Annotated in this window: 100 protein-coding genes, 2 tRNA genes, 3 rRNA genes and 1 pseudogene (1 of these 106 running past the window's edge); 80 read left to right on the forward strand and 26 right to left on the reverse strand. The window is 27.8% G+C overall.

Features of this window, described 5'->3' with window-relative positions; genetic code table 11:
• From ARA19_RS01095 to ARA19_RS01155, 13 genes are all read left to right on the forward strand, one after another.
• Positions 1 to 168: ribosomal RNA gene (locus tag ARA19_RS01095) — 23S ribosomal RNA — on the forward strand; the annotation flags it as partial.
• 50 nt (positions 169 to 218) lie between these two features.
• Positions 219 to 336, forward strand: a 5S ribosomal RNA gene (gene rrf, locus ARA19_RS01100).
• Positions 337 to 343: 7 nt separating this feature from the next.
• A tRNA-Asn gene (locus tag ARA19_RS01105) sits at positions 344 to 418 on the forward strand.
• A 23-nt stretch (positions 419 to 441) separates the two neighbouring features.
• A 5S ribosomal RNA gene (gene rrf / locus ARA19_RS01110) occupies positions 442 to 559 on the forward strand.
• Between the two features lie 149 nt (positions 560 to 708).
• Entirely contained in the window at positions 709 to 3,387 is a 2,679-nt protein-coding gene (locus ARA19_RS01115; RefSeq protein WP_055069120.1) for a heavy metal translocating P-type ATPase, read from the forward strand.
• Between the two features lie 177 nt (positions 3,388 to 3,564).
• Positions 3,565 to 4,824, forward strand: a complete 1,260-nt coding sequence (locus tag ARA19_RS01120) for a 2-hydroxyacyl-CoA dehydratase (RefSeq protein ID WP_055069640.1) — start codon at positions 3,565 to 3,567, stop codon at positions 4,822 to 4,824.
• A gap of 522 nt (positions 4,825 to 5,346) precedes the next feature.
• The gene (locus ARA19_RS01125) at positions 5,347 to 8,304 is read left to right on the forward strand and encodes an acyl-CoA dehydratase activase (protein WP_084764217.1); all 2,958 of its coding nucleotides are present in this window, start codon (positions 5,347 to 5,349) and stop codon (positions 8,302 to 8,304) included.
• A 5-nt stretch (positions 8,305 to 8,309) separates the two neighbouring features.
• Entirely contained in the window at positions 8,310 to 9,560 is a 1,251-nt protein-coding gene (locus ARA19_RS18070) for a 2-hydroxyacyl-CoA dehydratase (RefSeq protein WP_055069122.1), read from the forward strand.
• A gap of 329 nt (positions 9,561 to 9,889) precedes the next feature.
• Entirely contained in the window at positions 9,890 to 10,159 is a 270-nt protein-coding gene (locus tag ARA19_RS01135; RefSeq protein WP_055069641.1) for a metal-sensing transcriptional repressor, read from the forward strand.
• Positions 10,160 to 10,186: 27 nt separating this feature from the next.
• On the forward strand, positions 10,187 to 12,613 hold the full coding sequence (locus ARA19_RS01140; RefSeq protein ID WP_055069123.1) for a heavy metal translocating P-type ATPase: 2,427 nt from the start codon (positions 10,187 to 10,189) through the stop codon (positions 12,611 to 12,613).
• A gap of 119 nt (positions 12,614 to 12,732) precedes the next feature.
• Positions 12,733 to 12,930 (forward strand): heavy-metal-associated domain-containing protein, encoded by a 198-nt coding sequence (locus tag ARA19_RS01145; RefSeq protein ID WP_055069124.1) that lies wholly within the window; start codon positions 12,733 to 12,735, stop codon positions 12,928 to 12,930.
• Between the two features lie 169 nt (positions 12,931 to 13,099).
• Positions 13,100 to 13,579, forward strand: coding sequence for a MarR family transcriptional regulator (locus ARA19_RS01150; protein WP_055069125.1), 480 nt, complete (start codon positions 13,100 to 13,102; stop codon positions 13,577 to 13,579).
• Between the two features lie 140 nt (positions 13,580 to 13,719).
• On the forward strand, positions 13,720 to 14,961 hold the full coding sequence (locus tag ARA19_RS01155) for an MFS transporter (RefSeq protein WP_055069126.1): 1,242 nt from the start codon (positions 13,720 to 13,722) through the stop codon (positions 14,959 to 14,961).
• 352 nt (positions 14,962 to 15,313) lie between these two features.
• On the opposite strand, the gene ARA19_RS01160 is transcribed toward ARA19_RS01155, so the two are convergent.
• Positions 15,314 to 16,513 (reverse strand): MFS transporter, encoded by a 1,200-nt coding sequence (locus ARA19_RS01160; protein ID WP_055069127.1) that lies wholly within the window; start codon positions 16,511 to 16,513, stop codon positions 15,314 to 15,316.
• A gap of 561 nt (positions 16,514 to 17,074) precedes the next feature.
• On the opposite strand from ARA19_RS01160, the gene ARA19_RS01165 reads away from it, so the two are divergent.
• The 5 genes from ARA19_RS01165 to ARA19_RS01185 all read left to right on the forward strand — a co-directional run bounded on the left by ARA19_RS01165 (position 17,075) and on the right by ARA19_RS01185 (position 22,725).
• A tRNA-Asn gene (locus ARA19_RS01165) sits at positions 17,075 to 17,149 on the forward strand.
• A gap of 324 nt (positions 17,150 to 17,473) precedes the next feature.
• Positions 17,474 to 18,403 carry a polysaccharide deacetylase family protein gene (locus tag ARA19_RS01170; RefSeq protein WP_055069128.1) on the forward strand — a complete coding sequence of 310 codons (930 nt, stop codon included), beginning with the start codon at positions 17,474 to 17,476 and terminating at the stop codon, positions 18,401 to 18,403.
• Positions 18,404 to 19,011: 608 nt separating this feature from the next.
• Positions 19,012 to 21,099: an elongation factor G gene (gene fusA / locus ARA19_RS01175; RefSeq protein WP_055069129.1), complete on the forward strand. Its 2,088-nt coding sequence runs from the start codon at positions 19,012 to 19,014 to the stop codon at positions 21,097 to 21,099.
• A gap of 297 nt (positions 21,100 to 21,396) precedes the next feature.
• Entirely contained in the window at positions 21,397 to 21,618 is a 222-nt protein-coding gene (locus ARA19_RS01180; RefSeq protein ID WP_341381261.1) for a hypothetical protein, read from the forward strand.
• A gap of 153 nt (positions 21,619 to 21,771) precedes the next feature.
• Positions 21,772 to 22,725 (forward strand): ROK family protein, encoded by a 954-nt coding sequence (locus tag ARA19_RS01185; protein WP_055069131.1) that lies wholly within the window; start codon positions 21,772 to 21,774, stop codon positions 22,723 to 22,725.
• Positions 22,726 to 22,785: 60 nt separating this feature from the next.
• Here the strand turns inward: ARA19_RS01185 and hydF are convergent, their stop codons facing one another.
• The 3 genes from hydF to ARA19_RS01200 all read right to left on the reverse strand — a co-directional run bounded on the left by hydF (position 22,786) and on the right by ARA19_RS01200 (position 26,086).
• Positions 22,786 to 24,060 carry a [FeFe] hydrogenase H-cluster maturation GTPase HydF gene (hydF, locus tag ARA19_RS01190; protein ID WP_055069132.1) on the reverse strand — a complete coding sequence of 425 codons (1,275 nt, stop codon included), beginning with the start codon at positions 24,058 to 24,060 and terminating at the stop codon, positions 22,786 to 22,788.
• A 341-nt stretch (positions 24,061 to 24,401) separates the two neighbouring features.
• Positions 24,402 to 25,829: a [FeFe] hydrogenase H-cluster radical SAM maturase HydG gene (gene hydG, locus ARA19_RS01195; protein ID WP_055069133.1), complete on the reverse strand. Its 1,428-nt coding sequence runs from the start codon at positions 25,827 to 25,829 to the stop codon at positions 24,402 to 24,404.
• Positions 25,830 to 25,840: 11 nt separating this feature from the next.
• Positions 25,841 to 26,086 (reverse strand): TM1266 family iron-only hydrogenase system putative regulator, encoded by a 246-nt coding sequence (locus ARA19_RS01200; protein WP_055069134.1) that lies wholly within the window; start codon positions 26,084 to 26,086, stop codon positions 25,841 to 25,843.
• Between the two features lie 421 nt (positions 26,087 to 26,507).
• Here ARA19_RS01200 and ARA19_RS01205 point away from each other — a divergent pair, with 421 nt between their 5' ends.
• From ARA19_RS01205 to ARA19_RS01235, 7 genes are all read left to right on the forward strand, one after another.
• Positions 26,508 to 27,806, forward strand: a complete 1,299-nt coding sequence (locus tag ARA19_RS01205) for a competence/damage-inducible protein A (RefSeq protein ID WP_055069135.1) — start codon at positions 26,508 to 26,510, stop codon at positions 27,804 to 27,806.
• Positions 27,807 to 28,023: 217 nt separating this feature from the next.
• Entirely contained in the window at positions 28,024 to 29,034 is a 1,011-nt protein-coding gene (locus ARA19_RS01210) for a CPBP family intramembrane glutamic endopeptidase (RefSeq protein ID WP_055069136.1), read from the forward strand.
• 435 nt (positions 29,035 to 29,469) lie between these two features.
• Positions 29,470 to 30,396 (forward strand): decaprenyl-phosphate phosphoribosyltransferase, encoded by a 927-nt coding sequence (locus ARA19_RS01215; RefSeq protein ID WP_242862368.1) that lies wholly within the window; start codon positions 29,470 to 29,472, stop codon positions 30,394 to 30,396.
• 24 nt (positions 30,397 to 30,420) lie between these two features.
• A complete protein-coding gene (locus tag ARA19_RS01220) occupies positions 30,421 to 32,022 on the forward strand; it encodes a hypothetical protein (RefSeq protein WP_055069137.1) in 1,602 nt (533 codons plus the stop codon).
• 43 nt (positions 32,023 to 32,065) lie between these two features.
• Entirely contained in the window at positions 32,066 to 32,701 is a 636-nt protein-coding gene (locus ARA19_RS01225; protein ID WP_055069138.1) for an HAD family hydrolase, read from the forward strand.
• A 10-nt stretch (positions 32,702 to 32,711) separates the two neighbouring features.
• A complete protein-coding gene (locus tag ARA19_RS01230; protein ID WP_055069139.1) occupies positions 32,712 to 33,050 on the forward strand; it encodes an EamA family transporter in 339 nt (112 codons plus the stop codon).
• Positions 33,043 to 33,378 carry an EamA family transporter gene (locus tag ARA19_RS01235; protein WP_055069140.1) on the forward strand — a complete coding sequence of 112 codons (336 nt, stop codon included), beginning with the start codon at positions 33,043 to 33,045 and terminating at the stop codon, positions 33,376 to 33,378. Before ARA19_RS01230 ends, ARA19_RS01235 begins: the two co-directional genes overlap by 8 nt.
• A gap of 127 nt (positions 33,379 to 33,505) precedes the next feature.
• Here the strand turns inward: ARA19_RS01235 and ARA19_RS01240 are convergent, their stop codons facing one another.
• Both ARA19_RS01240 and ARA19_RS01245 read right to left on the reverse strand, forming a co-directional pair.
• Complete coding sequence (locus tag ARA19_RS01240) at positions 33,506 to 35,356, reverse strand: glycoside hydrolase family 18 protein (protein WP_055069141.1); 1,851 nt, start codon at positions 35,354 to 35,356, stop codon at positions 33,506 to 33,508.
• A gap of 250 nt (positions 35,357 to 35,606) precedes the next feature.
• On the reverse strand, positions 35,607 to 37,259 hold the full coding sequence (locus ARA19_RS01245; protein WP_055069142.1) for an alpha-keto acid decarboxylase family protein: 1,653 nt from the start codon (positions 37,257 to 37,259) through the stop codon (positions 35,607 to 35,609).
• Between the two features lie 184 nt (positions 37,260 to 37,443).
• Here ARA19_RS01245 and ARA19_RS01250 point away from each other — a divergent pair, with 184 nt between their 5' ends.
• The 10 genes from ARA19_RS01250 to ARA19_RS01290 all read left to right on the forward strand — a co-directional run bounded on the left by ARA19_RS01250 (position 37,444) and on the right by ARA19_RS01290 (position 50,058).
• A complete protein-coding gene (locus ARA19_RS01250; protein ID WP_055069143.1) occupies positions 37,444 to 38,151 on the forward strand; it encodes a Crp/Fnr family transcriptional regulator in 708 nt (235 codons plus the stop codon).
• Positions 38,152 to 38,371: 220 nt separating this feature from the next.
• On the forward strand, positions 38,372 to 39,919 hold the full coding sequence (locus tag ARA19_RS01255; RefSeq protein ID WP_055069144.1) for a DUF1002 domain-containing protein: 1,548 nt from the start codon (positions 38,372 to 38,374) through the stop codon (positions 39,917 to 39,919).
• 264 nt (positions 39,920 to 40,183) lie between these two features.
• Positions 40,184 to 41,770 (forward strand): hypothetical protein, encoded by a 1,587-nt coding sequence (locus ARA19_RS01260; protein WP_055069145.1) that lies wholly within the window; start codon positions 40,184 to 40,186, stop codon positions 41,768 to 41,770.
• 516 nt (positions 41,771 to 42,286) lie between these two features.
• Positions 42,287 to 42,856, forward strand: coding sequence for a hypothetical protein (locus ARA19_RS01265; protein WP_055069146.1), 570 nt, complete (start codon positions 42,287 to 42,289; stop codon positions 42,854 to 42,856).
• 338 nt (positions 42,857 to 43,194) lie between these two features.
• Positions 43,195 to 44,958 carry a 1-deoxy-D-xylulose-5-phosphate synthase gene (locus ARA19_RS01270; protein WP_055069147.1) on the forward strand — a complete coding sequence of 588 codons (1,764 nt, stop codon included), beginning with the start codon at positions 43,195 to 43,197 and terminating at the stop codon, positions 44,956 to 44,958.
• 196 nt (positions 44,959 to 45,154) lie between these two features.
• On the forward strand, positions 45,155 to 45,538 hold the full coding sequence (locus ARA19_RS01275; RefSeq protein WP_055069148.1) for a MerR family transcriptional regulator: 384 nt from the start codon (positions 45,155 to 45,157) through the stop codon (positions 45,536 to 45,538).
• Between the two features lie 34 nt (positions 45,539 to 45,572).
• Positions 45,573 to 45,941, forward strand: a complete 369-nt coding sequence (locus ARA19_RS01280) for a MerR family transcriptional regulator (protein WP_055069149.1) — start codon at positions 45,573 to 45,575, stop codon at positions 45,939 to 45,941.
• Positions 45,942 to 46,599: 658 nt separating this feature from the next.
• On the forward strand, positions 46,600 to 46,746 hold the full coding sequence (locus ARA19_RS17335) for a hypothetical protein (RefSeq protein ID WP_157452207.1): 147 nt from the start codon (positions 46,600 to 46,602) through the stop codon (positions 46,744 to 46,746).
• Positions 46,747 to 47,054: 308 nt separating this feature from the next.
• Positions 47,055 to 48,611 carry an ABC-F family ATP-binding cassette domain-containing protein gene (locus ARA19_RS01285; protein WP_055069150.1) on the forward strand — a complete coding sequence of 519 codons (1,557 nt, stop codon included), beginning with the start codon at positions 47,055 to 47,057 and terminating at the stop codon, positions 48,609 to 48,611.
• 640 nt (positions 48,612 to 49,251) lie between these two features.
• Positions 49,252 to 50,058 (forward strand): reverse transcriptase domain-containing protein, encoded by an 807-nt coding sequence (locus ARA19_RS01290; RefSeq protein WP_055069151.1) that lies wholly within the window; start codon positions 49,252 to 49,254, stop codon positions 50,056 to 50,058.
• Here the strand turns inward: ARA19_RS01290 and ARA19_RS18170 are convergent.
• The 3 genes from ARA19_RS18170 to ARA19_RS01305 form a co-directional block, all read right to left on the reverse strand.
• Positions 50,000 to 51,133 (reverse strand): Tn3 family transposase, encoded by a 1,134-nt coding sequence (locus ARA19_RS18170; RefSeq protein ID WP_055069152.1) that lies wholly within the window; start codon positions 51,131 to 51,133, stop codon positions 50,000 to 50,002. The two genes, ARA19_RS01290 and ARA19_RS18170, sit on opposite strands and share 59 nt — an antisense overlap.
• Before the next feature lie 211 nt (positions 51,134 to 51,344).
• Positions 51,345 to 51,599: a DUF4158 domain-containing protein gene (locus ARA19_RS01300; protein WP_055069153.1), complete on the reverse strand. Its 255-nt coding sequence runs from the start codon at positions 51,597 to 51,599 to the stop codon at positions 51,345 to 51,347.
• A gap of 26 nt (positions 51,600 to 51,625) precedes the next feature.
• The gene (locus ARA19_RS01305) at positions 51,626 to 52,156 is read right to left on the reverse strand and encodes a recombinase family protein (protein ID WP_055069154.1); all 531 of its coding nucleotides are present in this window, start codon (positions 52,154 to 52,156) and stop codon (positions 51,626 to 51,628) included.
• Between the two features lie 218 nt (positions 52,157 to 52,374).
• Between ARA19_RS01305 and ARA19_RS16995 the strand changes: the two genes are divergently transcribed.
• On the forward strand, positions 52,375 to 52,869 hold the full coding sequence (locus ARA19_RS16995; protein WP_278321665.1) for an RNA polymerase sigma factor: 495 nt from the start codon (positions 52,375 to 52,377) through the stop codon (positions 52,867 to 52,869).
• Between the two features lie 81 nt (positions 52,870 to 52,950).
• Positions 52,951 to 53,322, forward strand: coding sequence for a TnpV protein (locus tag ARA19_RS01315; protein ID WP_084764131.1), 372 nt, complete (start codon positions 52,951 to 52,953; stop codon positions 53,320 to 53,322).
• Positions 53,323 to 53,659: 337 nt separating this feature from the next.
• Here the strand turns inward: ARA19_RS01315 and ARA19_RS01320 are convergent, their stop codons facing one another.
• Positions 53,660 to 54,184, reverse strand: a complete 525-nt coding sequence (locus tag ARA19_RS01320) for a TetR/AcrR family transcriptional regulator (RefSeq protein WP_055069156.1) — start codon at positions 54,182 to 54,184, stop codon at positions 53,660 to 53,662.
• A gap of 230 nt (positions 54,185 to 54,414) precedes the next feature.
• Here ARA19_RS01320 and ARA19_RS01325 point away from each other — a divergent pair, with 230 nt between their 5' ends.
• Positions 54,415 to 55,191 carry an SDR family NAD(P)-dependent oxidoreductase gene (locus ARA19_RS01325; protein WP_055069157.1) on the forward strand — a complete coding sequence of 259 codons (777 nt, stop codon included), beginning with the start codon at positions 54,415 to 54,417 and terminating at the stop codon, positions 55,189 to 55,191.
• 286 nt (positions 55,192 to 55,477) lie between these two features.
• On the opposite strand, the gene ARA19_RS01330 is transcribed toward ARA19_RS01325, so the two are convergent.
• Positions 55,478 to 56,053, reverse strand: a complete 576-nt coding sequence (locus tag ARA19_RS01330) for a recombinase family protein (protein WP_197276539.1) — start codon at positions 56,051 to 56,053, stop codon at positions 55,478 to 55,480.
• Positions 56,054 to 56,197: 144 nt separating this feature from the next.
• On the opposite strand from ARA19_RS01330, the gene ARA19_RS17340 reads away from it, so the two are divergent.
• The 5 genes and pseudogenes from ARA19_RS17340 to ARA19_RS17720 all read left to right on the forward strand — a co-directional run bounded on the left by ARA19_RS17340 (position 56,198) and on the right by ARA19_RS17720 (position 61,862).
• Positions 56,198 to 56,917, forward strand: a complete 720-nt coding sequence (locus tag ARA19_RS17340; RefSeq protein WP_197276540.1) for a DUF4158 domain-containing protein — start codon at positions 56,198 to 56,200, stop codon at positions 56,915 to 56,917.
• A gap of 749 nt (positions 56,918 to 57,666) precedes the next feature.
• A pseudogene (locus tag ARA19_RS17350) lies at positions 57,667 to 59,055 on the forward strand (Tn3 family transposase); the annotation flags it as partial.
• 115 nt (positions 59,056 to 59,170) lie between these two features.
• A complete protein-coding gene (locus ARA19_RS01340; protein WP_055069158.1) occupies positions 59,171 to 59,863 on the forward strand; it encodes an ATP-binding protein in 693 nt (230 codons plus the stop codon).
• A gap of 607 nt (positions 59,864 to 60,470) precedes the next feature.
• Positions 60,471 to 60,839 (forward strand): hypothetical protein, encoded by a 369-nt coding sequence (locus ARA19_RS01345; RefSeq protein ID WP_055069159.1) that lies wholly within the window; start codon positions 60,471 to 60,473, stop codon positions 60,837 to 60,839.
• Between the two features lie 858 nt (positions 60,840 to 61,697).
• A complete protein-coding gene (locus ARA19_RS17720) occupies positions 61,698 to 61,862 on the forward strand; it encodes a hypothetical protein (protein ID WP_197276542.1) in 165 nt (54 codons plus the stop codon).
• A gap of 2 nt (positions 61,863 to 61,864) precedes the next feature.
• Here ARA19_RS17720 and ARA19_RS01350 read toward each other — a convergent pair whose 3' ends face one another.
• A complete protein-coding gene (locus tag ARA19_RS01350; protein ID WP_055069160.1) occupies positions 61,865 to 62,224 on the reverse strand; it encodes a winged helix-turn-helix transcriptional regulator in 360 nt (119 codons plus the stop codon).
• A 230-nt stretch (positions 62,225 to 62,454) separates the two neighbouring features.
• Here ARA19_RS01350 and ARA19_RS01355 point away from each other — a divergent pair, with 230 nt between their 5' ends.
• The 16 genes from ARA19_RS01355 to ARA19_RS01415 all read left to right on the forward strand — a co-directional run bounded on the left by ARA19_RS01355 (position 62,455) and on the right by ARA19_RS01415 (position 81,409).
• Positions 62,455 to 63,585 carry an S-(hydroxymethyl)glutathione dehydrogenase/class III alcohol dehydrogenase gene (locus ARA19_RS01355; RefSeq protein WP_055069161.1) on the forward strand — a complete coding sequence of 377 codons (1,131 nt, stop codon included), beginning with the start codon at positions 62,455 to 62,457 and terminating at the stop codon, positions 63,583 to 63,585.
• On the forward strand, positions 63,572 to 64,408 hold the full coding sequence (gene fghA, locus ARA19_RS01360; protein ID WP_242862369.1) for an S-formylglutathione hydrolase: 837 nt from the start codon (positions 63,572 to 63,574) through the stop codon (positions 64,406 to 64,408). The genes ARA19_RS01355 and fghA overlap by 14 nt, the downstream gene beginning before the upstream one ends.
• A 259-nt stretch (positions 64,409 to 64,667) precedes the next feature.
• Positions 64,668 to 65,069: a DUF1259 domain-containing protein gene (locus tag ARA19_RS01365; protein ID WP_055069163.1), complete on the forward strand. Its 402-nt coding sequence runs from the start codon at positions 64,668 to 64,670 to the stop codon at positions 65,067 to 65,069.
• A gap of 204 nt (positions 65,070 to 65,273) precedes the next feature.
• On the forward strand, positions 65,274 to 66,191 hold the full coding sequence (locus ARA19_RS01370) for a DUF2935 domain-containing protein (RefSeq protein ID WP_055069164.1): 918 nt from the start codon (positions 65,274 to 65,276) through the stop codon (positions 66,189 to 66,191).
• Positions 66,192 to 66,450: 259 nt separating this feature from the next.
• Complete coding sequence (locus tag ARA19_RS01375; RefSeq protein ID WP_055069165.1) at positions 66,451 to 66,747, forward strand: YciI family protein; 297 nt, start codon at positions 66,451 to 66,453, stop codon at positions 66,745 to 66,747.
• 439 nt (positions 66,748 to 67,186) lie between these two features.
• On the forward strand, positions 67,187 to 67,339 hold the full coding sequence (locus ARA19_RS17355; protein ID WP_157452208.1) for a hypothetical protein: 153 nt from the start codon (positions 67,187 to 67,189) through the stop codon (positions 67,337 to 67,339).
• A gap of 103 nt (positions 67,340 to 67,442) precedes the next feature.
• Positions 67,443 to 67,868, forward strand: coding sequence for a hypothetical protein (locus ARA19_RS01380; protein ID WP_055069166.1), 426 nt, complete (start codon positions 67,443 to 67,445; stop codon positions 67,866 to 67,868).
• Between the two features lie 287 nt (positions 67,869 to 68,155).
• Complete coding sequence (locus ARA19_RS17725; protein WP_197276543.1) at positions 68,156 to 68,329, forward strand: hypothetical protein; 174 nt, start codon at positions 68,156 to 68,158, stop codon at positions 68,327 to 68,329.
• Between the two features lie 344 nt (positions 68,330 to 68,673).
• The gene (locus ARA19_RS01385; protein WP_055069167.1) at positions 68,674 to 69,111 is read left to right on the forward strand and encodes a hypothetical protein; all 438 of its coding nucleotides are present in this window, start codon (positions 68,674 to 68,676) and stop codon (positions 69,109 to 69,111) included.
• 96 nt (positions 69,112 to 69,207) lie between these two features.
• The gene (locus ARA19_RS18075; protein WP_278321655.1) at positions 69,208 to 69,339 is read left to right on the forward strand and encodes a hypothetical protein; all 132 of its coding nucleotides are present in this window, start codon (positions 69,208 to 69,210) and stop codon (positions 69,337 to 69,339) included.
• 1,152 nt (positions 69,340 to 70,491) lie between these two features.
• Entirely contained in the window at positions 70,492 to 76,506 is a 6,015-nt protein-coding gene (locus ARA19_RS01395; RefSeq protein WP_055069169.1) for a M60 family metallopeptidase, read from the forward strand.
• 66 nt (positions 76,507 to 76,572) lie between these two features.
• A complete protein-coding gene (locus ARA19_RS01400) occupies positions 76,573 to 78,648 on the forward strand; it encodes an immunoglobulin-like domain-containing protein (RefSeq protein WP_055069170.1) in 2,076 nt (691 codons plus the stop codon).
• A gap of 154 nt (positions 78,649 to 78,802) precedes the next feature.
• On the forward strand, positions 78,803 to 78,958 hold the full coding sequence (locus ARA19_RS17730; RefSeq protein ID WP_197276544.1) for a glycine zipper domain-containing protein: 156 nt from the start codon (positions 78,803 to 78,805) through the stop codon (positions 78,956 to 78,958).
• A 71-nt stretch (positions 78,959 to 79,029) separates the two neighbouring features.
• The gene (locus tag ARA19_RS01405; RefSeq protein ID WP_055069171.1) at positions 79,030 to 79,311 is read left to right on the forward strand and encodes a class I SAM-dependent methyltransferase; all 282 of its coding nucleotides are present in this window, start codon (positions 79,030 to 79,032) and stop codon (positions 79,309 to 79,311) included.
• A 173-nt stretch (positions 79,312 to 79,484) separates the two neighbouring features.
• Positions 79,485 to 80,846, forward strand: coding sequence for an MATE family efflux transporter (locus tag ARA19_RS01410; protein ID WP_055069172.1), 1,362 nt, complete (start codon positions 79,485 to 79,487; stop codon positions 80,844 to 80,846).
• Between the two features lie 86 nt (positions 80,847 to 80,932).
• Entirely contained in the window at positions 80,933 to 81,409 is a 477-nt protein-coding gene (locus ARA19_RS01415; RefSeq protein WP_055069173.1) for a MarR family winged helix-turn-helix transcriptional regulator, read from the forward strand.
• Positions 81,410 to 81,499: 90 nt separating this feature from the next.
• On the opposite strand, the gene ARA19_RS01420 is transcribed toward ARA19_RS01415, so the two are convergent.
• On the reverse strand, positions 81,500 to 81,742 hold the full coding sequence (locus ARA19_RS01420) for a hypothetical protein (RefSeq protein ID WP_055069174.1): 243 nt from the start codon (positions 81,740 to 81,742) through the stop codon (positions 81,500 to 81,502).
• Between the two features lie 169 nt (positions 81,743 to 81,911).
• On the opposite strand from ARA19_RS01420, the gene ARA19_RS01425 reads away from it, so the two are divergent.
• On the forward strand, positions 81,912 to 82,475 hold the full coding sequence (locus tag ARA19_RS01425; protein WP_055069175.1) for a hypothetical protein: 564 nt from the start codon (positions 81,912 to 81,914) through the stop codon (positions 82,473 to 82,475).
• Positions 82,476 to 82,744: 269 nt separating this feature from the next.
• On the opposite strand, the gene ureC is transcribed toward ARA19_RS01425, so the two are convergent.
• From ureC to ARA19_RS01445, 4 genes are all read right to left on the reverse strand, one after another.
• On the reverse strand, positions 82,745 to 84,460 hold the full coding sequence (ureC, locus tag ARA19_RS01430) for an urease subunit alpha (protein ID WP_055069176.1): 1,716 nt from the start codon (positions 84,458 to 84,460) through the stop codon (positions 82,745 to 82,747).
• A 28-nt stretch (positions 84,461 to 84,488) separates the two neighbouring features.
• Positions 84,489 to 84,794, reverse strand: a complete 306-nt coding sequence (gene ureB / locus ARA19_RS01435) for an urease subunit beta (RefSeq protein ID WP_055069177.1) — start codon at positions 84,792 to 84,794, stop codon at positions 84,489 to 84,491.
• A gap of 17 nt (positions 84,795 to 84,811) precedes the next feature.
• Positions 84,812 to 85,114, reverse strand: a complete 303-nt coding sequence (locus tag ARA19_RS01440) for an urease subunit gamma (RefSeq protein ID WP_055069178.1) — start codon at positions 85,112 to 85,114, stop codon at positions 84,812 to 84,814.
• A gap of 635 nt (positions 85,115 to 85,749) precedes the next feature.
• A complete protein-coding gene (locus ARA19_RS01445) occupies positions 85,750 to 86,940 on the reverse strand; it encodes a multidrug efflux MFS transporter (RefSeq protein WP_055069179.1) in 1,191 nt (396 codons plus the stop codon).
• 1,362 nt (positions 86,941 to 88,302) lie between these two features.
• On the opposite strand from ARA19_RS01445, the gene ARA19_RS01450 reads away from it, so the two are divergent.
• The 4 genes from ARA19_RS01450 (at position 88,303) to ARA19_RS01465 (ending at position 91,706) form a co-directional block, all read left to right on the forward strand.
• Complete coding sequence (locus ARA19_RS01450) at positions 88,303 to 88,911, forward strand: SUKH-3 domain-containing protein (RefSeq protein WP_055069180.1); 609 nt, start codon at positions 88,303 to 88,305, stop codon at positions 88,909 to 88,911.
• Between the two features lie 922 nt (positions 88,912 to 89,833).
• A complete protein-coding gene (locus ARA19_RS17360) occupies positions 89,834 to 90,010 on the forward strand; it encodes a hypothetical protein (protein WP_157452209.1) in 177 nt (58 codons plus the stop codon).
• 694 nt (positions 90,011 to 90,704) lie between these two features.
• Positions 90,705 to 90,902: a hypothetical protein gene (locus ARA19_RS01460; RefSeq protein WP_055069182.1), complete on the forward strand. Its 198-nt coding sequence runs from the start codon at positions 90,705 to 90,707 to the stop codon at positions 90,900 to 90,902.
• Between the two features lie 612 nt (positions 90,903 to 91,514).
• Positions 91,515 to 91,706: a hypothetical protein gene (locus ARA19_RS01465; RefSeq protein WP_055069183.1), complete on the forward strand. Its 192-nt coding sequence runs from the start codon at positions 91,515 to 91,517 to the stop codon at positions 91,704 to 91,706.
• 197 nt (positions 91,707 to 91,903) lie between these two features.
• Here the strand turns inward: ARA19_RS01465 and ARA19_RS01470 are convergent, their stop codons facing one another.
• Complete coding sequence (locus ARA19_RS01470) at positions 91,904 to 92,587, reverse strand: ABC transporter permease (protein ID WP_055069184.1); 684 nt, start codon at positions 92,585 to 92,587, stop codon at positions 91,904 to 91,906.
• Positions 92,580 to 93,503, reverse strand: a complete 924-nt coding sequence (locus ARA19_RS01475; RefSeq protein ID WP_055069185.1) for an ATP-binding cassette domain-containing protein — start codon at positions 93,501 to 93,503, stop codon at positions 92,580 to 92,582. Before ARA19_RS01475 ends, ARA19_RS01470 begins: the two co-directional genes overlap by 8 nt.
• A gap of 251 nt (positions 93,504 to 93,754) precedes the next feature.
• Between ARA19_RS01475 and ARA19_RS01480 the strand changes: the two genes are divergently transcribed.
• Entirely contained in the window at positions 93,755 to 94,666 is a 912-nt protein-coding gene (locus tag ARA19_RS01480) for a recombinase family protein (protein ID WP_242862370.1), read from the forward strand.
• 193 nt (positions 94,667 to 94,859) lie between these two features.
• Here ARA19_RS01480 and ARA19_RS17735 read toward each other — a convergent pair whose 3' ends face one another.
• On the reverse strand, positions 94,860 to 95,000 hold the full coding sequence (locus ARA19_RS17735; protein WP_197276546.1) for a hypothetical protein: 141 nt from the start codon (positions 94,998 to 95,000) through the stop codon (positions 94,860 to 94,862).
• Between the two features lie 396 nt (positions 95,001 to 95,396).
• On the opposite strand from ARA19_RS17735, the gene ARA19_RS01485 reads away from it, so the two are divergent.
• The 9 genes from ARA19_RS01485 to ARA19_RS01520 all read left to right on the forward strand — a co-directional run bounded on the left by ARA19_RS01485 (position 95,397) and on the right by ARA19_RS01520 (position 103,171).
• Positions 95,397 to 96,125 (forward strand): CAP domain-containing protein, encoded by a 729-nt coding sequence (locus ARA19_RS01485; RefSeq protein WP_055069186.1) that lies wholly within the window; start codon positions 95,397 to 95,399, stop codon positions 96,123 to 96,125.
• A 130-nt stretch (positions 96,126 to 96,255) separates the two neighbouring features.
• Positions 96,256 to 96,393 (forward strand): hypothetical protein, encoded by a 138-nt coding sequence (locus tag ARA19_RS17740; RefSeq protein ID WP_197276547.1) that lies wholly within the window; start codon positions 96,256 to 96,258, stop codon positions 96,391 to 96,393.
• Positions 96,394 to 96,581: 188 nt separating this feature from the next.
• Positions 96,582 to 97,214 (forward strand): hypothetical protein, encoded by a 633-nt coding sequence (locus ARA19_RS01490; RefSeq protein WP_055069187.1) that lies wholly within the window; start codon positions 96,582 to 96,584, stop codon positions 97,212 to 97,214.
• Positions 97,215 to 97,301: 87 nt separating this feature from the next.
• Positions 97,302 to 98,084, forward strand: coding sequence for a molybdate ABC transporter substrate-binding protein (gene modA / locus ARA19_RS01495; protein WP_055069188.1), 783 nt, complete (start codon positions 97,302 to 97,304; stop codon positions 98,082 to 98,084).
• Complete coding sequence (gene modB / locus ARA19_RS01500) at positions 98,081 to 98,734, forward strand: molybdate ABC transporter permease subunit (protein ID WP_055069189.1); 654 nt, start codon at positions 98,081 to 98,083, stop codon at positions 98,732 to 98,734. Before modA ends, modB begins: the two co-directional genes overlap by 4 nt.
• A gap of 188 nt (positions 98,735 to 98,922) precedes the next feature.
• Entirely contained in the window at positions 98,923 to 99,222 is a 300-nt protein-coding gene (locus tag ARA19_RS01505; protein ID WP_055069190.1) for an ATP-dependent Clp protease adaptor ClpS, read from the forward strand.
• 10 nt (positions 99,223 to 99,232) lie between these two features.
• Positions 99,233 to 101,473, forward strand: a complete 2,241-nt coding sequence (locus ARA19_RS01510) for an AAA family ATPase (protein WP_055069191.1) — start codon at positions 99,233 to 99,235, stop codon at positions 101,471 to 101,473.
• A 211-nt stretch (positions 101,474 to 101,684) separates the two neighbouring features.
• Positions 101,685 to 102,656 (forward strand): C39 family peptidase, encoded by a 972-nt coding sequence (locus ARA19_RS01515; RefSeq protein ID WP_055069192.1) that lies wholly within the window; start codon positions 101,685 to 101,687, stop codon positions 102,654 to 102,656.
• 230 nt (positions 102,657 to 102,886) lie between these two features.
• Positions 102,887 to 103,171 (forward strand): cupin domain-containing protein, encoded by a 285-nt coding sequence (locus tag ARA19_RS01520; protein WP_055069193.1) that lies wholly within the window; start codon positions 102,887 to 102,889, stop codon positions 103,169 to 103,171.
• A 224-nt stretch (positions 103,172 to 103,395) separates the two neighbouring features.
• Here the strand turns inward: ARA19_RS01520 and hcp are convergent, their stop codons facing one another.
• Positions 103,396 to 105,033 (reverse strand): hydroxylamine reductase, encoded by a 1,638-nt coding sequence (gene hcp / locus ARA19_RS01525; protein ID WP_055069646.1) that lies wholly within the window; start codon positions 105,031 to 105,033, stop codon positions 103,396 to 103,398.
• A gap of 317 nt (positions 105,034 to 105,350) precedes the next feature.
• Between hcp and ARA19_RS01530 the strand changes: the two genes are divergently transcribed.
• The 4 genes from ARA19_RS01530 to ARA19_RS01545 all read left to right on the forward strand — a co-directional run bounded on the left by ARA19_RS01530 (position 105,351) and on the right by ARA19_RS01545 (position 108,892).
• Positions 105,351 to 106,013, forward strand: coding sequence for a type 1 glutamine amidotransferase domain-containing protein (locus tag ARA19_RS01530; RefSeq protein WP_055069194.1), 663 nt, complete (start codon positions 105,351 to 105,353; stop codon positions 106,011 to 106,013).
• 352 nt (positions 106,014 to 106,365) lie between these two features.
• A complete protein-coding gene (gene pnuC, locus ARA19_RS01535; protein ID WP_055069195.1) occupies positions 106,366 to 107,175 on the forward strand; it encodes a nicotinamide riboside transporter PnuC in 810 nt (269 codons plus the stop codon).
• Between the two features lie 509 nt (positions 107,176 to 107,684).
• Entirely contained in the window at positions 107,685 to 108,011 is a 327-nt protein-coding gene (locus ARA19_RS01540; RefSeq protein WP_055069196.1) for a hypothetical protein, read from the forward strand.
• Between the two features lie 245 nt (positions 108,012 to 108,256).
• Entirely contained in the window at positions 108,257 to 108,892 is a 636-nt protein-coding gene (locus ARA19_RS01545) for a GerMN domain-containing protein (RefSeq protein ID WP_055069197.1), read from the forward strand.
• Positions 108,893 to 109,159: 267 nt separating this feature from the next.
• On the opposite strand, the gene ARA19_RS01550 is transcribed toward ARA19_RS01545, so the two are convergent.
• The 4 genes from ARA19_RS01550 to ARA19_RS01565 form a co-directional block, all read right to left on the reverse strand.
• On the reverse strand, positions 109,160 to 109,753 hold the full coding sequence (locus ARA19_RS01550; protein WP_055069198.1) for a nitroreductase family protein: 594 nt from the start codon (positions 109,751 to 109,753) through the stop codon (positions 109,160 to 109,162).
• 31 nt (positions 109,754 to 109,784) lie between these two features.
• Positions 109,785 to 110,483 (reverse strand): TetR/AcrR family transcriptional regulator, encoded by a 699-nt coding sequence (locus ARA19_RS01555; protein ID WP_055069199.1) that lies wholly within the window; start codon positions 110,481 to 110,483, stop codon positions 109,785 to 109,787.
• A 441-nt stretch (positions 110,484 to 110,924) separates the two neighbouring features.
• Positions 110,925 to 111,803, reverse strand: coding sequence for a lysozyme inhibitor LprI family protein (locus tag ARA19_RS01560; RefSeq protein ID WP_055069200.1), 879 nt, complete (start codon positions 111,801 to 111,803; stop codon positions 110,925 to 110,927).
• A gap of 33 nt (positions 111,804 to 111,836) precedes the next feature.
• Positions 111,837 to 112,760, reverse strand: a complete 924-nt coding sequence (locus ARA19_RS01565) for a DMT family transporter (RefSeq protein WP_055069201.1) — start codon at positions 112,758 to 112,760, stop codon at positions 111,837 to 111,839.
• Positions 112,761 to 112,988: 228 nt separating this feature from the next.
• On the opposite strand from ARA19_RS01565, the gene ARA19_RS01570 reads away from it, so the two are divergent.
• A complete protein-coding gene (locus ARA19_RS01570; protein ID WP_055069202.1) occupies positions 112,989 to 113,564 on the forward strand; it encodes a YopX family protein in 576 nt (191 codons plus the stop codon).
• Positions 113,565 to 113,799: 235 nt separating this feature from the next.
• Here the strand turns inward: ARA19_RS01570 and ARA19_RS01575 are convergent, their stop codons facing one another.
• Positions 113,800 to 114,342, reverse strand: coding sequence for a hypothetical protein (locus ARA19_RS01575; RefSeq protein WP_055069203.1), 543 nt, complete (start codon positions 114,340 to 114,342; stop codon positions 113,800 to 113,802).
• Positions 114,343 to 115,043: 701 nt separating this feature from the next.
• Between ARA19_RS01575 and ARA19_RS01580 the strand changes: the two genes are divergently transcribed.
• A protein-coding gene (locus tag ARA19_RS01580) for a Crp/Fnr family transcriptional regulator (RefSeq protein WP_055069204.1) crosses the window boundary here: on the forward strand, positions 115,044 to 115,343 show its start. Its footprint extends 384 nt past the window's final position; the window shows 300 of its 684 coding nt (coding positions 1-300); the start codon lies at positions 115,044 to 115,046; its stop codon lies off the right edge, out of view.

Raw genomic sequence — 115,343 nt, forward strand, 5'->3', positions numbered from 1 at the left:
GAAGGGATAAACGCTGAAAGCATCTAAGCGTGAAGCCCCCCTCAAGATAAGATTTCCCATAGAGTAATCTAGTAAGACCCCTTGAAGACTACAAGGTTGATAGGTCGGAGGTGTAAGCATGGTAACATGTTCAGCTGACCGATACTAATAGGTCGAGGGCTTGATCTAATAAATAGAATCACATATTTAGTGCAATTTTCAGAGAACAAATTCTCTAATCTGGTAATTATGTTTCTTAGGGTAACACCCGTTCCCATTCCGAACACGAAGGTTAAGCCTAAGAAAGCCAATGGTACTGCATGGGTGACCGTGTGGGAGAGTAGGTTGTTGCCAGGTCTAATGTTCCGCAGTAGCTCAAGGGTGGAGCACTCGGCTGTTAACCGATAGGTTGGAGGTTCGAATCCTCTCTGCGGAGCCAATTATAAAATTAAATTAATAAAATCTAGTGATTATGCTCTTTAGGGTAACACCCGTTCCCATTCCGAACACGAAGGTTAAGCCTAAAGAGGCCAATGGTACTGCATGGGTGACCGTGTGGGAGAGTAGGTTGTCGCTAGGTAAGATAAAGACTTAAAGATTTTCTTTAAGTCTTTTTATTTTTTTAAAATTAATTTAAAAAAATATTTGACAAAGAATTTTAAAAGTAGTATAGTTTATTTGTAGACACCCCCCTAGGGGGAGGTCAATGAACAGAAGAAGGTGAAAATAATGAGTGAAACTTATAGGAAGGAAACTTATAAGGTTGAGGGTATGAGCTGTGCAGCTTGTGCAACATCAATAGAAAAAGTTTTAGGTAAACTTGATGGTGTGGAAAATGCAGCAGTTAACTTTGCAGCAGAAACTGTAACAGTTAATTATGATAGTTCAAAAACTAAATTTGATATAATGCAAGAAAAATTAAATAAACTTGACTTTAAACTTAAAAATGAAAATTTAAAGAAAGAAAGTTATAAAGTTGAGGGGATGAGTTGTGCAGCTTGTGCAACATCAATAGAAAAAGTTCTAGGAAAGCTTGACGGTGTAGAAAAAGCAGCAGTTAACTTTGCAGCAGAAACTGTAACAGTTGAATATGATAATTCACTGGTTGGGTTTGATAAAATGCAAGAGAAGTTAAATAAGCTTGACTTTAAGCTTAAAAAGGACAATAAGGAAGTTACATATAAAGTTCAGGGAATGACTTGTGCAGCCTGTGCAACTTCTATTGAAAAGACATTAAAGAGAATGGATGGTATAGATGAGGCGGCAGTTAATTTGGCTACAGAAACTGTAAAGTTCTCTTATGATGTTGATAAAGTAAGAATAAGCGATGTAAAAGCTAAATTAGCAAAATTAGATTTTATATTAGTTGAAGATACAGATTCTAAGAATAAAGAAGCTGTAGATGGGAAAGAAAAAGAAGTAAAGGAAATGAAAAATAGACTTATTTGGTCTAGTATATTTACAGCACCAGTATTTATTATTGCTATGTGGAATATATTCGCAGCAAGTTCTTTACCTTCTTGGATAAATCCAAATACAAGTCCATTTACATTTGTTTGGGTTGAATTCATATGTACATCAGTTGTAGTAGGTGTAGGCTGGAAATTCTTTAAAGTTGGTATTAAGAGTTTATTTGCAGGTAGTCCTAATATGGATACATTAATTGCTATAGGTTCTGGTGTAGCTTATATCTATAGTATATTTGCTTTATGTATGATGTATGCAGGGGATCTTAGTTATGTTCAAAATCTATACTTTGAAACAGCAGCAATGATACTTGCGTTAATTACTTTAGGTAAGTACTTCGAAGCCTTAGCAAAAGGTAAAACTTCAGATGCTATTAAACAACTTATGGAGCTTGCTCCAAAAACAGCTGTTATATTAGTTGATGGAAAAGAACAAGAAATTTCTATTGACGAAGTTAGAGTTGGAGACTTAATTGTTGTTAAACCAGGTGAAAAATTCTCAGTTGATGGAATAGTAGTTGAAGGTACTACTTCAGTTGAAGAAAGTATGTTAACTGGTGAAAGTATTCCAGTAGAAAAGAAAATTGGAGATGAAGTTTTCGGAGCTAGTATTAATAAAAACGGTAGAGTAGTTTATGAAGCTACTAAAGTTGGTAAAGATACAGTAATATCTCAAATAGTTAATTTAGTTAAAGATGCTCAAGGAACAAAGGCACCAATCGCTAAAACAGCAGACATTATCGCAGGTTACTTTGTACCAGTAGTTATTACTTTAGCAGTATTAGGTGCTATAGGTTGGTTTATAGCAACTAAAGATTATAAAAAATCATTAGAAATATTTATAGCAGTTATAACAGTAGCTTGTCCATGTGCTTTAGGATTAGCAACACCAACAGCTATAATGGTTGGTACTGGTAGAGGAGCTGAAAATGGCGTACTTATAAAAGGTGGAGAAGCTTTAGAAGCAGCTCAAGGAATTCAAGCAGTTGTATTTGATAAAACTGGTACTTTAACAGAAGGTAAGCCAGTAGTAACAGATATAATAACTGAAGGCTATGATAAAGAAGAAATATTAGCTATAGCAGCAGCAGCAGAAAAAGGTTCAGAACACCCACTTGGTGAAGCTATAGTAAATTCAGCAAAAGAAAAAGGTTTAGCTGAAAAAGAAATTAAAGATTTTACTGCAATTCCTGGTAAAGGTATTGAGGTTAAAGTTGAAAATAAAGTTGTATTCTTAGGAAATAAAAAACTTGTTGAAGATCAAGGTGTTAAATTAGGTAAATTTGAAGATAAATCTAATACTCTTGCAGAGCAAGGTAAAACACCAATGTACATGATTATTGATGGTAAATTAGAAGCTATAATAGCTGTTGCAGATACAGTTAAGAAGACTAGTAAAAAAGCTGTTGAAGAGTTAACAAAAATGGGAATTGAAGTTGTTATGTTAACTGGAGATAATGCAAGAACAGCAAAAGCAATTGCTAGAGATTTAGGAATTACAAGAGTATTTGCAGATGTAATGCCTAATGAAAAAGCTGATAAAGTTAAGGAAATCCAAGCTGAAGGTAAAAAAGTTGTTATGGTTGGTGATGGTATCAACGATGCTCCAGCATTAGCTTTAGCAGATGTAGGTATGGCTATTGGATCAGGAACAGACATAGCAATGGAAACAGCTGATATAGTTCTTATGAGAAGTGATATTATGGACGTTGTAGGTGCTATAAAACTAAGTAAGGCAACAATTAAAAATATAAAAGAGAGCTTAGGCTCATCAGTAGTTTATAACTGTATAGGTATTTTAATAGCTTTAGGAGCTCTTAGAATATTTGGAGGTCCATTACTAAATCCTATGATAGGAGCTTTAGCAATGAGTTTCAGTTCTATATCAGTTCTACTAAATGCTTTAAGATTAAAAAGATTTAAAGTTAATTACGAAGCATAATAATTAAACAAAAAAATGTAAAGACTTATACGAACCATTAGGTTTGTATAAGTTTTTCTTTTTTTCAAAAGTAATACTAAAATTGAGAAATCTAAAATATAAAATATATAAGGAATATATTAGAACGTTAAACTAAATAGTTTATGGATAGAGTAATTTTTAGGGAGTGTAAATATGATAGAGGTATTTAATTCTAAATTTGAGTATCCAGAGTTTACTAAGGAAATGAAAAAGGATTATACCATATTAGTACCAACAATGTTGCCTATACATTTTAAATTATTATCTAAGTTATTCAAAGAAAATGGATATAACATAGAAGTTTATGAAGCGGATAATCATAATGCATTAAGTGAAGGACTTAAGAGTGTTCACAATGATATGTGTTATCCTGCCCTCATCGTTATAGGGCAGATGATACAAGCTTTAAAGAGTGGAAAGTATGATATTAATAAAACAGCCCTTATAATGAGTCAAACAGGAGGGGGATGTAGGGCATCTAATTATATACATCTTTTAAGAAAAGCTTTAAGAGATAATGATATGGGCTTTGTACCTGTTATATCACTAAATGCTTCAAAACTTGAAAAACATTCTGGTTTTAATTTGTCTCCAATTTTACTAAGTAAGTTAGCATACGCTGCTTATTATGGAGATTTAATTATGATAATATCCAATCAATGTAGACCTTATGAAGTTAATAAAGGAGAAACTGATGAAGTAATAAATAAAGTTGTAGATAAATTAATTGAGGAGTTTAGAGGAATAGGATATTTAAAATTAGGAAAAATAAATAAATATATCCTAAATGAATTTGAAAAGATAAATAGAAGTGATGAGGAAAAAGTAAAGGTAGGTATTGTTGGAGAAATATATATGAAATATTCTCCAGTTGGTAATAATAATCTCGAAGAATTTTTGTTAAAGGAAAATTGTGAGGTTGTTATGTCAGGAGTTTGTGATTTTTTCTTGTACTGCCTATCAGAAGGAGAAATAGATAGAAGATTATATAATATGAATACCTTCACTAATTTTGGAAAGGAAAAGCTTTATTCTATTGTAAAAAGAATGCAAAAACTTATGATATCTTCAATAAAAAAACACGGTATTTTTAGAGCACCAACACCTTTTGATAAGGTAAAGGAATTAAGAAATGATTATATTGGTGAAGGAGTAAAAATGGGAGAAGGATGGCTTATGACAGCAGAAATGATAGAGTTAATAGATAGTGGTATTAATAATATTGTTTGTGCTCAGCCTTTTGGATGTTTACCAAATCACATAGTTGGAAGAGGAATGAATAGAAAAATAATGAATAAACATCCTAATGCTAATATTGTTACGGTAGATTATGATCCTGCATCTACTAAAGTAAATCAGGAAAATAGAATAAAGCTTATGTTGTCTAATGCAAAAATGCTTAATTTATTAAAGTAAAGATGAAAATATAAATAATGTTATTATTTTAGAAATTAAGGAATTTAACTATACAATTAGTTAAAAAAGAGATTTTTTATTAATAAGGTACGAAAAAAAACAAATTCTTATTAATAATATAAAATATTTTTAAAAATCAGAAAAGTAAAGAAAATAGTAAAATTAAAATGGAAAGAGTTAATTCTTACTATTTGTATGGATTTAAACTTGTATAAAATAACAATTAATTCAGTTAAGATTATTAGAAAAAATTTAAAGAATAATTATTTAAATTTATTAGACCATGATTAAAAATCTTTAACTGAATTTTTAGTTAGTTCTATCTAGAGAGGAAGTTAGTAATAGAAAATTTGAAAAAATAGTATATTGCAGTAACTGGCTAGATAAATTTCTATGTCTAGGTTTATATGTTTATTAGATATAGATAATATATTTTAATGAATTTCAATGAATTTATCTAAGGAATTCATGGAATTTAAAAATAACAACAAAGAAAAAGCTGTAGAGAGAGGGGATTTAATATTGTCTTACAAAATAGGTATAGATGCTGGATCAACAACGGTAAAGCTTTTAGTTAGAGATGATGAAAATAATGTAGTTTACCAAAGTTACGAAAGGCATTTTTCAAAAGTTAGAGAATTAATTTTAAAGGAATTAAAGTCAATAGAGAACATTATAAAAGGAAAAGAGTTAAAAGTGGCTATCACTGGATCAGCAGGATATGGTGTTTCTAAAGAAACAGATATAGATTTTGTCCAAGAAGTTTTTGCTACAACATTAGCAATTAGAAAAACTTTACCTGATGTTGATGTTGCAATTGAACTTGGTGGAGAAGATGCCAAGATAATCTTTTTAACAAATGGTTTTGAGGAAAGAATGAATTCTAGTTGTGCAGGAGGAACAGGGGCATTTATAGATCAAATGGCACATTTATTAGATGTAACAGGAGAAGAATTAGATGCACTTAGCTTAAAGCATGAATCTCTTTATCCAATAGCATCTAGATGCGGAGTTTTTGCAAAAACAGATGTTCAACCACTTTTAAATCAAGGTGCGAAAAAAGAGGATATAGCAGCAAGTATATTCCAATCAGTGGCAGATCAAACTATTGGAGGACTTGCACAAGGTAGAGAAATAAAAGGAAAAATATTATTTTTAGGTGGACCATTAGATTTCTATGAAGGCCTTAGAGATAGATTTAGAGAAACTTTAAAGCTTGATGAAGAACATGCTGTTTTACCTGAAAATGCAAAGGTATTTGTTGCTTTAGGAGCATCAATTTATGCTGGAGAACAACAAAAATCATATAAATATGAGGATATCATAAATGTATTAGAGGATAAATCTAATAGAATAAGAACAATAAATATAATCCCATCATTATTTGAATCAGAAGAGGATTATAGAGAATTTAAGGAACGTCATGATAAAGCATCAGTTGCATTTAAGGATATTAGTGAGTATTCAGGAAATGCATACTTAGGAATTGATGCTGGTAGTACAACAACAAAAATTGTTTTATTAGATGAAGAAGAAAATATAATTTATGAATACTACGCTTCTAATAAGGGGAATCCAGTAGAAGTTGTTAGAAGACAGCTTGTAGATATATATGAGAAATGTGGAGATAGAATTAAAATAAAGGGAAGTTCTGTAACAGGTTATGGTGAAGAACTTATAAAAAATGGATTTAATATAGACTTTGGAATAGTTGAAACTATAGCTCACTTCTTAGCTGGTAAGCATTTTAATCCAAAAGTTGACTTTATCCTTGATATTGGTGGTCAGGATATGAAATGCTTCAAAATTAAAGATGGTGTTATAGATAGCATAATGTTAAATGAAGCATGCTCAGCTGGATGTGGATCATTCATAGAAAGTTTTGCTAATCAAATGGGCTATGATGTTAAAGAGTTTGCTAAATTAGGATTATTTGCAGAAGGAACAGTTGAATTAGGTTCTAAGTGTACAGTATTCATGAACTCATCTGTAAAACAAGCTCAAAAGGATGGGGCAACTATAAAGGATATATCAGCTGGATTATCTGTAAGTGTTGTTAAAAATGCTTTATACAAAGTTATACGTGTAAGAAATCCTAAAGATTTAGGTGAAAATATACTTGTTCAAGGTGGAACAATGTATAATGATGCTATTTTAAGAAGTTTTGAAATGGAGCTTGGAAGAAATGTTGTTAGACCAAACATAGCTGGTCTTATGGGTGCTTATGGTGCAGCTTTATATGCTAAAGAAAATATAGGAGCAAAGGAAACATCAACTTTAAAGAGAGAAGATATGGAAGAATTTAAACATAGTTCTAAGAGTGCTAGATGTGGACTTTGTACAAATAGATGCAACTTAACTATTAATATATTTGGAGAAGGTGCAAATAAAAGATTTATGTCAGGTAATAAGTGTTCAAGACCAGAAGGAAAGGGCGAACAAAAACATTTACCAGACGTATATCAATATAAATATGATTTTATAAGAGGATTAGAATACAAGGAAGGTAAAAGGGGGACTGTAGGGTTACCTGTAGCTCTTAATTACTATGAAACTTTACCTTACTGGGTTGAATTTTTCAAAACATTAGATATTTCAGTAGCAATATCAGATCCATCATCAAAGAAGCTTTATGTAAAAGGTCAACATACTATACCATCAGATACTGTATGTTATCCTGCTAAGTTAGTGCATGGTCATATAGAAAGTCTATTAGAAAAAGGTGTTAATAATATATTCTATCCATGTATGACTTACAATGTAGATGAAGGATTAACAGATAGTTGCTTCAACTGTCCAATTGTTGCATATTATCCAGAACTTATAAATGGTAATGTACCTTCACTTGAAAGTAGACACTTTATGTATCCTTATTTAATGCTTGGTAATGAAAAAAGCTTAGTTAAAAGTTTATATAAAGAATTAAGTCCAGTTTATGAAGGGCTTACAATGGATATGATAAAGGAAGCAGTAAATAATGCTAATAAAGCCTATGAAGCTTTCAAAAATTCTGTAAGAGAAAAAGGTAAAGAAGCTATAGAATATGCAAGAACTAATAATTTACCAATAATAGTTTTAGCGGGAAGACCTTATCATGTTGATGAAGAGATAAACCATGGTATCCATAAGGCTTTAACATCCTTAGGAACAGTAGTTATAACAGAGGATTCAATATCATCAGTTGAACATAATCCGAGAGTAAAAGTTCTTAATCAATGGAGTTATCAAGCTAGACTTTATAGTGCAGCTGCATGTGTGGCTAAGAATCCAGATATGAATTTAATACAACTTGTATCATTTGGATGTGGAACAGATGCTATAACATCAGATGAGGTTAAGGATATATTAGAGGAAAACGGAAAAGTTTATACACAAATAAAAATTGATGAAACAAACAATTTAGGAGCAGCAAAAATAAGATTAAGAAGTATGTTAGAAGCTGTTGCACAAAAGGAAAAAGCTAAGGTCAAGGAGGTATAGTAACAATGATTGAGATAAAGGATAAAAACTATGTAGAATTTACTAAAGAAATGAAAGATGAATACACTATATTAGCACCAACAATGTTACCAATTCATTTTAATATGTTTTCAAGAATGATGGCTACACAAGGATATAAGCTAGAGTTCTATGAAGGAGATGTAAGTAGTGCATTAAATGAAGGTTTAAGAAGTGTTCATAATGACATGTGTTTTCCTGCATTAATAGTAGTAGGTCAAATGTTACATGCTTTGAAAAGTGGAGAGTATGATCCTAATAAAACAGCATTAGTTTTAAGTCAAACTGGTGGTGGATGTAGAGCATCTAACTATATTCCAATGTTGAGAAGAGCTTTAAAAGAAAATGGATTTGAGCAAGTACCTGTTATTTCAGTTAACCAAGGTGGTGAAACACATTCAGGGCTTGTACTGACTCCAGATTTTCTTCTTCAAGTTGCCTATGCTATTTTATATGCAGATTTCATAATGTATATTTCAAATCAATGTAGACCATATGAAATTAATAAAGGTGATACTGAGAAGGCTATAGAAGAGGCTACAGAATTAGTTCTAGATTCTTTAGAAAATAAAAAGTATTTAAAAACAAAGGTTTTATATACAGAATTAATAGAAATCTTTAATAATATAGAAAAGTCAGATGAGAAAAAACCTAGAGTAGGAATAATGGGAGAGATATTTATGAAATATTCTCCTATTGGAAATAACCACTTAGAAGAATTTTTACTAAGTGAAGGGTGCGAAGTTGTTGTACCTGGAATAATGGATTTTTGTCTTTATTGTTTAAATGATGCAAAGATGAATAAAACATTATATGGAATATCAGATATGTCAGCAGGTGTAAAATTAATGATGACAAACCTAATTGAAGGAATGCAAAAAACAATGATTTCAGTTATAAAGTCTAAAAGTAATTTTACAGCTCCAGCATCATTTAAGCACTTAAAGGAATTAGTAAATGGATACATAAGTGAAGGAATGGTTATGGGAGAAGGATGGCTTGTAACTGCAGAGATGTTAGAATTTATAGATATTGGAGTTAATAATATAGTTTGTGCACAACCATTTGGATGTTTACCAAACCATATAGTAGGTAAAGGGATGAACAGAAAGATATTATCAAATCATCCTGAAGCAAATATAGTTACTATTGATTATGACCCATCATCATCAAAGGTAAATCAAGAAAATAGAATAAAGTTAATGTTAGGTAGAGCAAAAATGGCTGAATTATTTTAAATTCAAGAAACTTGTTTCTAAGTGGCGAATAGTTGACTATTTAGTATTAAGTTTTAATTTAAAAGGATGTATCTGATTTTTGATACATCCTTTAACTTTGGAAAATTAATATTCATATAATAATTAATTTAAGTAATATTCTAATATTTATAAATTAATTATAAGTAAATGGAGAATTTTAACTTATATAGATAAGGTTCAAAAATCTATGTGAATTAGATTTAAGTTTATTTTAAGGAATATTATTAAAAATATTGACAAAGTATAATAAAAAGAGTATTCTTTAATTAAAGACACCCCCTATGGGAGGGGGTGGGGAGGTGGAAAGTTTGACTGAAGAAAAGAAAAAAGCAATACAATGCTTAAAAACTGCTAGAGGGCAAGCTGATGGTATATTAAAAATGATTGAAGATGAGAGATATTGTATAGATATATCTTATCAAATAATGGCAGCACAAGCTTTACTAAAGAAAGCTAATAAATATATTTTATCATCTCACTTAAAAAGTTGTGTTAAAGATGCACTTCTAAGTGAAGAGGATAAAGATGAAAAAATAGAAGAGTTAATAAAGGTATTAAATACTTTAATAGATAAATAATTGAAATAAATAATCGAGGGGAAAAAAATGAATAAAGAAGTTTTAGTGTTAAGAGATTTAAAAAACGTTACTTACAATTTCTCTGATATTAAAGAATTGATATCTAACATAGAAGGTATTGAAGAAATATCATTAGAGGGAAATAATGCTACTATAACCTATGACCAAAGAAAGACATCTCTTAAAGAGGTATCTAAGATTCTAAGTCAAAATGGATATAATAACAACTATGAAGAAAAGTATAAAAGTTACACTTATGATATAGAAGGTATGAGTTGTGCAGCTTGTGCAACTTCAATTGAAAGGGTATTAAGAAAAGTTGAAGGCGTAGATTTAGCAAATGTAAATTTTTCTACTGAAACCTTAAAAGTTAATTATAATGAGGAAAAAGTAACTTTTGAAGAAATAAGTAAAAAGTTAGAGAAGTTAGATTTTAAACTTATTAAGGAAAGGGAAGAAAAAGAAGAAAATGGCAATGAATCTGAACTTTCAAAAGTTAAAAAGCGATTTGTTTTTTCAGCCATATTTACAGTTCCCATATTTCTTATAGCCATGCTACCAATGGTAGGAATACCGCTACCAAGCATAATAAATCCAACAGAAAACCCAGAAATAAATATAACTATTCAAATGATATTAGCAACTATTGTGGTGTGTTTTGGATATGAATTTTATAAGGTTGGGTTTAAAAGTTTAATAGCTGGTAGTCCTAATATGGATACTTTAATTGCCATAGGGTCCTCAGCGGCTTACTTATATAGTCTCTATGCAATGTTTAATGTTTTTAGAGGAAATGAACATTATATACATTATCTTTACTTTGAAACATCAGCAATGATATTAGCATTTATAAGCCTTGGAAAATATATGGAGGCCATAGCAAAAGGAAGAGCATCTAATGCTATTAAGAAGCTAATGGATTTAACTCCTAAAATGGCTACTATATTAATTGATGGTGTTGAAAAAACAATTCCAGTTGAGGAAGTTGAAATAGGAAGTAAAATTATTGTAAAACCAGGAGACAGGATACCTGTTGATGGTGAAATAATAGATGGTGCAAGCTCAGTTGATGAAAGTATGTTAACAGGAGAAAGCATTCCAGTTGAGAAGTCAAAGGGAGATTCTGTTTATGGAGCTAGCATAAATAAAACAGGAAGATTTATTTATAAAGCTACCAAGGTTGGGAAAGATACCTTAATTTCTCAAATAGTGAATCTTGTTAGAGATGCTCAAGGAAGCAAAGCACCAATTGCTAGAATGGTAGATGTAATATCAGCATATTTTGTTCCAGTAGTTATAGGTTTAGCTCTTGTGAGTTCAATAGGTTGGTATATAGCAGAAGGAAATATTCAATTTTCTTTAGAAATATTTATAGCTGTTCTTGTTATAGCTTGTCCTTGTGCTTTAGGATTAGCAACTCCAACAGCTATAATGGTTGGAACAGGAAGAGCAGCAGAAAAAGGAATATTAATAAAAGGTGGAGAAGCTTTAGAACTAACTCAAGCTGTAAATACAATAGTTTTTGATAAGACAGGAACTATAACAGAAGGAAAGCCTGTTGTAACAAATATAGTTACAGAAACTATGAGCGAAGATGAAATTTTAGCTATAGCTGCTTCCGCAGAAAAGGGTTCTGAACATCCATTAGGTAAAGCAATTGTAAATGAAGCTGTAGATAGAGGAATTGATTTTAAAGCCATATCTGAATTCAAAGCTTTATCAGGGATGGGAATAGAAGCTACTATAGATAGTAAAAAAATATATATAGGTAATAAAAAGCTTCTACAGGATATAAATATTAAAGTTGAGAATTTTAAAGAGGTATCAGATAGATTAGCAAATGAAGGCAAAACTCCTATGTTTATTGTTGTAAATAATAAGCTAGAAGGAATAATAGCTGTGGCAGATACTATTAAGAAAAATAGTGCAGAAGCCATAAGACAGTTAAATGAAATGGGCTTAGAAGTTGTAATGTTGACTGGAGATAATAAAAAAACAGCAGATGCTATTTCAAAAAATCTCAAGTTAAACAGAGTAATATCTGAAGTGCTACCAGATGAAAAGGCTGATAAAATAAAAGAAATCCAAAGAGAAGGTAAAAAGGTAATAATGGTTGGTGATGGAATAAATGATGCACCAGCATTAGCTTTAGCAGAAGTTGGTATAGCCATAGGATCTGGAACAGATATTGCAATGGAGTCAGCGGATGTAGTGTTAATGAAAGATGATTTATTAGATGTTGTTGAAGCAATAAATCTTAGTAAAAGAACTATGAAAATTATTAAACAAGGATTATTTTGGGCCCTTATTTATAATGTAATAGGAATACCTATAGCTATGGGGTTATTCCATATATTTGGAGGACCACTTTTAAATCCTATGATAGGAGCCTTAGCCATGAGTTGTAGTTCAGTATCTGTAGTATTAAATGCTTTAAGATTGAAATTAAAGTAGTAAAAATTATTGCCATAACAAGGGGCCTTGTACCTTGTCCTATGAAATGCTTATTAAGCAAAGAAAAAATCAAATCAATAAATTACATTTTCAAAAAAATATATAAAGGAGTGTTACAAATGAAAAAAACAATAATTATCGAAGGTATGTCATGTGGAAACTGTGTTAAACATGTTACTAAAGCTTTAAATGGAGTAGATGGATTAGAAATAATCGAAGTTGAAGTTGGTAAAGCTGTAGTTGAAGGAGATGCTTCAGATGCAGTTATAACTGAAGCTATAGAAGACTTTGGTTTTGATGTAAAATCAATCGGTTAATTTAAATTGAAAAGTACCTTACATTACTAGAGGTTAGTGGTGTAAGGTACTTTTTTGTTTGCTTTTTTTATTTAGTTTAATTACTAAAGGAGTTATTTCGATATCGTTGAAATAGAAATAATAATTTAATATAATATTGTTAATGCACTAAGGGACGGGAGGACATGGTATGAATAGAGAAGAAGTTATGGGAGGGCTTAGAGATTTATTAAACAAGATAGCTTGGCTTAGTAAGTTTAAGATGGAAGAAGCTCTTAAAGAGTATAAACCTTCTGAAGTACATTGTATGGAATATATTGAAAAAAATATAGATTCAAATGTGACAAAACTTGCAGAGTCCTTTTATATGACTAGAAGTGCTATGAGTAAAATAACTAAGAAGCTCATAGAAAAAGGCCTTATCGAAAGTTATCAAAAGCCAGATAATAAGAAAGAGATTTATTTTAGGCTTACTGAACAAGGGAAAGCAGTTAACAAAATCCATGAGGATTTGCATAAAGAATTTCAAGAACGAGATAAAGCTGTATTTGAGCAATTAACTAAGGACGAATTTGATAGTATACTTAGCTTTGTGGAAAAGTATAACAGGCATTTAGATAAAGAGGTAAAGAAAAAGAGAATAGAATTAAGTCAGAATAAACTTGAATAATGAAAATAAAAGATAAGCAGCCAAACTCTATTAAGAGAAGGCTGCATTTTTTATTGTTATAATTTTGTTGACAAGGAAACAAAATTAAGTTATTATTTTGTTAACTAGGAAACAAAAAGTTTTTTGAAAGGAGAATTTAAGTGTTTAAATCTAAATCATACAATGAACAGAACGTAGAACAAATTGTTGATAAAAAGGCTTTAATGTTCGGTCTTATGTCTGTATTTCTTTGTGGAATAGGTTTTGGTGTTATATCACCTGTTCTTCCATTTTTAGTGCAGCCTTATGTAAGTAATTCAGGAGAGCAAGCTATGGTTGTTACTCTCTTAACTTCTGTTTATGCAGTCTGCGTATTTTTAGTAGCTCCTGGACTTGGAGCTTTGAGTGATAGGTATGGTCGTCGTCCAATACTTTTAGTATGCCTTTTGGGTTCTACAATAGGATATTTAGTTTTTGGTATAGGGGGAGCTCTATGGGTGTTATTTGTTGGGCGTATAATAGATGGTATAACAGGTGGAAATATAAGTACTATTTTTGCATATTTTGCAGATATTACTCCAAAAGAAGAGCGAACTAAATATTTTGGATGGGTAAGTGCGGTGGCAGGTGCAGGCTTCATTCTTGGTCCTACTTTAGGTGGATTACTTGCTAAATTTGGTTATTCTGTACCATTGTATTTTGGAGCAATAATAACTTTATTAAATTTTGTTTATGGAATTTTATATATGCCTGAAAGCCTTGATAAGAATAATAGGCTAGAAAAGATTACCTTTGCAAGATTGGATCCATTTACACAACTTATAAACATACTCTCCATGAAAAATTTAAAGAGATTATTTATATCAGGATTTTTACTTTGGATACCTAGTGGATCTTTACAAGCAATTTTTTCACAATTTACAATGAATACTTTTAATTGGGGACCAACACTAATCGGACTTATGTTTTCAATTATGGGTGTTCAAGATATTATTTCACAAGGAATTATAATGCCAAAGCTTTTGATAAAACTTAGTGATATACAGATAGCAGTTCTCGGAATGGCTTCGGAGATTATAGGTTACGGTTTTATTGCAGCATCAGCTTTATTATCATTTTATCCTCTTTGTATTGCTGGAATATTTATATTTGGCTTTGGTGATTCAATATTTGGATCTTCATTTAATGGGATGGTCTCAAAATCTGTGGATGCTAGTGAACAAGGTAAGGTTCAAGGAGGTAGCCAATCTATTCAATCTTTAGCGAGGATAATTGGACCTATTATTGGAGGTCAAATCTATGTATCACTTGGACATGCCGCTCCTGCTTTTATGGGAATGATTTTTATAGCAGTTGCCATACCAGTTTTATATAAGAGAAAGGGTACCCATGTGAATATATAAGTTACCTATTCCTATTAGGAAAGTTTCGTCTTTATTTTTGAACAATAATTTCGTAAGTGACTATCTAAATCTTGATTTAGTCATAGGAACTTACTCAGCGAGTAATGCGAGTTGAGTTTCCCTTTAAAAGAAGTTTAGTGCTAAACGCACTGAGTAACTTCCAGTTACCAAATCATAGATTTGGACTGTCAGTCAAACAAAGTGAGTTTGGAAATTTTAGAAACTGTTGCAGAAAAGATATTAGAGTTTCTTTACGTAAGTGAGTTGTCACAAATGATGAACCTATATAGCTAGATAAAAGGCAAAGAGGATGTATCTGTAATTTGATACATCCTCTTTTATTCATATTTTATTAAGCTTCAGTGTTGAATACTTTTAATTTACCAGCACCGATTATAATACATGCAATTACTAATGAGAAGAAACAAATAGGCATTATTAAATCAGTATATCCTTTACCTATTAAGTATCCACCAACTAAGTTACCTATGATTTGAGGGATACATAAAAATACGTTGTTTATACCCATGTATTCACCTAATTTTTCTTTAGGAGCAACTGCTGGGATTAAAGCATAGAATACAACTTGAAGTATAACGAATCCTATACCTAGTAATAACATGAATAACCAAAGCATTGCAATGCTTGAAATGAAGAACCATCCAACAATAAATCCTATTCCGTAGATAGCACAAGCGATGAATAAGATTTTTTGTTTGCTCCATCTATCACACCACATTCCAACAAATAATGATAATATTAAACCTATGAATGTGAAGATTGTTAATGCTAAGCTTATTTGACTACTTGAAAAATGATGTACTTTTTCAAAGTATGGTATCATGAATGGCATTATAAATCCATAACCTAAGTAGAAGAAGAATGCTGTCATGAATACTCTCATTGCTGAACTATTTTTTAAGAAGTCTAAGCTAAGTTTAGAAGGTTTTTGGAACTTGCTTGTATCTTCTTTAATTATTAACATTGACCAAATTGTTGGTATGAATAATAAACATGCAACTAAAATAAATGGATAAAGTGTATATTTATTATATAATTCAACACCACATAGGAAGAATATAACACCACCAAGTGACATTAATAATTTTCCCCATCCATTAACAAGACCAATTTGACTTTCATCAACTGATTCTGGCATTAATGAGAAGTAAGGTCCTTGATAAAAGTTAACTGATGCATATAAAAGTGTTGCAAAAATGAACATTAATGCATAAGTTTTTGAAATTCCTAATAGTATTAGTAATACTGTTGCACATATACAACCCCAGATAACCCAAGGTTTTCTTTTTCCCATTTTGAAATTTGTTCTATCACTTATAATACCTGCTATGTATGGCATGAATATTCCTGTTATTGGAGCCATCATAGTTAATAATCCTAATAAAAATGTTGAACTAGTAGCTTTTTCAACTAACATTGGAACAACTGTACTATTCATGTTCCAAACGATACCAATACCCATGTTTGGTAGGGCAACAAGAAATGGTATAAGCCAGCTTTTCTTATTAGGTACTTTACCTGTGTTATTCATCTTTTGTACTTCCTTTCATCTATGTTTTGTGCTTAATTTAATCTGCATTGCGGAAAGTTGACAACGTTTACCTTTCCTAGAATAACAAACATTATGATTTTTTATAAATAAAATAATTTATATACTAATAATACACTTCTATACAAAAAATTCAAGCTTATAAAAAATGTAATAAATATAATTATAATATAAATTATTTTTTAAAATATTAACTTATTTGTAGAGTTTATTGATTATTTAATCAAAAACAAGATTAGAATTTGTTAAAAATATAAGATGTAATGGATTTCTTTCTTGTATTACAAAGTTTAAAAGGCTGATTTTAAGTTTTTCTTTTTACTATTTTTCTCGTATTTAACCTAAATTATTTCTGAATTTATTGGATTTTTTTAAGACTAAAAAGTAACAATAGAGATAAAATTTCAATAATATATATTATATTTGAAAAGGATTTATGCTTAGTTAGAGAATAATTAAAAATGTTAAAAGAAATAAATAAAAAAATAAATAAAAAGTGTTGACAATATATTTATATAAGTATATAATAGTTACTGTAGTTATTCCGCAGTAGCTCAAGGGTGGAGCACTCGGCTGTTAACCGATAGGTTGGAGGTTCGAATCCTCTCTGCGGAGCCATTTTTTTGTTAGAGATATGCAAATTGCATGGCTCTTTTTTTTTTTTGCCCAAAATTAATTTGTTTTATTTAATCACTAGAATTTGGAACATTCAAATATTTATAAGTTGTAGATAAATAAATATATAGCTATCGATAACTTCTATCAAAATTCAAATAGAGTTAAATTTTTATAAAAATTAAATATCAGTTTATATTAATAAAAAATTAATTTTATTAACTTTAACATATTAAACAAATTTATACATTTATTTTACTTGTTTGTAACTATTATTTGGTAGAATAAGGGAAGTGGGTTGGAAATAATGAAAAAATGGGGGATAATATGAAGAAAAGAAATATACAAAATATGTTGAAAAGTAAAAAAAAAGCTAAAGTAATGGCTATTAGTGTTGTAATGGCAGGGGTTTTAGGTGTAGGAACAATAGTTGGTGTTGTAGTTAATAAAAATGATATGATAAATAAAAAAATAAAGTCTAACATTGTAGAAGCAGGAGAAAATAGTGAGAAAGAGCCAAGTGAAAATGAAATTGTTAAGGGTAAAAATCATGCATATAAAGCAGAAAAAAATGCAGTAAGCCCAGCAGAGGTAAGAAAAATGCTAGATGGAGAATATGAGGGCGAATTAAAGGATAAAAAAATTGTATTTTTAACATTTGATGATGGACCAAGTGTACAAACTGAAAAGGTTTTAAATATATTAGAAGAAAAAGGAGTACAAGGTACGTTCTTTATTTTAGGAGAAAATATTAAAAAGGCAGAAGGAAATAAGGATATTATAAAGAAAATAATTGAAAATGGTAATTCTTTAGGAAATCATACATATACTCATAATTTTAAAAAACTTTATCCAGGTGGAAATATTGACTTAGATGCTTTTATGAAAGAATATAAGGATACAGAAAATGAACTTAAGGAAATTTTGGGAGATAATTTTAAAAATAATTTAGTAAGATTTCCAGGGGGAGAAAATACTAGAATTTATAAAAAAGATAAAAATTTAGATGATGCCTTAAAGACTTTTGATCAAGAAGGAATAAGTAGTATTGATTGGAATGCTTTAAATGGAGATGCAGAAGGTAGAAGTTATTCTGAGGAAGAAATGCTTAATTATGTTAAGAAAAGTTCTGCTAATAAGAATCATGTTGTAATACTTATGCATGATAGTGCACCAAAGGAAAAAACTATTCAGACTTTACCAGAAGTAATAGAATATTATAAATCTCAAGGATATGAATTTAAAATAATAGGATAATTATGCAGTAATTCACAAAAAATTTAATTATTAAATTAAAATAATTTTTTAATTTGCGTATTAATATTTTTTTAAAAGGTGTATAATAATAGATGTAACTCTAATAATTTAATTAAAAATAAATAATTTTAAAGAATATAGTATTAATGCGTAGTGTAATTCTATAAAGCAAAGGCCGTAAACCCTCAATTTATGTTGAGGGTTTAATTTATTGTATAAAATTAACTTTCTTAACAACTTAAATTTAAAAAAAAATAAGGTGAAAATAAAATATCTTGTCTATGTTTATTTCCAATAAAATCTTCCTTTAGAAATGAAAATAAATAATATTTCATAAGAAACTCTAATATATTTTAATATATAAACGTCGACTTAATTCAGGTAGAGTTTTGATTCTATTTGAATGTATAGTCGAAATTATCTAGAAGATCTTAAATTATTGCTAAAAATTTTTACTTATATTCACACGCTTAGATTTTGGTGATTAATTTTGAATTATCGCTTAACTAAAGAGGTTAAAATGATTTTAATTTTGATCAATGTTTAAATAAAAAAGGAAGGCGGTGAAAGCATAATTTAAAATGTAAACATTTAAATTATGTGGTTATATGAAAAAATATAGTATTGAGAATTTAAGAAATGTAGGAATTATGGGACATAGTTCATCTGGAAAAACATCTTTAGTAGAAGCACTTCTTTACTATTCAAAAACAATAGATAGGCTTGGTAAAATTGAAGAAGGAAGTACTATAAGCGATTATGATATTGAGGAGAAGAAGAGAAGAATTTCTTTAGGAACATCAATTTCATATTTGGAATGGGATGAAAGAAAGGTTAATCTAATTGATACACCTGGTTATTTTGATTTTAAAGGAGAGGTTATAGAAGGAATGAGAGCAGCTGATATGGCTCTTATAGTGACATGTGCTGTTTCAGGAGTTGAAGTTGGTACAGAAAAAGCTTGGGATTATTGTAGTAAAATTAATTTACCTAGGGCATTCTTTATAAATAAGTTAGATAGAGAAAATTCAAATTATGAGAAAACCTTAGCTTCATTAAAAGAACATTTTGGAATAAGTGTTGTACCAGTTCAGTATCCCATAGGAAAAGAATCAAATTTTAGTGGAATCATAAATATTATTACAGGAAAGGCACGGATATTTAATGAAAAAACTCAAAGAATGGAAGAATGTGAAGTTCCAAGTCAATATAAGGATAAATTAAATGAATGTAGACAAATGCTAGCTGAATCGGTGGCAGAAACTGATGAAGAGTTGTTAGAAAAATACTTTGAGGAAGGTAATTTATCAGATGAAGAAATGTATTTGGGTCTTGTAAAAGGTTGTGCTTTAGGAGAAATAGCACCAGTTTTATGTGGTAGTGCCTTAGAATGTAAGGGTATGGAAACCTTGTTAGAGGATATTGTAGAGTGTTTTCCATCACCAAAATTATCATTGAAACAAAAAGCTATAGATTTAAAAGATAATAAGGAAATAAGGGTTAGTATATCAGAAGAAAATAATTTTTCAGCAATTGTATTTAAAACAATTGCAGACCCTTTTGTAGGGAAACTTTCTATGTTTAAAGTTATGACAGGAGAGTTAACTTCAGAAACTGAAGTTATTAATACTAATAAGAATAAACAAGAAAAGTTATCAAATATATTTTTTATGTTAGGAAAAAATCAAATTCAAAGTAGAAGAATAATAGCTGGAGATATAGGGGCTGTAAATAAACTTCAATATACAGAGACTGGGGATACTCTTTGCGACCCTAAATTTAAAATAAAGTATGACAAGATGAATTTCCCAAACCCTATTATTTCTATGGCTATGTTTCCTAAAAGTAAGGGTGATGAAGATAAAATATCCTTAGGTCTATCAAAATTAGGAGAAGAAGATAAAACATTTTCCGTAAAAAGAGATGTTGAGAATGCTGAGACTATAGTATCAGGTTTAGGTGAAACTCACATTGACATTATAGCTAATAAATTAAAAAATAAATTTGGAGTTGATGTTAAATTAGAGCTCCCTAAGATACCTTATAGAGAAACTATAAAAGGTGTAGCAGATGTTCAGGGAAAATACAAAAAACAATCAGGTGGACATGGTCAATATGGTGATGTAAAAATAAAATTTGAAGCAAGAAAAGATGGAAAAAAAGAATTAGAATTTATTGATGAAATAGTTGGAGGAGTTGTTCCTAGAAATTATATTCCAGCTGTAGAAAAAGGTTTAAAAGAGGCAATGATAGAGGGAATTGTTGCTGGATATCCTGTTATAGGATTAAAGGCAACTTTATACGATGGTTCTTATCATCCTGTTGATTCATCAGAAATGGCATTTAAAGTTGCAGCATCAATGGCATATAAAAAGGGGTTAGAATTGGCAAAGCCTGTTTTGTTAGAGCCAATAATGCATATAGAGGTAATGGTACCAGAAATCTATATGGGAGATGTGATTGGGGATTTGAATAAGAAAAGAGGAAGAGTAATAGGGATGGAACCTATAGAAAAATCTAATAATATACAAAAAATAATTGCAGAAATTCCTATGTCTGAGAGCTTTAAATACGCTACAGATTTGAGGTCTATAACCCAAGCAAGAGGTGAATTTAAAATGAGTTTTGAAAGATATGATGAGGTTCCACCAAATGAAGTAAATAAAATAATTGAATTAGTTTCAAAGAAGAAGTAAAAGGTTAGTAACTTTCTCCTTAAGTAGGTATAGTTAATTCTTAAGGGGGGAGTTCTTTTAGTTAAAACTTTTTTACTTATGAAATGGAATGAAAAAGGAGAGATTTTAGAACTTTTTATAATAATATAAGTGAAATAGGAAAAAAATTTATATATTTGGAATAATAATTTAAAAATACGCATATTCTATAATTAGAATAAGGAAAGTATATTAAAACCATGTAAGAAAAAGCTTTAAGGAGGGAATTCCACTATTACTATAGGTTGTAGTTGGGAAATTAGTATGTGTAATTATAGAATGGAGATAAGAGGTAATATTGGATTGTGTGATTATAGCAATATATATGATTACATAAGCATAGTGGAAAGTAATGATGAATTTACAATTATTATAGATAGTTCTAATGAAGAAAATATAAGAATAGTATGTTCAATGTTAAAAGATAAAAATTTTAGCATTAATTCTAAGAAAATAGAAAATAATGGAGTATATAAGATAAAAGCTTCCAAAAACACATAAAAAATTATTAGTAAAGTTCTATAAATATGTATACGTTTTATGGTATAATTTTAAACAGAGATAGAACATGCTTTTGAGGAAAGTTTTTTATTAAAGATAAGACTTTAGATTAACAAAAGATTATTCAATTTTATTGTAGGAGATGTTTAATTTATGAAAGATTATGTTATAGGTGTAGATTTAGGTGGAACAAAAATAAGTTGCGCACTAGCAACAGTGGCTGGAATAGTGGAATCTAAATGGACTATTCCTACTGAAGCACATTTAGGAGAGAAAGTTGTATTAGACAACATAGTAGACTCAATTAATAAAGTAATGGAACTTGGTAAAGTTTCCATAGATAGAATTAAGGCGATTGGTATAGGTTCACCAGGACCATTAGATATAGAAAAAGGTATAGTGGTAACAACACCAAACTTACCTTTTAAAAACTTTAAATTAGTTGAACCAATTAAAAATGAATTTAATGTACCAGTATTTTTAGACAACGATGCTAATGTTGCAGCCATTGGAGAATATATGTTAGGAGCAGCAAAAGGACTTAAAAACATGATATATGTAACGGTAAGTACTGGAGTTGGTGGTGGTGCTGTCCTTGATGGTAAGGTATACAGAGGAAGTACATACAATGCATTAGAAGTAGGTCATATGACTTTAGATCCATTTGGTCCAACCTGTGGATGTGGAAATAATGGTTGTTTAGAAGCACTTTCATCAGGAACAGCAATAGCTAGAAGAGCAAATGAAGCTTTAAGAAGTAAAGTAGAAACTTCACTTAGAAAGTATGAAAACGTAACCTCTTACGAAGTTTTTGAAGAGGCTAAAGCTGGAGATACAGTTGCTAAAGAAATCATAGATAGAGCTTTAACTTACTTAGGAATAGGTATTTCTAACATGATAACATCATTCGATCCAGAAATAATAATAATCGGTGGTGGAGTAGCAAAAGCAGGAGATATAGTATTCAATAAAGTTAGAGAAGTTGTAAATAGAAGAAACTTTAAAACCATGGCAGAAAACTGTAAAATAGTTCCTGCAGGTTTAGGAACAAATGCAGGTATGTTAGGTGCAGTTGCTCTTGCAATGCTTGAAAGTAAAAATTTATAAAAACAAAAAAAAGAAAACCCTGTATTTGGGTTTTCTTTTTTGTTGTAATCAACTAAAATCTTATAGTAATATTTCAGTTGCTCTATCTAAAATACCATTTAGTTCTGCTATAGCCATACCAAAATTTGTTATAGCTAAATTTTTATTTTTACAATGATTCACTCTTGTCATGAATTCTGCTCTATTTAGCATACATGAACCACAGTGAATTACTAATTCGTATTGGTCTAAATTCTCAGGAAAATCATGTCCTGAGTAGTTTTCTACTATTATTCCAGGGCAAAAATCTGAAAGCCATTTAGGTAACTTATCCCTAGCAATATCACCTTTTAAACTGTGATGAGTACAAGCTTCTGCAATTAGGATTTTATCTCCTTCTTTTAATAGTTTTATTTTTTTAGCTCCTTGGTAAAGTAATTCTAATTCACCTTTGAATCTAGCCATTAGTATTGAAAATGAAGTAAGAGGAACATTCTTTGGAATAACTTCTTCAACTTCTTTAAATACTTGTGAATCTGTTATAACAAGGTCTGGCTTGTTGTTAAATACAGATAGAGCCTCATTAAGATTTTCTAGTGAAACTACTAAAGGCATTGCTTTATGATCAAGTAAATCTCTAAGAACTTGGACTTGTGGTAGTATTAATCTTCCTTTAGGTGCTTCTATATCTTGAGGTGTAACTAGTATAACTTTGTCACCAGCTTTTACTTTATCACCTACTAAAGGTTTATCTATTGATGTGATTGGAGCATTCTTTATAATACAATCCTTTAATCTATTTATAAATTTCTTCTCTTTATAAAGAACTATAAAGTCCATAGGGAATATTTGTTTAAGCATATTAAGTGCTTTATCTATGTAAAATTCTTCTTCTTTTTCTGAATTTAATCCTCTAAAAAGATCACATTTATTAAATGCACCTATAATTGTTTTATTTAATTTTTTAGCTTCATTATACCAAGCTATTTCTTTGGCAAACATTTCTTCTAATATAGGTATTTTTAAGAAATCATCCATATTATCTACAGGATAGAATTCTTCGGCTGAGAATACCATAACAACCATATCTGTTTTATTTAATACATCTACAGATTTTTTTATTCTTAGTTCACCTATTTCACTATCGTCATCTATGCCGGCAGTGTCCACGAAAACAACAGGTCCTATTGGTGGTAGTTCCATTGTTTTATATACTGGATCTGTAGTTGTTCCCCTAAAATCTGAAACTACAGAAACTTGTTGGTTAGTAATAGAGTTTATAATTGTTGACTTACCTACATTAGTTTTACCGAATAAACTAATGTGGAGTCTATTTGCTATTGGTGTTTGTTGCATTTCTAAATCCTCCTAAGTTAATGAATTTAATAATTTAATATATGAAATAAAATAAATATTTAATTTTAATTTATCCTTTGACTAAATTTATACTACTCGTATAACCTCTAATGGAAGTCTATTCGATTGTTTCATTAAGACATATTGTATCATATTTCCTTATTTTTTAATTATTTTAGGATATTAAATTAACAGATAATAAAAGAACTTTTTAAAGATATGTAATGTTTTACAAAGTCAAATCTTATATTTAATAGGAAAGAGAGATTTAAATTTTTAATATATGAAAAAAATAAAGGGCACTGAATATACAGACCCCTTTATTTATACCTATTTACAGTCTAGAAACGAAGGTCTCTAGTTCCATTACCTATTTTATTAAGCTTTTCTTCAACAGAGGCTTTAAACTCAGGTTTTTCTATAGTTTTTAAGTTCTCTGCAATAACTTTATTACCAAGTTCTTTAGTTTTTTCAGTACCATAATCATCTATGAATTCTTTAAGTGTTAACATAGCATTGGCTTCACAGATGTTATCAAGATTTCCGCTTTTAACTATATCCATAAATACTTCACCAGTTCTTCCTTCTCTGTAACAAGCTGTACAGTAGCTAGGAATATATCCAGCTTCCATTAAGCTTTCAATCATTTCAACAGGTGATCTGTGATCAGCTAATTCAAATTGAGGTTTTTCTTCTGGATCTCTGTGGCTTTCAGAATATCCACCAACTCCAGTACATGAACCTGTACTAACTTGAGAAATACCTAAGGAAATTATTTCATCTCTTAAAACTGGTTTTTCTCTAGTTGAAAGAATCATTCCTGTATAAGGAATAGCTAATCTTAAAGTAGCAACTATCTTTTTAAAGTCATCATCAGAAACTAAATAAGGGAAGTTTTCTAATGTAACATTTTCAGCCTTTTGAATTCTAGGAACTGAAACAGTATGAGGGCCGACACCTGTAGTTTTTTCTAAGTCATTAGCATGCATAAGCATAGCTAATGTTTCATATTTGTAGTCATATAAACCATAAAGTACGCCCATTCCGATATCATCTATGCCAGCTTCTCTAGCTCTATGCATAGCTGTTGTATGATAGTTATAGTTGTGTTTAGGTCCAGAAACATGTAATCTTTCATAAGTTTCTTTATGATAAGTTTCTTGGAATAATATATAAGTACCAATATCAGCTGCTTTTAATTGTTTGTATTCATCAACTGTAGTAGCAGCGATATTTACATTTATTCTTCTTATAGCACCATTATCAAATTTAATTGAATAGATGTTTTTGATACAATCTATAATATAGTCAAGTGGAGCATTAACAGGATCTTCACCAGCTTCAAGAGCTATTCTTTTATGACCTAAGCTTTCAAGAATTTTAACTTCTTCAATAAGTTGTTCTTTATCAAGTCTTTTTCTCTTTAATTCTTCATTACAATGTTTGTACCCACAATAACTACAGTTGTTAACACAGTAATTACTTACATAAAGAGGGGCAAAAATAACAATTCTTTTACCATAGAATTTTTCTTTAACTTCTTTAGCAATAGTAAACATTTTATTTAATGTTTTTTCATCTTTGATACTAAGAAGCACAGCTGCTTCCTCAGGGCTTAATCCTTCTGCTTTTCTTGCTTTTTCAAGAATGCTATCAACAAGATCTGAGTCATTAGCAAGTTTTTCGCTTTCTGAAATTATCTTTCTTATTTCGCTATCTTTGATAAAATCCTCAGCTTTATATTTTTCATTTTCAGTTTTAGTGAACATAACAAAACTCCTTATCTTTTAGATATAGCTGCCTTGACCGATACTCCTTGTAATCTTCCAATTTTACCAGTTATAGCAGATATAATATCAGTGCTTCCATCTATTACGATAGAAATTATTCTAAGGTTTTTTTCTTTATATGGAAGCCCCATTCTACCTATAATAACATGATTATATTCTGATAGAATATTATTTACAGCAGGAATAGAGGTTAGATCTTCAATGATTATTCCAACAACAGATATTCTTGTTTCCATAGTTTACAACAACCTTTCGTAGTAAAATTAGAAAATAAACAAAATCACTAATTGCGACTACCTTTTTGTTTAGAATGAACTCCTTACAATTGGGCTAGGCATAATACTTTTATTTGGATTTTCTCTTTAAAAAGGAATGACTAAATGCTTTTTAAAAAGGATATCCTATAATATTATACAAAATTTAATAAGGGGATAGAAGTAAGAATAAGAATATTTTAGAAGTAGTAGGCGATTTTAGGAGTGAAGAAAATATTAAATATTATTTAATTATAATATTTTCCAAATTAATATGATAAAATTTATAAGTAGGGTTATGGAATAAATAAATTTAATATGTAAAATCTAAAAATATGATATTTTAGAAACAGATGAAAAATAAAAATTAAGGTTAAATACTTTAATAGAGAGGTGATAAGTTATGAAAGCTGAAATTATAGCAGTTGGAACAGAACTTTTATTAGGTGATATTGTTAATACCAATGGAAGATTTCTAGCAAGAGAGTTAGCAAATTTAGGAGTTGATGTTTATCATCAGTGTGTAGTTGGAGATAATGAAAAAAGGCTTTTAGAAGAATTTGAAAGAGCTTTTGAAAATTGTGATTTAGTTATAACTAGTGGAGGTCTTGGACCAACAGAGGATGATTTAACTAAAGAAACAGCAGCTAAGTATTTAAATAAGGAATTAGTTTTAAATACAAAGGCTTTAGAAGATTTAGAAGCATACTTTAAAAAAATAAATAAGGATTTAACTGATAACAATAAAAAGCAATGTTATTTTCCAGAAGATGCAATAATTCTAGATAATCCAAATGGAACTGCACCTGGATGTATTATGATAGGGAAAGTGAAGGATAAAGATAATAATGAAAGAGAGAAAATAATAGCTGTATTGCCAGGACCACCAAGAGAGTTAGAACCAATGTTTTTAAATCATGTAGTTCCTTTCTTAGAAGAAAGAACTAATGCTATTTTAAAATCTAGAGTTTTAAGGATTTTTGGAGTTGGTGAATCAACAGTAGAAACTATAGTTAAAGATTTAATAGACAATCAAAGTAATCCAACTATAGCTCCATATGTTAAAGATGTAGAAGCTATATTAAGAATAACAGCTAAGGGTAAAAATGAAAAAGAATGTGAAGCACTTATAGAACCTATAGCAGATGAAATAATAAAAAGAATTGGAATTTTTGTTTATGCAATAGGTGAAACAAAACTTGAAACAGTTTTAGGTGAAATGTTAATTGATAGAAAATTAACCATAGCTACAGCAGAATCTTGTACAGGAGGGCTTCTTGCAGGGACTATAATAAACTATCCTGGAATTTCAGAAATATTCTTAGAAGGTGCTGTTACTTATAGTAATGAAGCAAAGATGAAAAGACTTGGAGTTAAAGCAGAAACTTTAGATAAGTTTGGTGCAGTAAGTGAAGAAACAGCAAAGGAAATGGCTGAAGGAATAGCTAAAGCCGCAGGAACAAAGATTGGATTGTCAACAACAGGTATTGCGGGGCCTGGTGGAGGAACAGAAGAGAAACCAGTAGGACTTGTTTATGTTGGAGTATACTTTGATGGAGAAGTTTTTGCTAAGAAATTTAATTTTGCAGGAAATAGGGAAAGAGTAAGACTTCAAACTGTGTTATATGCAATGGATATGTTAAGAAGACTTATAATGGAAAAGGAAGGACTTAATACTGTACCATATTATGAGGAACTTTAAATAGATAAAAAATAATCAGTGGTAGTTACAAAAAGTATATTAAAAAATAAAACAGCCTTAGCTGTGAATATTCACTGCTAAGGCCACATAAAAAATAAAATGGGGGAGAGGCTATTATAAGATTGAAGCTTATTGCCTCAGTAATAAGTATTACCACGGTAATAGTTTTTTATACATTTAAATAAAATATTTTAAAAAAAAAATTTAGGGGGATGAAATGATTAATCAAAGTGAAAAAGTAAGAAGACCAATTTTAAGCTCGAATTTATTTTTTCTAGCTATATTACTAATATCTATAATTGTACCTATAGTTCTATCACCATTTCTATATGTAACTTTAGGTCTTAGTCAACCTGTGGCTCTAATTGCTGCACACTTTATAATGTTTGTGCTACCAGCTATAATCTATATATTAATAACTAAACAAAGTTTTAAAGAAGTACTTAGATTAAATAAAATATCAAGAAAAGAAGTTCTTTTATCATTTGCGTTGGCTTTTTTAGCACAACCTGTAATGATGTTTTTTTCATATATAGCTTCTTTCTTTGTTAATAATGATGTGGCAGCAATGCTAGATAATTTAAGTAAAACTCCTCTTTGGCTTATGGTATTAATGATAGGGGTTACACCAGCTATAAGTGAAGAAATAACTGTAAGGGGAATTGTTTTATCAGGATATAAGTTTAAGAACAAGCATATAGGGGCAGTAATGTCTGGATTAATGTTTGGAATACTTCATTTAAATCCACACCAATTTTTATATGCCTTTGCTATGGGAGTAATTTTTGCTTATGTTGTAACAGCAGCTAATAGTTTAATACCTGCTATGATAGCTCACTTCACTATAAATACTACACAACTATTATTACAAAGAGGTTTAATATCAATTCAAAATTCAATGCAAAAGGTTTTAACGTCAGTGCAAGATTCAATACCTTCTATAGGTGATATAGATCAAGCTACTCAAACCTTAAAGGAAATTCCTCTTATGTCCAAGATAGGTATGGGGATCTTCATTGGAATATTTGCAATTGGTGCAGCTTATTTAATTTCTCTTATAATAAAAAGTATGGAAAAATCAAAAATGCAGGATGTGGCTAGAGTAGAGAGTGAAAATAGATTTAATGCAAGAAGTGAAGTAGTCTCTGAAAAGGTAGTAAATATACCTTTAGTTTTAATAATTATTGTCTATATTGCTTATATGGCTTTAATTGCTATGCTTAAGTAGGTATTCAGGTAGAAGCAACTAAGATTTAATTTAGATAGAGTTTTGACTTCAACTAAAAAGTATGAAGTATTAATTATTTAGATAAAAAAATTAAAAAATAAGATGAGTAGTATGAGTAAGTAAGAATCTAGATAGATTATATTAAAGAAAAGACTACTCATTTTTTATATTCAATAAAAATAATAATTTAGAAAACATAATAAATTACATAATTTATTAAATATTTAGATTATAAATATTAAAAAATCTATTAAAATAAAAATAATGCAATAAGAAAGTGTATTTTATTATATTACTTAGAAAAATATTCTAATATTAACTAGTACTTTTTACTGGGAAAAGGAAAAAAGTATGATGAATTATGATATAATATTTAGACGTCAGTTAATAAGCTTTAAAAAATTAAATAGCGAGTAGCTATAACGAGGTGATAATGTGAGTTTAGACTTAAAAGAAAGGAATGAAGCTCAGCAAGGAGATCCTATGAAAAGGGGGTTTTTCTTCAATTTATTGAAGTTAATGAGACCTAAGCAGTGGATAAAAAATCTATTTGTTTTTGCACCTTTATTGTTTTCCTATAGCTTTGCTCAGGAGGGTAAGATTGAAAAATCTATAATAACATTCATACTATTCTGCCTAACATCATCAACAGTATATATAATGAATGATATTTTAGATGTAGAGAGCGATAGAGTGCATCCAAAGAAAAGATTTAGACCTATTGCTAGTGGTGCTATAAAAGTACCTCAGGCTATTGGAGCTTTAATAGTATTATTATTAATAAGCTTAATTGGGTCATATTTTGTAAACAGAGACCTCTTTATAGTAATAGTACTTTACTTAATAAATAATTTACTATACTCATTTAAAATAAAGCATATAGTAATTGTGGATATTGTATCTATAGCTATAGGTTTTATTTTAAGAATTACAGCAGGTGGTATAGTAATAGACGTTAAGTTATCAGGATGGATAATACTTTGTACATTCTTTATTTCTTTATTCTTAGGTTTTGAAAAAAGAAAAAATGAACTAGTGAAATTAAGTGATAAAGCAACAGAGCATAGAAAAATATTGGAGGATTATTCAGAGGATTTACTAATACAATACTCTAATATTTCAGTAACTTGTACCCTTGTATGTTACGCAATTTATACCTTTGTAGCATATCCTGCTAATAATTATATGATGTTTACAAATATATTCGTTGTATATGGATTATTTAGATATAAATACTTAGCAGAGAAAAAAGGTACAGGGGGAAGCCCTACAGAAGCAGTGCTAACAGATAAAACTATAATGATAGATGTTTTATTATGGATAATTTCAAGTGCTGTTATAATTATTTATTTCAATAAATAGGACAAGGGTAGGAGGATTTCAGTTATGTACCAAAGATTAAATAAAATAGAAGATAATAAGGCTTCTTATTATTCTATTTTAATATCATTTATGTTTTTAGCTTTTATAGGAAGTATATTCATAGGAAGTGCGCTTTTATTTTACATAAAAGTTCCTGTTAATGGTGTAAGCTTTGTGATTTTCCCTATAATAACTATGATTATAGGGAAATTTGTTTTAAATAAGGATGAAAAGAACGTAAGTTGGAAGTTTTTAATTTTAACTTTAATAGGATTCTTTGTTCTAGTAGCTATTTTAGCGGTAATAAATAATTTAGTATGGGATTCAAGTTATGATTCTTTAGCATATCATCAAGAAAATGTAATAGATCTTTATAAAGGATGGAATCCATTTTATGATTCAACTAATCAAAAGATAAATTTATGGGTAATGCACTATGCAAAGGCACCAGCAATATTTGCAGCAGCTCTATATAAAATAACAGGAAGAATCGAAGCCGCAAAGGTATTAACAATGTTATTACCTATTATTTTAGGAATTTTAAGTTTTGGAGCATTTAATTTACTTTCTAAAAATAGAAAGGGATTATCAATATTTGCAGCAATAATATCAGTATTAAATCCAGTAATAATAGGTCAGTCATTTAGTTATTATGTAGATTCAAGTTTAGGAGTATATGTTCTTGTATTACTAATAAACTTATATCTTATATTATTCTTTGATGACTTATTTTTCTTTAAATATTTTGCATTAATAAATATTGCTGTATTTTTAATAAATATAAAATTTACTGGACTTGCTTATGCAGGGGCAATATTATTTGGTTTCTTAATACTTAGTTTTATATATAATAAGAAATCATATAATGTTAAGTTAATTATATTTTTAATATGTGGATTAATTTTTTCAGTAATCATTCTAGGATTTAATCCATACGTAACAAATACAATTAATGATGGAAACCCTTTATATCCTTTAGCTGGTAAAGGAAAAATAAATATAATGACAAATAATACACCATTAGATTATAGATATGCTGGAGAGTTTAAACAGGAATATGACTCAATGATAGCTTTCCCAAATCCAAAGAACTTTAAAGGAGCACCAGCAACATCATTTGGAGAAATGTTTGGTGTAAATGGAGCAACTTTAAACTATTATTCTACAACAGATGCTAGGGTAAGAGGTTTTGGTGTATATTCAATTATCTTTATACCATTATCATTTATAGGAGCGCTTTATTTATTGATAACTAATAAAGATAGGAAAATGATGTTGGGAAGTTTAGTGACGGTAATACTGGTTTCGGCAGTAACCATAGCTGGAGGTTCTTTCTGGTGGGCAAGATATGTTCCATTTCTCTGGGCATTACCTCTTTCAGTGGGATTCTTTATGTATTTAAGAAAAAGCAAAATAGTAAAGGTAATAGGAATGTGTTTCTTATTACTAATGTTTATAAATTCAGCTATTATACTTCCTGGAGCAATATACTTTAAGGTGCAACGTTCAAATCAATTAAAGAATTACATATTTAGTAAGCCTTTAATTATAACAGAAAATAACTTTACACCATCATTTATAAATAAGGCGAGAGAGTTTCATCTTAGTTATAAACTAAAATCTTAATTAGAATATTTTTAACTCTTAGTTATATAAGGGAGTGAAATTTATGGAAAAGAGAAAAATAGCATTTTTTGATGTGGATAAGACTTTAATAGAGGGAGATTCCATGTTCCTACTATTAAAATATACTCTTGGTAAATACCCTAAAGCGAAAGGGAGGTTACCAAAGCTTTTTATAGATCTTTGTTGCCATAAGGTAGGATTAATGAATACAAAAAAAGCCAAAGAAAGTATGTTTTATACAATAAACCATTTAAATGATAAAGATTTAATTGATTTTTATCATAATGTTATAAAAATTAGAATGTTTCAAGATGCCCTTAAGGAAATAAAAAGATTAAAGGCAGAAGGATATATGACTATGCTTATATCAGCATCACCAGAATGTTATTTGAAATGTTTTGAGGAAGAAGATTTTGTGGATGTTGTTATAGGAACAAGGCTAAAGGCTAAAGATAATTTTTACACTAATGTCATTGAAGGGGAAAACTGCAAAGGCGTTGAAAAGGTAGAAAGAATAAAAAAATATTTATCTGAAAATGGCATAGAGATAGATAAAGAGAATTCTGTTGCTTATTCAGATTCTTTATCAGACAAGCCTATGTTTGATTTAGCAAAAAAGGCTTATCTAATCAACTATAAGAAAAATCATGAAGACTATGAAATTTTAAGATGGAAATAGGAGATTAGTTTTGAATAGTAATAGTTTAATAAAAGGTATAGGATTAGTAGTGGTATCAGCTTTATGTACTTCTTTTGGACAATTATTTTGGAAAATTGGAGTAGATAAGGGACTTTGGTTATTAATATTAGGTTTTATTTTATATGGATGTGGAGCATTATCATTAATAGTGGCATTTAAATTTGGTAAATTATCAATATTACATCCTATAATGTGTATAGGATATATCTTTGCTCTTATAAATGGATACTTTTTCTTAGGAGAAGTAATCTCAGTGAAGCAACTAATAGGAATAGGTATAATAATTCTAGGTGTTATATTTATAGCAAGGGGGGAAGATAATGAGTAGTGTATATTGGTTATTTCCATTCATGACCTTTTTTGGAGCACTAGGGGCATTCTTCTTCAAAAAAGGTACAGAGACGTTAGATGGAATACTTTCATTATTCATCAATTGGAGAATTTATCTTGGAGGAATATTCTATGTAACAGCAGCAGTTTTAAATATAATTGCTCTTAAGTTTTTACCATATAATATAGTATTGCCATTAACAGCTTTAACTTATATTTGGACAATAATAATAGCTAGAGTAACTTTAGGAGAAAAAATAACACCAAAGAAAATCATAGGAGTTATTTTAATAATAGTAGGTTCAGCTTTTATAGCAATGAAATAAAGAAACAACTTCTTCTTGTTTTATATTATTACAAGAAGAAGTTGTTTTATTTTAAATAAGAAGATTAAACAAATTTATTTTTATACTAGAGTAAAAGAGAAAAATTAGTTGTTTAATATTAAAAAGACTAATAAATTCGTTGTCTACCTATCTCTGTGCCTTTTTCATTCATACGTTGAACTATTTCGATAGATTCTATGGCTGATATATCTTCAGGAGCTTCTGATGCAGATAACATAAATTTATAGCTTTGGCCTGGTTCTATATTTTTACCTTCCCATGAGCCTTTTATATCAACAACAACATAACCATTTTCATAAGTTACTTGTCCAGCCATATGATCTCCAGCAGTAAGTTTTTGATTAGTTTTTATATATAATTTTGGAGTTTTAATTGTTTCTCCTGAACGTTCAACTTCTTTTAAAACCTCATCAGATTCTTCTAATTTTTCGTTATTTTTAATAGTTATTTCATATCCTCCGCCTGTGCCCCATTCTTGTTTTACTGGCTTTATTTCAACATCAACATCTAATTCAGAATATACAATTTCATTAGCTGGTAATTTACTTTCTCCAAATAATCCTTTTTTAGTTGCATTAGTAAGTTCATCTCTTTTAGCTGAATTTGAATTACTTTCAGCATCTTGTGAAGCCATCCATCCAATAACTCCACCAAGACCTTTTTGATTAACATAGTTAGTTTTTTCTTTTATAGATTCTACATTATCATAGGTAAAGAATACACCAGTAGTTTCATCATATAAGTAAGGTGCTTTAGCGTAATCATCCCAATATTCTTTTATATTTGGATATAATTCTTTAAGCTTATCTAAGCTTCTATATGACCATACACCACCACGACGACCGCCTTCTCCAACTTTAAGTGCAGCTTCATTAACAGCACCTCTAGTAGGTGTTTGATCTGCATCTTTAGCAGAAATTTCTGCTTCTCCAAATAATCCAGGGTATTTATTATCAGTACCAGAAGAAACTTTGTCCCAACCTCTGGTGTAGTAAGCAGCACCAATTACTATTTTATCAGCTTTTGCTCCTTTACTTATTAAGTAATTTACACTTTCATCTACAGATAGACCATTATCTTTAGTAGGGTCATTAGGATTTGTATATAATCCAGTTTGATGTCCACTAACTTCATCCCATGCTCCTCTCATGTCATAGGTCATTATATTAGCAAAGTCAACAACATTAAATAATTTTTCAATATCTATTCCAGAATCAAGTTTAGATTTAGGAGCAGGTAAGGCAACTGATAATTCATATTCTTTACCTAACTCTTTTCCTTTTTTATCAAGAGCGCTTCTGAAATCTTCTAATAGTTTTATATAATTTTCTTTATCTTCAGGTTTAGCGTTAGGAGTTCCTTCGTCATTTTGATTATCTACTTTATCTGGGTCTCTTTTTTCAGCAGGATATTCCCAATCTAAATCAACAAAATCCATATTAGTATATTCTATAAACTTCAAAACGTTTTCGACAAGTTTAGCACGTTTTGTTGAATCAGCAGCAACTTCAGAAAAATCACCAGATTTAGACCAACCACCAATAGAAATTCCAATTTTTAAGTTTGGATTTTTAGCTCTTAATTCTTGAAAAGCTGATAATATACCTGCATTTGGACCACCCCATTGAACTCCTTCTTCTCCGACTGGAGCACCTATAGCAGCATCTTTATCAGTAAACTTTAAATTTCCATTAGCATCAAAATCTAAAAAGGCAAAATTTAAATGAGTTAATTGGTCAGCTGGTATATCTTTAGGATAAAAATTTCCTTGCCCACCCCAGATAGACCAATCTCCATAATACATAACATTACGCTTACCTTGTGTTATACTTTGTTCTGCTGCATTAACTTTAGTATTTTGAGTAAAAGTATATACTGAAGTACCTAAAAGTATAGTAGCTAAAGTAAAAGTAGCAATTGTCCTATTTCTTAATTTTTTTAAAGCTCTTTTTGCCATAGTTATACCCCCTAGAAATAAAATATTTAATAAAGTGTCTATAGTTAATATATTCTATATATACCTTAAATTTCCTTTTATAAATTTGAATTATACAACAAAAAATTTTATATTATAGTATTTCATACTAAAAATTATAAATTAATAGGTTTGATCTCGTTGGAATATCGTGATCAAACCGTAGTTATTTAATTTTTAATTTTTTACTTCATAAGGGATTGTTTATTTAGAAATAGTTCTTTTTTGTACTTTAATAATTATTTTGACTAGAGAATAGTTTACCCATTTCTTTTAAAGCTATAGGTGCATCATTTTTATCCATGGAAACTTCTATTAATGAAAGTTTTGATGAATTTTTTCTAGAAGTTGATAAAGCTTTGTTTAATTCTTCAACTGTAGAAGCTTTAAATTTAAGACTCTCTCTATGAAGGGTTACATCAAATACATCTAATAGTTGAGTGTAATTCCACATATTTATATCATTGTACTTTCTTTTTGGTCCATGTATATATCTTTCAACTGTATAACCATCATTGTTAATAACTATTATAATAGGATTTAAGTCTTCTCTAAGCATAGTTGATAATTCTTGAGCTGTAAGCTGTAATGAACCATCACCAATAAGTAAAATGTTTCTTCTATTTTGGTCAGCTAAACATGTACCTAATAAAGAACCAAAAGTATAACCTATAGAACCCCAAAGAGGTTGGCCTACAAAAGTTACATTTTCAGGTAACTTTATTGCTTCAGATCCAAAGAATGAAGTTCCTTGTTCAGCAATAAGAACATCTTTAGGAATAAGATTTTTTTCTATAACATTAAAGAAGTTACTTTGAGTAAGCTTTCCTGATAAATCAGTGCTTTTTATATCTTTATCATCATGTTTTATGTTTCCATTAAATTTTATATTATTAGCTAATTCTTTTAAAACATCTTCCATTAGAATATCATTGTAGATTTTTTTACCTATTTTACTGTAAAGGGGATGAATTTCAATAGTTGATATTGAACAATCCTTGTGTATATAATTGAAACCAGCAGTGATGGAATCAGTTAGTTTAACACCAATTAACAATATACAATCAGAATTTTTTATAACAGAAGTTACAGTGTCATCACTTAAGATACCATTGTACATTCCAATAAAGTTTTTATGATTTTCATTGAAAACACCTTTTCCCATAGATAGTGAAGCAATAGGTAAATTTGACTTTTCTATAAAATCTTGAAGTTCCTTATTTAGCTTATACCTATTAACTTCATAGTCAGCAAGTACAGTTTGTGATTTTGATTTTTCTAATTCTTTTTTTACATCATCTATAAATTTATTTAATATTTTCTTATCACTTTCTGGTTTATAATCTATTGAAGCTGATACTTCTATTTCTATATTAGGTACATCTACAGGAATACCAATATATACTGGTTTCTTTTGTAGATAACATTCTCTTAAAACTCTATCAATTTCTTCTTTGGCATTTTGTTTATTTAGTATAGTTTGAGCAACTGTTATTTCCTTGTACATATTATAAAACTTAAGAAATTCTCCATCACCTAGAGTGTGATGAACTAATTTTTTGTTTTCAGAAACATTTCTAGATGGCATACCAACTATTTTTACAACTGGTACACTTTCGGCATAAGAACCAGCAATACCATTTATTGCACTTAATTCACCAACTCCAAAAGTAGTCACTAATGCACTCATTGGTCTTATTCTTCCGTAGCCATCAACTGCATAGGCAGCATTGAGTTCATTACAATTTCCTATCCATTGAAGATCTTTATCATCTTCAATAAAATCAAGAAATCCAAGATTGTAATCTCCTGGAACTCCAAAAATGTGTTCTATATCATAGGCTTTAAGCCTATCTAGAAGATATTGTCCTATAGTTGTTTTCATATTAAGACCTTCTTTCATCATAAGTTTTTAAGAAATAATATACTTTTATTGTAACCTAAAAAAATTTTTAAAACATTGATAAAAGTCAATTTTTTAAAATGAATTATTATCTTTTAAAGAAAATTTATATTGGTGTAAAATAAGAAGAGTTTTATTTTAATAAAGATAGGAAGGTTTTTTACTTATGAGAAATTTTTTAGAATTTAGAAGAACATTTACAGAAGAAATTTTGAAATACGCAGATAAAAAGTTAAATATAAAGAAAGGTACTTATTTAGGAAAAGATTATTTAAAGAATGAAAAAATATTAATTTTAAAAAAAGGATTAATAAGATATAGTCATATGATGGAAGGTGGTAAAGAAATTTTATTTGGATGTTATAGAGAATATGTTTCTTTTATAATTGGAGAATTATTTAGTAAAAATATGAATTATGAATTTTTAGATGATATGTTTATTATAGAAGTATCGGAGGATTCAGAAATTTACTTTATATCTGAAAAAACAGTAAAAGAAAAAATATTAAAAAATAAAGATCTCTCAGAAAAATTAGTTGAATATTATGTTTCTTTTTATCAAAAGCAATTTTTCCAAATGAGAGATATTCAATTCTTGAACATAGAAGATGCAATTTTGTCATTAGCAGTAAGGATATATAATACTTATGGAGATACTATTAATGAGAAAAATGGTCTTATGCATAAAATATTAAATAAAAATATTGCGAAATGTATAGGGTGCTCTGAAGAAACAGTATGTAGAGCCATTGTAAGATTAAAAAAACAAGGAATGATATCTAGAGAAAATGGAGTAATTGTAATAAAAGATATTGATATTGTTAAGAAAAGACTTGGATGTAAATTTTGTAAAGAAAGTATTTGTTATTTTTAATTAAAACAAAAATATTGTAAGCATTAAGATTTTATATGATAATACATGAAATAATTTAGTAAACTTTTAGATATTGATTTTTAATAATAAAAGTGTAATATTAGAAATAATAGACATAGATGTAATTAGTGTCTATAATAAGGAAGATATGATTAAGTTTATTACATGAAATTGAGATTTTTTCAAAGTAAAAATCAAAGAGTGAAATGGAGATAAAATTATGAAAAACAAAAGATTAGTAGCTATAATAGCAGTAGCATTAACTGGTGCTATGGGTACTTTACCTTCTATTGATAATACTGGTAGTAAGATTGAAAATGTAAGATTACTAGATGGTGGATCAATAAGTACAACAGTAAATAATAATGGTGGAAATAATAATACAACAGTTAACAATACAGTAAATAATGGAGCTAATTCAAGTAGTACTGAAAATAGTAATACAGGAAGCAACAATAATACAGGAGATAATAACAAGGTAAATCAAACAAAAACTCCTGCTAGTTCACAACCAGGATACAAGCCAGGGCAAATTATTGTAACTTTAGGGGCAAACTTAACTTATCCTCAAAGAGAACAAATGTTAAAGGACTTTGGTGTAACAACTAATGAAAAGGGAGTTAAATTTGTTAGTACAACTAACTATGATATAGCTGTGGAACTTGGATTATCAACTACACATATAAGTCCAACTTCACAATCAATAAGTTCAACTAAGGTAACATTACTTCCAGCAGGTAGTGGTATATCAGTATCAACAAATAATTTAACTCAAGTTACAGGAGATATGCTTGCTAGTGCTTTAGTTACTTGTGGAATAACAGATGCTAGTATAGTTGCAAATGCACCTTATCCAGTAACAGGACAAGCTGCTTTAGCAGGGATACTTCAAGGATTCCAAGATGTAACAGGAACTACTATACCAGAAGCTAATAAAAAGGTAGCTAATGATGAGGTTAATGTAACAACTAGTTTAGGTCAATCTATTGGTCAACAAAAAGCAGAACAAGTTGTAACTCAAGCTAAAAAGGATGTTGTAGACCAAAAACCTCAAAACCTTACTCAAGTTATAAACATAGTAAATAACGTAACTAACAATAATGGAGTTACTTTAAGTGAAGCGCAAAAACAAGAATTAACTAACCTAATGGTTCAAATAAAGGATTTAAATTTAAATGCAAATAAGGTTAATAGTACATTAAATGCTATACAAAATTCTATAAATAATGGAAAGAAAGATTTCAGTAACGTAAGTAAAGCTATTTCAGATGAGTATAATAAACTTAAAAATGAAGGATTCTTCACTAAAATAGGAAATTGGTTTAAAGATGTATGGCATGATATATGTTCATTATTTGATGGTGGTAATAAAAATAATAATGAAAATAGTACAAATAACTCAAATAGCAATAGCACTAATAACAGTGGAAATAATAGTGCAAGTACTAATGGAACAACAGGAAATACAAACACTGAAAATACATCAAATAATGAAAGTACTACAGCTAATGGAACAAGTAACCAAGGAAGTAGCCAAGGAACAGAAGCCAACCAAGACAATAACTCACAAGGTACAACAGAAGGTTCAACTACTTCAAAAGGAAATAATACTCAAAGTCAAGAAAATAAAAATAATCAAAGTACAGGAAATGAAAATAAAAATGGTGTAAATACAACAGTAGGACCTAATGGAACAGTAACTACAACAACAGGAGGGTCAACTACAACAGTAAACCCTAATGGACAAGTTACTAATACAGTTAATTAATCAATTAAGATTAATTTATAAAATATAGAGGTATAATTCAGACCTCTATATTTTTTTACAATAAACTAAAATTTAATGAGGATATAAACATACATCCTTAGATAATGTTAATTAAAATTTAGCTAGAGTCAAAATTCTATTTGAATTAAATCTTAATTTATCAATTAGAAAAAATTTAAAAAATAATCAATAGGAAAAAATAGTAAGAGGTGATATAATATCTACTTAGATTAAATAGAATATAAAGTTAAGGGGGACAAATTCTTGGAAAGAATAGAAAACAATAAGTTGTCTTATATGCTTATTACAATATCCTTTTTATTTTTAAGTTTCATAGGAAGCATATTTATAGGTAGCTGTATTTTATTTATTTTCAAAATTCCTATAACCAAATTGAATTTTATAGTATTTCCTATAATAACTATGGTTATATCTAAATTTATTTTAGATAAGGATAATGAAAATTTAGGATGGAAGTTTTTTATTATAATATTGGTAAGCTTTTTTGCTTTAGTAGGTATTTTAGCATTAGTAAATAATTTCATATGGGATACAAGTTATGATTCTTTAAGTTATCATCAAGATACTGTAATAAAACTTTATGAGGGATGGAATCCATTCTATCAATATAGAGAAAATATTAATATATGGGTTATGCATTATACAAAGGCAGCAGCAATTTTTGCAGCAGCTCTTTATAAGTTAACAGGTAGAATAGAAAGTGCAAAAATTCTTACAACATTAATGCCTATAATACTTTTTATGTTAAGTTATGGTGTGTTTAATTTAATAACAAAAAATAAAAGAAAACTATCATGTTTTGCAGCGATAATGTTAGCTTGCAACCCAGTGATATTAAGTCAAATATTTAGTTATTATGTAGATTCTTTACTAGGAATATATATAATAATTCTAATAATAAATCTTTTTCTAATATTCTTCTATAGAGATTTATTTTTCTTTAAATATTTTACTTTAATTAATGTGGCTGTATTTTTAATAAACATAAAGTTTACAGGTCTTGCTTATGCAATGGTAATATTATTTGGTTTCCTAGTAATGAATTTTATATATAATAAGAAAAGCTATAATATAAAGCTAATAGGCTTTTTATTAAGTGGATTTATATTTTCAGTAATTATAATAGGATTTAACCCATATGTAACCAATACTATTACAAATGGACATCCTTTATATCCTTTAGCAGGAAAAAATAAGGTTGATATAATGACAAGTAATACGCCAGAGGATTTTAGATATGATAACTCCTTTGTACAAGCAACTAAAGCACTTATAGGATTGCCATCATTAGCTAATCCGAAGGGGGAAGCTCCAAAGAATATATTAGAAGCCTTTAAAATAGACCAATATGTTTTATATTACTATTCAGTGACAGACCCTAGAGTAAGAGGATTTGGAGTGTATTCTCTTATATTTTTACCTATATCTTTTATAGGTTTATTATATTTGTTAATGAGATGTAATAATAAAAAATTAGTAGTAAGTTCAGTAATAACACTAGGAGCAGTTGCTTTTGCAATGGTTTATGGTGGAGATTTTTGGTGGGCTAGATATGTTCCATACCTCTGGGCAATACCAATTTTAGTTGCATTTTTCTTTTCTGCCGATAATAATAAAAATTTAAGAAGAGTAGGAAAGGGATTATTTATTTTAATGGTAATAAACTGTTTCTTAATTGGGGTTATGTCAGTAGGAGGAAAGGTATATCGTTCAAATGATTTAAAGAAATATATATTTAGTGAAAACCTAAAAATAAAAGCTAATGTATTTGGAAATTCTTTTATAAATAAAGCAAAGGAATATAAAATAAATTATGAGATAATTGAATAATTCAGAGAAGAGGGGATGTATCAAATTATAGATATATCCTCTCTACCTTTTATCTAGCTATATAGCTGTCTCGGCAGATGAAAAAATATATTTATAAGTAATATAAATTAAGGTGTTAATTTGATAAAGCCTTTTTTTAGATAGTATTTATAGTAAATAGTTATAGGTTAAGAATTTTGAGGTTAAAGAGAGTGAGAATTATTATCTACAATACAATAATTATATAAATAGAAATTGATTACAATGATGATTTAAAGAAAGTAGAAGTGAATATCTTTTTAAATATGGAATTCACATTAAAGTCAAAAAAGTTTAACAGAAAATTAAAATATATAAAATATTAATTATTAAAAGGATAAAAGAGAGGATTTGAAATTTTTCGTAATAATAGTTAATATTTATAATTAGAGTTAGTTTGTTATATTAATTCAAAAAATAATATAGTCTTAAGAAATTTTATCTGAATTAAGTCTTAACTTATGAAAGTTTGAAGCTATTATTAATGGAGAGTAATTAATGAAAAAGATAATGATTGGAATTGGGGTATTAATTATAATTTCAGTTTTAGGAATATCTATTTATAGCTTAAAAGAAAATATTCTAATTAATGGTAGGATAAAAACAATAGAAACTAATATTAGTAAAAATCAATTAAAAAAAGCTCAAAGTAATTTAAGTAAGTTAGAAAATAGCAATTATAGGATAAATAAAGAAGAACAACAACAGGAATTAAAATTAAAGGTAGAAATACAAAATTTGAGTTATAATAATTTACAACCATTTTTAAGCAATAATAAATTAGAGGGAATAATAAACAATAAATATGAAGTAACAATGGTATTAGATAAATGTAAAAAGATTGATGGAAATATTATAGCTACTGAATATTATAATAATTATCCAAAGGAAATTCTTGATTTAAAAATAATAAGTGATGATAAAAATAAGTGTACTATAGAAGAATCTTATAATGGTGACCCTATAGGTATTTATAAATTATCATTTAATAATGAAAAAGCTACAGGGACTTATGAGTATTTTCCAACAGGAAAGGCAGTACCAGTTACTATGGAATTTAAAAAATAGGCTTAAAAAAATTAAATTAAAGGAGTATCTCTAAAAGAAAAATATTTTATATAGAGGTACTCTTATTTTTATAAATTTAATAAACTGAAGCTTAATTGGGATAGAGGTTGGATTCTAGCTAAATTTTAGTCAAAATTATCTATTTAATAAAAAATAGAGATTTGACTTGACTTGGAGTTTACTCCAAGTAATATACTAGGAGATAAGAAACTTAATTTCTTTAAACCTTTAAAAATTTCCAATTATTTAGAATAGCTAATAAATATTTAATTTTATTAGTTATTAAGCAAATAAAAGAAAAATATAAGTTTTTAAATATAAATTTAGGAGGATTCAGTATGGAATTAAAAATATTAAATAAAGTTAATAGTCCTAAAGATTTAAAAAGTCTTAATAGGGATGAATTAAAAGTATTAGCAGATGAAGTTAGAAATATTATTATAGATAAAGTAAGTAAAGTGGGAGGACATTTTGGGCCTAATTTAGGTATGGTAGAAGCCACTATAGCTTTACACTATGTATTTAATTCACCAATAGATAAAATGGTTTGGGATGTTTCTCACCAATCATATCCACATAAAATTTTAACAGGAAGAAAAAATGCTTTCATTAATCCTGATGAATACAATAGTATTACAGGTTATACTTCACAAGATGAAAGTGAACATGACTTCTTCAAAATTGGACATACATCAACTTCTGTAAGTTTAGCTTGTGGACTTGCTAAAGCTCGTGATACAAAAGGAGCTAAAGAAAATATTATAGCAATAATAGGAGATGGATCTTTAAGTGGAGGAGAAGCTTACGAAGGTTTAAACAATGCTTCTGCATCAGGTAAAAATATAATTATAGTAGTAAATGATAATGATATGTCTATATCTGAAAACTACGGTGGTCTTTATAAAAATTTAGCATTGCTTCGTGAAACTAATGGTAAAGCAGAAGATAACTTCTTTAAATCATTAGGATTTGAATATCACTTCGTTAAAGAAGGAAACAATGTTGATGCATTAATTGAAACTTTTGCAAAGGTTAAAGATATAGATCATCCTGTAGTAGTTCATATACACACAATTAAAGGTAATGGATATAAAAAAGCTGAAGAAAATAAAGAAAGCTTCCACTATGTAGCTCCATTTAACGTAGAAACTGGAGAATCTTTAGTTAAACCTAGCGGAAATGAAACTTATGCAAGCATATTAGGTAACCTTTTATGTGAAAAAGCAAAAGACGATAAAAGTATTGTAGCTATATCAGCTGCTACAGCACCTTTTGTTGGTTTAGGGGCATTTAGAAATAAATTTAAAGACCAATTTATAGATGTTGGTATAGCTGAAGAACATGCAATAGCACTAGCTTCAGGAATAGCATCACAAGGGGCTAAACCTGTAGTAGGAATAGCAAGTACATTTATACAAAGAACATATGACCAATTATCTCAAGACCTTGCTATGAATAATAACCCAGCTTTAGTTATGGTTCACAATGCAGGTATAGGTGATAATCGTGATGTAACACACTTAGGAATATTTGATATTCCATTAATATCTAACATTCCAAACATAGTATATGTAGCTCCTACTAGCAAGGAAGAATATATTGCTATGGTTGAATGGGGATTAGAGCAAGATAAACATCCAGTAGCAATACGTGTTCCAGCTCATGCTGTAATTTCAACTAATAAAGCTGTTAAAGCTGACTTTAAGCTAAATACTTATGAAAAAGTAATAGATGGAAGTGAAGTTGCTATAATAGGACTTGGAGCTTTCTTTAGTCTTGGAGAAAAAGTACAAGAAAAATTAAAAGAAGCAACAGGAATAAATGCTACATTAATAAATCCTAGATTTATCAGTGGAATAGACAAAGACATGTTAACTGAATTATTAGATAATCATAAATTAGTTATAACATTAGAAGATGGAATTCTTGATGGAGGCTTTGGCGAAAAAATATCAAGATTCTATGGAGATAAAAATATGAAAACATTAAACTTTGGTGCAACTAAAGAATTCACAGATAGAGTACCAATGGCTGAATTAAATGAACGTTATCATTTAACAGAAGATTTAATCATAGAAGACATAAAAAAAGCTCTTAAATAGAATGTTGATTGAAATAAAGTAGTGTAGAAATTGAAGAAAAATAGTTTTTAGGTCAGAAACTAGGCTTTAATTAGATAAAAATGAACTATATCTTTATGGTATGGTTCATTTACTTTTTTGATTTATTTTCCTTGCTTTGGAGTTAACTCAAAGGTATATAATATGTTTAAGTTAATAAATTTCCAAGGAGGATAAAATGAATATTACTGAAGTTAGTAAAAAGTATAATATTACCCCAGATACATTGCGTTATTATGAGCGAATTGGCTTAATTCCTCCAGTGACTAGGAATAAGAGTGGATATAGGGATTATACAGAATATGATTGTAACTGGGTTTATTTTGCTAAAGTTATGCGTAATGCAGGAGTTTCTGTAGAAGCAATGGTTGAATATGTATCCTTATTTATGCAAGGTGGAAACACTAAAGAAGTAAGAAAACAAATATTAGTTGATCAATATGAACAACTTGAGAAAAAGGTTGAGGAAATGCAAGAAACCCTTAGGTATCTAAAACATAAAATTGATAGGTATGAAGATCATATACTTACATATGAAAAAAAATTAACACCAAAAGAATAAAATAGGATAGCTTTATAGATTTAGGAGGAGTTTTATGACAATTAAAGAGGTAAGTGAAAAATATGGACTTTCAGCTGATACACTTCGTTATTATGAACGTGTAGGCTTAATACCAAGAGTAAATCGTAATAAAAGTGGAATTAGAGATTATACAGAAGGAGATTGTAATTGGGTTCAATTTGCTAAGTGTATGAGAAGTGCTGGACTTCCTATAGAAGCAATAATAGAATATGTTGCTTTATATCAAAAGGGAGAAGAAACTGTTGAAGCAAGAAGAGAATTATTAATTGAGCAACGTAATATATTAATGGAAAAGTTTGAAGAAATAAAAAGTACAATAGAACGATTAGATAGAAAAATAGATAATTATAAAAAAATATCACTAGATAAAAAGAAATGTTAGAGTTTCTATGTAAATAAGCTGTGATAATTGATGGTAAGTTACATAGTTGGTTAAAAAGTAAGAGGATGTGTCAAATTACGTATACATCCTCTCTGTCTTTTATCTAGTTATATAAGTTCACAAAGTAATATAAATTAAGTTTTATTTTATAACAAGTTTTTTTCCGAAAAAGGTAGTTTTAAGTTCTATAGTTGCATCTGAAAAAAGTTTAGCAAATCTAGGTTCAACTAATATTTTAATTCCTTTATCTTCAAAAACAACATCATCTTCTTTTTGTTCATCCAGAACAAATTCCCAGTCAATGCCACTTCAGCAGCCTTTTTTTCCAAGGATTCTAATGGATTTACTTTGAGAATTTTTAAGAAGTTCATTGATATAATCTATTGTGTTTTCATGGATTTTTATCATAGTAATCAATCCTTTCTTTAGAATAATAAATAAAATGTCTTTTACATTATTTTACCACGAATTAACTCAGATAAACTTTCAAGAAGTTGAGATTTAATATATTATTAAATTTATAGTGTATTAGATTTTAATAAGTGTTATTATTAAAAAATTGTATTGATTTTTCCTTGTTAAATTAACCTAAACAATAGATTTAAGGGGATAATTAGGATATAATTAATTTGTGCAATAATAAAAGGTGGTGAAAATTATGCCTACAAAAAGTAGAAAATCTGTAGCCTATAAGGAAAAAATGAGAAGACGTAGAATAACAACTATGTCATGGCTTAATATTATAGGGGTAAGTATTTTATCATTAATTATATTATTTATAGGTAAATGCTTCCTAAGTTTTTAGAAGAATTAAAAAGTAACTGAAAGCTTTTTGTTTGGTAAGTAATTATATGATTTTATTATAGGGCTAGTTTTCTATGAAAGCTTGCTTTATTTTTATCCTTTAAAAGTATTTATAAATTAAAGTGAAGTTAAGTTTATTTCATTAATAAATAATGTGTAAAAATTTCCTTTTAATATAATAAAATTAAGTTTTAAAAGATATTAAAATCATATATAATAAGATTCTGAATATAAGAAATAGAATTTAATATTAGTAACTTATTTAGTTACTAATTATATATAAAAGTATACATAAATGGAGGATGTTGAATGAGCGTTTTACATGTACAAAACATGAGTCATGGTTTTGGAGATAGAGCTATTTTTGAAGATGTGTCTTTTAGATTATTAAAAGGTGAACATGTTGGATTAATAGGGGCCAATGGTGAAGGTAAATCAACTTTTATGAACATAATAACAGGAAAGTTAATGCCTGATGAAGGTAAAATAACTTGGAGTAATAAGGTAAGAGTTGGTTATATGGATCAACATGCTGAACTTGTTAAAGGACAAACTATAAGAGATGTATTAAGAAGTGCATTTAAATATCTTTTCGATATGGAAGAGGAAATGAATGAGCTTTATGGAAGAATGGGAGAAATGTCAGAGGATGAAATGAATAAAGCTTTAGAAAGAACAGCTGTTATTCAAGATACCCTAGATAATAATGGATTCTATGTAATTGACCCTAAGGTTGAAGAAGTTGCAGGAGGACTTGGGCTTAAAGATGTTGGTCTTGAAAAAGATGTAACAGATTTAAGTGGTGGACAAAGAACTAAAGTACTTTTAGCAAAACTTCTTTTAGAAACACCAGACATACTTCTTCTAGATGAGCCTACAAACTATCTTGATGAAGAACATATAGAATGGTTAAAGAGATTCCTTCAAAATTATGATAATGCATTTATATTAATATCTCATGATATTCCATTCTTAAATAGTGTAATTAACTTAATTTATCATGTTGAAAATAGAGAATTAACTAGATATGTTGGTGATTACGATAACTTCATGAGAATATATGAAGCTAATAAAAAACAATTAGAAGCAGCTTATGAAAGACAACAAGCTGAAATAGCTAAACTTGAAGATTTCGTTGCTAGAAATAAAGCTAGGGTTGCAACAACTGGAATGGCAAAATCAAGACAAAAGAAACTTGATAAAATGGAAAGAATTGAACTTGCAGGAGAAAAACCAAAACCAGAGTTCAACTTTAGATATGGAAGAACATCAGGAAAAATGATATTCGAAACTAAGGATTTAGTAATAGGATATAATGAACCATTAACAAAACCTCTAAACTTAACAATGGAAAGAGGTCAAAAAATAGCTCTAGTTGGTTCTAATGGACTTGGAAAAACTACATTACTAAAAAGCTTAATGGGAATAATCAAGCCATTAAGTGGAGAAGTAGAACTAGGAGACTATCAACAAATAGGATACTTCGAGCAAGAAATAAAAGACGAAAACTATAGAACATGTATAGATGAAATATGGGAAGAGTTCCCTTCATATACACAGTATGAAGTAAGATCAGCACTAGCTAAATGTGGATTAATGACAAAACATATAGAAAGTGCAGTACAAGTCCTAAGTGGAGGAGAACAAGCAAAGGTTAGACTATGTAAACTAATAAATAGAGATACTAACATACTAATCCTAGACGAGCCTACAAACCACTTAGACGTAGAAGCAAAAGATGAATTAAAAAGAGCTTTAAAAGAATATAAAGGAACAATACTTTTAGTATGCCACGAACCTGAATTCTATAAAGATGTAGTTACAGATATATGGAATTGTGAAGAGTGGACATTAAAAATAATATAATGACAACTTAATTTGACAGTTAATAGGAACAGCTTAAACACTAATGTTTAAGCTGTTTTGTTTAATAAGTGGCAAATTAGATTATATTTTGTTTTAATAGTGTATTAGTGAGCTAAGAAGACTAAGTTCATAACTTTAAGCATATAAATATAGCCTGTAATTATAGGTGTAACGTCAGGAAAATGCGAATTTACAACGTTAAGAGCATTTTCCTAGCTGTGTGCCCGGCATGGGCAATAACTTGACGGTGAAAGTCCGTTGTGGGCTTGGTAGTGGGAACCACTAGCTAATGACAAGGGTGTCCATCGTGAGGTGGAATCTGAAGGAAGTCGGAGGCAAAGTCTTGGTCTGAGGAATACAAACTACATATAAGGCTTGCTAAGGTTGGACGAGTTTGCGGCACAAAACAAAGTCCTACACTACCCGAAACCTTAGAAGTAAATGTAGCAGATATATGAGATGAAGGTTATTGTTCTTACCCGGGGAGATCTGATAAATACATTGCTAGTAAAGATGAATTTCTAAAGCAATAACCTATATAGTGATATATAGCTGAATTATCAGAAGTCAGCAGAAGTCATAGTAACTCCGCTAATCGCGATAGCGGACGAAGGACTGAACTTTAAGGAGGATTCAAATTTTGAAAGTTTCGCAGAATAATCAAAGATTGCAGAAAACTAAATATATAGGCTCTAGTGCTGAAGATAAAGTGGAGCTTGAAAATAAGCAAAGAGTGCATAGAAATTTCTCGGCAACTTCAAAAGGAGAAACAGGTGAATTTGAGTATGGCTCATTGGAAAGAATATTATCAAGAGAAAACTTGCTCTTAGCAATGAACAGAGTAATATCTAATAAAGGTAGTCACGGTGTTGACGGAATGACAGTTTATGAACTTAAACAATTTCTGAAAACACATTGGCTACAGATTAAGCAGAATATAATTAACAATGAGTATAGACCAATGCCAGTAAGAAGAGTTGAAATACCGAAACAAAACGGTGGAACTAGACTTCTAGGAATACCAACAGTTTTGGATAGACTTATCCAACAGGCAATAGCACAAGAACTAAATAATATATATGATAGAAAATTTTCCGAAAATAGCTTTGGCTTCCGTCCTCAAAGAAGGGCAAAAGAAGCTATTAAACAAGCTGAAAGATTCATTGATGAAGGTTTTAGATGGGTTGTAGATATAGACTTAGAAAAATTCTTCGATAAAGTAAACCATGATATTTTAATGTATAAACTTTCAAAAGATATTAAGGATAAAAGAACTTTAAAATTAATAAGAAAATATCTACAGTCTGGGATAATGATAAATGGAGTCGTAATTTCTAACAAAGAAGGAACACCACAAGGTGGACCGCTTAGCCCTTTATTATCTAATATTATGTTAGATGATTTAGATAAGGAATTAGAAAAAAGAGGACATAAATTCTGTCGTTAGTAATCTGAGATTTTGAAAGAGTATTGTGATTAAAATAATATTCATTTACTCTTCTTAAAATAGTTTCTGGTATAGAACTCGATAACGACATCTTTGAAAAACCTATATTATGGCCATTAGCTAGTAAGGTTGCAATAATAGCTTGTTGTTTTTGTGAAATACTTGAATAGAAATTTTCATTAAATGCATCTAAAAAATTTGTCCATGTATTTACTTCATAAATCATTTCAGTCATGGTGATTTTAGGAAAATAACTATATATTTTTGTGATAAACAAACTTTTAGAATCTTTTTCTATATCTAAATTAAACTCTATATCTTTGGGTGGCGAATTAAAAGAATTTTTTAGATTTTGTAAAAAAAGAATAGTCTCATCATTCATTGAATCTTTAAAGGGTTCTACTAAATAATAATCTAAACTATTATATTTTCCACTTTCTTTTACAAATAAATCACCTGAACGTATATTGTCTCTTATAGTATAAATCAATGCAATTTCTATAATTTTTTTACTATAGTTATATTTCTTTATATATTTTTGCCAATAGCCATTAAAAAAAGAAATATCTAAACTTAACCTTTTTTTATGCTTATAACTAGAAAAATTATTTATTAATTTAATGAGGTCTAATTTAGTATTACTATTAAATTTAATATATTTTAATAATTCATTTATATAATTAAATCCTTTATTATTTTTTATTAAAAAATCAATGTCTTCTATTTCGTCAGCTTCAAAATCACATTCTTCTTTTAATTTAATTAATGAACTTTTATATTTTTTAAACTCATCAAAATCATTTATTTCAATAAGAGTATCTAGTAGATTCTTCAACTTATTAAAATTTATTTGATAGTTTTTAAAAATTGTCATATTGTATTTTAAAGCTTTTTTATGATTACGCTTTAAAACTTTATGAGCATAATTACAATTAATTTCAATTGCCATATCTACAAAATCTTTTCTTCTAAAATAAAGAAACATTATAAGATACGCATATTTTTTATTTTCATTAGAAAGTCTTTGTATCCTAAATGTATCTGATTTTTGAATTTCATTTTTAAAACAACTCAATCTACTAGTTGATATAAAATCAAGATTGCAGTTACAATTTAATGAATCAATATATTTTATTTTATCTAAAATTTCTTTTATACCATAGGAACTTATATTTATTGAAATATTTTTTAACTGAGAAAATTTAGACTCTCTTTCATTAACATTTTCTAGTAAATCATTTAACTTTTCTTTATGCTCAATTTGTACTAAGATATTATCATAAATTCTACTCTAATTGTTCTCCAATATAATTTAAAATTTCTATTGGAATATTTTTTTGTAATTTATATCCTAAATTTTTTAGTAAAAGATATTGTGTTGCATAGCCAAACTTTAAATTATCTTTTTTTAACTTATTAATATATCTAATTTCATAAGCTTCAAGTGTAAAATTATCAGTAATATACTTTTTAGATGTTTCTAATTTAAAAAGGTTTTTCTTATCATTCTCTGTAAGGAATCTATATTTTTTAGTAGTCATTTTCATCCTCAAATTCATTTAATCTTCTATATAAAGTAGTTTTTGAAACACCAGTTTTTTTTTATAATTTCATTAATTGAATATTGATTTGTACGATAAAGAGTAATAGCTTCTTTAACAGAATCACTATTCAAACGTGGTCTACCACCCAATCTCCCCCTAACTCTAGCATTTTTAACTCCTTCACGTACTCTTTCAGCAATTAATTCTCTTTCAAGTTCTGAAAATATAGATATCATACCAATCATAGCTCTTCCCATAGGAGAATTGGTATCTATTTTTTCTTTAAGTGAAATTAAAGTAATACTATTATTGTTTAACGTTTCTATCAATTCAATTAAATCTTTTGTTTTTCTCCCTAACTTAGAAAGGGAATATACAATAAGAGTATCATCAGCTCTTAATTGATCAAATAATTTCATAAATTCTTTTCTATGCATATTTTTTCCTGTAACTTTGTCTGAAAATATTTTATCTACACCATATTCTTCTATTGCATTAATTTGTATTTCAAGATTTTGATCTATAGTAGAAACTCTTGCATATCCAAATTTCATAATAAACTCCTATCTATAAATTTGTATTAACAAAGGGGGAATTTGAGAATATTCTGATATATTAAAAATAATTTATCGTTAAAATATTTTTTTGATATAGGAGGATATATGATTAATTTAAATAAAGTATTAGTACAATTAAAAAAAGGTAATACTGAAAACTTTCATATGATATATACTGAATATTATAATAAAATATTTTTTCTAGTATTAAAAAAATAAAAGATAAAAGTTTATCTGAAGATATTACACAAGAAATTTTTATTGATGTTATAAATGGAATAAGAAAGCTTAAAAATATAGAAGCTTTTGATAGTTGGTTGAAAAAAATAACACTAAATAAGATTAATATGTATTTAAGGAATTTAATTAAACATAAAAATATTATTCACGGCACAGATGTTAGTGAATTAACTTATATAAAAGATAAAAATTTATCTCAAGAAGATTTAGTTATACAGGAAGACTATAAGAACCTAATAAGTAAATTTTTAAATAAATTATCTGAGAAAGAAAAAGAAGTTGTTTCATTATTTTATTATGATGAACTTTCATTGAAAGAAATATCAATAATAAATAATATTCCAATAGGTACTGTAAAAAGTAGATTATTTTCTGCAAAGAAAAAGCTAAGTTTTTTTATTAAAAATCTAGCTTTTTCATTTTATAAAATTTATTTTTATGATATGTTTTCGGGGAAAAAATGGTGCTAGGTCTTCTGAGGAATGTCAGAAGATAAACCACAATAAGAAAACTTTGGAGTTTTATCACAAGAAGCAAAAGGAGAAAGCAGAATGCAAAGATTTATTACAGACGAAAGAACAGGTATCCGATACGAACTCATCGGAGATTACTACTATCCCTGCTTGAGTGTGGAAGAAAAGCCTACTCTCTCAAAATATTGGCGATTACGAGAGCGTTATTTAAGAGAGCATAGGGAAATTTTATATTTCAATCTGCTTACAAGCGGAAAACTATATGAACACCTTGTTGAAATTGATACTTCAGCTTGTAATATGGCGGAGTTTCTAATAAAAGATATGGCGATAAAGCAAGATGTAACGGAAAAACTAAAAGCGGAGGGTATGATGAGATGGGTCGGACTTATGAATAATATTCGAGCCTGTGCAGATGAGATTGTATTGAATGATATTGTGTATTCATAAAAAATACCAGCCGAAAAGGAACTGCTGTCGATTGATAGCAGTTTTTCTTTTTCGGCAAGTATCCAAGAAGTCATTAGGTCGTGAGTATAATCGAAGTGGTAAAAAAGTTTGCAAAGATGTGATACAATATATTCAATTAAGAGCGATAAAAAGGAATTTGTGTTAGATATAAACAGAGCGAGAGGTATAACTAAAAAAGAACTCTTAAACAAGAATGAGTCAGCTTATCTTCAATGGAAATATTGAGTGTAATAGTATTTTGGGTAGCACATTTTCTTGTTTTCAGTCTGAAAGTGTTCCGTATTTACTGAGGAATATTATTAAACCGATAATGCTGCTACTTGCAATTTGTTATACGCATAAACTCTCTTGCCATATCTTCAGGACTTTCTTTGGTTCCATTCTCTAACCAATGTATGACCATATTATAAAACGCACCGGAATAGTAATATAATTCATATTTTGAAATAGAATTTGAAGGCATATCTCCATAGACGTCTATCATAAAGTCATCAATCACAGTAAGTAGAGTTTGCGGTGCTTGTGCATGGTGAAAAGTCAATACAAGGTCAGCGTACTTTTTATAAAATTCAAACTTGAAAAGTATAAGCTTTTTATCGTGAAAGTTTTCATCATTTGATGGATTTTCCTCATTATACTTTTTTACCATCTCCATAACCCCATAATCAATAATATCTTCAATAGATGAAAAATTACGATAAAAAGATGCTCTTGCAACACCGGATTTTTCAATCAACTCGGTAACCGTTATAGTAGACCATTTTTTGATTTGGGATAATTCAATGAGTGCTTTTAATAAATTGTTTTTCACTTTTTGATTTGCTATCATTCTTTTATCCATAAGACATTTCTCCTTGTTTTGTATCAGGTTAGATACTTGAATAAGTAATTAAATGTGGTATGATTAGTATCAGATACATTATATATCATATCGAATATATATATTTATGTCAAATCGCTTATTCTATACAAATAGATAGAAAAAATCATATCTAAAGGTTATGATAGATGTATTGAAAAATGATAAATTCTTTTTATGGATTTAAGTGAATGATAGTAGGAGGATTTAATATGTCAGACAAATCAATTGCCATCGTAACAGGTGCTAGCGGTGGACTGGGAAAAGAGTTTATAAAATTATTTTCTACTGAAAAAGGAGTAGAAGAAATTTGGGCTATTGCAAGAAACGAAGATAAACTTGCAAAAATCAAAAGTGAATTTGGCGGAAAAGTTCGCACAGTTCCTATGGACTTGTCCGATAGAAACAGTTACACAAAACTTAAACAGTTGCTTAATCAGAGTAGTGTCAAAGTTGAGTATCTCGTTAACAGTGCCGGATTTGCAAAGTTTTGTTCATACGATGATATTAGCCTTGAGGAATCGCTTAATATGATTGACCTAAATGTTAATGCTGTTGTAGCAATCGGATTGATTTGCATTCCATATATGAAAGAACACAGCCATATTATCAATATTGCTTCTCAAGCTTCTTTTTTTCCTCTTCCATATCAGAATATTTATAGCTCTACAAAAGCATTTGTCCGAAATTATACAAGAGCATTGAATGTGGAATTAAAGGATAAAGGTATTCATACAACTGCTGTTTGTCCGGGTTTTATAAAAACCGGTCTTTTAGATAGTGCTGTAATCGGTGCAAAGAAAGGTACTAATAACTTTTTAGGAATGGTAACGCCTGATGTGGTTGCGGCAAAGGCTTTGAAAGATGCGAAAAAGGGAAAGGATATTTCTGTATATGGACTGTATGTTAAATTTACACATCTACTTTCAAAGATTGTGCCACAGAAGATTATGATGAAAGTATGGTGTATTCAGCAAAAAATTAAATAAAAAATAAGATTATAGTAACAAAATAGAGAGTTCTTTCGCTTTTGGCAATAACTTTCAGTTTGTCGGTATGACATAGTTGAAAGACAGAAAACATCGTAGAAATACGGTGTTTTTTGTTACCAAAAATAAACAATTAAATACATAACCACAGGTTAGTACAAATACCTTGTGTGATTTTTTGAAAGGCTTAGAGAGGGGGAGCGTCAGGAAAATGAGAATTTACAACATTAAGAGCATTTTCCTAGCTTATACCAAGGGTTTACAGACTTTTTAAAATATTTGTAACTTATACTGTTTTTTCTTCTGAAAGTCTTCTATAAAGTGATGATTTAGATATATTGGTTATTTTACAAATTTGTTTAACTGTCATGTCACCTTCATGATATAGCTTAATTGCATAATTCATTCCTTCATGATTCTTGTTATATTTTTTTAATCGGCCTTTATATTTACCTTGAGATTTTGCAATTTCTATTCCTTCTTTTTGTCTCATTTTTATAAGATCTCTTTCAAGTTGATTGACTCCAGCCATTACAGTTATTAAAAAATCGCTATATGGATTACTTTCAGATAAATCAATCCAGGTATCTTTAAGTGATTTTAAATTTGCCCCGTTACTCTTAATTTTTTCTATCAACAAAAATAAATCTTTAGTGCTTCTCGTGATTCTAGTTAAATCAGTTACATAAATTGTATCTCCTACTTTTAAAGTATTAATCATTTCATTTAGTTTTTCTCTATTAATTGTTGCTCCTGAAACTTTTTCTTTGTAAATAAAATCCATTCCAATTTCATTTAATTGTCTAATTTGTCTTTCTTCATTTTGATCTTGAGAACTTACTCTTACATAACCTAATTTCATTATTTTTTCACTCCTATTCTGAAACAAGTCTTATGGGACTTGACAAAGGTAGATTCTATCATGTTTATTATAAAGTATCAATAGGGTATACTCTACTGATACTTTATAATGTTTTTATAGGTTATTGTAATGGGGGCGAAGTTAATGTCTAACTTAATACGTGGAAGAGAACTATTTGCTAAAGATCAAAGAAGTTCATTTATGAAAATACCTGAAGATGAATTTTCTATTGGATCTTACTATACATTTTCAAAAGAAGACTTAGAAATAATTATGAAACATAGAAAAGAAGAAAATAAATTGGGATTTGCAATACAATTAGCATTATTGCGTTATCCTGGTTGGTCATATACTAGTTTTAAATATATACCTGAAAATGTAATTAAGTATATTGCCAAACAAGTAGGAACAGTTCCAAAAGCATTGAAGTATTATGCTAAGAGAGAAAATACTATTTGGAACCATCTCCAAGAAATTAGAAGTCATTATGAATTTAATTTATTAAACTCTGAGATATATGAAAAAACAAAAGTATATCTGTTTAATATTGCAACTAAAAATGATGATACATTAATTTTAATGAATAGAGCTATAGATTATTTAAGAGAACAAAAAGTTATATTACCTGCAATAATAACAATTGAAAAGCTTGTATGGGAATCAAAAAATGAATCTGAAAAGTTTGTAACAAATACAATAATAAGTTCACTAAATCAAATTCAAAGAAAGAAACTTGATGATATAGTATTTTTACATTCAAATAAATTAAAAGGCAAAACTATTTTAGGATGGTTGAAGGAGCCAATCGGAGCACCTTCACCTGATAATTTTTTGAAAGCTATTGATAAATTAGAATATATATGATTAATAAAATTAGAATCTATTAACGTAGCTGACTTACATCCAAATAAGATTAATAAAATATATAGCTTAGGACAACGCTATGAACCACTTGCATTTAGAGAATTTAATGCTGATAAAAGACATGCTTTACTTGTTGTATTTTTATTAAATTTATCAAAAGATTTAATAGGTAAATCTTTTGAAATTCATGATAGATTAATCATTACTTTAATGGCTAAGGGGAGAAAAGCTCAAGAAGAACTTCAAAAGCAAAATGGTAAAAAAATAAACGAAAAAAATTCAATTCACTAGCATTGGTAAAGCTTTAATAAAAGCTAAAGAGAATAACCTGGATCCATATAAAGTTATTGAAGAAATAATGGACTGTTCAACACTTATAAAGTCAATTGAAGAAGCCAAAACACTTACTAGACCAGAAGATTATGATTATTTAGATTTAACGTTATTCATTTTTAAGAAGATATACTCCTAAATTATTAAAAGTATTAGAGTTTAAATCTACAAAATTAAATGAAGCAATACTAGAATCAATTGAAATAATAAAATCTTTGAATAAAAGTGGAAAGCGTAAGATTCCGGATAATTCTCCAGTAGATTTTATATCTAAACGTTGGAAAAATCATGTTTTTGAGAAGGATGGATCTATAAATAGACACTATTATGAAATGGCTGTAGTGACTGAGCTAAGAGGTCGTGTTAAAGCTGGAGATATATCTATATCAGGTAGTAAACAGTAGAAAGATTTTGAGGATTATTTGTTGTCAAAAAATGAATGGATTAACTCAAAAGAAAACAATAAATTATCTGTAAGTTTATCTTTTGATGAATATATACAAGATAGACTAAATAATCTTAATGAAAGACTTAGGTGGTTATCTAAAAATATAAAAAATATTAGTACTATTTCTATTGATAACTGTAAAATTTCAATATCTAGGTTAGAAAATATTACTCCTAAAGAATCTAAAGAACTTAGTTGTAGCCTATATAAGCTTTTACCTAAAATTAAGCTTACAGACTTACTTATGGATGTTGCAAGAATAACTGGATTTCATAAAGAATTTATTCATGCATATACTAATAAAAAGCCCGATACAGAAGATACTATTTTAATTATGGCTACTTTATTAGGAATGGGAACAAATATCGGATTAAGCAAAATGGCGGATGCAACTCCAGGAATTACTTATAAACAATTATCTAGTGTCTCTCAATGGCGTATGTATGATGATGCTATGTCTAGAGCACAAACGGTCTTAGTAAATTATCACAATAAATTGAAACTTGCTAAATATTGGGGTGAAGGAAACACTTCATCTTCAGATGGGATGAGACTTCAACTTGGAGTATCTTCACTACATGCAGTCTCTAATCCGCATTATGGAACTAGAAAAGGAATCACAATATACAGATTCACTAGTGATCAATTTTCTTCTTATTATTCAAAAATTATAAATACTAATTCTAGAGATGCTACTCATGTTTTAGATGGATTATTAAATAATGATACTGATTTAAATATAGAAGAACATTATACAGATACAGCCGGATATACAGATCAAGTATTTGCTTTGATATATTTACTTGGATTTAGATTTGCACCAAGAATTAGAGATTTATCTGATGTTAAACTATTTACTTTAAACAAGTGTGATAAATTTTCAAATTTAGATGGAATTTTAAAAGGAAAAATTAATGAAAAAAATATTAAAGATAATTATGATGAAGTATTAAGATTAGCTAGTTCAATAAAGGAAGGTACAGTTACATCATCTTTGATAATTAGTAAGTTAGCTTCTTATCCTAGACAAAATAGCTTAGCTACTGCATTAAGAGAAATGGGTAAAATAGAAAAAACTATATTTATTTTAGATTATATTTCAAATGAAGAATTGAGAAGAAAAATTCAAAAGGGGTTAAACAAAGGAGAAGAAATGAATGGACTTGCTAGAGCAATATTCTTTGGTAAACAAGGGGAAGTAAGAGAACGAACTATGCAAAATCAACTTCAAAAAGCAAGTGCATTGAATTTAATAATAAATGCTATTAATATTTGGAACACATTATATTTAGAAAAAGCAATAAATTATAAAGAATCTATTGGTGAATATATTAATTATAATTTAAAAAAGTTCTAGCTGGAAAGATATTAGTGTTACAAGTGATTTTGATAATGTTAAGCATTTAATTCAAAATACAAGAGAGGATGCGTTATTTTTATCATGGGCTAATTTTGGGAATAATGAACTTGCTATGAAAATATATAAATGGTTTGATAGTATCGAAATTTTTGATGGAGACGATACAAATGAGTTTTTATCATCTACTGTTAGCTATATAGAAGATAACGAAGAGAATAAAGAAAAAGTATTGAATTTTCTTAACAAAGCGGCTATAGATGTTTTAGATATCAATTTAGAAATTAAAGAGGATGAGAGTAGAAATTTCTTTATGGAATCTTTAAAAAAGAGTGCTAGGAATAAATTAGAAACTTTACCATCAGTTAAAAAGGTAGATTTAAAGGTTCTTCATAAAGTATATTCTGAAGATTGGTCAGAAGTTGGGACTATAGAAAAAAACATAGGGATTGAATCTAATGGAACAAGAAAGATGTTTGAAATAGTAGGACCTATAATTGACGCTATAGAAAATGGTAAAGTTATAATAATAGATGAAATAGATGCAAGATTACATCCACTATTAGTAAATCATTTAGTAAGGCTTTTTAATTCCAACACAACGAATGCACAATTAATTTGTACTACACACAATATAATGCTGTTGGATGAAGATTTGAGAAAAGACCAAATATATTTTATAGATAAAAATGAGTATGGAGTTAGTAAAATTGAATGTTTAGCAAATTTTAAAGGTATAAGAGAAGATAGTAAAATTGTTAAACAATATTTATCAGGAGCATTTAATAGTTTGCCAAATATAAAATAAACATTCCTAAAAAACAAAAGAGCAAAATAGTTGGCGCTATTCTTGCTCAAAAGTAAATAAATACAAATTAATTTTTAATATTATTGTTAATTATTTAACATTGTATATTAATATTGTATTTATTTCAAGACTTTTTTCTAAATAAGTGAAAAAGGAGAGAATAAAAGTATTATAGATTTTGTTTTTTAGTTAATCATAGATAAAATAAAATTATGAGGTGATTAATATAAAAATATCAACATTATACAATATTAAAAAAATCAAGAGGATTTAGAATTTGTAGATATAGAATTAAATGATGACTTGAAATTATTTATAGACCCATATATATTTACAAAATTAAGAGGCGATTTTGCTAAAAAGTGCAATAATATTATTATAAATTTTTCAGTGAAGTTATAAACTTAATAAGGAAAAATGATGAAGTAAATGCAAAACGTATTTTAAATGGTTTAAAAGAACCATCAGAAACTCATTTAGGGTTATCGAAGATTCTATAGATGGAAATGGTGTAAGAGGAAAAAAAGCTATTAAATTATATCAAAAATTAGCTAAAAGTAAGGCTGCTAAAACCGGAAATTTAAAGGATTTATCAGATTGTGAATTAATGATAGATGGAATTGGAAAAGATAGTATATCAGATATAACGACAAATGTTATTAGGAAGTATTTAATAGAATTTACTCAAAATCAGTGTAATATTTATAATATACCAATGACATCATTCAAAAATAATATTTGGGATGAAGACTTAAAGAAGTGGGTTAATATAGAATATAAATTACCAAGTATTAATGGTAATAGAATTATATTGGTACCTAAAAGTATTGTTACAGATAAATTAATACTAAGCTATAATGATTTCTACAATATTGGGTTATTGGAATATTACAGAAAAATAGGAAGAAATAATGCATCTACTTCTTTAGTTAGGGTATTAAAAAATGGTGAAAGAAAAGTTGTAAAAAAGAACTAAAAAAGAAGTATCCAAAATCTAAAAATTAGTATATAGTTTTATTAATAAAAATCCTGAATATTTAGAGTTATATAAGGAGAGAAAAAAGATTCTTAATAATATAGATGTAGATAAAATTATTTTTAAAGCTAATGAAAAGAATAAGAAGTTAAAAAGCGAGTAGTAATATATTTTAGCCCTCAAAAGCATAACTTTTGGGGGCTTTATTTTTTTTATAAAATAAATATAAAATTATAGGTCAAATAAGTGGCAATAGAAAAAATAAATAGAGATTAAGGAGGTAGTATTTACTAGCTATTTATTTTTATATTTAAGTGAATTTTTAAATTAAGTTTATATAATATCAGTAGGGAAAATACCGAAATTTAATCATAGTTTTTTAAGATTATGGAGCACATTAAGAAAATATTTAAAATATAATGAAACATTAGAAATAGAAGAGGTATTACTGAATAATATGGAGGTTTTTTTTAAAAATATGAAAGAACTAGATGAGAATAGTATAAGATTAAGATATCCTAAATAAAATAATGATTCTGATAGCTAAGAAGAATTTTTATGGGTAAATACAAGAAAAATAGTAGGACAAACAAAAGTGTTTGTTAGATAATTAAAGTATTTGAGATTGTATTAATATAAAGAAAGGTACATCTAAATTTAAAGTTGTGTACAACATTGATTAATTTTTTTATTAGTTGGTTGTTGTTAAGCTGTAAAAGATGAATTACTAAAATGGTATAGGAGTTTTAAAAGAAAAGTTAGCTTTTACGCTAACTTTTTTGTAATGATTAATGTTTATTATAGATTTTGAGTAGTATACAATTAAGATAATATGTTAGTTAATGGAGGTGCTGAATAATGGATAATAAAAAATTAGAATTATATGATATTTTTTTTAGTTATACCTATAAAGATATTATGGATCTTTTTAGAAAAGCTAAAAATAAAGAGGAAAAAGACTTTTATGCTAATATTTTAAATATAATCCTTCAAAGAGAACAAGAAAAGGTTATCGGAAAGTAAAATTAGGAAGATGTTTTATTAGCTTCTTCTTCTAAGAATTTACTAAAAATATCTCCCCAATCACAGATGGAAGTTATAACAGGTTTTAGAAGATAACCTAGTTCACTTAGTTCATATTCAACTTTAGGAGGGACAACAGGGTATACAGTTCTAGTAATTATTTTATCATCTTCTAACTCTCTTAATTGTCTAATTAACATACGTTGATTAGCTTGAGGAAGTTTTTTTTGTAGCTCACTTAATCTTAGTGGAGACTGCTGAAGTAAACACCATATAATAGCTATTTTCCAACGACCTCCTATAACTGATAATGCCAAATCTTTAGTGGTAAAGTAGGCTCTTTCTTTATAATAAATTGTCATGTATTTTCACTCCTTTTATTTATATTATATCTATACTGACAAAAAAGTCAGTATTGTATGATGAATTATACTTTATTACTATGGAAATATAGATGTCGTATTAAAAAGTTTTATTATGTCTAGAACTTATATAGTTATTCTAGATAAAACAACACTTATATGATGTTATTTCACTTGTGAAATTTATATATTACAAAAGAAAAATTTTAAAAGGAAAGAAGGAATTTGTTTTGAAAAGTAGAGCAGCCGTTGCTTTTAAAGCAGGAGAACCACTTAAAATTGTAGAAATAGATGTAGAAGAACCAAAAGCAAAAGAGGTATTAGTTAAGATTCTATATACTTCAGTTTGTCATACAGATGCTTTCACATTATCAGGAAAGGACCCAGAAGGAATATTCCCAGCTGTATTAGGTCATGAGGGGGCTGGAGTTGTTGTTGCTGTAGGTGATGAAGTTACTTCAGTAAAACCAGGAGATCACGTTATTCCACTATACACAGCTGAATGTGGAGAATGTAAATTTTGTCGTTCTGGTAAAACAAACTTATGTAGTGCTGTAAGAGAAACTCAAGGTAAAGGCTTAATGCCAGATGGAACAACACGTTTTTCTTATAATGGAGAGCCTATCTATCATTACATGGGAACAAGTACATTTAGTGAATATACAGTACTTCCTGAAATATCATTAGTAAAAATTGATCCAAAGGCACCACTTGATAAGGTTTGTTTATTTGGTTGTGGTGTTACTACAGGTATTGGGGCTGTACACAACACAGCAAAGGTTGAAGAAGGAGCTGTAACAGCTGTATTTGGTTTAGGTGCTATTGGATTAGCTGTTGTTCAAGGTCTTGCTCAAGCAAAAGCAAGCAGAATTATAGCAATAGATTTAAATGAAGATAAGTTTGAATTAGCTAAAAAAATGGGAGCAACTGATTTTATAAATCCTTCTAAATTTGATAAACCAATTCAAGAAGTAATAGTTGAAATGACAGATGGAGGAGTAGATTATAGCTTTGAGTGTATTGGTAATGTTGAAGTAATGAAGTCTGCTCTTGAATGTTGTCATAAAGGATGGGGAGAAAGTATTATTATTGGTGTAGCAGGTGCTGGTGAAGAAATTCATACTCGTCCATTCCAATTAGTAACTGGTAGAGTATGGCGTGGTTCAGCCTTTGGTGGAGTTAAAGGAAGAAGTGAACTACCAGGGATGATTGAAGATTACATGGAAGGTAAAATAGATTTAGATTCATTTATCACACATCACTTAGACTTCAAAGATATCAATGAAGCATTTGATTTACTTCATAAAGGTGAATCAATCCGTACAATTTTAACATATGGAGATTCTAATGATGAAGCTTAAAGAGCTTGAAAAGCATTTTTCTTTTAATGGTGAGCAATGCAAGTATAGCCATTATTCAGAAGTCTTAAAGTGTGATATGACATTTAGTATTTATTTACCTTCAAATAAAGAAAAGAAAGAAATTCCTCTTATTTGGTGGTTATCTGGATTAACTTGTACAGATGATAATTTTACTCAAAAAAGCGGATTTCAAAGATTGGCTGAAAAATACCAAGTGGCAGTTATTATTCCAGATACTTCACCACGAGGAGAAAATGTTGCTGATGATGAAGCATGGGATCTTGGGCAAGGCGCAGGTTTCTATTTAGATGCAATACAAGAGCCATGGGCAAAGAATTATAAAATGTATACTTATATTACAGAGGAATTAAGAGCTATTGCCTCAACTTTAGTACCTAATTTTTCAGGAAAAGAAAGTATAATGGGACACTCAATGGGAGGTCATGGAGCTTTAGTAATAGGTATGAAAAATGCTGCGAGATTCAAAGCTATTTCTGCCTTTGCTCCTATTTTAACTCCTAGTCAAGTTCCATGGGGAATAAAAGCATTTTCAACTTACTTAGGTGAAGATATAGACTCTTGGAAAGAATGGGATGCTTCAGAATTAGTCAAAAAAACTGATGTACCTCCTGTTCTTATTACCCAAGGAACTAAGGATAATTTTTATCTAGAACAATTAGAAGAAAGTACTTTCTTAGAAAATGCTAGGGAAAATAACCAAGTAGTAAATTATAAGAAGGTTGAAGGTTATGATCATAGCTATTTCTTTATTGCTACTTTCTTAGAGGAGCATTTTGCTTTCCATATGAAGTATTTAAAATAATTAATCTTTTTATTACTGTATTAAGAAATAGGAAGATTTACTATTAGAGTTAGTGTAAAAGCTAACTCTTTTTACTATAGAAAAATAATAAAACTAAAATAAAGAAAAAGAATCTTTAATTTTATAATGTGTAGTATTCAATACTCTATCAACTACTTTTCATAATAATCTTAACAAAAATGAACTTGACATCATATTATGTAGAATAGATAAGTATTTTACTATCTAAATAAAATGTAATAAGTGATGGAGAAAAGGTATGGAAAAGTTTTGTAGAGTTTGTAATGAGTTTGCTAGAATATTAGGTGCTGAAATTTTAAGTAAAGACAATAATGTTTGTACAGTAACATTTATGAGAAATATAAATGCAAGAATATTAGGAAGAAGAACAAGATCCCCATTAGCATTATCAGCATTATTCTCTTTTGAGTGTCCAGATAAATGTGGTAAAACACTTAATTTAGGCGAGACAGTTATACTTCAAGAAGAAATAAATAGATTTGTTTCAGCATTAAGACAAAGAGGAATATTAGTAACTGCAATTCATAACCATTGGTTATGTGAGGATCCAAGACTTATGTATATTCATTTTCAATCAATTGATTGTCCATTAGATTTTGCCAAAAAAGTAGCAGAAGCTTTGAAAGTTTTAAAATGCTAAAATAAAGTTAAATTTTAAGGAGTTAGCGTAATGCTAACTCTTTTTGTTAGACTAAGTTTGTTTGAAATATATAATTAAGTAAAAAATGTGAAATTATATGGATAATATTGTAGTGAAATTAGTTAAAAAAGGTTATTTAGTAGAATAAGGAACGTAATGACTCTGTGAAGAATATAATATAAAAAAATTATAGGATAGAGGATTATGATAAGTAGAGAAAAATATGTTATGTCATCACTAGAATTACACCTCTTTTTTGGGAGAATTATGAAGGAACATTCTTTATTTTTAGAGATAGGATTTACTCCTAAAAATAAGAAGTTTTCTAAGGAGGCTGATAATTATAAGGTAAACTTTGAAAAACTTTTACTAGATGTAGTTAAGATAAGTAATGGAAGGGTTAGAAAATCTGTATTAAATTCTGGAGAAATTTTCACTGAATATACTTTGGATGCAGAAAAAAAGACAAGCTATTATACAAATATAGACATTAATTATAAAATAACATCAATGGAGAAAGAGTTAGAGCATAGACCTGCTTGTAATATTGATAGTAAGGTAGTGAATTGCGTAAAAAGTATTAATAACAGAGCTATAAAATTGCTAGATGGATTAATAGAGTTTAAAAAAGAAATCTTACATTGTATGTTAAATTGTAAGTTGTTTACAGTAAATTATCCATTACTTATTGAACACATAATACGAGAGGCAAACTTATATCGTCAATATGTAAAAAGAATTGAAAATAATGAGGATATAGAGAGGAATGAGGTTAAAAAAAATGAACTATTTTGGAATCGAATTATGATGGAGCATTCTTTGTTTATTAGAGGATTACTTGACCCTAGTGAAAATAAATTAATAGCTACTTCAAATAAATTTGCAGGAGAGTTCAATGAATTAATTAAAAAGGCGGATAGTGCTACTGAATTAACAATGGAAAGTATTACAAATAGTACATTAGCAGAAACAATTAAGTTAAGAGATTTTAAGGAAGCTGGTACAAAGGGGATAGCTGATTGTAAAATAAAATCTATAATGTTACCACTTCTTGCTGATCATGTATTAAGAGAAGCAAATCATTATATACGCTTACTAAGAAGTTATGAATGTAATGAGTAATTATGAAGATAGAAAATAAAAATATAGTTAGATTTTAAAAGAGTTAGTTTTTATGCTAACTCTTTTTATAGGTAAGTTATAATAAGGATAATTAAATATAAGGTGCAACTTCTAAAGATTGAAATAGCTTCAAGATGTTATTAAACTAATATTAGAATATAAAAGAAAATATCTTAAAATAGTGGAGATATAGAATAAAAATTTTATTGAGATAAAAGATATAATATTTTTAATAGATATATTGAAGGAGAATAAAAAGATGAAATATTTTATAGTAGAAGGAACAATAAAAAATCAACATAAAGTAGATGATAAGCTAATGAAGGTACATATGGATTATACTCAAAAAGCAATGAATAAAGGCTTAATATTAATGTCTGGACTTAAAGAGGACATGAGTGGTGGAATATTTGTTATGAAATCAGAATCTCTTGAAATTTTAGAAGATTATTTAAATAATGAGCCATTTAAACTTGCTGGAGTACAAGATTATAAAGTTACAGAGTTTTCAGCTCATTACTTCAATGAAAATCCTAAGGAATGGTTTAATAAGTAATCCATAGTAGAGGGAAAAGGATTAATTTGCAGTAATTTATTATATGGAAAATGAAAAGTTAGAAGTACAGAAAAGTGTTTCTAGCTTTTTTATTTTATAAATTAAGATTTAATATTTATGATGAGTGTAATAGAAAAATATTTCTTATTAAAAAGTGCATTATAGTAAATAAATTTCCATTAAATAATTTGTAAATAAAACTTAATATACTAAAAAAATCATAAATAATTCAATTTGATAGATAAGTATAATTTTTATAAACTTTGATTAATAAAAGTTTATATTCATATAAATAAAAATGAGGTAGTTATATGAATTCCGGCAATAGTGATTATGTTTTTTATAATATATATTTATATATAAATTGTATAAGCAAATTTATAAGTTGAAACAAATATTTTAATTATAAATAATACAAGCTTTTAATGGGAGGAAAGACATGAATATTAACATTAAGTCTAAATTAATAGATTTTATAGTAGAAATCTTAGAGAATTCGGGCATAATAGGAGGATTTTTTATTTTAATCTTTCCATTTCTTTTAATGATTATATTAATAAATAAATTTAGTAGATACTTTAAATTGTATTAACTATGTAGAGTTTGGAGTGAAGTAATAAATATGAAAATTTTAAATAGATTTAAAGGAAATAAAAAGATAAAAATATTATTTAAGTAATTAGGAAGTGAGAATTATGAAATGCACTTGGTGTTCAAAAACATTGTCAGAAGAAGAAAAAGAAAAAAAGATTCATTGTGGTGAAATCTATGAAAATTTTAATTTTTGTTCTGAAGAACATTTAAAGGAGTTTAATTGTTTTTTAGAGGATGTTAATAAGAATAAAATTAAATTTTTATTGCTTATTCTTTTAGGTACAATAGGTATTCCAGTGACATCAATAATATATGCAGCTATAAGTAATAATTTAATTCCATGGGGAATGGGTGCTTGGGGAGGTATAATATTAGGTGGAACATTGATAAGATTTCCTTATTGTACACCTCAAACAAATCAAATATTTGGTGTAAAAAAATCTATTAATATTGCTAGAAGAATTGGTGGGATTTGTGCAATTGTTGGTATAGTTTGTTTCATTCTATTTCTAATACAAATATTATAATTTTTATTTGATGATTAGAGTTTGCAATACTCCTATGTTCTAAAGGAAACTCCACTTGAATTAAGTCTACATTTATATTAAAAGTGATTATTTCTAACCTTTTTAGCAGTAGCATGACAAAGAAAAGGTTAGGATATTTTTTCTTTATTTAATTTCAGAATATTCATTCAATATTCACTTTAGTTATATGCTAAGTTCACTCATAAGGATGATTATAATGTTATAATCAAGACAGAAAAGAGAAAATGATATAGATATAAAATTTATTAATTAAGGAGTGATATAAAGTGATAGGAAGAAAAAGTTTAACTGGTGAATTATGTCCAAGCTCGGGAATATGGAGATCAGAAGGTCATGGGAAAACTGCTATAGCACGAAGACAAGGAGATAAAATGCCTAGACATAGAAACAAAGATGTTATATGGAGAAAGATTCAGCACTTACCAAAAAAATTAAAGTAGTTTAAATAAATAAAGAAAGATAATTATGGAACAATACAATTTAATAAATGATAAAAGATGAAACTCTATATAGATTTGCGTAAAAACAATTCTATGTAGAGTTTTTTGTGATTAATTATATTCTTAGAACAATATAACTGAATAATTTGGAGGTGGTTATATGAAAAATAATAATTTTGATTACATCTCTCTTAGTATTTTTTAATTTTTATATTTTAAATCACCTTTTATATATTTTACAGATTTTATTTTTATTAGGAATAAATTCAAATATGATTAACATAAATTTAAACTGATTTAGTTATAATTAATCTTAAAGTAATATTTACAAGGAGACTTTCTATATGAATAATAAAAAAGAAATTAATAAAAGTATTAAATTAAAAGCATATGTAATAGCATATATTACACTTATACCTTTTGGGCTATATAATGCGGCTCTTTGTAGATTGGTCTATGGTTTTTTTGGTGCTAATTCTAAGTTTATAATTTCACTTTTAGATAGCATACTTATAGGGGTGGCTATTATATTTTTAAGCATAAGAAATATGGAAGAGAAAAGCAATATAAATCTCTTAAGAATTATAGGATTTACAATAGTAATGGTGTATCCTGTAATAACATTAATTGCTCAAGTTTTTTCATTATTTGAGTTTAAAGGTATAGTTTTTGATATAAGTAAACTGTCTATTTTTGATGATACTGCTATTTTTCTTAATATTCCATTGTTTTTAGTAATATTAATTGTAACTGCTATGTTTAATAAAAAAGTTATTAAGTAATAACAAAAAAGATTTTTAATTTAGATAAATAATTTTGATATAAGTTAATATGGATTTGAAGCTTCAACAGTTTTTGATTTAGAAAACTTAGATGACTTGCTAAATCGAGCTGATGATAACGGTACTTACCTTTCTGACGTTCAATCTTACTATAATGCTAATCAACTTAATATTGTATTAAGTGTTCCTCATGCTCTTGGAGATTATATTGAAGTAACTTTAAAATAAAAAATAAAGTTTTTTTAAGGAACTTTATAGAGTAGAGATTTAAATAAATAGAATTCAAAATTAAAATTTAATATATATAAAATTAATTTTGATAAATCAAATAGTAAAGAAATATTAAATGAGGAAAAACTAGTTTAGAAAGATATACATTTTTAAATAAAAATGTATATCTTTTAATATATTTCATTAGTATTATACCTTTAATACATTCGGTTAATCGGTGATTTTTAAATCTAGCAATAATATTATATTTTGGAGGTTTTTGTGAAAGGGAGATTATGTTGATACATTTAGAAAAAATAAAATAAAGAATATATAAAAATCAATATAGATAAGATATTAGAAAAACTATTAGCTAAGCTGGTAGATATTTATTTAAAATTCAAATAAATTAAATTTTAAAATCATGAATATTAAAATTAATATATTTATACTATAACTTGATAAAAAGCAAAATGTTTTTTTTATGTTTATTTTATTAGGCGTTTTACATATATAAATAGAAATTATTGTAAGTATTGAGATTAATAGAAATAAAGATAATATCATAGGTATGTCATTTATACTAATATCACTTATGTTCAGGTAAAGATCCAAAATTACATTTGAAAGTGCTATAATAAGACCTTCTGTTAAAAATATAACTATACATAATTTCCATAAATCTTTAATTTTAAATATATGAAGAAAAAGTATTTGTGAAAATATAGGTATCAATAAAAATAAAAAATAAATAATATAGAAAAAGTAACTCAAAAAAATCATTGGAAATATACCTTCAAGAAAAATAGCCATAAACCCTCCAAATATCTGTAATTTATAATATGTATATTAAATTATATTATAAATTTTATTATCAATAAATACATTTATATTAATTAATGATAAATGTTATTAAAATGATGATAAAATGATGTTTTTTTTATTTATTTGTTTTATAAAATTTAAAGTAATTAATAAATAGAATATTTAATAGAAGAATAAGAAACTTTATAAAAGAAATCTTAGTTGATTTATTTCAACTAAGATTTCTTTTTTTATGGAAAGTACATTAAGAAGAAAATTTAATGTTTTTTTAAATATATATAAAAAAATTAAGAGATTAGTCGATAAATAGACTATGAGTTTATTTATTTAAAAGGGTGTGAATTTATGGTGAAAAAGAAAATAACTGCAGTTTTAGCTACTACTATGATGGTAAGTCAATTAAGTCCAATAGCTGTTTATGCAAAGGATATATCTTCTAAGGAAAATGAAGAAGCTAAAGTTAGTTTAGATAATAACGAGGTTAAAAATAAAGAAGAGAATAAAATTGAGAATAATAAAAGTGAAGAGGAAGATAAAACCGAGGATGAGAAGATAGAAGAAGTTCCTGAGGATGAGGATAAAAAGGAAGAAGAGGATTCTGAAAGCAACGAAAATTCTGATGAAAGTTCAGTTACTGAGCCTTATAAGCTTAAAGGAAGTTTAGAACTTGATATGAATTTTAGTACACCAATAAAGTATAAATCTAGTGAAGACACTAAGATAGATATTCTTATTAAAAATGATAAAGGTTTTGAGGGGACCATAAGTCTTGGAAGTAATAAAAGTTCAGGAACTATTGATGAAGGCATTGAGTATAACTTAAGAGCTTTAAATGGAAAGAAAAAACCTATTAATGGAGAAGAGGAGCTTTCTTTTTATCATCTAAGTATTAATAATTTAGAGCTTGGTAATTATACAGTAGAAATATCAGGTGTGGGGTATGCTAAGGCTGTTATTCCTAATATTGAAATACAAAATACTTCAAAAAGAGTTATCTTTGGAACAAGTGATAAGACTGTATTAATGGATAATGAAGGGAAAGAAAATCATAGTGCTATAAAGGAAGAATATAAGGGGGTATTTCTTTCTGGAGATATTAATGGTGATGGAGCTGTAAATAAGGTAGATTATGACCTTATGAAGGCTGAAATCAAAAAAGATGATGGAGGGAAAAACTTAGATTTTGACTTAAATAGAGACCAAAAAGTTGATATTACAGATTTATCTTATATTCATACAAACTTAGATAAATCTTTAGGAAGTGCAGTCATAGTAGATACAAATCCAATAATAAATCCTGATAATGTAAGCATAGATGTTGATACAACAAACATTAATGTTAAAGGAGAAATAAAGAATATATTAAAGGATAACGGAAGTACTGTAAAATTAGAAACTACGAACAATGCTCCAATAAGTGAAGAGAATCCTATAGCTATTCCTATAAATCTAGGAAAAACTAGAATGGGAACAACAAAAATGGAAACTGTGATTATAAAGGCACCGGGGGAGAATGCACCATCAAAGGGAAAAGTAGTAATTCCTAAAGGAAATGAAGATGGTTCAGATTTAATAGTTGATTTTAATGAAAGTAATACAAAAAAGATATCACAAAAAACAGCAAATGGAGAAGCTCTTGAGGCAATAACTATTGACCTTGGAAAACAGGTTGCTGTAAGTGAAGTAACTATAAAGGTTACAGGAGGAAGAGGGAATAAAAACTTAGCAGAAATAGCAAGTGTAGAATTTATAAATAATGTTTATAAAGAACTTCCACAACCTAAAATGAATATTCCAGTTATAAATAATTACACAAGTGCAACAGCTGTAGGAAATGAGTTTATGCAATTTAAGTGGGAACATCAACCTAATGTAACAGCCTATGAACTTAAAGTTGAAAAGCTTAATGATAAAGGAGAAGTTGTTTCAACTAGAAAATATAAGACATCAGAAAATTTTTTAAGAATAGAAGGTGACGTGGCGGGTTATGAAATTTATAGAGTGAGTGTTCAATCTTTAAGTGGTGATGAGTGGTCAAGTGGATATAAAGATAATCAACAAGGGTATGATGCTTCAAAAGTAGGAAGTACAAACCTTGAAAATAACAGTAATGATAAAGATGGAAAGCCAGATAATGTAGATGAAAATTATAAACCACAAGAATGGAATTCTGAAACAGGTAATTTAGAAAGTGGTGCTAGTCAAAATGGAATGTATGGTTCAGATTCAATAATAGAGCTTCAACTTGTACCAGAAACAGCCCCAGAGGGACCAGAAGGTATAAAGGCAGAAGGGCTTTATAAAGGATTAAAAGTAAATTGGAAAGCACATAAAAAGGCTAAGGATTATGATCTTTATTATAGAAAGGTTGGAGAAGGAGCATGGACAAAAGCTAATGATCCTAATGAACCTAAGTATGTTGATAGTAATATTGAAAATGATATACCAGATGGAGTTATAAATTTAAAGCCAAATGAGAAGGAAGACAAGGAGGAACTTATAAGAAATACTTCATATATAATAAAAGGTCTTGATGATGATCAAACTTATGAGTTAAAGATGACAGCAACAAATCATCATGGAACAGGTGGACTTTCACAAACCTATCTTGGAAGAACTGAGAATCTTATAGGGCCAGAAATGCCCAAATATAAGCTTATAAATACACCAAAAGTAACATTTGAAAAAGGGGAATCACCTGTTAATGGAATAGTTGATATAGAATATTCTAATTATAGTGTAGCAGATCATCCAAATGGAATTGAAGATAAATTTGTTATTGTAGATGGTGATTATTCAACATATTGGACATCATTTACATGGAATACATCATATACAAGTTCACCAAAGATTACCTTTGATAAAGAGTATGAAATGGATACTTTTATGATAGCAACAAGACTTGATGCAGGATATGGTGGAAATGCTTATGATTATGTTCCTGTTAGATACTTTGATAGTGAGAAAAATGAATATGTAAATGTAAATGGGCAATATAGTATTCAAAATAGTAATGGAAAAAGATACTATAAAGTAACTTTGGATGAACCTATTAAAACTAAAGAGTTAAATGTAGCCTTAAGAATACATCCAATGTATGAACCTTTATCAAGTATTAGTGAAATTAAATTTTATAACTATGATAGCTTAGAAAAAGATGTCGAAGCATTATTTAAAGATGAATTAATGTTAGAGCTTGCAGATGGAGTAACACAAGAAAAGGTAGACTCTCTGAGAGTAAGAGCTAATACAATAGATAGTGCTTCAATGGAATATCATCCAAATAGAAAATTAATCTTAGAGAATATAGAAAGAGCACAGGATATTTTAGATGATATAAACTTAGATCAAAATATTAAAGTACTTAATCCAATGATAATTAATTCAGGTAATACTATAGGACAAAGTAATAACTGGCAGGCTTTAGGTGTTTCAGCTAAGCCGGGGGATAAAGTTAATGTTTATATAGGTTCAACAAATCCTAATACTAAATTTGAACTTGCAATAACGCAATATTATGCGGAGAGTGGAACAGCTGTAAAGACTTATGATATGGAGTTGGTTCCAGGGAAGAATGAAATAACAATTCCAGAATCAGCTTTTCAAATGGATTATGAAAAAGGTGGAAATTTATTCATAAGATTTAAATCAAATTATAGGGAAAATGATGTAGTTAAGGTTAGAACAAGTGGAACAACTAAAATACCACATCTTAATTTAAATAAACTTATAAGTGATGAAAGCAAAGAGAAGGAAAGCAAGGCAATCATAAGAGAATATATAAAAGAGCTTAAAAGTCACGTTTCTAATCTTCCTAAAATGTATCCAAGTAAAGAGGACAAGGAAAATAATATTTATACCTATGACCCAATGACATCAATACTTAATAGTACAGAAATTGAGGGAGATAGAATAACTTTATCACTTGCAGCAAATCAAGTTTTAAATGGAATAACTTCAGGACTTTCTAGTGAAGATGAACAGGTTGAAAGAGTTTATAAAACTCTTCTTGCTTGGGAACAAATAATGAAAGTTTCTTATTCACAGCAAGGATTAATAGAAGCACCAATAGATTTTGACGGGGATGGAGAAATAACAGATAAGGCTTTAGAAACACTTAATGGAAAGAGTGAAAGAGCATTTTATAATCAAAATAAGGTTCCACAAAATCGTATTAATATTAAGTATCAAAGAATGTTTACTGGGGCATTTATGTATGCTTCAGGACATCATGTTGGAATAGGTTATGGTTCAGTACCTTCAATGATGATGGGAGTTCCTTTTAAGGTTAACAGTAATGGTGAACTTATAGATAAAGAAGATGGCTCATTATTTGGATGGGGGATTGGACACGAGATAGGACATGTTCATGATAGACCAGGATTGACAAAGGCAGAGGTAACAAATAATATACTTCCACTTATAACACAAACATTCAATGATGTTAATGAGTCAAGATTAGAGGAAGGTACTTACAAGAATACTTATGATAAGGTAACATCCGGTTCTATAGGTGGACCAAGTGGAAGTACAGCACTTGCTATGTATTGGCAATTACATCTTGCGTACGATAATAACTACACTTATGAAATGCTTAAATTAAATTCAGATGCAGATATAAATAATGATACCATTTACGCTAAAATTTATAGAGCAGCTAGAGAAAATGGAGTAGCACAAAATGAAAGTGGCTATAATCAATTTAAACAAAGCTGGATTATGAGAGCATCAGATGCAGCAGGAAAAGATTTAAGACCATTTTTCCTAGCTTGGGGAATAGAAGCAAGTCCAAAGACAAATGAATATTTATCTTCAAAGAAATATCCTGTTGAAGAAAAGAAAATACAATATTTAAATGATTCTGCTAGAAGAAAAAGACTTGCTGCAATAAATTCTAATAATATGGGATTTATTCAAATGGCTAAGGATACAAAGGTTGTGGCTTCTTTTGGAACAAGTAAAGATAATTTAGAGGTTCAAAACAATTCTTATTTAAATCAAAAAAATGTTCCATTAAAGCTTTCAGTTAATAAAGATACTGATAAAATTTTAGGTTATGAAATTATAAGGCAAGAATCAACATCAAATGGAATTAAGGAAGCTGTAGTAGGCTTTGTTGAAAGAGACAAAGAAAGTGTTGATGGAATAACTAATTATTCAGATTTAATAGATGGGATGAATAATAAGGTATTCACATATAAAATAAAAGCCTATGACTATGATTTAAATGTAACTAATGAAGTTACTGTTGGTACGGTTAAAATTAGACATGATGGAAGTATATCTAAAAATACTTGGAGCTTTGAGAGTAATACTATTGGAGCAAATGATGAGGTTACAGATGATAGTGGTCATGGTCAAAGTAATACATCAATAAAAAATATAGCTGATAATGATGTTAATACTGTTTATAGTGCGAAAAGAGGAACTGATAATAACGGAAATATCCAAAAAGGAGATTTATATATAACTGTTGATCTTGGAAATTCAAGACAAGTAACAGGACTTAAATATAATCCAGGAATTCAACCTAAAAAAAGTCTTTTAAAGAAATTATTTGGAAATAAAAAAGAAGAATATGTACCAATCAATAATTATGAAGTTCTTATAAGTAATGATAATAAAACTTGGACAAAGGTCCATTCAGGGAAATTTGATAGTACAAAAGAAAATACTATTTATTTTAATAAGGCAGGTAATTCATCTAATAGTGAACTTTGGGCAAATAATGCACAGTATATAAAATTAGTTGCAAAAGGTGTTGACACTATGTCCATTGCAGAATTAGATGTAATTGGACAACCTGGAGATAACATAGAAATTGGACTTTCTTTTGATAAGGTAAATTACAAAAATGGATTAGGTAAATTAAGTGCTGATTATGAATATGCCGAAGGTAAGGTAATTCCAAAAGGTTCAATAATAGTAAATGGTGAATATAAGGGAGATCCTGCTTTTAATATTCCTTTAGTATTAAATGAAAATGATGAAAACTTTGCAATTGAATCTCAAGCAATACTGCTTGCAGAAGTTCCAGAGGGAGCTGAGCTTGGAGAAGTTACAAGTGGTACTTGGATTTATTGGATAACACCAGAGCAACAAGAAAAGTTTATAAATGCAGAAGCCAATATGGTTGGAAAGAAAATAAAGGCTGAACTTTATAGATTTAATAGTTTAGATTCAAATAATAAACCTGTAGGTCAAAGATTAGTAAGTGATACTTTCTATTTAGACCTTCCTGAGAATCTAGATACTTTACCAGAAATAAGCTTGAATGGTGGACAAGCTAAAAATAAAAATAAGTCAGTAATAAATATAGATTCAAAACTTATGAATAGTGTTGTAGAAGCAAGGAAGTAATTAGAAAAGTTCTAGTATCACAAAGAATGTTTTAAGCTATGGTTTATTTAGAAAGGGGAATTATTAATGAAAAACACAACTAAAGGTGCAATTGCTGCAGGTCTTATTGTAACATCAGCATCTATAATATCTTATGCCAATACAGGGGCTTCTAAGAAAAGTAATAGTGATGAAAAGAATAATACGAAATTAGTTTTAGATGTAAAAAAAGTAGATAGTGATACAGTAAAAGTTTCAATAGATAATATAACTGAAGTTCCAAAGGCACTTCAGTTTAGCATAAAGTTAGAAGGAAATGTAACGTTAAAAGAAGATGAGAGTAGTATAAGAGACTTAATTAATGAAACTATTTCTAATAGAAAAAGTGCATATGCCACTACTAATACTGTTTTGACAGATTACTCTTATAATAGTGCAACTAAAGAAATTGATGTTTTAATAACAGCTACAGATTCTTTGCCAAAGACAGGAAATAAGATTGATATATTTGAGATGGATATTAAGCCTACAAAAGCTAAAAAAAGTGGAGCAACAAAATATAAGGTTATTCCTGCTGATGTGAAGGATTTTAAATATGTAAGTAATACTAATAAAGAATACAGTAATTTAGGAGTTTCTTATGAGGAAAAAGAAATAACAATGAATGAGAGACCAAAAATAGAAAGCACTAAGTCTGCTATAAAGATTATAGAGGGTGAAACACTAGCTTTAACAGAAGCAACTTTAGGTATTACTATGAGCGATAAGGATGGAGAAACCCCTAAATTAGAAGTTAGACAGCCTTCAAAGGGAGATGCTGTAATAACAGAATTTAAGGAAGATTTACCTGGAATTTATGAACTTGAAGCTGTAGCAGTAGATAGCTATGGAGAAAAATCAGAAGCAGTTAAGATACAAGTGGCTGTAGAGCTAGATAATACAATAAAGACACCACCAACAATTCTTATCAATGGAAAAGAATTAATTGATATTAAATTAAATGCTGGGGATATATTTGAACCATTAAAGGATATAAAAGCAACAGATGTTAAGGGAAGAGATGTAAAAGTAGAGTTAACAGCAGATAAGACAATAAACTTAGATCCAGATGTAGATACAATATATACATTAACTTATACAGCGACAGATATTTATGGAAATAAAGCAGTAAAGGCAATAAAGTTAACAGTAATAGCTAATAAAGCACCAATTATAAATGGCGTTAAGAATCATGTTATAACTGTTGGTGATGTTTTTGATCCAATGAAGGGGATTACAGTAACTGATGAAGATAAAAATTTAAAAGTAGAAGTAGAAAGTAATTTAAATATAAATATACCAGGTATTTATAAAATTAAATATAAAGTTACTGATACAAAAGGAAAGACTACAAGAGCAGAATCTACAGTAACAGTAAATCCTAAATTAGGAGTAGTAAATAGTGCGCCAGTAATAATAGCAAATGATAGAACTGTTAAAGTTGGAGATAAGTTTAATCCTCTACAGGGGATAAAAGCTACAGATAAAGAAGATGGAGAGATTAAGGTTGAACTTGTGGAAAGTACAGTTCCAGTAGATAAAAATGGAATTGTAATAAAGGATGGTAAGTTTACAGTATCATTAAAAGCTACGGATAAAGAAGGGATAGTTACAACAAAAACAATAATAATAACTGTTGAGAAAAAAGAAATTGATACACCAGAAAATCCAGGAGAAGTAATTAAGCCAGAAAATCCTACACCAGATAAGCCAGAAGATCCAAATAAACCAGAAAAACCTGAAAATAAACCAGGAGATTCAAATGAATCAGGAAAACCTGAAGAGGAAAAACCAGAGGGAGGAAATTCAGGAGATACAACTAATCAAGAGAAACCTGTTGAGGGGAATCAAACTAATCCAGGAAATGATGAAAATAAAAAACCAGGAGATTCAAATAATTTAGATAAAGTTGAAGAGGGAACTCAAGAAAATCAAAGTAATCAAGGAAATACAGAATCAGGAAAAAAAGAAGAGGGAACAAAACCTGAAAATGTTGAAGGTGAAAAACAAGAAAGTAAGAAAGAAAAATTGCCTAAAACAGGTGATAAAGGTTTATTAGGAGTTATAGGTACAGGCTTAGCTGCTATAGGTGGATTATTTATAATAAATAAAAGAAAAAAATAGTTGAATAGATATATACTTAATAACTTTAGTAAGCATATATTTTATAGCAAGGGAAAATAAAAGTTATTTATTGTAAAACTATTATAAAAAAAGAGCATTTAAGCTCTTTTTTTTATTATATAATATATGGTAGAATATGTATTTTGGAGGGGCTATGAAAAATAAAAAAGTAAGTAGTGAGTGGTTTAGATTAGGATTATTATTTGGAGTGACTTTTGGAATAATTTTTCATAAGTTAGCATTAGGAATTATCCTAGGAGGATTAATTGGATTAACTATTGATAGATTGAATAAGTCAAAAAAGGAATAGTATCCAGAACTTAAAGAGAGTTATATGTAGTTGAGGAATTCCTAGAGCAATAATTAAAGGAGGGATTTTAGGTGAGAATCTATGAGTATATATCTAATCAATTTAGTAAACCTAGTGGGGTGGGTGGAATTATAAGTACATTTGTGATGAATAAGATAAATAGAAAACTATATGAGAGTGTAATAGAAAACATAGGGGTTAATCTAGATGATAAAGTTTTAGATATAGGTTTTGGTAATGGCAAACTTATAAATGAGTTAAGTTCAATTACCAGTGGAAAGTTTTATGGCATAGAGCTTTCAGAAGATATGGTTATTTTAAATTTATATTATTTTAAAGAGACTTTACAATGATATTTATCTGAGTTTTAGTGAAAGTTTATAGAATTCCTATATATTTTTATCTGGAATTCTATATTTTTTTTGTTTGACAAAGATAAAATAATACACTACTATATTACTTAGATATATAATAGTTAGATATCTAAGTAATATAGTAAAATTATAAATAAGGAAGGTAAATATAAGTGAATGAAGAAAATTATTATCTAGAAAAGGCACCTATTCTTAAGGCGATAGCTAATCTATCAATTCCATTAATGATAGGAATGTCTGTAAGTGTTATTTACAATATTATAGATGCATACTTTATTGGAAGATTGAATAATTTCAATATGATTTCAGCTGCAGGATTAGTATTGCCTATATTTACAATATTAATGGCTTTAGGCAGTTTACTTGGTGTAGGTTGTGGAACTTATATCTCTAGATTACTAGGGGAATCAAATTATAAAATGATTAAAAATGTATCATCATTTGCATTTTATATGAGTATTATTTTTGGTATTATTTCTATGATTTTAGGATATTTATTTTTAAATGACTTAGTAGGGATTTTAGGAACTAGCAGTGAGAATTTTCTTTATACTAAGGAATATGCACGAGTTTTAATTTTAGGAGCACCAATTGTTATACTTAATTTTTCTTTAGAACAATTGGTTAGAGCAGAGGGAGCAGCTAAAGTTTCTATGATTGGTACCGTGTTAAGTTGTGTTATAAATATAATATTAGACCCTATTTTTATATTATATTTTAATTTAGGGGTAACTGGTGCAGCACTTGGAACTATTATAGCTAATGTGATAGCAGTTATTTATTTTATAACTTACATGCTAGGGAAAAAGAGTAATTTAACTATTAATATTAAATATTTTAAGTTTGATAAAGAGATTTTTATGAATACTTTTAAAATAGGAATTCCTGTATTTATATTTAGTATGTTTTTAATGGTATCAGGCTTAATTATGAATAATGTTGCTAAGTTATATGGTAGTGATGTACTTGCAGCTTTTGCAGTACAGTTTAGGGTTACTCAATTACCAGAATTTATTTCTATGGGATTTGCAGAGGGAATAGTTCCGTTAATAGCATTTAACTATGCAGCTAAAAATAAAGAGAGATTAAAGCAATCAGTACAATATACAATAGCTATAATTATACTTGTTTCAATTGTTATTTCAGGAAGTATCTTTGTATTTAGTAGCGATATAATGAAGGCTTTCACAATAAATGAAAATGTTATTAGATTAGGTTCATATATAATAAGGGTTGCCTTAATTTCAACATTTATAACTGGAATAACAACATTAATAACAGGAATTTTCCAAGGTACAGGAAAGGGAACAGAATCTTTCATTATGTCTATAACTCAAGGAATTTTATTTATTCCACTTTTACTAGGTGGAAGTTACTTATATGGATTTAAAGGCTTAGTTTGGGCATTACCATTAAGTGAAATAGGTACCTTTCTTATTTCATTAATATTAATGCTTATGTCTAAAAAAGGAGTTTTTGATAAAAGGAATGAGTTAGCTAGTGAGATGAATTAATTATATATTGCTTTAAAAATGAAAAATTACTAAAATTATTTTTAATATAGTGGTGGTATAATAAGGGTATTACTTTAAATTATTTTATGAAGGATAAATTTAAAAATAAAGGATATATAAGAGGTGATAATATGCATCATGATGAATTTACATATCAATATTTTTTTAGGGCAATATCTCATAAACTAAAGTTACTTGGTGATGAAAAGCTCAATAAATATGAGTTAACTCACTATCAAGCGTGGATATTAGGTTATATAAATATCCATGAAAATGAAGGGATATCTCAAGTTGATTTAGAAAAACAAGTTCAGAGAAAAGGATCATCCATAACTAATATGCTTAAGGTTTTAGAGAAAAATGGATTTATTATAAGGAAGGTAGATCCAAATGATGAGAGAAAAAAATTAATTTACACCTTACCAAAGGCTAAAGAATTAATAGATGAATTTGATAAAATGGTTAATGATATAGAAAAGACAATAACCTTAGGTATGACGGAGAAACAAAAGGCTGAATTGCCTGAATTACTTAAGATAATACTAAAAAATTTAGAAGATTAAGAAACTCTATATAGAATTGTGTAAAAACATTTCTATATAGAGTTTTTATGTTATACTTAAAAATTTTCTTTAATCTAAGGGTTTTTTCTATTATTTTTTTGTTATATCATGTGTTACTTCACCATTTTTAACTGTTAATAAAACAGTATTTTTATCAGTATCACTTAAAACAGAAAGAGAAACTTCTTTTTTGTAATTGGCCTCTTTAGCTTTATTTACAAGTTCTTTAGTATTATTAACTTTTTCATCATTACCACAACTTACTAAGAAAGTACCTATAGATAAAGTTGCTAGTAAAGCTAAAATTATTCCATTAATTTTTAATCTATTCATAGAAAAATTCCCCTTAAAATAGCTAATGTAACTTCATTATAATTTTTATGTAAAATTTTAACAATTAAATATTTTACATAATAAAAATATTATTAAGCAGTTACTTGTAATATAAATAAGTTAAAAATGCTATAATAAATTAAACTGTTGAAGAATAGGAGTGTTACAGATGATAGACTTTAAAGTGGGAAATAAATTACCTGATGATTTTTTAGGGGCAGTTCCAGAAGGAATGAGTGGAGTATTTTCAGATAGAATAATATTTATATTAAAGATGGAAGATTTAGAAAAAGAAGATATAGAAAACTTTAATAAAAATAGAATAGAAATAGATTTATTAGAAATTAATACATATGAATATAAAATAGGAAAGTTATATGCTTTTTCTGTATTAGTTGACGGATTCATAGACAATAGTGAAGTTATGATTGATTTTAGAGTGGAAGATATAGAAGAAATAATGCCTACATCATTTAAAGGTGAGGGAGGGATAAAAACTATATTTGCTCTAGTTGATGAAGAGGATAATATATTAGGCTTAAGAGAGTTTAAAATAGGCACAGAACTTAGTAATATAATTTCAGATAAAGCCTATAAACAAAATCAATGTATGTTCCCTAAGCAAGAAGAAGATAAAAATGATTATGTTCTTTTAGCATTTCAAAAATTATTTGAAAATGAACCAGAGGAGAATTTGAAACTATTTTCTATAGGGAAAAGTATAATTCACTAAATTTAGTGAATTTATAATAAGATTAATTTATTTTTATAAATCAATATAAGTGTTTAGAATAAAAAGCTGTACTATAGAAAAGAGAAACTATAGTACAGCCTTATTGAGATATAAAAAGATATAATATTAAGGGTTATTATTGTTGGTCTTTTAAGATTATGTTATAATCTTGAAAGAAACATTTATATATATTTCAAAGTTTTTTATTCCGCAAGATGATTAACATGAAGTATTATAAATGTTTTTTTGTGTCTTAAATCACAAATAAATTAATATAAGAAGTATCTTTGTGCCATAGGTAATTCTGAAACAGCCTTACTTGTTACTACTTCACCATCTACTTTTACTACATAAGTTTTATGATCTATTGTAACTTTAGGTGTAGCAGTATTTAATTTCATATCATCCTTAGTTAAATTTCTTATTCCTTTAACAGGTAATACATTTCTTTGTAAGTTTAATTCTTGTTTTATTCCATTTTCATAAGCTGCTTGTGATACAAAAGTTATACAGTTTTCATTAACTGCATTTCCATAAGCACCCCACATTTTTCTTAGCATAATTGGACCAGCTGTTGGAATAGAAGCATTCGCATCTCCCATTTTTGAATATGCTATATGACCACTTTTAATAACTAGTTTAGGTTTAACACCAAAATAAGCAGGTTTCCAAAGAACTAAATCAGCATATTTTCCTACCTCAATAGAACCAACATATTCTGAAATACCATGAGTTATAGCAGGGTTTATTGTATATTTAGCAATGTATCTTTTGATTCTGTTGTTATCACTGTATTCAGAATCTCCAGCTAATGGACCTCTTTCAGTTTTCATTTTACTAGCAATTTGCCAAGTTCTTGTTGTAACTTCTCCGATTCTTCCCATAGCTTGAGCATCAGAACTCATCATACTTATAGCACCTAAGTCATGTAAAATATCTTCAGCAGCAATAGTTTCTTTTCTTATTCTTGATTCAGCAAAAGCTACATCTTCCTCAACTTTTGGATCTAAGTGGTGACAAACCATTAACATATCTAAGTGTTCTGGAACAGTATTTAAAGTATAAGGATTTGTTGGAGTTGTTGATGATGGTAATATGTTTTTGTTAGATACCATTGTCATTACATCTGGAGCATGCCCTCCACCGGCACCTTCAATGTGATAAGCGTGAATTGTTCTGCCATTTATTGTTTCTAAAGTATTTTCAACGAATCCACATTCATTTAATGTATCAGTATGTATTGTTACTTGAACATCATATTGATCACCAGCTTCTAAGGCATAATTTATAGCTGACTTTGTGCTACCCCAGTCCTCATGAACTTTAAGACCTAAAGCACCAGCTTCTATTTGTTCAGCATTAACTCTAGGGTTAGAACCGCTTCCCTTACCTTGGAACCCAATATTTATAGGCATACCTTCAACTGCTTTTAACATACGCTGGATATTCCATTTACCAGGAGTACAGTTAACAGCATTTGAACCATTAGCAGGACCTGTTCCACCACCAATTAGAGTAGTAGTACCTCCACCAAGAGCAGTTTCTACTATTTCAGGACTTATAAAGTGAACGTGTGTATCTACACCACCAGCTGTAAGAATAAGACCTTCACCAGAAATTGCTTCAGTACTAACACCAACTATGAAATCTACTTTATCCATTCCATGAGGGTTACCTCCTTTTCCTATTGCAGCAATTTTACCATTTTTTATTCCTATATCTGCTTTATATATACCAGTATAGTCTATAACAATAACTCCAGTTATAATTAGGTCTACTACAGCTAGATTATCTCTTGTTTCAGTAGAATTTTGCCCCATTCCATCTCTTAGAGATTTTCCACCACCAAAGATACATTCATCTCCATATTGAGTAAAATCGTTTTCTATTTGAGCAAATAGTTCAGTATCTGCAAGTCTAATACTATCTCCTGTTGTTGGTCCGAATAATTTTGAATAATCTTTTCTATTCATTTTGAAACTCATAAGTTACACCTCCATAATTAATTTTTCATTAAAGATTTCCATCAATGGAATTTTTAAGTCCATAAACTTTTCTTTGACCACCAATATCAATTAATTCAATAGTTTTCTCTTGATTAGCTTCAAATCTAACAGATGTTCCACCTGGAATATCTAATCTTTTTCCATAGGCTTTTTGTCTATCAAATTCTAAAATAGAATTTGTTTCATAGAAGTGGTAGTGTGAGCCTACTTGAATAGGTCTGTCTCCAGTATTTTTTACTTTTATTTTTACTGATTCTTTTCCAGCATTACAAAGTATTTCATCTGATTTTAGAATGTATTCTCCTGGTCTCATGATTACGTCCTCCTTAATTATTGTATTGGATTATGAACTGATATAAGTTTAGTTCCATCTGGGAAAGTTGCTTCTATTTGAATATTAGGAATCATATCAGCAACACCATCCATTACATCATTTTTACTTAATATAGTTTGACCATAGGTCATTAAGTATTCTACAGTTTTACCATCTCTAGCTCTTTCAAGCAACTCTTCTGAGATTATGGCTACAGCTTCAGGAGCATTAAGTTTTAAACCTCTATCTTTTCTTTTTCTAGCTACATCAGCAGCAACAGAGACAAGTAGTTTTTCTCTTTCTCTCATTGTTAAGTTCATGACAATTCCTCCTTTTGATTATTGAATTATAAAATTAGCTTTCACATATGGAAAGGAAAGCATGGACTTATGATAAATTATTTAAAAATAGATGTAAAATATATAGAGAAACCGATAACATTATAAAAAAATATTATTTTATTCATTATTGGTAAATAGAATAGAGTAAAGAATAACAGATTGATTAAATTTTAACTAATGAAATACTAAAATGGTTAAAAAGGAAGTATTATCATTAAGAAAACATAGTTTCAATGACAATATTATAAAAAAATAAGTAGAAAATTTGTATTTTAAGAAGAAACAAAATTAAATGTTGTTGAAAAGATTAGATTACTATTTATATTTATAGATGTTAATAAATTTAAAGAATTGATTTTTTAATAAACTTACTATAATATCGAAATTTTATATCGAATTTTGATATAATACAGAAAATAAATAATAATTAATTATATTAATCGTTATAATTTTTATAAATTAAAACTTGTATGAATATGAGAAATAATTAGTTTATAGTGATTTTAGTTTAAAAATAAGTAATGTATGAGTAAATTTTACTTAGCATATTGTACTTAAAATAAAAAGAGTATATATAAAGAGGAAAAGTTCCTTTTTATATATACTCTAATTTTTTAAAGTTCTATAGGATTTTTATAAATTCTAGAATAAATTATAATTGCATTGATGAATAGTAAAGTACTAGTTATAAAGAAAATATATCTTATTCCTATAAAGTCACCAATTTGTCCACCTATAACTGAACCTAAAAACATTCCAATATATTGAAAAGTCATGTTAAAGCCTAGAGTCCTAGCAGTTAAGTCTAGAGTAGTCGCTTTTTTTATCATTGAGTTTATTCCAGGGATTATTCCAGCTGTAGTGAAGCCTAAGATAAATCTTAATATTGCTAATTCATATATGTTAGTAACAAAGGCTTGTGGAATATAAAGTATAGCTGAAGTTAAAACTGAAATAAGTATAATTTTTTTTGTTCCTATTTTATCTGACCATTTTCCAAGAACAGGGGAGGCTATCATACTTCCAAGACCTGTTATAGAGAATGTTATACCAGATATTAATGCAATATTGTTAATATGTCCAGCTATGCTAACAATATATTCTGTCATCATTGGTTCAATTGAAAATAATGATAATCTAAGTAAAAATCCTGTTGTGAATAGGGCTATTATTATAGTAGGGTTAGGAATAAGCTTCCAAAACTCTTTAGTGCTAAGATTGGTAGTTGTTATGACTTCAAACTTTTCTTTTACAAAGAAAAGAGTACCTATGAATACTATAAATAATAGTGAACCTATAATGAAAAATACAGCTCTTAATCCAAAGGTAGTAGCTAAAAATCCACCTAAGGATGGTCCAATTAAAGAACCAGAAACAGTTGCAGTTGATAAAACCCCTAAGGCCCAACCAACATGTTTTTTATCAGATTGAGTTGCAACTAATGTTATACAAGTTGATGTATATCCAGTAACAGCACCTTGAATTATTCTAAGAGCAAGAAGTTCATATACGTTTGTACAAAACCCTGTTAAAAAAATTACTATTCCCATACCTAGACAAGCTCTTAGAAGTATTGGTTTTCTTCCATACTTATCTGAAACTTTGGCCCAAAGTGGAGAGAATATAGCCGAAACTAAATAAGTAATTCCAAAACATATTCCAGAATACACTTCAACAGTTCCTTGATTATGTATACCTAATTGTTTTATATACATAGGTAAGAAGGGGGCTATTTGACTAATACCAATAGCAGTTATAAATGCTCCGAACCAACATACATACAAATTTCTTTTCCAAATAGGCATTTAAATCATCTCCTTACATTTAATTTTTTATTCCTTTAATTATAGATAGTATAATATATTAATTCCCATAAATACGTCAAATAATGAAGCTAAATATAAAATATATAAATGAAATTAAAAAAATAAATTTAATAATAAATAAGGATAAAAAATGAAAAATTATATATTAAAATTAAAAATAATAAAGAATATCATATTTATTTAGTGTCAAAACATTATAGTAATGACACTGAATTTAAGAATTTTGATTTTTTTTAGTCATTGTAAAATTTGTATTCAATAGAAATCCCCCCTTTGAGATAAAAAAGTACACATATTATTATAAAAGATTTTTAAAATAGTAGGATAAAACAATAGATAATTTTTGTTTTAATAAAGAAAATTGAGGAGAGAGAAAAAAATTAACATAAAAAGTTACTAAAGACTAGTAGAATTTTATTTATATTATTGAACGATATTCTATTAGTCTTTTTTGAAAGGGAGTGATTTTATTCTGAAAGTACCAAAATTTATTTTGATACAGTTCCTTTTTCTTGTTTTAGAAAGTAATTAAATTTAGAATTTATTATTATCATTAATAATGGAATTAGAACAACAATAAATATAGTAAAAAAAATCCATATGATTAGAACTAGAGTTCCAATCATATAAAAGGGTAAAATTTTATTTAATAAAATTCTTTTTTTAGGGTCTTGGAAATATTGGTATTTAGCAAGGGAAAGAATTTTTAAAATAATATTTATTACATTGAATAATATCAAAAGAATACAGCATAAATCAAATCTAAAAGGAAAAATTTTTAAGGGAGCATCAATAAGTAACATGCAAAATATGTTGAGAATTTCTTTTGTTTATAAATACTTGGTTCCAAATTTATCCCCTAAATAAATTAGCAAATTTGTACAATAATGGCACAAATAACTTAAAATACAACGTATTTATTTTGAGTGAAAAGAATTTTTAATAGTAATATATTGAAGATATGTAAATATTAATAGATGAAACTGAATTAATTTAAAAAAAGCATATTAGCCAAAATTAATTTGATAAATAACACGAGTAGTATTAAGTTAGAAAAAATTATTCAAGAAAAGATGTATATAATCAAAAAGGAAAAATAATAAATATAACAAACAATTAGAAATGTAATGATAAAATTAAAAATTATATGAATCTGACAAAGTCTAAGCAATTAGAAACATTATAATAAATAGAGCAAAAATAGAAAATATAGTTTTAAAAACAATTGATTTTAAGGGATTTAAATATGAATCATCTTACGAAAATTGTAAGATTATATTTGAATTTTCATAAAAAATGGTAGATTATTAAAATAGATAAATTAACAAAGGGGATAATAAAATGAATGAAAAGTCAAAAGAAATTTTAAAAGAAGCTGGATGGTATGAAGGAAGAAATATAGATATAGATGACATTGTAAAGTTTTGTGAAGAAGGAGGATATGAGGTTTTTCCTAAAGCAAGGGAATTTTTTAAAGAATTTGGAGATATTATTGTCAAGAAAGATGGATATGATTATCATATATTTAATTTAAAAGAGGTATTTGCAGGAAGACAATACAATGGATGTCTTTCAAAGGTTATAAGAAAGGTAATAGGAGAAAAGGTACTTCTTATTGGCAATATATATGGATTTATGTTTGATTTATATATATCAGAATCAGGGAAAATTTATGATGATCAAGCATATTTAGGTGAAAATATATATGAAGCTTGGGATTGTATTTTAGAGACATTATCTACAGATGAAGATAGAAAAAGATATTTGTTATGGGAGGAAATAGGGTTAAAAGATGCCTTTTGGGAAGCTTATAATGAAGTATATTATGGTGATAAATTAAGGGAACGAATAATAAATTTACAACAAGAAGGACTTTCTAATAAAGATATAGCAAAAGCGATTAATATGAGAGAAGAATTTGTAGTTAAATTAGCAACTAAAAATAAATAAAAAGAATCTAACAAAAAATTAATTTATAAAATATCGGTGACTTAAATTTCACCGATATTTTTATATCAACATATATGGTGAAATAATAAGAAGTGCTACAATTAAAGAAATATAAAATTCATCTTTTTTGTAATTAAAGAATATTATCTGTTATGCAAGGATGTTTAGATTAGCTTTAATGGTAAATATGAAAAAACTTCTTTTATTAAAATAGAGAAGATATAATATTAAATTAGCATAAAAGAATATATAAATCCTTTTAAAGAATAAGTAAGTAACAGAAAAAATGTAGTTGATGGATATTTGGATAGCTTAAGGTATAGTCAGGATGTTATATTTTTATAGAGAACTAAAAAACACCAGCTAAGCTGGTGATTAGTTATTTTTTTTAGGTATAAATTTAATAAAATAATTATATTTTGCATTTAAGTAAAGTATAATTACAAAAAAGAGCACTCTAAGAAAAATATTTTGAGTAGAAAACATACTTATAACTACTAAAAAAACAGAATAAAGTAAAAGAAAAGTATATAATAATACACGCTTTTTAGAAGATAATTTAAATTTTAGGCATATTAATTTAATGCTTATATTTACAATGTTAAAAATTAATAAAGGTATTCCGCCTCTAAGAACAATAGAAGGATATGAAAATATTGAAATGCTTACTATTCCTGCAAATAAATAAAAAAAGTTTAGAATAACTTCTGTCCATAAAAAAAACTTAGATAGTTTTATATATTTTTCATTTGTTAATTCCATAAAAAATCCCCTTAATGTGTTTTTCTTAAGAATAACATACTAGAAGGAATTAAATCTAGCAAATTAACAAATATTTAACAATGAACCAATTTTTTATTCAGAAGTTATTAGTGAAACTGTAGGTGAAGCAGCTATATGTGTAGGAATTACATAAGGACATATGCTTAATTTATACATATCAAAATTAGGAAAAGTGTATGATGATCAAGGGCTTTTAGGGAATGATATTTATGAAGCATGGGATTATATTTTAGATACTATATCTTCAACTGAACGAAAGCAAAGACGTAAATTATGGGGTGAATTTGGATTAAAAAAACAGTATCAATATCAATGATACTTTTTTTATTAGAGAGAAAATTATAAGGAGATAGAGTTGTATAAAGTGTTAAAGCGTTGCTTAGTAATTAAAGCTATATTATATAAAGTATAGAATGAAGTATCAAAAGTTAAGAGAAGAATTTTTAAATTGGAGTAATAGAAAAAATTATATTAAAATTAAAGACCTTAGAAAGATATATAACAAATATGAAAAAAAGGGGGTAGTATAATACCTTCAAAAAATGTTATTTTTATAAATTAAACTTAGATGAAAATACTAACATCTAAAAATAAAATTAATGAAGATAATTATAAAAAGCCCTAAAATAAATTAGAGCTTTAAGGAAAACGATATGAAAAATTTTCTAACCTTTTAGAAATTTTACTTTAATAAGTATAGCAAGTAAAGAAAAAAAGAAGTTGAATTTAGATTAAAATGTTAGTGAATTTGCATGAAAAAATTTATAAAACTTTTTATATTTTTTAATATTGTGGGTATAAGAAAAATGTATCCATACTTTTTTTAGAAAATACTAAAATTTATTTTGATACAGCAAAAATTTATTTAAAAGGGATATTTATAAGAGGGCATAATAAATGTCTTTCAAAAGATATAAGTGAATTCAGAGGAGAAGAAATATTTCTTATTGGTAATGTACGTGGAGTTATATTGAGTTTATACATATCAGAATAAGGAGAAATTTGTAACAGTGGAATTATATTTAGGTGAGGATACATATGAAACTTGGGAGTATATTTTAGAGACATTATGTAAAGAGGAATGTAGAAGAAGATATATATTATGGGAAAGAATAAGGTTAAAAGATATCTTTTGGAAAGCTTATAATGATAAGTTAAGACAAAGAATAATAAAATTGCAACAAGAAGGAGCTTCTAATAAAGTTTAGTAAAAGTAATTAGTATGAGAGAGCAACTAAAAATGCAAGGTAATTATAAAAAGCCCTAAAATAAATTAGGGCTTTAAGGAAAATGACATGGAAAATTTTCTAACCTTTTAGAATTTTACTTTTAATTAAGTATAGCAAGCAAAGAAAAAAAGAAGTTAAATTTAGATTAAAATGTTAGTGAAATTGTATGAAAAATTTTTACAAAGCTTTTTATATTTTTAATATTGTGGGTACAAAAAATTCATTAAATTTAATCAATAGTATATCAAAAAGATTTATTTAAATAAATTATTAGATAAAATTAATTTATTAAATAACACGAGTAGTATTAAGTTAGAAAAGATTATTCAAGAGAAGATGTATATAAAAAGGAGAAATGATAAATACAGCAACAATTATAAATGTAATGATAAAATTGTATGGGTCTGATAAAGTCTAAGCAATTAGAAACATTATAATAAATAGAGCAAAATAGAAAATATAGTTTTAAAAACAATTGATTTTAAGGGATTAAAATATGCATCATCTTACGAAAATTGTAAGATTATATTTGAATTTTCATAAAAAATGGTAGATTATTAAAATAGATAAATTATTAAAGGAGAAAATAAAATGAATGAAGAGTCAAAAGAAATTTTAAAAGAAGTTCATAGAGAAAATTTTGAGGAATATTATCATGGAAAATTATTAAAAAATGAGATTTTAAAATTACAAGAAGAAGGACTTTCAAATAATGATATTGCAGAGAAGTTTGATTTACGTGAAAAATTTATAATTAAATTATTAAATAAAGAATTTAATTAAACAAAATAAAAAAACAGTATCAATATGGAAAGAGTTTAATCTGGTAAATCAATAAATATTTATTAAATTAGGACTTTGAGAATATAGAATATAAAGCTTTAAATGGTAATAAAAAAGAAAAGATATTATAAGAATTAAGCTATTCAAAGAAGAGTATGCGATATAACATTTCTTGAATAGCTATTTTATACTAATTTTTATTTTATATCTTGGGTTTTAAATAATAAGTTACCTATTAAAATAATTAAAATAGGTATTGTAATTATAATTATTACAGTAGGTATAGTTCTTATTTCTTTAATTCCATTAGCTATATTCAATGCGGTATTTAACCAAAATACTTGTGATAAGGTAAGGAAAAGACCCATTATAAAAGCTGAAACTACTGTTGACATAGTTCCATCTCTTATAATAAGAGGTATAATAAAAACTATACTAGCGATACATAATGAAAATAATATGTTAAATAATATATATGTTATGGTAAAAATGAGTTCAGATTTATTAAAGGGAACCCCCCAACTATAAAATATTGTATAAATACCACCATTAATAACAAGGTTTGAAATTATTATAATAACACATCCTATTAGATATGATAAAAATTTACTACTTAAAACAGAGAATCTATTATGTCCTGACACTATTAAATGAAATATAGTCCTCTTAGAAAATTCGTTACCAATAAACATTCCAGCAAAAATAGCACAAGCAATTAATGAAAATATTGCTGTAGATTCGTCTAAAAGATTTTCACGTCCTGTGGGATTACCATGAAAATATATAGTAATAGTACCTAATATACCAATTAAGAGTAAGGTTGATTTTAACTCTTTACTATATTTAAGCCTATATAACTCAGATTTTAAAAGATTATACACTTGTTATACCCCCAATACTTTTAAAAAAATAAGACTCTAAGCTATCACCTTTTATCGTTATTTCTTTCGCATATATATTGTTAATAGCTAAACATTTATTTATTTCATCACCTTTTTCTATATGCTCATATATTTTTAAGGAATTATTTTGAGAAACAATAAAATTTTTAATGTTTAATGAATTTTCTAGTATATTTGAGGCTTTATTTATATCATCAACTTTTATAAATAAATGCTTTTTACATTTTTGATCTAATTCTGAAGCGGTTAATTGTTCAACAAGTGTACCATTACTTATTATTCCATAACAGGTGGCAAGTTTGTGAAGTTCACTAAGGATATGACTTGAAATAATTATTGTAATACCATTCTCTTTATTTAATTTAATTAAAAGTTCTCTAAGTTCTTTAATTCCAGTTGGATCAAGACCATTTAATGGTTCATCTAAAATTAATAATTCAGGATCTCCAAGTAAAGCAATTGCTAACCCTAAACGTTGTTTCATTCCTAATGAAAAATTTTTAGCTTTTTTATCACCAATATTATCTAGATTTACAAGTGATAAAACTTTATCGATACAATTTTTATCTGTAATTCCTTTTTGAATTCTCTGAATTTCAAGATTTTGTTTAGCTGTCATTTCAAGATGCAAAGCTGGAGTCTCTATGATAGAACCAATTTTTTTTCTAGCTAATGATATATTGGCTTCATCCTCTTTATTAAATAATATTATTTTTCCATCAGTCTTAAAGATTAATCCTGTCAATATTTTAATTAATGTAGTTTTTCCAGCTCCATTTTCACCAATAAGTCCATAGATTTCTCCACGTCTAACTTTAATATTAATATTATTCAATATTGAAATTTTTTTATATTTTTTATTCAAATCAATAGTTTGACAAATAATTTCAGACAATTTATATCACTCCCTTTATATATACATATTTTACTATGATAGTTGATAATAGTGAAATAATTGTATTTTTTGGAGAATTATATAAATATATTTGATAATTTATTATCTAGATTTTTCTAATATAAATTTATAAAATTTATAATTAAGTATCAAAAGCTTATAGTAATGACACTAGAGCTACATAGATAAATCTAAATGAGTTATAATTAAGTAAAGGAAATATGATTTTTAAAAGTAGGAGAATGTGATTTATGAATGATATAATAGATGAAATTTTAAAAAATCATACTTTAATTAGAGAAAGAAATACGGGGATAACCAGACCTATAGTTTATGATATGGGTGATGGAATAGATATTTATATTAAACAGAACTATAACAATATAGTGCTTTGGGCCTTTGACAATAAAGAAGATAAATTTATAGATATAGAAAATTCAATATTTAATAAATTAATAAGTGAACTAAGAAAGATAGCTATAAATATTACAGTTGATGCTTTTGTTTATTATGTGGAGTTAGATTTAAATAAAATAAAGATAAGCACACAGGACGAGTTGAGCTTAGATAGAAAAAGTAAAAGAAAAATAATAGGATACTGTAGAAATGGTGGTCTTGGATATTTAGAAGAAAATTTGATTGAATTTCAGGAAAAGGTTATTTTAAATGAATATAGGGATGCCATAATATATAGAGAAAATTTTACAGGTAGGGTGTTAGACAGACCAGTAATAAATGAAGTTTTAAAAGACCTAGAGCCAGGAGATATTTTAGTTATAACAAAGTTGGATAGATTAGTACTTAATGTTAAGGATGGTATAACTATTTTAGATAAGTTATTCAATAGAAATATAATAGTACATGTGCTTAATGTAGGAATATTAGAGAATAGTAGAATGGGAAGATTCTTTATACAAACAATGTTAGCAACGGTTGAAATGGAAAGTACTATGTTAAGAGAAAAAATAAAGGCTGGAAAAATAGTAGCAAAACAAAAACCAGACTTTAAAGAAGGAAGACCAAAATTATTTACAGAAGAAGAGATAGAAACGGCCTTAAGTATGTTATTAGTTAATGGTGGGAAATTTAGTTATGATAAGGTAGCAGAAATAACTAAAATAAGTAAAAGTACACTTATAAGAGAAAATAAAAAAAGAAAATAGATACCTTAATAGTCAGTACTTAATTTGAATATTGAATATGAATTTTATATAGTAAATAATAAGGGAATAAAAAGGGATTGTATCTTAATTAGTTACAATCTCTTTTTTACTACACTAAACATAATAATTTAATAACTTTATTTTAGGGCTAGTTATTTTAGCCTTTTTATCTTTTAAAATTAAAGTAAAATCATTATTTTATCAGAACTAAGCCTTTACTTCTAGCACAAGTACATTCTTTTTCTTCTGTTGTATGAAGACATTGGTATTTAACTTTTTTTGGTGCTTGAATTTCTACAGATTTTTTTTCTTCTTTTTTTTCCTTTGAATTCATTTTACATGCTCCTTTATTTTATAAATAAGTTAGATAAAATTCTTATATTTGATTATTAATTATATAAAATCACATCTAAATTAGATATCATTTCAGAGCCATTATATATTAAGTAATAATTATTATCAATATTGTTAAAATCTTATCAAAACTATAATATTAATAAATTTGAGCTTTTCATTATAGAAATTTATAATATTAAAGGTATTGTAGGTTATTTATGAATGAAAAACATATATAATCTATAAAAGTATATTTTTAAATTAAAAGCCATTAACCTACTATGATAATGAAATCAATATCATGTTAAGATAAAATGGACAAGCTCTTACAAAGAATATTAATTGAGCTCGAAAATGGATTACTTGGTGATTTAAATTATAGGAGGTATTTTTTATGAAATATAAAGTTATCACTATGGCACTTATAGTAAGTGCAACATGTTTAGGAGGAGCACAGTTAGGAAGTGTTCAAACTACAAAGGTTAATAATAGTGGGACAAGCAATAAAGTAGTAACAACTACTAAACCTGTAAGTAATAATGAAAATAAGGGTGTTAATAATACCAATGTTAATGCTAACGACACTAATAAGAATACTACTAATAGTACTAATAAAAATGCTGATAGTAGTAAAAATGAAAACACGAATACAAATACTACTGCAAACAAAACTACTAATAGTGTAGATAGTTCTACTAAGGCAAATGATTCTACTCAATTTATGGCTCAAGTTGAACAAGCTATCTACAAACAAGTAAATGAACAAAGAGTTAAAGCTGGATTATCTCCATTAAGTTATAGTGATACTATGCAAAAGTATGCTAGAATGAAGTCTGAAGATATGGCAAAAAATAATTATTTTGATCATAAAGATAAATCAGGAAAACTTATGGTAGATAAAATGAAGGCTGATGGAGTACAATATTCTGCTTGGGGAGAAAATATAGCGTACATATCTGGAATTTCAGATCCAACTGAATTAGCTAATATGTTTATGAAAAATTGGATGAACTCTCCAGGACATAGAGCAAACATATTATCACCTAACTTTACTTCTATTGGAGTAGGAGTATACAAACAAGGGGATAAAGTTTACGCTACACAAGAATTTATGAAAAAATAGGCTAAGAAAAAATATAGCTATACCAAAATTAGAGAAATCTAAGCTTTGGTATAGCTTATTTTGTTATAATATATTTTATAAAGTAAAATGAAATAAAGGCAATTATGAAAGACGTAAGGTGGTGAAAATTATGAAGGAAGAAAAAAGAATGTGTCCAGTATGTGGAGAAGTATTGGAGGAATATGAATATGCCTATGACCATAAGGAAGATGGAAAGAAGTATTATAGATGTAAAGAATGTGGTCATAAAGAAAATATAGTGGAATAATATCTTGTAAAATGTATTAAACTTATTGTAAAATTAAGTAAAATAATATATAGACTATTATATAAGTTTTGAAAGAAAGTAATATTTAGAGATTAAGAAAGAAATCTATCTTATTAAAAAAAAGTATAGTAAAATTAAAACACTAGGCATGATAAAATAATATACTAAAATAAACTAAGGAGAAAAAGATGACTATAAGTGAAATTAAAAGAGAAGCTAAGTTAATAACAAAAGAAAATGCTAGAAATCCAGTATTAGCATTTTTCTATATATACTTAATACCAGTGCTTTGTGCTGGATCAATAGTTGCAGCATTAACAGCATTATTTTCTTGGCAGGGAACTACAATTAATTTTAGTTTTATACTTCCAATTATAATGGGTTACTTTTCATTATGGTATGCAAAGTATGCTATTAATACTATAGGAGGAAGTAGTGTAATACAGGGATCAGCTCCAAGTCAAAATAATTTTTGGGAGTACTTCCCTTATATTGGATTAATGTCTATATTAATGTTATTAAATGTAGTTTTAAATGTAAATTTAGCTAATATTATCAACATAATAATATTAATATTAGAAGTAATATTTATGCCAATTCCCTTTGTCATTGTAATATTAAACAAGGAGAATTCAGGTAGAATAGGTTTAGCTTTAGGAAGTAAATATTTCTTAAGAACTTTAGCATTACAAATAAGATTTATACCATTGTATTTTTTAATAGCAATTACTTTTGGTATAGTTGGGATTTTTAAATATACTTATATACAAACAACATTTGCTATATATGCTTTAGATTTAATGAAAAGAGAAAGTGTATAAGAAAAATATTTTGGAGGTTGATTTAATGCAACCTCCTTTTTATGTGTGATAAAATAAGAGTGATAAATATTTAACGGGGGGATGAAAATGAAAATAAGAAAAATTTTAGCTAGCTTAATAGTAGTTTTAATAATTGCTTCTGGTCTTTATTTCTTTTTTTATAGAAGTAAAACAGTAAGTAATCAAAAGGAAAAAGTTACTATAAGTGCAGCATCATCTTTGTATGAACCATTAAACAAAATAATAGAGCTCTATGAAAGTAATAATCCAAATATTAAGGTAGATGTGAATTATGCATCATCATCAACCTTAGAAAGTCAAATTGAAAATGGAGCACCTGTAGATATTTTTATATCTGCAACACCTAAGTATACTAATGAGTTAATTAACAAGAATATAATTTCTAAAAATAATGTTAGTAATTTTTTAGGGAATAAGCTTATTTTAGCGAGTTCAGGGACAAATAATGAAAATATTAAGAGTATTGAAGATTTAAAAAATACCACAGGTAAAATAGCTTTAGGAGATAAAGCAGTTCCGGTAGGACTTTATGGAACTGAAGCTTTAAAAAATTTAGGAGTTTTAAATAGTATTTCAAATAGGATAGTATATTGTAAGGATGCTATGTCTATACTTAACTATTTAGAAAAAGGTGAAGTAAACTATGGTGTTATTTATGAAAATGAATTAGTTGGAGCAAAAAATGTTAAAAAGGTAGCAGATTTCCCTAGTGATTCTTATAGTAAAATAGTGTATACTATAGCAAATTTAAATGATAAAGAAAAAACTACGAAGCTAAAAGAATTTTTACAAGGAAATCAAGCAAAAGATGTATTTAAATCCTATGGATTTGAGGTTGATTTAAAATGATATTAGAGGCTCTTATAGTATCATTAAAAGTTGCTATTCCAGCAACTATATTAGTAACTATTGTTGGAGTAATGCTAGGGAGATTACTACGTGGTAAAAGTAATTGGCTAAGTAAATTAATAGAAACCTTAATAATGTTACCATTATTTATGCCACCATCACTAATAGGATATGTCATAATAGTAGCTTTAGGAAAGAAAAGCCTCATAGGTGGATTTTTATATAATAATTTAGGGTTTTCATTAATATTCACAGTGTATGGTGCTATATTAGCTACATTTGTGGTAGCATTACCAATAATATATGGAACAGTTAAATCAGCATTGGCTTCTGTTGATATAGCTTATGAAGAAGCAGCAATGGATTTAGGGGCAACAAAAGCTCAGGCTTTTTACAAAGTAGTACTTCCAATGTGTTATAAGCAAATAACAGGTGGAGTGATTTTAAGTTTTGCAAGAGCCTTTGGAGAATTCGGAGCTACCATGATGGTAGCAGGAAATATACCAGGTAAAACTCAAACCATACCCTTAGCATTGTATTATTCTTTTGAATATGGGGACAATACAAAGACCTCAATGCTTGCATTAGTAGTATTAATAATAAGTACAACACTTATTTTTATATATAATAAAGTTATTAAAAATAAGTAGAAAAATTTTAATATAGAAAATCTTATACAAGATAGGGTTTAATTCAGATATGAAAGATTTCCACTGAATTAAATCCTATTTTATTTCTGAATTAAGTCTTAGTTTATATAATTGATATTATTTAATATAATAAATAGTATAGGAATAGAAGATTTAAAATTAAAGAAATAGAGAGGAGCGGTTTAAATATGACAACTAGAGGAGCTATAAAAGAAAGAACTGACCTTAAAATAAAGGAGCCTAAAAGATATAAGGCTGTTATGTATAATGATGATTTTACACCAATGGATTTTGTGGTTGATATATTAATGGGGATTTTTAAGAAAAGCGAGGAAGAGGCCTTTAAAATTATGATGACAGTTCATAATAATGGGAAAGCAATTGTAGGGATTTACTCTTATGATATAGCAAAGACTAAGGTTGAAGAAGCTGTTGCTATAGCTAGAGAAGAAGGTTATCCTTTTAAAGTTAAGGTCGAGGAAGCATAGGAGGGTTTTTATGAAAATTTCAGAAATTGTTGCACTTCTTTTTATTAAGGCGGCAGCTTACGCTAAAGAGTGTGGTCATGAATATGTCACTCCAGAACATTTGCTTCATGAAATAAGCTTCAATGAAGGTTTTGCTTTAGCTTTTAAGGAGTGTTTAGGAGATGTTGAATTATTAAGAGCAAATTTAGAACAATATTTAAAAGAAAATTTAGATGTGGTAGAGATAGTAGAGCCACAAATGAGTCATCTAGCTAGTGAGATTTTAACTAATGCAGCAATTAAATCAGCTTCAGCGGGAAGAGAAGAAATAGAGCTTATTCATGTAGTTGATGCCATAATGAATTTAGAAGAGAGCTATGCAGCTTATTATATATTAGTTCAAGGGATTGAGCCTGTTAATTTATTAGCTACAATGATGGAAGTAGAATCTTTCGGTAATAGTAATGATAGTGATAAAGAAGATGTTGAAATAAAAAATAGTGATGAAAGGGTTAATCCTTCAAGAGATAAAGATAAGAAGGAACCTTGGGAAGAGTATGTAAGTTCTCTTAATGATATTGCAATGGAAAGTGCTCCTTTAATAGGAAGAGAAAAAGAACTTGAAAGAACTATGCAAATTCTTTGTAGAAAATATAAAAATAATCCCATTCATATTGGAGAAGCTGGTGTAGGTAAAACAGCTATTACCATAGGATTAGCAAGGCTTATAAATGAAGGTAAAGTCCCAGATAAGCTAAAGGGTGCTAAGATATTTTCTTTAGAACTTGGAGATTTATTAGCAGGAACTCAATATAGAGGAGATTTTGAAAAGAGACTTAAACTTATAATGGAAGGTGTTTCTAAGTTTGAAAAGCCAATTATATATATTGATGAAATACACAATATAGTGGGAGCTGGATCTATAAATGGAGGTTCTTTTGATGCATCAAATATGTTAAAGCCTTATTTAGCTTCAGGAAAAATAAGATTTATAGGAGCTACAACCTATGATGAATATAATAAGAACTTTGCTAAAAATAAAAGTCTTTTAAGAAGATTTCAAAATATAGATATTAAAGAACCATCCATAGATGAAAGTATTCATATACTTAATGGATTAAAAAATTATTATGAGGAATTCCATGGTGTTCAATATACAGAAGAGGCTATAAAACAATCTGTAGTTTTAAGTGATAAATATATAAACGATAGATATTTACCTGATAAAGCTATAGATTTAATAGATGAAGCTGGAGCTTATAGGGTTATGAATCCGAAGGATGGAGAGAGACAGATAGTAGATATTTCTCTTATAGAAGAAGTACTTTCTAAAATAACTAATGTTCCAAAACAAACTGTTGAAATGGATGAAGTTGAAGAACTATTGCACTTAGAAGAAAAATTAGATGAAGAAATATTTGGTCAGAAGGAAGCAGCTAGTGAAGTTGTTAATGCAATTAAGTTATCAAGAGCTGGCTTAAATGATGATAATAAACCAATTGCATCAATGCTCTTTGTTGGTCCTACAGGTGTAGGAAAAACAGAAATAGCAAAGGTATTATCAAGAACTTTAAATATTGAATTAATAAGATTTGACATGAGTGAATATGCAGAGAAACATACTGTGGCTAAGTTAATAGGTGCTCCAGCAGGCTATGTTGGCTATGAAGAAGGTGGTCTATTAACAGATGCAGTTAAGAAGAATCCACATTCAATACTTCTTCTTGATGAAATAGAAAAGGCACATAGTGATATTTTCAACATATTGCTTCAAGTAATGGATTATGCTACTTTAACAGATAATCAAGGTAAGAAAACTGATTTTAGAAATGTAATATTAATAATGACATCTAATGCTGGAGCAAGTAGTGTTGGTAAATCTCTAATAGGTTTTGGAGAAAGAAGTATCACAAAATCAAGTATAGATGAAGCTGTTAAAAAGACTTTTACACCTGAATTTAGAAATAGATTAAACAAGGTTATAGTATTCAATAGTCTTAATGAAGAAATGTCAGGAAAAATCATAATGAAGCAATTTAGATTATTAAATGAAAAATTAGCTCATAAAAATGTAGAAGTAGTTCCAACGGAAAATTTAATTAAACATATAATAACTAAAGGAACAAGTGAAGAATATGGAGCTAGGGAGATAGTAAGAATAATAAATTCTGAAATAAAATCTAAATTAGTTGATATAATACTTTTTGGAAAACTTAAAAATGGTGGGAAGTGTGTAGTTGATTATAAAGATGGAGAAATAATTTTAAAATAAATTTTAATAAAAAGGGTGCTGTATTAAATCAGTACCTTTTATAAATATATTTCGTTATATAGGTACAAAATAATGAATCTATATAGCTAGATAAAAGGCAGAGAGGGCGTATCCATAATTTGATACATCCTCTTTTATTTTTTTGTAATTTAAGTGTTGCAATAATATGCTATGCTTTCATTATAATGACTAATGATAGGAGAAGTAACAAATGAAGAAAAATTATATAATAGGTGCAGTTGTTCTTGCTTGTGCTGTAGTAGCAGCTATAGGTGGCTCAGTTTACTATTATGAAAATGGAAAAAAACTTAGTAGTGGAGTAGTCCAAAAACAAGGAAAGAATAAAGTAAAAGCTGATAAAGAAATTAGTAAAGATAGTAATACAGAAGTTCATAAGGTAGAAGAAGTTCAAAAGCCAAACACTTTATCTAAAACTATAATGGAAATAGATAAGGAAAATTATGATACATACCAATGGTGGAATGCATCAGAAAGTCAGTTGTTAGAGAAGTTAAGTAGTGAAGCTAAGGAGTATAAAGATGCACAAATTCAATCGATTGTAGATAATGCTAAGGAGATTCCATCTTATCTTATTAGATTAGCTGTAATGCATCCAGAATCAATACCTTATGTAGCTGGTTATCCAACAAGAAAAGTAAATCAACCAATAAATATAAAACCTTATTATACTCCAGGGAAAATCCCTTTATTTGAGCAATGGGACAAACAGTGGGGATATGATCAATATGGAGAAGGACCTTTAGCAACAGACGGGTGTGGACCAACTTCCTTAGCAATGGTAGCAGTAGGATTAACAGGAAATACATCAATAAATCCGAAGGTTGTAGCTGATTATAGTGAGACCCATGGAGGCTATGTTCCGGGAGAAGGAACAAGTTGGAGTTTAATGAGTGACTTAAGTCCTCACTTTGGAGTTAAGGGAACTAGAATACCTGAGAATCAAGTTATAGATGAGCTAAAAGCAGGACATCCAGTAATAGCAGCTATGGGACCAGGAATTTTCACTTTAACAGGGCATTTTATGGTATTAACAGGGGTAACACCTGATGGAAAAATAACAATAAATGACCCAGATAGTATAAAATACTCAAATGAAACATGGAATTTCAATCAAATAGCAACAAGTGCTAGAGCTTATTGGAGTTTTACAAAAATTAATTAGGTAGAAAAAAAGGGAAGTTATTGTTAAAGCTATAATAATTTATAACATTTAAAATTTAATATTTTTAGTGCGTTGAATCACATTTTTTTTTAGTATTTAGATGATATTATAAGTTCATAATAAGTGTATACAAACTGAAACTTAATTCAGATAAAATTTTGACTCTAGCTGAATTTTAGTGGAAGTTATGAAATCCAATAATTAAAGATTTACACAAAGGAGAGTTTGTAATGAAAGTAAATTTAGAAAAAATAGCAGAATCAAAATCAATGTTAGATAAAAATGAAAGTTTTAAAGTTATGTATTTTGAATTTGAAGAAGGTAAAGGACTTCCAAACCATAGACATGATGGTAATGCAACTATACAAGTGATTGATGGAGCAGTAGACTTCAAGTTTGTAGAGGGTGAAGAATTCCTATTAGAAAAAAGTGAATTTTTAGCTTTTGATGCTAGAAAAGAGCATAACGTAATAGCTAGAAGAAAAAGTAAGGTATTAGTAACTATAGGTCTTTAATTATATAGTTAGCTAAAAAGTAAAGAGGATGTATCTGTAATCTGATACATCCTCTTTTTTTCTTTGGGAATGAATTTTTTTTATTTTTGTGAAATTTTTTTGTGAATCTTTTTTATAAATTGTTTTATAAATTGTTTTATAAATTGTTTTATAAATTGTTTTAAAAATAAGTATTTTACAAATTGGGTTTATAAACTTTTTGGGTTTGGGGAAAGAATTAATTTTTATAGGTTAAGGAACATTTTCATATCATCATCAACATTATTGATTCCACCAATTCCAAAGTTTTCAACTAAAACTTTAGCTACATTTGGTGATAAGAATGCTGGTAATGTTGGTCCTAAATGGATGTTTTTAACTCCAAGGTGTAATAATGATAATAATACTATTACAGCTTTTTGTTCATACCAAGCTATATTGTAATGTAATGGAAGTTCATTTACATTATTAAGTTCAAAAGCTTCAACTAATTTTAAAGCAATTAATACTAATGAATATGAGTCATTACATTGTCCAGCATCTAAGACTCTTGGTATTCCATTTATATTACCTAAGTTTAATTTATTGTATTTGTATTTAGCACATCCAGCTGTTAATATAACTGCATCTTTAGGTAACTTTTCAGCAAATTCAGTGTAGTAGTTTCTTGATTTAGCTCTACCATCACAACCTGCCATAACGAAGAAGTTTTTAATAGCACCTGATTTAACAGCATCAACAACTTTATCAGCTAATTGGAATACTTGATGATGAGCAAATCCACCAACAATAGTTCCATTTTCTATTTCAGTAGGAGCAGCACATTTTTTAGCATGCTCTATAATAGCTGAGAAGTCTTTTGTTCCATCAGCTTTTTTATCTATATGCTTTAAGCCTTCAAATCCAACAACACCAGTTGTGTAAACTCTATCCTTATAGCTATCTTTTGGTGGTACTAAACAGTTTGTAGTCATTAATATTGGTCCATTAAAGCTTTCAAATTCTGTTGTTTGTTTCCACCAAGCATTTCCGTAGTTACCTACAAAGTGCTTGTACTTTTTGAATGCAGGATAGTAGTTAGCTGGTAACATTTCACTGTGAGTATAAACATCTACTCCAGTTCCTTCAGTTTGTTCTAATAATTGTTCCATGTCTCTTAAGTCATGTCCACTTATTAAAATAGCAGGGTTTTTACCAACTCCTATATTAACTTCTGTTATTTCTGGATGACCATAGCTTTCAGTATTAGCTTTATCTAATAATGCCATACCATCAACACCGAATTTACCCATTTCTAAACTTAGTGCAACTAAATCATCAACTGATAATGTACTGTCTAATGTTTTAGCTAAAGCCATTTGCATATTAGCATCTATTTCACTATTATAATAGTTTAATGCAGCAGCATGTTTTAAATATGCACATAAACCTTTTGCACCATATGTAATAAGCTCTCTTAAACTTCTTATATCTTCATTTTCAGTAGCTAAAACACCAACTTTAGGAGCTTTTGCTTTCATTTCATCAAGTGTAGAACAAGTGAAAGTAGCTGCATCGTGTAAATCATTTAAGTTTCCATTAGCTGATTTTATTTGTTCTTTTAAGTATTCTCTTAATATTATTCCAGATTTAATTCTTGAAACGAATATATTGTCATCGAAGTTAGCGTTTGTAATTGTAGCAAATAATGATTCAACAACAAAAGTATTAACTTCTTGATTATCTATTCCAACTTTTCTACCTCTTACAGCAACTTCTGAAATTCCTTTTACAAGATAAACTAAAAGATCTTGAAGACCAGCAAGTTCAGCGTCTTTACCACAAACACCTTTTATTGTACATCCTTTATTTCCGGCAGTTTCTTGACATTGAAAACAAAACATTTTGTTTAGTTCTTCTTGTGTTAATTTATTTTCTTTATTTCTATTAAAGAATAACCCCATATTAACGTCCTCCATTTAATTTATTTTTATTTCATATCCTATAGATATAATATTTTAATCATAATTATAAAAATATTAATTTATTAAATTTAATTTCAAGCGCGAACTTGAACACAAGTGATAGTATACAGAAAAATATAAAAAAAATAGGTAACATAAGTTACAAAGAGAAAAATAAATTGTATATTCTAAATTTTTTGTTGAAAACTAATAAAGAGTAAATTTAAATAAATTTAAATAAAGAGGAGAGAAGACAAATGGATAAGAAAATTTTATTAGTTGCAACAAGTAGTAATGACATGGCAGGGCACCCAACAGGATTATGGCTTGAAGAATTAGCTACACCTTATAAAATTTTTAAAGACGAAGGAATTGAGGTGGAAATAGCTTCAATTAAAGGTGGAGAGGTTCCTTTAGATAAAAATTCTATTCCAGATGGAATTCCAGAAGAGGATAAAGAAATTGCAGATCTTCTTAAGGATACTCAATCAATAAGTGATGTTAAAGATAAGTCTTTTGATGCCATTTTATTTGCTGGTGGACATGGTCCATTGCAAGATTTTGTAGGAAATAAAGATGTTCAAAATTTAATATTAGATACTTATAAATCAGAGAATATAGTAGCGGCAATATGCCATGGAGTAGTTGCTTTTGTAGACCTTATGGACACTGATGGTATGCATTTTATAAATGGCAAGAAAGTAACAGCTTTTAGTGATAGTGAAGAAAAATCAGTTAAATTAGATGATTTAGTTCCTTTTGCTTTAGAAAGCAAATTAAAAGAACAAGGTGCTGTATATGAAAAGGGTGATGACTTTACTCCATATATAGTAATAGACGGGAATATTATAACAGGACAAAATCCTCAATCAAGTGAAGCTTTGGGTAAAAAGATAGTAAGTGAATTAGAAAAAAAATAAATATTTTAAGAAAATAATAGTGAGTTTCAAAGAAAATAGTATATATTTAATGCATATTTATTTTAATTAAGTATATACAGAATAAAAAATGTTTTAACTAAATATAAATATATGATATACTAAATATGAAAAAAGTGACTTTTATATTACTAAATCATGAATAATATAAATAAAAAATGAGTTTTATTAATAAATTATTAACAAAACTATTGATTATTCTTCTAAAATCGTTTACAATTTAGGTGTAAAGGTTATAAAAAAGATATGTAAAGGTTATGAACATATACTCTTAAAGTATTTAAGTGTATATATTTTAAATAGTAAAAAACAAAAGAAGAAAAGAGGATAATTAATGGAGAGCAATCAGGGGGCTATGAGCCACAAAGGTTTTTGGGGCAGTTTAAGTACATTTCAAAAGTGGTTTTTTACAGTCTTTATATTAGCAGCTTTATTTTCATTTTTCTCACCAGTATTTATGGGAGAAGGATTTTCTAATGTATTTACTGTAATAGGAATTGTAGGATTAATATCATCAATAACTGGAGTATTCACTTCAATTTATCAAGCAAGAGCAGAAATAATAGTTTATCCATACTGGATAATTAACACAATTACTTATGCTTATGTTGCTCTAGAAAGTGCATACTATGGTCAAGTAATTCAAAATATATGTTTACTTTTACCTATAGAAATTATAGGTCTTATCTCTTGGAAGAAAAACTTAGAAAAGAGTAAAACTAATGAAATAGAAATAAGAAAATTTACAGCAGTAAATTGGGCTATTGCTATAATAACTTGTGCTATAGCAACAGTAATCTATTACTACTTCCTAGCTAATTTAGGAAACATATTCCACTCATTATTTGGAATTAATATACCTAATGACCCAGACCCAATTATGGATTCATTAACTACAATGATAACAGTTTGGGCAATTATCTTAACATCAATGAGATATATTGAACAATGGTGGTTCTGGATATTCTGTAATATTGGTGTTGTATTATTTATTCAAAGTATAATACAAACTCCACATATAACTGGACCAACTTTAGTTGGTGATATATCAGGAGCTTTAAACTGGATTCAATACGGTACAGGAGCAATCTACGGATTCTATCTATGGAAAAAGATGTATCGTAAGAGAAGGGCAGAAGCATAGAAAGCTATCTATTTCTAATTTAAATATATAATTTTTCAAATTAACATTAGTTACGAGGACTACAGTAAATGTAGTCCTTATTTTTGTATAAGCATAGAATTAATTCAGGTGGGTTTTGACTCTATCTGAATCTGAATGCTTAGTAGACATTATCTAGAAGCGTGAAGCTGTTTATTTTTAGAATATATTTGTTTGATAAAAATAGAATTTTATTAAGGGGAACTTCTATGAAAGAATTGAAAAAGTTAGTATATATGAAGGGAAAGAAAAGATTAAGAAATTTATGAGGAATTTAGTAAAAATTATGTTGACAAATTTAAAAAGTGTAGTTAAGTTATAGGAATAAATGATATAATAAATTGGGGTTTAATTTATCTTAAAATCTAGTGATAAACATAATTTTATGATAATCTAATATCTAGATTTGAATATATTAAACATACTAAACTAAAATTAAGATATTAATTGTTTGAAATAGATTATTTCAGCAAGGGGAGGGCAAAGAAAGTATGATAAGTAAAGAGTGGTATATGAATAATAATTATAGATACTTATCTGAATTAAGTAAAAGATTAGGTGGAAAATTAATGGGTGATGTTGTAAAAATAGGTGATAGAGAAATTAGAGTAGAAAAAACAGAAAATGGGTATATACCTAGAATATTTGATACCACAAAAAGATGTGCTTATATAAATATTTTACTTAGAGATGTTAGTGATATAGATTTAGACCAAGTGATAGACATAACTTACAATAATATAATAGAAAGGAGTCTGCTTACTAGACAATTAAGAGAAAGAAAAGATTTTAAATATAGTGATATAAAAATATTTTAATAAAAACCACTTTTATTATATAAAATTTATTTATATAATGAAGTGGTTTTTATGGTTGAAAAAGAAAAAATAAATATATTAAGAGAATGACAAAAAAATATTTAAGTAGTTAAAAAAAGAAGATAATATTACAGAAATATCAAAAAAAAGATTAATAAGTTAAAAAATATTCATTAGACTTTATAAGTATGCAGAGTTAAAATAAGTATATCAAAGAAATTAGTGTTAAAAATTAGGGGGATAATATGAAAAAACTAGCATTGATATGTTCAATAATAGCTTCAGTAACTGTATTTGCAGGTTGTGGAGCTAAGGAAGAGTCAAAAGTTGATAATACTTTAAAAGCACCTGTAGTAGAAAGCAATGCTGAGACAGACAATAGCACTACTAACAATGATGCTACAAGTAATAAAGAAGAGGGGACAGAATCAGAAAGAGAAAAAGATTCTAAAAAACCTGTAAGTAATAAAGAAAATCAAATATCAAATTCCAATGATGAAAAGAAGGAAGAAGCAAAAGCAGAAGAGGCTATATTATATTATTATGATGCTGAAGTAGATAAGATGAAATCTGAAACTATAAAAGCAGAGAAAATTGATGAAAACTTAATATTAGAAAAGTTAAAGAGCAAAAAAATGTTAACTAGTGATGTTGCAATAAATAAAATAGATAAGAAAGATAAGGTAGCTATAATAGATTTTAATTCAGCCTTCATAAACAGAAACTTAGGTTCAGGGGTTGAAGGAAGTGTATTAAAAGCAGTAACACAAACTTTTATAAGTGGTTTAAATTTAGAGAAACTTAAAATAACAGTTGATGGTAAAAATTATGAAAGTGGACATATTATACTAGAAGATAATCACTATTTTGAAAAGGAATAAAATTTTAATGGACATTGACTTTTATAAAGGTAGACTTAATTCAGGTGGTCTAAATACTTAGTTGTAGTTATTTAGAAGGATGAGGCTGCTTATTTCCTACTTATAGAAGATAGGAGTATTACAGTCTCTAGTTATCAGATAAATGTATTTTTTCATTTACAGAGATAGATATATAGCTAGATAAAAGGCAGAGAGGATGTATCCGTAATTTGATACATCCTCTTGCTTTTTAGTAAATAAAATTAACTAATATTAAGTTTTTTAATTTTAGAATATATATGATACAGTATTTTCTCTTCTAGGTGATGCCTTAGGAGTTTTATTTTTCTTATGACCAATGATTATTGCATGTGTTGGTATATATCCTTCTGGAATAGAGAATTTATCACTGTATTCTTTAGCTCTATCTTCATCTAGAGCAAATAGGTATTTTATAAATCCAATCCAGCATGAACCTAAACCAAGTGATTCTGCTGCTAACATCATATTTTGTGAAGCTAAAGCGCAATCATCTTGGCTAGTTATATCATTACTATCTCTTGAAATTAATATAGCAGCTGGAGCTTTATAGAATGTATTAAAAGCATCATTATTAGCTTTAGCATTTATATGTTTTAATATATCAGGATTTGCAACTTTTTCTTCTCCATACTGTTTTACAGCATTTTTAGTATCTTGGTCTAATTGGTTTAGGACATCTTCATTTTGAATAACAGTGAAGTGCCAAAGTTGTTTGTTTTTACTGCTTGGAGCATATAAACCTGCTTTTACTATTTCTTTTAATAGAGCTTCATCTACTTTTTCTTCTGTGAAGACTCTAGTGCTTCTTCTATTTAATATATTATTTATTATTTCATTCATTTTCTTTTCTCCTTTTCATCATTAGTGTAAGTTAGTTAATTTCATTATCTTTATAGAGATATTTCTTTAAGAACAATATGTATTCTTTAAGTTCTATATCTATAGGGGAATTATTGATAATTTTATTCATATAGCCTTCAACAGACCAAGTTAGTATATCTATTAACTTGTTAATATCTACATCATCCTTAAATTTACTCATATCAGCTTTATCAAGAACAAATTTCCAGCCTTCTTCAATGAATTCTTTCCTTAAATTTTTTACCTTATCTGAGATTTCACTATTATCATCAGAATTAAATCCATTAGTTAATGCAAAAATCATAGGATGTCTTTTTATTATTTTATCTCTTTCTAAATTAGAGGACACATCCTCATCTTCAATAGATTCAGATCTTTCTATGAACTTAAACATTTCAGGATGTCTTTTCATTATTTTTATTTTTTTATATTGATATTCAATGAATATATCAAAGAAATCCCTTTTTTCAGTATCAAGGATTTTTTCAACCTCGTTCATATAGTGCTCATGACAATATTCATATAAATATAAATATAATTCTTTTTTTGTATTAAAATAATAAAATAAAGAAGCTTTAGAAATTCCAGCTCTTTTGGCAATAGCATTCATTGAAGTTTTTGTATATCCCGTAGATGCAAACTCAGCTAAAGCTGAATTAATAATATTATTTTGCTTTTCTGTAGTAAGCTTAAGAAAAGTGTCATTCATAATTTAACACCTCTAAATTTTTTTATTAACCGTTTCGGTTAATACTAGTATAATTGTTTTGACCAATTTGGTCAAGAGAAGAATATTATGAAATTTATGTTTTAATCTATTAAAAAAGGGGCCGTATAATTAGCATCTTAATTTACATTACTTTTATAAACGTAGACTTAATTCAGGTGGAGTTTTGACTTCATCTAAATGTTTAGTTGCAGTTATATAGAAGCTCAGTACTAAATGAACTGAGTAACTTTCAGTTACCAAATCATAGATTTGGACTGTCAGTCAAATAAAGTTAGTCTGGAAATTTTAGAGATTATTATAGAAAAATGTTAGAGCTTCTTTACGTAAGTGAATGATCATAAATGATGAACCTATATAGCTAGATAAAAGGCAGAGAGGATGTATCTGCAATTTGATACATCCTCTAATTTTTATTAAATTTTACATATAATTATTTACTAAATAATAACATCTTTCCTTAGTAAGTTGAGCTTCTTTTTGAGCTCCTAATATTGGTGCTATAGAGCCACCGCTATTACTTGTATTTTGAACTTCATTATTTCTATTTTGTATCCATTGGAATTCTTCATTTTGAAGAGTGGATGCTTCTGATGATGGTAATGTAGTAGATAGCTTGTTCATTATTTTATTAAGCTCTGCATTCCATAGGTTGCATTGAGTTCCGGCATTTTGTAACAATTGAGCATCATCATCATTCTTTGTTGGCATAGCATTTATTTGCTCTGTTATTCCAGTTAATTGATTTAAATAATAAGACTGTAAGTTTTGTGTTTCTGAAGTATTAGTAGTCTTATTATTGGTGTTGTTAACATTGTTATTATTATCATTAACCTTAGTATTATTAGTGTTGTTATTAATAGCTTTGGTAGTGTTAACTGGAACAGCATTATTTTTACTAGGAACAGTATTATTAGTAGTGTTATTAGTATTGGTATTATTAGCAATATTAGAATTTTTAGTTGTATTATTTTCTTTATGTTCTGCAGTAGAAGAAGTAGTAGTTTTATTATCTTTTATGCTATTACTATCATTTAGAGCTTTAGTAGAGTTTGTAGACTCATTAGCTTTAGGTTTATCAATAGTAGTGTCCTCTTTAGCAGTTGTAGTTTTTTCCTTTGGGGAAACTATGTTATTGCTATCAGCAGGGGTATTAGCTACGCCTTGAGCTACTGGAGAATTTGTAGCCTTAGATACTACACTATTTGTATCTAAGCTTTTTTTATTTAAAGTTAAAAATCCTATTATAGCTATTACTATGATTACTATAATAGCGATAACAATTCCTTTTATTGCTTTCATCTTTAAAGTCCTTTCTTATTAATGACGTCTAAACTAAGTTCTTGAACTCACTTTTTTAGAATCTGAAGTTGGATTTTTGTAAAGAAGTAGTAGTATAGCAGCTACAGCTATTATTACATATCCAATAACATTTGTTGTACTAGGTAATTTGCCCCATACGAAGAAAGCAAGTATAGCAGAGAAGATTACATCTGTATATCTAAATAGGGCAATATCTCTAGCTGGTGCATATTTATATGCAGTTATTAGTGAAAATTCAACTATAATATAGCAAAGTCCAGCTAAAATTAAATAAATAGTAGTGTGAAGAGATAAGTGTTTATAATAAATTATCATAAATGGTAAAAGTATTATTGAAGATACAAAGTTGTAGAAGAAAACTACAGTAACTGGATCACATTTATCACCTAAGTATCTCATTGTAGCACTATCTCCACCATTCATTGCAGCTCCTATTAAAGCAGCTATAGATGGAACTAAAACGAATTTACTACTATCTGGGTCAACAACAAATATAGCACCAATAAATCCAACGCAGATTAGGAATATTTGCCATAGTTTAACTTTCTCACCAAGGAAAATATAAGAAAATATAATAACAAAGAAAATACTTAAATCTTGAATCATAGTAGCATTTGGAACTAATAGATATTGAAGTGCATAAAGATTTAATGTAATACCTACAATTCCAAAAAGGCTTCTAAGAGATAGACCTAGAATATTTTTTTTAGTTCCGAAAAACATTGCTCTATTATTTTTAAAACCTCTTGTTTTTGCAATGTAGAAAAATGCGAATAAAGCAGCTATAGAATTTCTATAAACTGTTTTTTCAGCAACAGGAATATGTCCTGCTTTTTTCAGAAGTACTGTTTGTACAGCTAGTGAAAATGCAAAAACAAGCATTAAAATTATTCCCTTTCTTTTATTATTCATCATTCCATTTGTCTCATTATACATAAAAAAGTACCTCCCTTTGCAATAAAAGTATAGCATAAATTTTAATAAAATATGAATATGAAATGTACAAAATAGAACCAAAGTTAAATTAAGTTCAATAAATAAGGAACTTAGAAACAAATTTAACTTTTTTGCATTTTATTTATTTTAATAAAAGTATATAATTTATTAATAGAGGAGTTTTTATATTAAACAAAAGAAATATTATCAAAGGGTGGTTTATGCAATATGAGTTTAGAAATTAAATGTTATGTTGTGGAACTTGATAGTTTTATTAATGATGAGTTTATGATTACCAATAAAGGAGAACTCTTAATCATAAACAAAAAAGGATTAGATATTAAAATAGATAAATATAAAGGTGAATACTACCTAGTGCAATATACTGAATTAAAAGATAGTTTGGGAGTAAAGATCTATACATCTGATATAGTAGAAACAAAGTATGAAATAGAAGGAAGAGAATATTCATTTATTGGTGAAATTACTCACAAAAAAGGGTGCTATTTCATAGAAAATGATAGCAATACAGTAGCATTATGGGATGCCTTATATCATGGAACAGTAATAAATATAGGAAGTAAATATGATAACAAATCCAAATTTAAAAAATTAGAGTTAATAAACAGCAAGGTCCTTAATGCTATAGATCAGCGAGAAAAGAAAATAAATGATGCTGTAAAAAAAGAAAGAATAAAATCCATAAGAAAAATGATTAATGAAGGCATAGGAAAACAATTTATAATAAATATGTATTCAGAAGAAGAGTTTAGAATGGCTATGGATTTAGAAAATAAAATTTAACATATTTTAGATTATAAATAGGAGATGGGGAAATGAGTAATTATAAAGAACGTTTAGAAAGAAGAAGAAAAAGACATAGATATATAATGTTAGCTATAGCTATTGTATTAATAGTAGGTATGCTATCAGTATCATTTATGGCGGCATTTTAACTTAAAGAAAACTTAAGAAGAAAAAGACTATATTAAAAGCTCTGATATTTTTTCAACTGCATTTAATATAGTCTTTTTTCTGTTTACTTAGATAAATTAAAGAATGAACCAGAAGCATTATAAACTAATTTCCCATTTGAAATATAAATATCTGTAGGAGAATTATTCACAATTACTTGATAGTTATTTTTTGCTGAAAGTCCAAGTGCTTCAGGTTCTCTATGGAAACTAATACGGAAGTAATTATCAGGTAATTTTTGAAGCTTATAAACAGGTTTAGTAATGGTAATATCATTAACAACATTATTAGAAATAGAAGTTGAAATTTTAAATTTATCTTGTGAGATATTAATATTTGAACTTTGAGATTTATTAATGTTATTTTGAGTATCTAAGGAACCGATTAAAGAGCCTGTTCTCCAATCACCCATGTAATCATTTATATTTATATTTTCATTATCTGAGTTTATATTTGTAACTACAGCAGCACTATCTTGATCCATTGAAATATTTTCTCTTTGATTAGCAACAGTTGTAACTTGTTTTTCAGGATGGGCAGTGGAATAAGTAACAGCACCACCTATGATTAAGCCTGCTATTATTACAGAAGCTAAAACCTTTTTCATTTATAAATCCTCCTTAAAAGTAATAATATAGTATATATTATTTTAAATTTTTCTAATTTTATGCATTTTATATGAGATAAAAACTTTATGGTGTTTTTTATAATATCCATTAGTTAGATTTTAAATGAAGTTCTCTAAAAACTTGTGTCTATTTATCTCTAATTTATAGAATATTGAAGTATTATATAAGTTATTTATCGAATGAAAAATAATTTATAGTGATCTTATAGTAATTAGTATATATTCCATTTATTAATAAAACAGGATTAAAGAGGTTAAATATTTATTAATATAACCCATTAGCCTATTAACAATTTTCAAATTAGAATTATTTTTTTCAAATTGATATTTTTATGTTTAATATTTAAAACAATAGGAAAAAATTAATTACTATATAATATTATTTTGGATAATAGATTGTGAGATAAGCTATTAGATTAATAAGATAGAATTGATCATACTTGATGATAATTTATAATAAATATAAAATATAATTAGTAGTAAAAATTATATGATAAGGTAATAGAATAAATTTGAGTATTTCTGGAGTGAGAATTAATGTTTAATAATAACTTGTAAAATACTAATAAGAATTATTAAATGTATATAAAAAATAAAGAGAAATTTAGATTGTGAGTTATATTGTTGAAGGGCAGAATTCCAAATTTGTTAAAAATAAGTTTAACTAAGAGGGAAAGAATATGATAAGTAAAGAGGAATTAGAAGAACTAGGAATTTTTAAAGATGTGAATGAGCACTCTCTTAATGAAATTTGTGAAAATGGTGAAATTCGTTGTTATCTGAAAGGAAAACATATATTTAGAGATAAAGAAAATATTGATGATGTATATATTGTACATAAAGGTAAAGCGGCTTTGTATAAAATAAATGAATATGGTCAAAAGAAAGTTATATTTATTTTAGGAAAAGGTAGCTTTTTAAATGAAGTAATATTAGACTATTTATCATCCTCAATAAATTGTGAGGCTTTTGAAAACTGT

It is taken from the genome of Clostridium massiliamazoniense (assembly GCF_001403635.1).
Classification (GTDB): domain Bacteria; phylum Bacillota; class Clostridia; order Clostridiales; family Clostridiaceae; genus Sarcina; species Sarcina massiliamazoniense.

What these genes read in the sequence shown, in the direction of transcription:
- ARA19_RS01420 (WP_055069174.1), bottom strand. Translation starts at nt 81,742, where the DNA reads ATGAATAGATTAAAAATTAATGGAATAATTTTAGCTTTACTAGCAACT.
- ARA19_RS01520 (WP_055069193.1), top strand. Translation starts at nt 102,887, where the DNA reads ATGAAAGTAAATTTAGAAAAAATAGCAGAATCAAAATCAATGTTAGAT.
- ARA19_RS01265 (WP_055069146.1), top strand. Translation starts at nt 42,287, where the DNA reads ATGAAAAAGATAATGATTGGAATTGGGGTATTAATTATAATTTCAGTT.
- ARA19_RS18070 (WP_055069122.1), top strand. Translation starts at nt 8,310, where the DNA reads ATGATTGAGATAAAGGATAAAAACTATGTAGAATTTACTAAAGAAATG.
- ARA19_RS01180 (WP_341381261.1), top strand. Translation starts at nt 21,397, where the DNA reads ATGGAGATAAGAGGTAATATTGGATTGTGTGATTATAGCAATATATAT.
- ARA19_RS17730 (WP_197276544.1), top strand. Translation starts at nt 78,803, where the DNA reads ATGAAAAATAAAAAAGTAAGTAGTGAGTGGTTTAGATTAGGATTATTA.
- ARA19_RS01115 (WP_055069120.1), top strand. Translation starts at nt 709, where the DNA reads ATGAGTGAAACTTATAGGAAGGAAACTTATAAGGTTGAGGGTATGAGC.
- ARA19_RS01400 (WP_055069170.1), top strand. Translation starts at nt 76,573, where the DNA reads ATGAAAAACACAACTAAAGGTGCAATTGCTGCAGGTCTTATTGTAACA.
- ARA19_RS01140 (WP_055069123.1), top strand. Translation starts at nt 10,187, where the DNA reads ATGAATAAAGAAGTTTTAGTGTTAAGAGATTTAAAAAACGTTACTTAC.
- ARA19_RS01370 (WP_055069164.1), top strand. Translation starts at nt 65,274, where the DNA reads ATGATAAGTAGAGAAAAATATGTTATGTCATCACTAGAATTACACCTC.
- ARA19_RS01270 (WP_055069147.1), top strand. Translation starts at nt 43,195, where the DNA reads ATGGAATTAAAAATATTAAATAAAGTTAATAGTCCTAAAGATTTAAAA.
- hydF (WP_055069132.1), bottom strand. Translation starts at nt 24,060, where the DNA reads ATGCAACAAACACCAATAGCAAATAGACTCCACATTAGTTTATTCGGT.
- modB (WP_055069189.1), top strand. Translation starts at nt 98,081, where the DNA reads ATGATATTAGAGGCTCTTATAGTATCATTAAAAGTTGCTATTCCAGCA.
- ARA19_RS01185 (WP_055069131.1), top strand. Translation starts at nt 21,772, where the DNA reads ATGAAAGATTATGTTATAGGTGTAGATTTAGGTGGAACAAAAATAAGT.
- ARA19_RS01200 (WP_055069134.1), bottom strand. Translation starts at nt 26,086, where the DNA reads ATGGAAACAAGAATATCTGTTGTTGGAATAATCATTGAAGATCTAACC.
- ARA19_RS01240 (WP_055069141.1), bottom strand. Translation starts at nt 35,356, where the DNA reads ATGGCAAAAAGAGCTTTAAAAAAATTAAGAAATAGGACAATTGCTACT.
- ARA19_RS01250 (WP_055069143.1), top strand. Translation starts at nt 37,444, where the DNA reads ATGAGAAATTTTTTAGAATTTAGAAGAACATTTACAGAAGAAATTTTG.
- ARA19_RS01210 (WP_055069136.1), top strand. Translation starts at nt 28,024, where the DNA reads ATGATTAATCAAAGTGAAAAAGTAAGAAGACCAATTTTAAGCTCGAAT.
- ARA19_RS01235 (WP_055069140.1), top strand. Translation starts at nt 33,043, where the DNA reads ATGAGTAGTGTATATTGGTTATTTCCATTCATGACCTTTTTTGGAGCA.
- ARA19_RS01425 (WP_055069175.1), top strand. Translation starts at nt 81,912, where the DNA reads ATGATAGACTTTAAAGTGGGAAATAAATTACCTGATGATTTTTTAGGG.
- ARA19_RS01380 (WP_055069166.1), top strand. Translation starts at nt 67,443, where the DNA reads ATGAAATGCACTTGGTGTTCAAAAACATTGTCAGAAGAAGAAAAAGAA.
- hydG (WP_055069133.1), bottom strand. Translation starts at nt 25,829, where the DNA reads ATGTTCACTAAAACTGAAAATGAAAAATATAAAGCTGAGGATTTTATC.
- ARA19_RS01530 (WP_055069194.1), top strand. Translation starts at nt 105,351, where the DNA reads ATGGATAAGAAAATTTTATTAGTTGCAACAAGTAGTAATGACATGGCA.
- ARA19_RS01575 (WP_055069203.1), bottom strand. Translation starts at nt 114,342, where the DNA reads ATGAAAAAGGTTTTAGCTTCTGTAATAATAGCAGGCTTAATCATAGGT.
- ARA19_RS01545 (WP_055069197.1), top strand. Translation starts at nt 108,257, where the DNA reads ATGAAAAAACTAGCATTGATATGTTCAATAATAGCTTCAGTAACTGTA.
- ARA19_RS01550 (WP_055069198.1), bottom strand. Translation starts at nt 109,753, where the DNA reads ATGAATGAAATAATAAATAATATATTAAATAGAAGAAGCACTAGAGTC.
- ARA19_RS01515 (WP_055069192.1), top strand. Translation starts at nt 101,685, where the DNA reads ATGAAGAAAAATTATATAATAGGTGCAGTTGTTCTTGCTTGTGCTGTA.
- fusA (WP_055069129.1), top strand. Translation starts at nt 19,012, where the DNA reads ATGAAAAAATATAGTATTGAGAATTTAAGAAATGTAGGAATTATGGGA.
- ARA19_RS01510 (WP_055069191.1), top strand. Translation starts at nt 99,233, where the DNA reads ATGAAAATTTCAGAAATTGTTGCACTTCTTTTTATTAAGGCGGCAGCT.
- ARA19_RS01540 (WP_055069196.1), top strand. Translation starts at nt 107,685, where the DNA reads ATGATAAGTAAAGAGTGGTATATGAATAATAATTATAGATACTTATCT.
- ARA19_RS17740 (WP_197276547.1), top strand. Translation starts at nt 96,256, where the DNA reads ATGAAGGAAGAAAAAAGAATGTGTCCAGTATGTGGAGAAGTATTGGAG.
- ARA19_RS01505 (WP_055069190.1), top strand. Translation starts at nt 98,923, where the DNA reads ATGACAACTAGAGGAGCTATAAAAGAAAGAACTGACCTTAAAATAAAG.
- ARA19_RS01325 (WP_055069157.1), top strand. Translation starts at nt 54,415, where the DNA reads ATGTCAGACAAATCAATTGCCATCGTAACAGGTGCTAGCGGTGGACTG.
- ARA19_RS17335 (WP_157452207.1), top strand. Translation starts at nt 46,600, where the DNA reads ATGCCTACAAAAAGTAGAAAATCTGTAGCCTATAAGGAAAAAATGAGA.
- ARA19_RS01305 (WP_055069154.1), bottom strand. Translation starts at nt 52,156, where the DNA reads ATGAAATTTGGATATGCAAGAGTTTCTACTATAGATCAAAATCTTGAA.
- ARA19_RS01365 (WP_055069163.1), top strand. Translation starts at nt 64,668, where the DNA reads ATGGAAAAGTTTTGTAGAGTTTGTAATGAGTTTGCTAGAATATTAGGT.
- ARA19_RS01445 (WP_055069179.1), bottom strand. Translation starts at nt 86,940, where the DNA reads ATGCCTATTTGGAAAAGAAATTTGTATGTATGTTGGTTCGGAGCATTT.
- ARA19_RS01320 (WP_055069156.1), bottom strand. Translation starts at nt 54,184, where the DNA reads ATGGATAAAAGAATGATAGCAAATCAAAAAGTGAAAAACAATTTATTA.
- ARA19_RS01160 (WP_055069127.1), bottom strand. Translation starts at nt 16,513, where the DNA reads ATGAATAACACAGGTAAAGTACCTAATAAGAAAAGCTGGCTTATACCA.
- ARA19_RS01145 (WP_055069124.1), top strand. Translation starts at nt 12,733, where the DNA reads ATGAAAAAAACAATAATTATCGAAGGTATGTCATGTGGAAACTGTGTT.
- ARA19_RS01350 (WP_055069160.1), bottom strand. Translation starts at nt 62,224, where the DNA reads ATGACAATTTATTATAAAGAAAGAGCCTACTTTACCACTAAAGATTTG.
- modA (WP_055069188.1), top strand. Translation starts at nt 97,302, where the DNA reads ATGAAAATAAGAAAAATTTTAGCTAGCTTAATAGTAGTTTTAATAATT.
- ARA19_RS01205 (WP_055069135.1), top strand. Translation starts at nt 26,508, where the DNA reads ATGAAAGCTGAAATTATAGCAGTTGGAACAGAACTTTTATTAGGTGAT.
- ureB (WP_055069177.1), bottom strand. Translation starts at nt 84,794, where the DNA reads ATGAGACCAGGAGAATACATTCTAAAATCAGATGAAATACTTTGTAAT.
- ARA19_RS01255 (WP_055069144.1), top strand. Translation starts at nt 38,372, where the DNA reads ATGAAAAACAAAAGATTAGTAGCTATAATAGCAGTAGCATTAACTGGT.
- ARA19_RS01490 (WP_055069187.1), top strand. Translation starts at nt 96,582, where the DNA reads ATGACTATAAGTGAAATTAAAAGAGAAGCTAAGTTAATAACAAAAGAA.
- ARA19_RS01440 (WP_055069178.1), bottom strand. Translation starts at nt 85,114, where the DNA reads ATGAACTTAACAATGAGAGAAAGAGAAAAACTACTTGTCTCTGTTGCT.
- ARA19_RS01330 (WP_197276539.1), bottom strand. Translation starts at nt 56,053, where the DNA reads ATGAAATTAGGTTATGTAAGAGTAAGTTCTCAAGATCAAAATGAAGAA.
- ARA19_RS01555 (WP_055069199.1), bottom strand. Translation starts at nt 110,483, where the DNA reads ATGAATGACACTTTTCTTAAGCTTACTACAGAAAAGCAAAATAATATT.
- ARA19_RS01385 (WP_055069167.1), top strand. Translation starts at nt 68,674, where the DNA reads ATGAATAATAAAAAAGAAATTAATAAAAGTATTAAATTAAAAGCATAT.
- ARA19_RS17360 (WP_157452209.1), top strand. Translation starts at nt 89,834, where the DNA reads ATGCTTAATTTATACATATCAAAATTAGGAAAAGTGTATGATGATCAA.
- ARA19_RS17340 (WP_197276540.1), top strand. Translation starts at nt 56,198, where the DNA reads ATGTCTAACTTAATACGTGGAAGAGAACTATTTGCTAAAGATCAAAGA.
- fghA (WP_242862369.1), top strand. Translation starts at nt 63,572, where the DNA reads ATGATGAAGCTTAAAGAGCTTGAAAAGCATTTTTCTTTTAATGGTGAG.
- ARA19_RS01480 (WP_242862370.1), top strand. Translation starts at nt 93,755, where the DNA reads ATGAATGATATAATAGATGAAATTTTAAAAAATCATACTTTAATTAGA.
- pnuC (WP_055069195.1), top strand. Translation starts at nt 106,366, where the DNA reads ATGGAGAGCAATCAGGGGGCTATGAGCCACAAAGGTTTTTGGGGCAGT.
- ARA19_RS01345 (WP_055069159.1), top strand. Translation starts at nt 60,471, where the DNA reads ATGATAGATGGAATTGGAAAAGATAGTATATCAGATATAACGACAAAT.
- ARA19_RS17355 (WP_157452208.1), top strand. Translation starts at nt 67,187, where the DNA reads ATGAATATTAACATTAAGTCTAAATTAATAGATTTTATAGTAGAAATC.
- ARA19_RS01245 (WP_055069142.1), bottom strand. Translation starts at nt 37,259, where the DNA reads ATGAAAACAACTATAGGACAATATCTTCTAGATAGGCTTAAAGCCTAT.
- ARA19_RS01225 (WP_055069138.1), top strand. Translation starts at nt 32,066, where the DNA reads ATGGAAAAGAGAAAAATAGCATTTTTTGATGTGGATAAGACTTTAATA.
- ARA19_RS01275 (WP_055069148.1), top strand. Translation starts at nt 45,155, where the DNA reads ATGAATATTACTGAAGTTAGTAAAAAGTATAATATTACCCCAGATACA.
- ARA19_RS01170 (WP_055069128.1), top strand. Translation starts at nt 17,474, where the DNA reads ATGAAGAAAAGAAATATACAAAATATGTTGAAAAGTAAAAAAAAAGCT.
- ARA19_RS01415 (WP_055069173.1), top strand. Translation starts at nt 80,933, where the DNA reads ATGAAGGATAAATTTAAAAATAAAGGATATATAAGAGGTGATAATATG.
- ARA19_RS01300 (WP_055069153.1), bottom strand. Translation starts at nt 51,599, where the DNA reads ATGACTACTAAAAAATATAGATTCCTTACAGAGAATGATAAGAAAAAC.
- ARA19_RS01375 (WP_055069165.1), top strand. Translation starts at nt 66,451, where the DNA reads ATGAAATATTTTATAGTAGAAGGAACAATAAAAAATCAACATAAAGTA.
- ureC (WP_055069176.1), bottom strand. Translation starts at nt 84,460, where the DNA reads ATGAGTTTCAAAATGAATAGAAAAGATTATTCAAAATTATTCGGACCA.
- ARA19_RS01150 (WP_055069125.1), top strand. Translation starts at nt 13,100, where the DNA reads ATGAATAGAGAAGAAGTTATGGGAGGGCTTAGAGATTTATTAAACAAG.
- ARA19_RS01340 (WP_055069158.1), top strand. Translation starts at nt 59,171, where the DNA reads ATGAAAATATATAAATGGTTTGATAGTATCGAAATTTTTGATGGAGAC.
- ARA19_RS17720 (WP_197276542.1), top strand. Translation starts at nt 61,698, where the DNA reads ATGGATAATAAAAAATTAGAATTATATGATATTTTTTTTAGTTATACC.
- ARA19_RS17735 (WP_197276546.1), bottom strand. Translation starts at nt 95,000, where the DNA reads ATGAATTCAAAGGAAAAAAAAGAAGAAAAAAAATCTGTAGAAATTCAA.
- ARA19_RS01560 (WP_055069200.1), bottom strand. Translation starts at nt 111,803, where the DNA reads ATGAAAGCAATAAAAGGAATTGTTATCGCTATTATAGTAATCATAGTA.
- ARA19_RS01315 (WP_084764131.1), top strand. Translation starts at nt 52,951, where the DNA reads ATGCAAAGATTTATTACAGACGAAAGAACAGGTATCCGATACGAACTC.
- hcp (WP_055069646.1), bottom strand. Translation starts at nt 105,033, where the DNA reads ATGTTTTGTTTTCAATGTCAAGAAACTGCCGGAAATAAAGGATGTACA.
- ARA19_RS01565 (WP_055069201.1), bottom strand. Translation starts at nt 112,760, where the DNA reads ATGTATAATGAGACAAATGGAATGATGAATAATAAAAGAAAGGGAATA.
- ARA19_RS01220 (WP_055069137.1), top strand. Translation starts at nt 30,421, where the DNA reads ATGTACCAAAGATTAAATAAAATAGAAGATAATAAGGCTTCTTATTAT.
- ARA19_RS01465 (WP_055069183.1), top strand. Translation starts at nt 91,515, where the DNA reads ATGAATGAAGAGTCAAAAGAAATTTTAAAAGAAGTTCATAGAGAAAAT.
- ARA19_RS01280 (WP_055069149.1), top strand. Translation starts at nt 45,573, where the DNA reads ATGACAATTAAAGAGGTAAGTGAAAAATATGGACTTTCAGCTGATACA.
- ARA19_RS01570 (WP_055069202.1), top strand. Translation starts at nt 112,989, where the DNA reads ATGAGTTTAGAAATTAAATGTTATGTTGTGGAACTTGATAGTTTTATT.
- ARA19_RS01395 (WP_055069169.1), top strand. Translation starts at nt 70,492, where the DNA reads ATGGTGAAAAAGAAAATAACTGCAGTTTTAGCTACTACTATGATGGTA.
- ARA19_RS01485 (WP_055069186.1), top strand. Translation starts at nt 95,397, where the DNA reads ATGAAATATAAAGTTATCACTATGGCACTTATAGTAAGTGCAACATGT.
- ARA19_RS01450 (WP_055069180.1), top strand. Translation starts at nt 88,303, where the DNA reads ATGAATGAAAAGTCAAAAGAAATTTTAAAAGAAGCTGGATGGTATGAA.
- ARA19_RS01285 (WP_055069150.1), top strand. Translation starts at nt 47,055, where the DNA reads ATGAGCGTTTTACATGTACAAAACATGAGTCATGGTTTTGGAGATAGA.